Below are 115,343 nucleotides of genomic sequence, written 5' to 3'. Positions count from 1 at the left end.
TTGGTTATGAAATGTTTTATGGACGGTCTTTCTTTGTGAATGAAGAAGTATTAATACCAAGACCGGAAACAGAAGAGCTTATAGTGGGAGTATTAGAAAGAATCGAGCGCCATTTTGGTGATGAGAAACTACATGTAGCAGATATAGGTACAGGTAGTGGAGCGATTTCTATTACGCTTGCTTTAGAAAATGAAAATCTTCATGTTTATACAGTAGATATTGCACAAGAGTCGATTGAAGTTGCAAAAGAAAATGCAAAAGCTTTAGGTGCAGAAGTAACGTTCTATCACGGTGATTTATTGTCACCATTTCATAAAACGGGTCAAAAGCTAGATGTTGTTGTTTCAAATCCTCCATATATACCGGAAGAGGATTGGCGTGGTCTTTCTCCTGTTGTGAAAGAGCATGAGCCGAAGAGAGCACTTGTTGGTGGTGAAGACGGATTAGATTTCTATCGCCGTTTTATGGAAGAATTGCCGAATGTGTTGCAGAAGAAAGCGATTGTGGCGTTTGAAATTGGAGTAGGACAAGGTGAGGATGTAAAAAGATTGTTACAACAAGCTTTTCCACATGCTCATGTTGAGGTTGTTTTCGATATTAACGGAAAAGATCGTATGGTATTTGCAGAGATGGAGTAAGGTTCACACCTTACTCTATTTTTTTGTGGAAAAATTCATATAGATTTTGAATTTAATAGTTTAGAAAGATGAAAGTCTGTCCACACTGTTTGTAGAAGGGACGGTGGAGGAAATGAAAAAACAAGTTATTGCTTATCTTCTTATACTATTAATTGGTGCACAGTTACTTGTGCAGTTTGGATATATGAAAGCTGATGCGAAAGGGCCTTCAGTTATTCCGAAAGAGGCCGTTCGATTAAGAATTTTAGCAAATAGTGATTCAGATAAAGACCAGGCATTAAAGCGTAAAGTGCGTGATGAAGTAAAAGCACAAATTGATGGATGGGTAGCGGATTTAACTTCATTTGAAGAGGCACGCAAAGTAATTCAAAGTCATATTCCAGAAATCGAGAAAACGGTGGAAAATACGTTAAATAGAGAAGGAAGTAAAGATTCATTTCAAGTGAAATTTAGTAAGAATGTAAAGTTTCCTACAAAGGTATACGGGAATTTTATTTATCCAGCAGGAGAATATGAAGCAGTATTAATCACAATTGGAGAAGGTGAAGGGGCGAACTGGTGGTGTGTATTATTTCCACCAATGTGTTTCTTAGATTTTTCGAGTGGGACAGCTGTAAGAAAAGAAGAGCACGTTGTAAAGGCGGAATCTCCTGAAGAGGAGCAGGTGAAACAACTAGATGAGGAAGTAATAGATAAAGAAGAGAAGAAAGTAGATAAGGTAAAAGAAACGAAAGCTGTAAAGCAGGAAGTAGTAAAAAAAGTAACAGCTTCTGAAAAGAAAGTAGTAAAAAATGAAACAAAAGTCGAAGAGCAGCCTGTAAGTAAAGAAGAAATAAAAACTGTGGAAAAAGTGGAGAAACCTGTGGAGAAAAAACAAGAAAAACAAAATGAGTATGTAAAAGTAGAAGAGGAAGAAGAAAAGCCAGAAGTTAAATTGTTTATTGTAGAAGCTTTTACATCTTTATTCTCTAAATAGTACTATTAATAAATCCCTCTTCATATATAAAAATGAGGAGGGATTTATTATGAAGAAAGTGTATTTTGCTACGAAAGCAGATGTGGAAAGATTACATTCTTTTTTCGGACAAGCTAATAAAAAAGATGATAAAATAAATGAGTTGTACGCACAATTTATGATTTTGGAAGAGGCGGAAGAAATACGAGCTGTAATTGGTTATGAACAAAGTGGGGAAGATGTGCTTATTCGTTCTTGTTTATTCACACCTCATGTGGATAAACAGACTTTCTTATATTTTTTTGAAATGTTTTTGCAGTATATGAAAGAAAAAAGTGTTCAACAATTGTACTTACTAACAAATCATCCACAATCTGTACCGATCTTTCAGTTTTTTGACTTTTTTACTATAGAAAAGGATGAGGTTCCAGAGGGAATTCAACAACTAGAACATTTTTGTAAAAATATAAAAGAGCAGAATGCAATAATACTAAATTGTCAGCTATTCACAAAGTTATCCACGGATTAATTAGGTTTATCCACATTTTGTGGATAAACCTTGTTTGTCTTTTGGATAAATCTCATAGTAAACTAAAAATATACAAGTATTTAAGGGTAGAAAAGGACGTGGAAAAAAATGCATACAAACATGTGGGTTGTGGATAATGTTGTGGAAAGAAAAAAATATTATCCACAGTTACAAGAAGCAGCAAAATTATTAAGAGAAAATGAGGCGGTGGCTTTCCCTACGGAAACAGTATATGGGTTAGGTGCAAATGCGATGGATGATGAAGCAATCGCGAAAATTTTCGAAGCGAAAGGAAGACCGAGTGATAATCCACTCATTGTCCATATAGGTACAAAATCTCAGTTAGATGGGATTGTGAAAGAAATTCCACCAGTTGCAGAGAAGTTAATGGCGCATTTTTGGCCAGGACCATTAACAATTATTTTGCCGAGAAAAGAAGGGATTTCAGAGAAGGTGACGGCAGGACTTAATACGGTTGGAGTAAGAATGCCTGATCATCCAATTGCACTTGCTCTTATTGAAGAGGCGAATGTACCTGTTGCGGCACCAAGTGCGAATCGTTCAGGGCGTCCAAGTCCAACATTAGCTTCTCACGTATATGAAGATTTGAATGGGAAGATTGCAGGTATTGTTGATGGTGGTGCAACTGGAGTAGGCGTTGAATCAACTGTAATTGATTGTACAAGCGCGGTTCCAACAATATTACGTCCAGGTGGGATTACGAAAGAACAATTAGAAGCGGTGATAGGTACTGTTTCTTTAGATCCAGCTTTAAAGGATGAGAAGGAAAAACCGAAATCGCCTGGAATGAAATACACACATTATGCCCCGAAAGCACCACTTAGTATTGTTGAGGGTTCACGTGAGTTTATTCAGCATCTTGTGGATGAGAAAAAGGAAGAAGGATTTAAAGTAGGCGTATTAACGACAGAAGAGTATCAGCATGTATATAGTGCAGATGTTATATTATCTTGTGGTGTTAGAAGTGACTTAGCTAGTGTTGCGACTAAATTATATGATGTACTTAGAACATTTGATGCAAGTGAAGTGGATGTTATTTTTAGTGAGTCATTCCCTAATGAAGGAATAGGGAATGCAATTATGAATCGTTTAACAAAAGCGGCAGGACATCATATTATTATTGAATGATAAGGTAAGATTAGCAAACAGAATATTTCTCCTTGGATAAGCATATTGTGAAGTAGCACGTCCAAGGAGGGGCATGAATGACGTTTGAACAGCTAATACCTTTAATAATTATGGCATTCGCCTTAGGGATGGATGCGTTCTCGGTGAGTCTTGGTATGGGGATGATACCCCTAAAGTTAAGACAAATCCTGTATATTGGTATGACGATAGGGATATTTCATATTATTATGCCGTTTATAGGAATGGTACTAGGTCGTTTTTTATCAGAGAAGTATGGAGATATCGCACATTTTGCGGGTGCTATTTTATTAATCGGACTAGGGTTTTATATCGTATATTCGAGCATTTTACAAAATGAAGAGACTAGAACAGCCCCTATTGGAATTAGTTTATTCGTATTTGCATTTGGCGTCAGTATAGATAGTTTCTCAGTAGGACTTAGTCTTGGTATTTATGGGGCACAAACAATTATTACGATTTTACTTTTTGGATTTGTTAGCATGTTATTAGCGTGGATGGGTTTATTAATTGGGAGACATGCGAAAGATATGCTCGGTACATATGGTGAGATAGTAGGTGGTATCATTTTGGTTGGGTTTGGATTATATATCCTTTTTCCTATATAATTTTATGTAGGAGGGAATTATGAACAAGCTATTGGAATGGTATGTTAAATTTTTAACCTTCTATCCTCGATGGCTAAGAAGACTTATAATTTGGGGTATTATTTTGCAAATTTCGATGTTAGGTTGGATTAAGTTAATTCGTGAATGGTGAGATAGTTCCTTTCTGTGAATATTTTGTTTGTACTATATTTATTGCGCTAAAAATTACAGATATAGAAAGGATGAGATGAATGACGAGATTGAAGCAAGTTTTTGGTATTATTATTAGTTTTTTTGTTTTTTGGTTTAGTATGCTCGGTGTACAAATGTTTGCTGAGTTTTTAGATATTGAGTCATTGAAATTTGTTGCGGGAAAGACTGAGGCGGCGCGTGCCTTTTACTCTCCGTACCCGTTTTTAATTGTTTTTCTTATTACATTGCTTTCCCTATACTTCTTCGTAATTAAGCTAGGGAAGCCGAAAAAAGAGAAAATGCCTACTTTAGAGGAAAAGAAGGAAGAATTACAATGATAAAATCCCCTGCTAAAAAGCAGGGGATTTTATATTTGAGTGATGGGAGGAATCTAGCCGCCTTGCTTTTAAATATATCCAGTTCCAGCGGCTAGAATGGCCGGTGGCTTCGCGTCTTCCTGCGAGGCAAAAAGCGCCTCTACGTCAGAAGCTCCATCCCCCCTCTCATTCTGAGCGAGCCGCTTCCGCTTTTAGATATTATCCAGTTCCAGTGGCCAGCTCTTCGCATCTAAGAACCTCCCGCACGAAAGGTAAAAAGCACCTTTTGTGCGAGAGAACCTTAGCTGGTCAGAGCTAAACGGGCCACTTCCACTTTTAAACTGGCCTAACCAATTCAAATTGTTCTCCTAATTTTGCATAGTTGTGTCCTGCTAGGCGGCTTATTGGTTTGAGTCCTTCGGCGTGAATGCGCCCTTTTTCATATAGATGTTCGGCAACGTGGAAACGAACGACGCGTCCAATTAGTAGATCACAAGCTGGTGAGTCTTCCGTTCCGCCAAGTGGAATTGCACGTTCTAATACGCATTCCATTCGAATATTTGCTTCTTTTACACCTGGAACAGAGATGACTTCACTTTCGATTGGTGTTAGTTTTGCTAGTTCAATTTCACTTTCATTTGGCGGGAGATTAGCTGCTGTTTCGTTAATTGCTGCTACATATGATTCGTCAGAAATATGTACGACAAATTCTCCTTTTTCAATTGCGTTTCGGGAAGTGTCCTTTCTTTCTCCGGCTTTTCGTTGTACAGATACTGAGATAAGTGGTGGATTAGCAGCGACAATATTGAAATAACTATATGGTGCTCCGTTTAGTACGCCTTCTTTTGTTACAGAAGTAACGAATGCGACAGGACGAGGGATGATACTTCCAGTAAGTAATTTGTAATTATCTTTTTCAGTTTGTTCATTTGGATTAATGGATAACATGCTTGTAATCCCCTTTCTAAATATGAATACTTATTGTTTGTTTACAAGATAACGATGAGAAAATCCTGCTGGAAATAATATTTTGTTTCATAAAAAGAACTTACTTCAATTGTAATGAAGTAAGTTCTTTTTTCAAGAATCTCAAATTTGAGATAAAAATTAAAGTAAAACGTATGCGCCAGGTCCGATTAAAGCTACACCAACAGCGACAGCAATTAACATTAAGTTATATTCATATCCGTTTTGTGTTACCCAGTAACCATTTTTTCCGTGAACAGTGAAGATAGCCATTAACATTGTTCCAACGATAAATAATGAACCAACTACAATGAAAATACCTGATGCAAATAAGAAACCACCTAGTAATTCAGTTGCGCCAGCCATAAATGCCATAAATACACCAGGACGTAAACCGATTGACTCCATCCAGCCACCTGTTCCTTTTAAACCGTAACCGCCGAACCAACCAAATAATTTTTGAGCGCCATGACCCATGAATGTAATTCCTATAATAAGACGAATAATAAGTAGACCGAAATCCATCATTTTTAAAAACCTCCTAAAAGTTATTAACTTACCTTACGTAAGTAATGATAAGATAGTTACTTACTTTAGTCAAGTTGATTTTGAAAAAAGTTTGAATTAAATTTTACAAATTAACAACAAAAAATAAAATGTAGTAAAGACCTCTAGACAAGTTGGGCAAAAAAAGAGAAAATATAAATAGAAGTTAACTTCTAATTGTTATTCAGACAATCAGAATTGACTGGAATTTTGTGAAGCGCTACAATAAGAGTCTATTAGTAATGACGTAATTTATTTCGAAAGCGTTTTTACAGTATAATATTCGAAGTATGAAGTCTTACATGTATCCCGAGCTTTACTAGGGATTGCCCTATAAACTTTTAGGTAAATTATAAGGAGGACTATCCTATGTTTAAAAAATTATTCGGTCTTGGTTCAAAAACAAATGAAGAAACAATCGTAGCTCCATTAACTGGAGCAGTGAAAAATATTGAAGAAGTACCAGATCCAGTATTTGCTGGTCGTATGATGGGTGACGGTGTTGCAATCGATCCTACTGAAGGTGTAGTTGTATCTCCAGTTGATGGTGAAATCGTACAATTATTCCACACAAAACATGCTATCGGAATTAAAGCGAAAAACGGTACAGAAATTTTAATCCACGTTGGATTAGAAACTGTAAAAATGGAAGGCGAAGGTTTCGAAGCTCACGTTTCTGAAGGCCAAGCTGTAAAAGCTGGAGATAAATTAATCTCATTCGACTTAGAATTAATCCGTGAAAAAGCGAAAAGCACAATTACTCCAATTGTTATTACAAACACAGATGCAGCTGAGTCTATTAAGACAACTGTAGGCGTAGCAGCTACAAAAGGTTCAACAGAAGTAATGAAAGTTACAATGAAATAATTGCAATATAAGAGGAATCCGTTTCGTATGAAATGGATTCCTTATTTTGTTGCATGTTCAGCATGTATGTTAAAATACTCTAGGCACTTGGAAATAGGGTTTCACATATATGTGGATAAGGCGCATTTTTCTTAGAAAAAATATAAGAGAAATGCGCCTTTTGTATATTCACATTTCTTTTGTTCTATTCTAATGTAAGTTATGATGAATGGTAAGAAATCGAATATAGGGGTGGGTTTGAATGAAACGAGTGTTATTTGTTTGTACTGGCAATACATGTCGTAGTCCAATGGCTGAGGCGTTGCTTCGTCATCACGGAGGAGATAAGTTTGAAGTGCAATCTGCTGGTGTTTTCGCCTATCCTGGGAGCGATGCATCGATACATGCGAAGGAAGCTTTAGCCGAAAAAGGAATTTTAATTGATCATGCGGCGCAGCAAGTAAATGAAACTTTGCTTGATTGGGCTGATATTGTCGTAACGATGACAGAAAACCATAAGCAAATTGTACTTGGACATTATCCGAGCGTTGAAAAGAAATTAAATACGTTATATGGATTAACTGAAGGTATAGGCAAGGACATTTCAGATCCCTTTGGAGGCTCGCTTTCTATTTATAAAGAAACGTTAGATGAGATGGAAAAACTTGTACAAACTTTACTGAAAAAACATTCAGTAGGTTGATGTTTCGTGTATAATACGATATTGGAGATCACTTCTTCCTATGTGAGGTAGCGAGTGTGAAATGAAGATAATTGATTGAAAATTTGGAGGGGTAAAAATGAAAGTAGTAATAGCATCTGATCACGGCGGTATGAATATCCGCAAAGAACTTGTAAGTTTATTAGAAGAGTTAAATATTGAATATATTGATTTAGGTTGTGAATGTGAAGCTGGTTCTGTTGATTACCCTGACTTTGCGTTTCCAGCAGCTGAAATGGTAGCGAATGGTGAAGTAGATCGTGGTATTTTAGTTTGTGGGACAGGCATTGGTATGTCAATCGCAGCAAACAAAGTAAATGGTATCCGTTGTGCGTTAGTTCATGATACTTTCAGCGCGAAAGCAACGAGAGAGCATAATGACACTAACATGCTAGCGATGGGCGAGCGTGTAATTGGTGCTGGTCTAGCGCGTGATATCGCGAAAATCTGGTTAACAACTGACTATGAAGGTGGTCGTCACGAAAACCGCGTAGGAAAAATTAAAACATACGAAACAAAGTAATAGATTCTAACTATCAGTAGTGTGAAATATAATTTGGTGAACCAACTTGTGAAAGGAAGAGGCGTAATGACAGAAATCGTAAAGGTAAGAGAACAGCTACAAATGTCGCTTTCTGATTTCCAAGAACAAGCTTCATTACAAAGCGGTCAAATTTTTGTAGTGGGTTGTAGCACGAGCGAAGTGCTAGGCGAAAGAATTGGAACATCAGGAACGATGGAAGTAGCAGAGGCGATTTTCTCTGAGTTAAAACAATTTCAAGAGCAAACAGGTATTGAATTAGCGTTTCAATGTTGTGAGCATTTAAACCGTGCTTTAGTAGTTGAGAGAGAAGTAGCGATAAAATATCAATTTGAAATTGTAACAGTTACGCCTGTTAGATCAGCAGGTGGTGCATTGGGGACATACGCGTATCACAATTTGAAAGATCCGGTAGTAGTTGAGTTTATTAAAGCTGATGCAGGAATGGATATTGGTGATACATTTATCGGTATGCATTTAAAGCATGTAGCTGTTCCGGTTCGTACAAGTGTGAAGGCAATTGGAAGTGCGCATGTAACGATGGCCAAAACACGTGGAAAACTAATTGGTGGAGCGCGTGCTGTCTATGCGGCAGTGGAAGAGACTACCACTTGCCGTTAAATATGAGAAATTAGGAAGTCATATAGTAACTGTTTATCATAAGATAAAAGGTATGTTGTCTGACTTTATAATAGAAGAAAGAAAAGACCGATTTTCGGTCTTTTTTTTCTTTTATGATATAGAAAGTCATGTTAGAATGTAGTTGAAAACATGAAGGTTCGAAAGAATTACAACCTGAATTTTCGTTTTTTCTGAATAAATAAGAAAAAACTGTTGGGAATCGATGTAATTCGTTCAGAAAAGGGGGATTTTGGTGGATCATTTAAAACGTCAAGATGAAAAGGTATTTGCTGCAATTGAGGCAGAACTAGGAAGACAGCGTTCAAAGATTGAGTTAATTGCTTCGGAAAACTTCGTAAGTGAAGCAGTAATGGAGGCACAAGGTTCTGTTTTAACGAATAAGTATGCTGAAGGATATCCTGGAAAACGTTACTATGGTGGCTGTGAACACGTAGACGTAGTAGAAGATATCGCACGTGATCGCGTGAAAGAAATTTTCGGCGCAGAGCACGTAAATGTTCAACCACACTCTGGTGCACAAGCGAACATGGCAGTATACTTCACGATTTTAGAGCAAGGCGATACAGTACTTGGTATGAACTTATCTCATGGTGGTCACTTAACACACGGAAGCCCTGTTAACTTCAGTGGAGTACAATATAATTTCGTAGAATATGGCGTGGATGCTGACTCTCACCGTATTAATTACGATGATGTATTAGCAAAAGCGAAAGAACATAAACCAAAATTAATCGTTGCAGGTGCAAGTGCATACCCTCGTGTTATCGATTTCAAGCGATTCCGTGAGATTGCAGATGAAGTGGGCGCTTATTTAATGGTTGATATGGCACATATCGCTGGTTTAGTAGCTGCTGGTTTACATCCAAATCCAGTACCACATGCACATTTCGTTACAACGACAACACATAAAACGTTACGTGGTCCGCGTGGTGGTATGATTTTATGTGAAGAGCAATTTGCAAAACAAATTGATAAATCAATCTTCCCTGGTATTCAAGGTGGTCCACTTATGCACGTAATCGCTGCAAAAGCTGTTGCATTTGGTGAAGCACTTCAAGATGATTTCAAAACATATGCACAAAATATCATTAACAATGCGAACCGCTTAGCTGAAGGTCTTCAAAAAGAAGGACTTACACTTGTTTCTGGCGGAACAGACAATCACTTAATCTTGATTGATGTTCGTAACTTAGAAATCACAGGTAAAGTAGCAGAGCACGTATTAGATGAAGTTGGTATTACAGTGAACAAAAATACAATTCCATTTGAAACAGCAAGCCCATTTGTAACAAGTGGTGTACGTATCGGTACAGCAGCTGTAACATCTCGTGGTTTCGGTTTAGAAGAAATGGATGAAATTGCGTCACTTATTGCTTATACATTAAAAAATCATGAAAATGAAGTTGCATTAAAAGAAGTACGTAAGCGTGTAGAAGCGTTAACTAGCAAATTCACAATGTATCCAAATCTATAATAGATTGAAGAAGACTGCCGAGACTTAATTGTTTTGGCGGTCTTTTTTGTGGACATATATTATTTTTAAAGTATGTATACAAATGATGAATAAATTTTGGCGATATAATGAAGGATACAGCTCCCATAATTGGTAAAGATACTAGATAGATTCATCGTAAAATCATGATTTTGCCAAATTTGCCCTTGAATATTAGTAGCGTTTTCTTTACAATCGTAAATAGTGTAAAAAAGCGTGCAAACGCATGAATATCATCTAAAGGAGAGATTCACATGGGAAAACTGTATGTATTTGATCACCCGTTAATTCAACATAAGATTACATATATTCGCGATAAGAATACAGGTACGAAAGATTTTCGTGAATTAGTGGACGAAGTAGCAAGTTTAATGGCTTTCGAAATTACTCGCGACCTTCCACTTAAGGACATTGAAATTGAAACACCTGTAAGCAAAGCGACAACAAAAGTGATCGCTGGTAAAAAACTTGGTTTAATTCCGATTTTACGTGCAGGTTTAGGAATGGTTGATGGAATTCTGAAATTAATTCCAGCAGCAAAAGTAGGACACGTTGGTTTATACCGTGACCCTAAAACATTGCAACCGGTAGAATACTATGTGAAACTTCCAACGGATGTAGAAGAGCGTGACTTTATCGTACTAGATCCGATGCTAGCAACAGGTGGTTCTGCGGCTGAAGCAATTAACTCTCTGAAAAAGCGCGGTGCGAAACAAATTAAATTAATGTGTATCGTTGCAGCTCCAGAAGGGGTAAAAGTAGTACAAGAAGAACATCCTGATGTTGATATTTATGTAGCAGCATTAGATGAGAAATTAAATGACCACGGATATGTAGTGCCAGGTCTTGGTGATGCTGGTGACCGTTTATTCGGAACGAAGTAAGACAACTGACGAGCAGGGGAGATTCCCCAGCTCGTCTTTTTTGTTGTAAGCAAGTAGGGGAGGGGGAGAGGATAAATATACATCGTATATACAACATAAGTTGCATACACCTCACATATAATATAGAAGTCTTACGTCTGAGGAACACTATATTATGGAAGAAAAGCGTTATATCTCGAAAATATAATAGTGACAAACTTGTGAACATTTCCTTCTATTATAAAGAGAAAACTGTTAGAAATTGCATATATGTAACCAGTATTTAGAAGGGGAACGTTTTCATTTTTGGGAGGAAATGCCTAATACTCAAATTTTTAGATTTTTTACGATTTCTCGTTGACACTGTTAATACCCTATTGTATGCTAACAACGGGGATAGATGGTAGGGCTTTCAGTGACAAAATTACATCTATTCCGTGACGAAAATGTAAACTTTTTGTTTTGTATAGGATTTATGCAAAAAAATGAGTTATTATTAACACATCGTGAATGAGGGTTACATATTGGAGGGATGAATCCTTGCAAAAAAACGATCGCAGCCATATAAAAGCTTATGCTTTAATGTCAGGTATTCTTGCTCAATTAGTCGGTTCTATTCTTGTTGGAATCTTTGGTGGGCAGTGGATTGATAATAAGGTTGGAACGTTTCCGTTGTTTCTTATTATAGGGTTATTACTCGGACTAGGAACAGGGGTATACGCAATGATTCGACTCATTCGACATTACTATTCGGGAGAGCAATGATGATAGACGTACATGGACTTGTCCAAAGACAAAAGAAATATATGTACTACTTGCTTGCGCTTCTAGTGCTAGGATGGGGATTTACCTCTTACAAGGATGTATTTCTTGGACTGATTATCGGGACGATTTTCAGTTTTCTTAGTTTGCGCATCATTGCACGTAGAACAGACAAGCTGCTAGATCGCGTAACAAATGGAGAAAACGTGAAGTTCAAGGCAACAGCGGTAAGTACATATTCAAGATTCGCCACGATTGGGTTATTAATTTTATTTGCAGCCAAATATCAAGAGTTAATCGCGATGTGGGGCCTAGGTGTAGGATTGCTGACAGGATACCTTGTCATGATCATAGATTTTCTTTATTTAGAGTATAAGAGCAGGGAAGAGAGGTGAATTACTAGTGGAACACGGTAAATTAGTTGAATTTCTAGGTTTAACGTTCGATTTGTCATCAGTTATGATGGTTACTGTAGCAGCAGTTATTGTTTTCTTAATCGCTGTTATTGGAACTCGCAGCTTAGCTCTTCGCCCAACCGGGATGCAAAACTTCATGGAATGGGTGTTTGACTTCGTGAAAGGGATTATCAATAGTACGATGGACTGGAAAACAGGTGGACGTTTCTTAACGCTTGGCGTTACGCTTATCATGTTTATCATCGTATCGAACTTCCTTGGTTTACCATTCATGTATTCAGCAACTGAAGCTGGCGAACATATTGCATGGTGGAGATCACCAACGTCTGATCCAGCAGTTACATTAACATTAGCCGTGATGGTAGTTACCCTCACCCATTATTATGGAATTAAGATGAAGGGTACGAAAGAGTACGTAAAAGGTTATTTCCAACCTATGAAATTCTTATTCCCATTAAAGGTTATTGAGGAGTTTGCTAACACATTAACGTTAGGTCTTCGTTTATTTGGTAACATTTATGCAGGTGAGATCTTATTAGGATTACTTGCTAAGTTGGGCGGAGCATCAGTCCTTGGGGCATTAGGTGCGCTTGTACCAATGTTAGCATGGATGGGATTCAGTGTATTCGTTGGATCAATCCAAGCATTTATTTTCGTTATGTTAACGATGGTTTATATGGCTCATAAAGTAAGCCATGACCATTAATATAATTTAAGTAAGAAAAAATTTATTTTTTTATAATACAAAGGAGGACAAATTAAATGAGTTTAGGTGTAATCGCAGCTGCAATTGCAATTGGTTTATCAGCATTAGGTGCAGGTATTGGTAACGGTCTTATCGTATCACGTACAATCGAAGGTGTTGCTCGTCAACCAGAATTAAAAGGCGCACTTCAAACAATTATGTTCATCGGGGTTGCTTTAGTTGAGGCACTTCCAATCATCGGTGTAGTTATTGCATTCATCGTAATGAACAAATAAGGGAGACTCCCCTTACATAGATGGCGAAGAGTGTTTTTCCGAACTTTCTTCGCCATTGCTTTATGAATGAAACGTATGTCTTTTTTTTTCATATGATCAATTTAGATATTTTGAAGGGAGTGAATCCTTGTGCCAACTTTATTATTAGGTGCTGCCATTCCATTTGGAACGATTGCTTATACATTGTTCATTTTCTTACTTCTATTAGTAATGCTACGCAAATTTGCGTGGGGTCCTTTAATGGGAATTATGAAAGAACGTGAAGAGCATGTTACTAATGAAATCGACGCTGCAGAAAGAAGTAATGCTGAGGCGAAGAAGTTAGTAGAAGAACAACGTGAAATGTTAAAACAATCACGTGTTGAAGCACAAGAGTTAATCGAAAGAGCGAAAAAGCAAGCTGTAGATCAAAAAGATGTTATTGTTGCTGCTGCGAAAGAAGAAGCAGAATCAATTAAAGCATCTGCTGTACAAGAAATTCAACGCGAAAAAGAGCAAGCAATTGCTGCTTTACAAGAACAAGTTGCTTCTTTATCTGTTCAAATTGCTTCTAAAGTAATTGAAAAAGAATTAAAAGAAGAAGATCAAGTGAAGTTAATTCGCGATTATATTAAAGAAGTAGGAGAAGCGCGATGAGCAATGGGATTGTAGCAAAACGTTATGCTGTCGCTCTTTTTAAAATTGCTAAAGAAAAACACGTATTAGAAATGTTTGAAGAGGAATTACGCCTTGTACAAAACGTTTATGTAAAGAACGGAGAACTACATAGCTTTTTAACGCAACCGAACATTTCAAAGGAACAAAAGAAAACGTTTCTTGCAAACGTATTCGGATCTGTTTCTGAATCTATTTTAAATACGTTATATATTTTAATTGATAACAAACGCATTGATATCTTACCTGAAATTGCAGATGAATATGTTGTTCTTGCTAATGAAGAACGTAACGTAGCGGACGCAACTGTATATTCTACTCGTCTTCTATCAGAAGAAGAGAAGCTTAACATTGCAGAAGCATTTGCGAAGAGAACAGGAAAAGATGCAATTCGCGTGAAAAATGTTGTAGATGAAGATTTACTAGGCGGCATTAAAGTACGTATTGGAAATCGCATTTATGATGGAAGTTTACAAGGAAAATTAGCACGTATTCAGCGTGAATTAATGAAGAATAGATAGGGGTGAAGCACATGAGCATCAGAGCTGAAGAAATTAGCGCACTGATAAAGCAACAAATCGAGAACTATCAGTCTGAAATCGAAGTTAGTGATGTTGGTACAGTTATCCAAGTTGGTGACGGTATCGCGCGTGCTCATGGTCTTGATAACGTTATGGCTGGTGAACTTGTAGAGTTCTCTAACGGCGTTATGGGACTAGCACAAAACTTAGAGGAAAATAACGTAGGTATTATCATTTTAGGACCTTACACAGAAATTCGTGAAGGTGACGAAGTTCGTCGTACTGGTCGCATCATGCAAGTACCGGTAGGAAAAGAACTAATTGGTCGTGTTGTAAACCCATTAGGTCAACCAGTTGATGGTTTAGGCCCAATCAATACAACAAACACTCGTCCAATTGAAAGTCCAGCACCAGGTGTAATGGATCGTAAATCTGTTCATGAGCCACTTCAAACAGGTATTAAAGCGATCGATGCTCTTGTACCAATTGGCCGTGGTCAACGTGAGTTAATCATCGGTGACCGTCAAACTGGTAAAACAGCGGTTGCACTTGATACAATCATTAACCAAAAAGATGAAGATATGATTTGTATCTATGTAGCAATTGGACAAAAAGAATCAACTGTACGTAACGTAGTAGAAACACTACGTAAGCACGGTGCATTAGAGTACACAATCGTTGTAACTGCATCTGCTTCTCAACCAGCTCCATTATTATACCTAGCTCCTTACGCTGGTGTAACAATGGGTGAAGAGTTCATGTACAATGGTAAACACGTATTAGTAGTATATGATGACTTATCAAAACAAGCAGCGGCTTACCGTGAGCTGTCATTACTATTACGTCGTCCTCCAGGTCGTGAAGCTTACCCAGGGGATGTATTCTACTTACATTCTCGCTTATTAGAGCGTGCAGCAAAATTAAGTGATGCAAAAGGCGGCGGTTCTTTAACTGCACTACCTTTCATCGAAACACAAGCAGGGGACGTATCAGCATACATCCCAACAAACGTAATTTCTATTACGGATGGACAAATCTTCTTACAATCTGACCTATTCTTCTCTGGCGTACGTCCAGCGATCGATGCGGGTACTTCTGTATCTCGTGTAGGTGGATCTGCTCAGATTAAAGCAATGAGTAAAGTATCAGGTACACTTCGTCTTGACCTTGCATCTTACCGTGAGTTAGAAGCGTTCGCTCAGTTCGGTTCTGACCTTGATAAAGCAACTCAAGCGAAATTAAACCGTGGTGCTCGTACTGTTGAGGTATTAAAACAAGGATTACACAAACCATTACGTGTAGAGAAACAAGTTATCATTCTTTACGCTTTAACACGTGGATTCCTAGATGATATCCCAGTAGTAGATATCACTCGTTTCGAAGAAGAATTCCATGCTTGGTTAGATTCTAATGCGACTGACTTATTAGAAGAAATCCGCACAACTAAGAAACTTGCGGATGACGACAAATTTGCAGCAGCAATTAATGGATTTAAAAAAGTATTCGTAGCTTCTGAATAATAATAAAAAGTGAAGCCGACTGTTCAGCCCCATCGGCTAAGGTTCTTTCTCACAGAAGGTGCTTTTTACCTTCTTGTGGGGAAGGTTCTTAGACGAAAGGGGCTAGGAGGCGGAACTAGATTAATAAAAGCAGAAGCGGCTCGTTTAAGCCGCTGCAGCTAGATAGTATATATAAAGGCATCTCAATTTCTGAGATTGCTGACGGTTATGTAAAGGAAAAGAGTAGGTGCACCTATTCTTTTCCTTCAATCATGAGCAAGAATATCTTGCAACGTAGATTAGGAAGAGGATTCTTACTAATCGTGCCAACTTCCGGAAAAAAGGTGGTGAAAACCTGTGGCATCTTTACGCGATATAAAAGCGAAGATTAACTCGACAAAGAAAACGAGTCAAATTACGAAAGCGATGGAGATGGTATCTGCATCTAAGTTAAACCGTGCAGAGCAAAATGCTAAATCTTTCGTTCCGTATATGGAAAAGATTCAAGAAGTAGTAGCGAGCATTGCGCAAGGAAGTAAAGGAATTAATCATCCGATGCTAAATGCGCGTCCTGTAAAGCGTACAGGATACATCGTTATTACATCTGATCGCGGACTAGCAGGTGGTTATAACAGTAACGTATTACGTACAGTAAGTAACGTAATTCGTGAACGTCATAATATGGATTCAAACCAATATTCAATTATTGTGCTTGGACGACTAGGACGTGATTATTTAAAACGTCGCGGCTTTAACATCATTGATGAAGTAGTTGGACTATCTGACCACCCATCATTTACTGATATTAAAGACCTTGCTTCTCGAGCAATTGCGATGTTCGCAGATGGTGCTTATGATGAGCTGTACATTTACTACAACCATTACGTAAGTAAAATTTCACAAGAGGTAACGGAAAATAAAATTTTACCGCTTACTGATGTGGCGTCTGACAAACCGACGACAGCTTATGAATTCGAACCTTCTGAAGAAGAAATTTTAAAAGTACTATTGCCACAATACGCAGAAAGCTTAGTGTACGGTGCATTACTAGACGGTAAAGCAAGTGAACACGCAGCGCGTATGACAGCAATGAAGAGTGCTACAGACAACGCAATGGAAGTTATCGATTCACTTACACTTTCATTCAACCGTGCGCGTCAGGCAGCGATTACGCAAGAAATTACGGAAATCGTTGGTGGAGCAGCAGCGTTAGAATAGTATTAAAAGGCGGAAGCGGCTCTGTCAAAAGAGTCGCGTAAGCTATAAACCAATAAAAAATTAAAAGCTAGCTGCTCGTAGAAAGTTGGCTAATTAAAAGAAAGCTAGGAGGGAACCCGATGAATAAAGGGCGCGTTACGCAAATCATGGGTCCGGTTGTAGACGTTAAGTTTGATGGCGGAAAGCTACCAGAAATCTACAACGCCCTTACGGTAAAACAAAGCAACGAAAACGGAAGTATTAACTTAACATTTGAAGTTGCACTTCATTTAGGTGATGATACAGTTCGTACAGTTGCAATGTCTTCCACAGATGGACTTGTTCGTGGCACAGAAGTAGAAGATACTGGTAAACCAATCTCTGTACCAGTTGGTGATGTAACACTTGGTCGCGTATTTAACGTATTAGGTGATGCAATTGACTTAGATGGTGAGGTTCCTGCAGATGTACATCGTGATCCAATTCACCGTCAAGCACCTGCATTCGAAGAATTATCTACTAAAGTAGAAATTCTTGAAACTGGTATTAAAGTAGTAGACTTACTTGCTCCTTACATTAAGGGTGGTAAGATCGGCCTATTCGGTGGTGCCGGCGTAGGTAAAACAGTATTAATTCAGGAATTAATTAACAACATCGCACAAGAGCACGGTGGTATCTCTGTATTCGCTGGTGTAGGTGAGCGTACTCGTGAGGGTAATGACTTATACCACGAAATGAGCGATTCTGGCGTAATCAAGAAAACTGCGATGGTATTCGGACAAATGAACGAGCCACCTGGAGCACGTCAACGTGTTGCATTAACAGGTTTAACAATGGCTGAGCATTTCCGTGATGAGCAAGGACAAGACGTACTTCTGTTCATCGATAACATCTTCCGTTTCACGCAAGCGGGTTCTGAAGTATCTGCCCTTCTTGGTCGTATGCCATCTGCGGTAGGTTACCAACCAACACTTGCAACAGAAATGGGTCAATTACAAGAGCGTATTACATCTACAAATAAAGGGTCTATCACGTCTATCCAAGCGGTATATGTACCAGCCGATGACTATACTGACCCAGCACCAGCTACAACGTTCGCTCACTTAGATGCAACAACAAACTTAGAGCGTCGTTTAACGCAAATGGGTATTTACCCAGCCGTAGATCCATTAGCATCTACATCTCGTGCACTTTCTCCAGAAATCGTAGGAGAAGAACATTATGAAGTAGCTCGTCAAGTACAGCAAACTTTACAACGTTATAAAGAGCTTCAAGATATCATCGCTATCTTAGGTATGGATGAGTTATCTGAAGAAGATAAGTTAGTTGTACATCGTGCTCGTCGTATTCAATTCTTCTTATCTCAAAACTTCCACGTAGCTGAGCAGTTTACAGGTCAAAAAGGTTCTTACGTACCTGTAAAGAATACAGTTAGTGGTTTCAAAGAAATTCTAGAAGGAAAATATGATGACCTTCCAGAAGATGCATTCCGCTTAGTAGGTGGCATTGAAGAAGTTATTGAAAACGCGAAGAAAATGATGGCGTAAGGCCTTAGGAGGGACGAAGTATGAAGACATTTCCAGTCAGTATTGTAACTCCTGATGGACCGGTTTACGAAAAAGAAGTAGAAATGGTAAGTGTAAAAGCAGAGAGTGGGGAAATGGGGATTTTACCAGGTCACATTCCAACTGTTGCACCATTAAAAATTAGTGCAGTTCGTCTGAAAAATGGTGGACACACTGATTATGTAGCAGTAAGCGGTGGCTTTATCGAAGTTCGTCCAGATAAAGTGACTGTATTATCATCATCTGCTGAAGAAGCAAACCATATCGATATCCATCGTGCAAATGAAGCGAAGCGTCGCGCTGAGCAACGTCTGCAAGATAAACAAGCACATGTTGACTTTAAACGTGCAGAAATGGCATTACAACGTGCTGTGAACCGTTTGAACGTTTCCGATATGAAGTAAAAAAATCCGTAAGGGCTTTGCCTTTACGGATTTTTTTGTGTATTTTATGGATAATTTTACAAAACTGGTATAATTATATTGATGCTTGTATAAGTAGAAGTGTACAACAATTTATATTTCATAAAGGGGATGAATCAATGATTGGTGAAATGAAGCGAGAAGCATTGTACTCTTTAAAGGGAAAATGGGGACTAGGTGTTGGATCAACAATTTTATATTTTATTTTAAGTTATGTTGTTTCGATGGCTGCAATGCTTATACTATTAATTCCAGGAATTATTATATTTCTCTTATTTGCTGGTTTAGTAGGTTCACTTGAAGGGCAAACAATATCAAATGGAGCAAGTGTTACATTCGGGATTTTTTATTGCATTATGATAATTTTGAGTAGTGCATCCTATGGGATTACATCATACGGTTATACAAATGTATTTTTACAGATTAGTAAACGAGAAGATGCTAAAGTAGATTACTTATTCGAAGGATTTCGTGGCTTTAAAAGAATGATGAAAACAATATGGGCAATGCTTGCAATTTTATTATATACAGGTACATGGATTCCGATATTGTTAGTAGCCTTATTTGCATTTTTTGGTGAAGAAGGAAATGCGTCGTTTGCTATTGCTATCTGTGTACTACTAGCTATTTCAATCGTTGGTATGATTGTGATGTATTTTTCTTATGCACTGACGTACTATGTGATGATTGAAAATCCAGAATATAGTGTTTCGCAGGCGATGAAGGAAAGTAAGAATCTTATGAAGGGTCATAAGTTAGATTTGTTTCTTTTATGGCTGAGCTTCATAGGATGGGCTATTTTAGCGCTTCTTACTTTTGGAATAGGATTTCTTTGGCTTAGTCCGTATATGAGTACGACGACAGCACACTTTTATCGCTATATTTCAAAAGGTGAATTTCAATAGGAACATGCTATACTAATAGAATTATTGTGTATAGGAGGCGAGGCTACGCATGATTAGTGATTTAAAAGGAGAAGCACTAGATTCATTAGAAGGAAAATGGGGATTAGCTGTTGGAGCTACACTACTCATTTCAATTCTTATCACGGCTTTTAGTTTTAGTGTTGATTGGGGATTTTCTTTGATTTTCGGTTGGCAAAAAACAAATGGTTCACTTTCAACGAATATTCTTACATTTTTTGTTACTGGACCGTTAACTTTAGGTGGATATTACCTTGGTTTAAATATCCTTCGTGAAAAGCAAGCTAGTATTGGTAATGTATTCATTTGGTTTTCAGAGGGAAAGAGATTTCTAAAATCATTTTTATTATATTTATTAGTAAATCTTTATCTTTTCTTATGGACGTTATTGTTCATTATTCCAGGTATTATTAAATCATTTTCTTATGCGATGACATACTTTATTATAAACGATCATCCTGAGTATTCACTGAACCAAGCTATTACAGAAAGTCGTCGTATGATGGATGGACATAAGATGGAGTATTTCATTTTATGTTTAAGTTTTATTGGCTGGTTTATATTAAGTTGTATTACGTTAGGGATTGGATTCTTATGGTTAATTCCATATTTCTATACGACATCTGCAGCTTTTTACGAAGAGATTGCAGAAGAATATTATGAGAAAAATATTTAGCACTAAAAAACCCCCGGTATGAATTATTTGTTCATACTGGGGGTTTTTTGTAGAAACTTTATAAACTGATTGCTAGTAAGTGGTTTACTGAAATAGTAACCTTGCATATATTTACAGTTATGTTTTTGCAGAAACTTAAGTTGTTTTTCGGTTTCAATTCCTTCGGCGACGACTGAAAGATTTAAAGTATTCGCGAGGGAAAGTATTGTAGAAACGATGGCTCGTTCTTCAGGACGATGATCAGCTAATTGTGTAAATTCTCTCGGTACTTTTAATGTGTCGATTGGAAAAATTGATAAATAAGCAAGAGAAGAGTATCCAGTACCGAAGTCATCAATGGAAGTTTGGATACCGTATTCTTTTAATTGCTTCAGTCTTAATAACGTTTCTTTCTCGTCAACCATTGCAATTCTTTCTGTTAACTCAAGTGTTACATATTTTGGATCGACTTGCACGTCGTTTAATATTTGTGAAATGCTTTCAATTAATTGATCTTGCCGGAACTCTTTTGCGGATAGATTAACACTTATTTTTAAATTTTGGTAGCCAAAGGTATGCCATATTTTTAATTGGAGACAAGCTTCTTGTAATACCCAATGTCCAAGTGGGACTACTTGTGGCGTCTCTTCTACAATTGGAATAAACTCACATGGTGAAATGTCACCTAATAGTGGGTGTTTCCAACGTATTAAAGCTTCAGCGCCGATAATTTTATTTGTTGTCGTATCAATTTGTGGTTGATAAACGAGATAAAATTCTTTGTTTACTAAAGCGATTGGCAAATCTTTTTCAATTCGAGCTTTTCGTTCCATTTTTTTATATAGTTCTTTCGTGTAAAGAGAGCTACCGTTTTTTCCTTTATTCTTTGCTTCGTACATGGCCATATCAGCATGCTGCAAAATGGATAGCGCATCTTCACCTGCTTCAGGATATATTGCAATTCCGATGCTCGGTGAGATTTGTAAATGTTGATTTTCGATTTCAAATGGCTCATTCATGGCCGTTACAATCCTATCAGCTATTTTTTGGACATCTGGCTTTTTTTTGTAATTCTCGATAAGGATTGTGAACTCATCCCCAGCTAGCCGCGCGAGTTTCATATTTGATGTTGCTATTCTTTCGAGCCTTTTTGCTACTGCGATGAGCAATAGGTCTCCTACTCGATGACCGAGGGTATCATTAATAACTTTAAAACGGTCTAGGTCGAGAAACATAACAGCAAAAGGCTTTTTCGATATTTTTGCTCGCGCAATTGCCTGTTCTAAATGTTGATGAAATGCACGTCGATTTGCAAGCTCTGTTAAAGTATCATGGTATGCTAGGAAATTAATTTGTTCTTGTTGTTGTTTGCTTTCCGTAATATCTTTAATCATTAAATAAACCCCAGAAATTTTCTCCTTTAAAAAGATCGGTACGGCGGTAACGTGCAAGTAGTAAATATCTCTGTTTTTATGGTACGCCCGTATTTCTAAAGAGATAGAATGCCCCTTTTTCACGCGATGAAAGGCGTTAATCATTTCTTCTAAATCTTCTTCGTATATGAGTGAATAGTAAGGCTGGTTTAATAATTCATTCGTTTGATAACCGAGTAAAGTAGTACCGGCGTTATTTACTTTGAGAAAATTACCGTACAAATCTAATGTGAAGATTGGATCTGGATGATGCTCGTATAAAGATTTAAACATTTGTTGATTATGATAGAGTTCATTTTTCTGTTCTACTAAATCTTCTGTACGTAGTTTAATTTGTTTCTCGAGTTCTGAGTTGAATTGCATTTGAGCAATCAATAATATTTTATTTTGTTTTCGAACTAAACTATGACGTATGAGAACGAAGGAGAAAGTTATTATAAGTCCGATTACTATAATAGGCGCAAAAACGTATTCAACTAATATAAAAACAATAAGCATTACTACCGAAATATACGGTAATGATAATCGGATTGATTCACCAATTTTAGGTGTTAGTAGTACTTGTTCTTGTTTTTCAGGCTCTTTTGTATGGAGAATACAGGCGATTGCTACTAACACTAAGGTTACTTGATAGAAAGGAGTAACTGTAAACATAGAATACTCTGGTATGAAGTATTTTATATAAGCATAAATCGCATCTGTAGTAGCATATAAAATTAAAGCACTGCCAAGAAGTGCACCGACCTTTTTAGGTAATAAGGATAGTGGTTTGAATAAAAGGTTGATTCCTATTAAGAGAAAGAGTAAATCAGCCATTGGATAGGTAAGTTGAACAAATATGTCGATATAGGATGTTGTAAAGATATGAATAGTTCGTTCAATAAGTAAGTAGTAACTTAAAGTAAATTGGGCTGTAACGATAATACAAATATCACATAGCATAAAAAGTTTTTCTAATAAATCTCGGTTATAAATGATTTCGTATAGAAAGGCAAACGTAAAGCTAACTAAAAAAAGTAAGTAAAAAAAGTCAGATGGATCAACGAACGTATAGAAGTCCTTTACAATTAAACGCTGATAGGCAACGACTATATCACCGATAAAATAAGAGAGAGCTCCAACAGATAATATGATCCAAAATAAACGAGATAGCCCTTCTTTCATGTTTGAAAAATAAAGTATATAACTACAAGCGATAATATCAATTAATAGGGTACTCGTTCCGATTAATAGCTGAAAAGAAAATGAGTATTCATATAGAAAAGGCATCGCTACATAGTGAAGCGTTATAGACAGCAATACAATGCTTATAAGAATACTTACATGTGTTTGTTTTTTCATTTATATCACCTACGGTTTCTTGAAAAGCATATATAAGTTTTATATTTATTTTGCACAATTATAGTAAGTTGTAAAGATAGATTTTAATAATTCTTGTTTCTGCCTCCCAACATATCGACATAGGAATTTGAAGTTTGCTATAATGATTAGAATAGTTGTATTATTTAGAAAAATTTAAAAATAATAATTACTGCAACTAGGACATATTGTTTACTATGTGAACTTGTTCTTAATTTAGGGGGGAGGGTTTCACAATGGCAAGTGTATATGAAAATAGTTATATGATCGTTTTGATTTTCTTGCTATTAGGTATATTGCTGCCGGTAGTGGCTCTTACATTAGGAAGGATGCTGCGCCCAAATAAACCAAGTGCAGCAAAGGCGACGACGTATGAGAGTGGAATTGAGCCTTTTCATGATGCAAATATTCGGTTTCATGCTCGTTATTATATTTTCGCTTTATTGTTTGTGATCTTTGATGTAGAAACTTTATTTTTATATCCTTGGGCTGTTGCGTATGACAAGCTAGGTTTATTTGCATTAATTGAAATGCTCATCTTTGTTGTAATGTTGCTAGTTGGATTAGCGTATGCTTGGAAAAAGAAGGTGTTACAATGGTTATAAATTTTGAGGAATTACATCCAAATGAGCGAGCAGAATTAGAACGAAATATCTTTTTTTCTACATTGGAACAGTTGAAAGGATGGGCGAGGAGCAATTCTTTATGGCCGATGACATTCGGACTGGCGTGCTGTGCAATTGAAATGATGGGAGTAGGCTCATCACATTATGATTTAGATCGATTTGGGTCATTTTTTCGGACTTCACCAAGGCAATCGGACGTCATGATTGTATCGGGAACGGTAACGAAGAAGATGGCTCCTATTGTTCGGCGCTTATATGATCAAATGCCCGAACCGAAATGGGTTATTGCGATGGGATCTTGTGCAACAGCAGGTGGTCCGTATGTAAATTCATATGCTGTTGTGAAAGGTGTAGACCAAATTTTACCAGTTGATGTGTATATTCCTGGTTGTCCCCCAAATCCAGCTGCTTTAATTTATGGAATTAATAAATTGAAAGAAAAAATTCGTTACGAAGCAAAGACCGGAAAGCAGGTGACGAATAAATGAGCAATCCAAATAAAGATTTAGAGGAGCTGAAAAAAGAAGCAGCTAGGCGTGCAAAAGAAGAAGCGAGAAAACGCCTTGTAGCGAAACACGAGGCGGAAATAAGTGAGCTTGAGGAAGAAGATCAAGAAAAAGAGAAAGCGCTACCAAAAAAAGATGATATTACTATAGAAGAAGCAAAACGACGTGTAGCAGCAGCTGCAAAAGCAAAAGCGGCGGCGTTAGCGAAGCAGAAAAGAGAAGGAATAGAAGAAGTAACGGAAGAAGAAAAAGCGAAAGCCAAGGCGAAGGCAGCAGCCGCCGCAAAGGCAAAAGCGGCAGCGTTAGCGAAGCAGAAAAGAGAAGGAACCGAAGAAGTAACGGAAGAAGAAAAAGCGAAAGCCAAGGCGAAGGCAGCAGCGGCTGCAAAAGCAAAAGCGGCAGCGTTAGCGAAGCAGAAAAGAGAAGGAACCGAAGAAGTAACGGAAGAAGAAAAAGCGAAAGCCAAGGCGAAGGCAGCAGCGGCTGCAAAAGCAAAAGCGGCGGCGTTAGCTAAGCAGAAAAGAGAAGGAACCGAAGAAGTAACGGAAGAAGAAAAAGCGAAAGCCAAGGCGAAGGCGGTGGCAGCTGCAAAAGCAAAAGCGGCAGCATTGGCGAAGCAGAAAGCCTCGCAAGGTGATGGGGATTCGGGAGATGAAAAGGCAAAGGCAATTGCAACGGCAAAAGCGAAAGCAGCAGCGGCTGCAAGAGCGAAGACAAAGGGGGCTGAAGGTAAGAAAGAGGATGAGCCGAAGCAGGAAGAACTGTCCGTAAATCAGCCGTATTTAAATCAGTATGTTGAGGCTATTAGGGAGAAGTTAGGAGAGGGTGCATTAGTAGATTCCTACATTAATAAACTGTCAAAGGATGTGCCAACTCTTGTGGTGGATTCCGAAAAATATTATGAAGTGATGGAGTCACTGCGATTCCATGAGGGACTTGCTTTTGATTATATGTCAGAGCTACATGCGACGGATTTTGTGACACATATGGAAGTGTATGTTCATTTGTTTTCATATAGTAAGAAACAATCGGTAGCGGTGAAGGTAAAGCTAGACCGAGAAACGCCGCAAGTCGAATCTGTGACAGCGCTTTGGAAAGGGGCTGACTGGCCGGAGCGAGAAGCATACGATTTGCTCGGCATTATATTTAAAGGGCATCCGAATTTAACACGTATTTTAATGCCAGAGGATTGGGTAGGATATCCGCTTAGAAAAGACTATGAACCGTATGATGTGGAGGTGTAGCTATGATCCGCACGGAAGAGATGCTTTTGAATGTAGGACCTCAGCATCCGAGTACACATGGTGTGTTCAGGCTCGTAATTAAGATTGACGGGGAAATTATTAAAGAAGCTACACCTGTTATTGGTTATTTACATCGCGGGACGGAAAAGATCGCTGAGAGCTTACAGTATACGCAAATTATCCCTTATACAGATCGAATGGACTATTTATCAGCTATGACGAATAATTACGTCATTTGCCATGCTGTAGAGACGATGATGGGGCTTGAAATTCCAGAGCGTGCCGAATACTTGCGAGTACTTGCGATGGAGCTAGGAAGAATTGCGAGCCATCTCGTTTGGTGGGGGACAAATCTTCTTGATATAGGAGCGGTTAGCCCGTTTTTGTACGCTTTTCGTGAACGAGAGATGATTATAAATTTATTAAATGAATTATGCGGGGCACGGCTTACTTTTAACTATATGAGAGTTGGTGGTGTGAAGTGGGATGCGCCAGATGGTTGGATTGAAAAGGTGGAAGAGTTTGTTCCGTATATGAGAGAGCAACTGGCAGGTTATCATGATCTTGTTAGCGGTAATGAGATTTTCTTAAATCGTGTGAAAGGCGTTGGTATATATAGCGCGGAAGAAGCGATTTCGTATTCTTTAAGCGGAGCAAATTTGCGGTGCACTGGAGTAAACTGGGATCTTCGCAAAGATGAGCCGTATTCGATTTATGATCGTTTTGATTTTGATATTCCTGTTGGAAGCGTGGGAGATGCTTGGGATCGCTACGTTTGCCGAATGCAAGAAATCGAGGAGTCTTTAAAGATTGTTGAGCAAGCGGTTCAGCAGTTCCCGAAAGATGGAGCTGTGCTGGCAAAAGTACCGAAAATTATTAAGGCACCTAAGGGAGAAGCATTTGTACGTATCGAATCGCCGCGCGGAGAGATTGGGTGCTATATTGCTAGTGACGGAAAGAAAGAGCCGTACCGCTTGAAGTTTCGTAGGCCGTCTTTTTACAATTTGCAAATTTTACCGAAGTTATTGAAAGGTGAAAACATCGCCAATTTAATTACGATTTTAGGTGGAGTTGATATTGTACTTGGGGAGGTTGATGGCTAATGATTGAAACGCTCTTACAATCACCTTCAAGCTGGACGAATTTCTTCATTTTTTTCGGATTAGCGGTACTTCTACTATTTGCAGTCCTTGGCTTCGTTACATATGGAATTTTGGCAGAACGGAAAGTGATGGGGTTTATGCAAGGGCGGATTGGACCAAACCAGGTTGGAGGCCGATTCGGTTTACTGCAAACGGTAGCTGATGTTTTAAAACTATTATTGAAAGAAGATAGTATTCCAAAAGCAGCAGATAAACCGCTGTTTATATTAGCGCCTGTCATTGCATTTGCACCAGCATTTATGGTGCTTGCAGTTATCCCGTTCACTGATAAATTTCAATTTGCAGATATTGGAGTCGGGCTACTTTATTATATTGCTGTTTCCGGTATTACGACGATAGGTGTTGTAACTGGAGGATGGGCATCGAATAATAAATATTCCCTTTTAGGAGGGATGCGTGCGGCGGCGCAAATGATTTCTTATGAGATTCCGCTCGTAATGAGTGTAATTGGTATCGTTTTGCTAGCTGGTAGTCTGAATTTAAATGAGATTGTAGCGGCGCAGGAGAAGGTTTGGTACATTTTCGTACAGCCAATTGGCTTCGTCGTTTTCTTAATCGCAGCAGTTGCAGAGTTAAATAGAACGCCATTCGATTTGCCAGAAGCGGAGTCAGAACTTGTTTCTGGATATCATACGGAATACTCAGGTTTTCGCTGGGCGTTTTTCATGCTTTCAGAGTACGTATATTTCTTCGGGATGGCATCTTTAATTACAGTGCTCTTTTTAGGTGGATGGAATCCAGTTATGTTCCTTGGATTTATCCCAGGAGCTGTATGGTTTGCTTTGAAATTTAGCAGTGTAGTCTTTCTATTAATTTGGTTCCGCGTTACGTTTCCGCGTATAAGAGGTGACCAGTTAATGGAGTTTGGCTGGAAAGTATTATTGCCAATTGCACTTGCGAATATTTTCTTAACGGCATTGATTAAGGAGTTATTCTTCTAATCTATGAGGGGGGTGCCAGTAAGAGATGAAAGGACTATTTAAAGGATTAAAATATACATTAAGCAATTTGAGTAAGAAGAAGGTGACTTACGATTATCCGAATCAACCGTTGCCGTTGCCAGACCGCTTTCGAGGTATTCAAAAGTTTTATCCGGAAAAGTGTATTGTTTGTAATCAGTGCTCTAACATTTGTCCGACAGACTGTATTCAGTTAACAGGAAAGAAACATCCGGATCCTACGAAAAAAGGAAAAATTATCGACACGTATGATATTAATTTTGAAATTTGTATTCTTTGTGATTTATGTACAGAAGTTTGTCCGACAGAGGCAATTGTCATGACAAATAACTTTGAACTCGCGGAATATTCACGTGATGACTTATTTAAAAATTTGCAGTGGCTTGACGAAAACGACGAAAACGTCAGGAAGGAGAACAAGGCATGAATGGCGAGTTTGTAGCATTCTTTATACTATCCTTGTCTGCAATTATCGGCGGTGTTCTTATGTTGAACTTAACGAAAGTTATGCACATGATGCTAGCTCTCGTTCTGACATTTCTCAGCATTGCAGGTTTGTATTTTCTTTTATCAGCCGAATTTATAGGCGTTGCACAAATTTTACTTTATTCTGGTGCAATCACAATTATTATGATTTTCGGCATTATGTTAACGAAACATAACGCGGAAAATGAATCGCGTCTTACTCTTCGAAAATGGATTATCTTCTTTGCAGTTGTAGCATTTGGAGCGGTTATGTATTTCGCTGTTAATAATGTTGGTTTTGCAAATGAAAGCACACAAGGAAGTTTACCTCTCCATGAAAACAACACACTTCAAATCGGTACGCTTCTCTATTCAAAATATATTATTCCATTTGAACTAACTTCAGTTATTTTACTTGTAGCACTCGTTGGCGCAATTATACTTGCGAAAAAGGACGAGAAAGAGGAGGATTCCAATGAGTAGCGTTCCAGCTTCTGCATATTTAACACTTGCGATTATTTTGTTTTGCATCGGTCTATTTGGAGCTTTAACAAAGCGGAATACAGTAATCGTATTAGTTTGTATCGAATTAATGCTGAATGCTGCCAATTTAAACTTAGTGGCGTTTAGTAAATTAGGCTTATTTCCGAATTTAACAGGTCAAATTTTCTCACTGTTTACGATGGCTGTAGCGGCAGCGGAAGCGGCGGTAGGACTCGCTATTTTAATTGCTTTATATCGTAATCGTACAACAGTTCAGGTGGATGAAATGGATACGCTTAAAGGATAGCATTGTGACCGAAAAAGGGGGAAGGAAACAATGATCGATTATGCATGGCTCATACCGCTTTTCCCACTCGTTTCGTTTTTGTTACTCATTATATTCGGGAAGAAAATTAGAGAAGGAAGCAGCGTACTTAGTATTTTTTTCGTCTTTCTCTCCTTTATACTTGCGGTACTTGTGTTAATAGAAAGGTTTTCAGAAGCAAGCGTGAAGCATAAGTGGGTATGGCTTAGAGCTGGAGATTTGGATATATCATTCGGCTTTGAAGTGACTGCATTAGGAGCTTTAATGTTATTTATCGTGACGCTTGTGAGTCTACTTGTACATGTGTATTCGAAAGGTTATATGAAAGGTGATGAACGATTACCAACCTTTTACGCATATTTAGGACTCTTTACATTTGCGATGTTAGGGCTTGTTATATCAACGAATTTATTACAACTTTATATATTTTGGGAATTAGTTGGTCTTGGCTCATTTTTACTTATCGGTTTTTATTTCTTTAAAGAAGAAGCGAAGGCTGCTGCAAAAAAGGCTTTTATTATGACCCGTATTGGGGATGTTGGTTTATTTATCGGGATGATTTTAATTTTTTGGTACGCAGGTAGTTTTGAATATGACGCAATATTTAGGGCGATTTATACAGGGGATCTACCTCCTTACATGATTACAATAACAGCGATATTAATTTTTATCGGGGCGATGGGAAAATCAGGTCAGTTCCCGCTTCATACGTGGTTGCCAGATGCAATGGAAGGGCCAACGCCCGTTTCGGCACTTATTCACGCGGCGACGATGGTGGCAGCTGGCGTATATTTAGTAGCGACGATGTTCCCTCTATTTTCAGCAAGTACAGTGGCGATGCAGACAGTGGCAATCGTTGGAGCTTTCACTGCAATCTTTGCGGCCTCTATTGGTCTTGTGCAAACAGATATAAAGAGGGTGCTTGCTTATTCTACAGTTAGCCAGCTCGGGTATATGATGCTCGCGTTAGGTTCTGCCGGTTATGTAGCTGGTATATTCCATTTAACGACACACGCTTTTTTTAAAGCACTATTATTTTTGGCGGCAGGAAGTGTAATTCATGCTGTGCATACGCAAAACATTAATAAAATGGGCGGTTTACAGAAGAAGATGAAAGTAACTGGTACGCTATTTTTAATAGGTACCCTTGCCATTAGCGGTGTTCCGCTGCTTTCCGGTTTTTTCAGCAAAGATGAAATTTTAGCGGCGACGTGGATGAATGGCAATTACGTTTTATTTACTTTAGCGGTAATTGCGGCGTTTTTAACAGCATTTTATATGTTCCGCCTATACTTTCTTGTCTTTACTGGAGAAACGAAGACGAAGGAAGAAGTGCATGAATCGCCTCGCGTTATGACGTATCCAATGATTGTTCTCGGCGTTCTTGCGGTAGTGGCAGGATATATAAATACACCATGGTTTGGGACATTTCTCGGAGATTGGTTGACGAAAGATGTAGGGTTTAAGGTTGAAGAAGCGCATGGACCAGTTTGGATTATGATTGTTGCGACACTCGTTTCATTTGCGGGAATCGCTCTTGCATATTTCATATATTGCAAGAAATCAATTTCTAGAGATTGGGCTGGGGGTACGGAAACATCTCTTTATAATCTTTTGAAAGAAAAATATTATGTGGATGAACTATACAACATGACGGTGATCCCTATTACGAAAGGAATCGCTCATGTGCTTCGCTTATTTGAAGTGTATGTAGTCGAAGGAATTGCAGTTTTAATTGGAAGTGTAGTTAAAGGCACAAGTAATCTTGGATCGAAACTTCAAAACGGGAATGTACAAGTGTACGGTACTGTAACGGCGGTTTCGCTCGCTGTACTCGTCATTATTTTGCTCTATACGGGAGGGGATTTACGATGAATGATTTGTTGTTAACGTTCTTCATTTTTTCCCCGCTTTTAGGAATTTTATTGCTTGTATTAACACCGAAAAAGGAATTGCGTACAGTGCGAGCGCTTGGCTTATTTGGGACGGCACTTCCATTTGGAATCGCTATCGTCCTCGCTTGTACATATGCTTCTGGAAAGAATTTGTCCCTATTTGATGAGAAGGTGAAATGGATTAAGTTCGGCGATTTCACAGCGGTAGATAAAAGGTGGTTTTCTATTTATTACGAGCTCGGTATTGATGGTTTGTCGCTTGTCATGATGGTACTGACGGCTCTTCTAGCAACGCTTGCAGCAATTGCAGCCTTTTCTATTAAAAGAAATTTAAAAGCATTTTATATGCTGTTACTTATGCTAGAAATAGGAATGCTCGGCGTCTTTGCTGCTCAAAACTTAATGTTGTTTTTTATCTTCTTTGAAATTACGTTGCCACCAATGTTCTTATTAATTGGAAAGTGGGGAAAATTGTCGAGTGAAAAGGCTGCGTATAGTTATTTAATATATAACGGTATTGGCTCAGCTATTTTGCTCATTGTTTTCTCAATTTTGTTCGCGAAAACAGGTACAACAAATATTGTGGAGCTGAAAGAGATATTAAGAAGCGTAAGTGCAGAGGGAGCACTCGTCATCCCAAGTAGTTTGCAGCTTAGTGTATTTATTGCCATAATGATTGCCTTTGCAATTAAACTACCTGTTTTTCCGTTGCACCGCTGGATGGTCAATGTACACATAGAAGCGCATCCAGCTGTAGTTATGCTTCATGCGGGTGTTTTGCTGAAGATTGGAGCGTACGGTATTATTCGCTTCGGGAAAGGGCTATTCCCGGAATATTTTCACGATGTTGCAACGCTAATTGCGATATTAGGCGTAATTAATTTATTATACGGTGCCTTTTTAGCGCTCATCCAAACGGACTTTAGGAAAGTACTGGCTTACTCTAGTATTTCGCATATGGGAATTGTGTTAATGGGACTTGCGTCACTTAATGCACCTGGTACACAAGGAGCGCTATTCCAAGTTGTATCACATGGTTTAATTGCAGCCTTGCTCTTCTTCCTACTGGGTGTTATAGAACAACGATTTGGAACTTCGGATATTACGGTGCTAGGCGGACTTGCGAAAAGTGTACCGATACTTAGCGGATTCTTTTTAGCAGGAGGAATGGCATCGCTTGGATTACCAGGGATGTCTGGGTTTGTTAGTGAATTTCTTGCCTTTCTCGGTTTATTTCAAGGAGAGCCCGTCATTGCTGCAGTCGGTGTGATTGGCATCATTTTAACCGCTGTATATGTATTAAGGGCGACACTTCAAGTGACATTTGGAAAGAAAGAGTGGGAAGCAAAAACTGATATACACGGATGGGAGTATGTCCCTGTTTTACTACTTATCTTTTGTATTATTGCAATTGGAGTTATGCCAGAAATACTAGGGGATCCGCTTCAAAATACATTGAAAACATTGGGGGTGAAGTAGGATGGATATGAATACGTTACTTAGCTTATCGTGGTATCTAATGGTGCCAGAATTTATTATTCTCGGCGCCGCCATCCTCCTTTCCATATGTGATTTGTTTTTTAAGCTGAACCATAGATATGTAGCTCTTGGTGCGATTGCTGCTATCGTATTAGCAATCGTGTCATTAATTACGCTATATAGCGAACCGGCAGGAGATATTTTAAATGGATCGTTTGTGTTAGATGGATTTTCAAAAGGGTTTAAAACGTTGCTATTAGGTGCCTCAGCTCTCATTTTATGCACCGCAATGAGCGATGATAAGAAGAATCCAATTGAAGATAAGGGTGAATATTATTACTTATTTTTAATGGCACTTCTTGGTGCGATGTTCATGGCTTCTAGTGTTGATTTCATTACCCTTTTCGTTGGTTTGGAGTTACTTTCACTTTCTTCCTATATTTTAGTAGGAATACGAAAAAAGAGCCGTGCATCAAATGAAGCGGCAATGAAATACGTCATTAGCGGAGGAATTGGAACGGCGATTACGCTCTTCGGAATGAGTTATTTATACGGTATTACAGGTTCAACTAACATTGTAGATATGCAAAAGGTACTCACTGGGGAACTCGCTAGTGGTATTCAGTTATTGTTAGCTCTCGCATTTCTTTTATTGCTAGTTGGTCTCTCATTTAAAATTGCCACAGTGCCGTTTCATATGTGGGCACCTGATGTGTATGAAGGAGCGGCTACACCTGTTACTGCTTTTCTTGGAACGATTTCTAAAATTGCTGGTTTCCTACTCATTATTCGTTTGTTCCTTATGGTTTTTGCAAGTGTATTAATACAAGGAGATATGCAATCTTTATATGGGCATATGAGTATATATATTGCGGTGCTAGCAAGTATTACGATGATTGTTGGGAATGTAGTCGCGTTAAAACAATACAATATAAAGCGTTTATTTGCTTATTCGGGCATTGCTCATGCAGGGTATTTACTCGTTCCACTTGTGGCATTATCACCATTTACGATGGATAGCATGTGGTTTTATATGCTGGCATACATGCTTATGAATATAGGTGCATTTGCTATCATCCACGGCTTAATCTTACAAAATGACGAGGAAAATATAACGATTTTCACAGGTTTATATAAAAGGTCGCCATTTGCAGCGATTATGATGACAATTTTTATTTTATCGTTGGCTGGGATACCAGGAACGGCTGGCTTCATTGGAAAGATTAATATCTTTTTAGGCGCGCTTCATGTAGAGCCAGCACATTACGTACTAGCTTCGATTATGATGGGTACGACAGTTGTTTCATTCGTATATTATTTCCGTATTTTACAACAAATGTTTTTCCGCACAGGAGAGACAGAAGAGAGGATACGGTTACCGTTAAATATAAAGGTTGTTATGAGTCTTTGTGCAATTTCGATTGTAATACTAGGGATTATGCCGATGATTGGGTACAATTTCTTTTATGAATATTTTCCATTAATGAAAGATTTCTTCTTCTTAGGGAACGTGGTACAATAGTGAAAATAAAAGGTGTGGAGTCAGTACTCTGCGCTTTTTATTTTGTGTTAACTTGTAATGTAGATATACGTTTTTGGAAAGAAAATCACGATGTAAAATGTAAGATGTCTATGTGCATTTGAAAAAGTGTAGCTCCTACTTATTATGGTATCGTTTTTATATTCTTTCATAAGTAGTAGCTGAGTAAAAAGGGGTCGATTTTTTGGCACAACTTTTAGGGCAACAAGCACTGATTGCCATTGTTTCGCATTTATTGTTTATTACCATTACGTGGTGGGCCTTACAAGGCATTCACATTGAGCGTTTAATGAAGTCCGGAAAAGTGCTGCAGACGCGAGTATTACTCATCTTAATTACAATTGCAATTGGGACATCTGTAAGTAACTTTTTCCTTGATTATTTAGGCTATTCGAAGAGTTTAACGTATTTAGTAAAGTAAGTGTATAGAACCTCAAATCTCCGTTAACAATGGGGATAGGAGGGGATGAAATTGAAGCTTAAAGCCATTCTTATTGTTGCACTTAGTGTTGTTTTATTTTTGGTTGGATATAGAGAGATGAAACCGATAAGCGATGAACAGAAAATGGAGAGCATGATCAAGGCTTTAGAGAAAAATGATGCTAAAGTAGAAAAATGGTCATGGTTAGCGAGAGAAACAAAAACAATTTCTAACATACATACGTTTCAAAAGTTGTTAAACGATGTGAAGGAAAAGGCAAATATTCAAAAGTGGGAAGTAGAGCAATCTCCAGATGGATATAAAGCTACATCCTATAAAAAGCTTTCTTCTTATGAAGAACGAGTAGTAGTAACTTGGAGTAAAGAAAATACTAAAGAAAACACTTTCATTATCTTTGAAGTAAGTGGGGCGAAATGGGACCCGAAGTATGTTCAAAACATGAATAAAATTTTTAGTGAAAAACCTATAATTTACACTTGTGTTCAAGGTGTACTGAATGATAAGATTGAAGGTGTTTTGCAAAATAAAACCAATCAGGTTTTGAAAGATCTTTCAGCAAGAGCGATCGAACAAGTAGAAGAAAGAGCATTTGTGTCAGTCTCCGCATACAATAAAAAGTGGGATGACGCTCTTTCAACAAATAGAGAGAAAATAAATGTGCAAATAGCAATACGTTCTACAGACAACAAAGATACAATTGTGGTTGGCACACCGATCATAACTTCTGAGTATTGAGTGAATAGATACTGAAAAAAGGACACGGAGGGGAATAATTTGGAAAAGATCATCGTCCGTGGCGGAAAGCGGTTAAACGGCACAGTGCGTGTTGAGGGCGCAAAAAATGCTGTATTACCTATAATCGCTGCAGCCCTATTAGCGAGTGATGGAAAGAATGTACTATCTGAAGTACCAGTTTTGTCTGATGTATACACAATTAATGAGGTATTACGTCATTTAAATGCTGAAGTCGTATTTGAAAATAATCAAGTAACAATCGATTCTTCTAAAGAACTAAACATTGAAGCACCATTTGAATATGTACGTAAAATGCGTGCATCTGTTCAAGTAATGGGACCATTATTAGCACGTAACGGTCGTGCTCGTATTGCACTTCCTGGTGGATGTGCAATTGGTTCACGTCCAATTGACCAACATTTAAAAGGCTTCGAAGCAATGGGAGCAAAAGTACAGGTTGGTAACGGTTTTGTTGAGGCATATGTTGAGGGAGAACTAAAAGGAGCTAAAATCTACTTAGACTTCCCAAGCGTAGGCGCGACAGAAAACATTATGTCTGCAGCTACATTAGCAAAAGGGACAACAATTCTTGAAAACGCAGCGAAAGAACCAGAAATCGTTGACTTAGCTAACTTCTTAAATGCGATGGGAGCAAAAGTACGCGGAGCTGGAACTGGAACGATTCGTATCGAAGGCGTTGATAAATTATATGGTGCAAACCACTCTATTATTCCTGACCGTATTGAAGCGGGAACATTCATGGTTGCAGCAGCAATTACTGGTGGAGACATCTTAATTGAAAATGCTGTACCTGAACATTTACGCTCAATTACAGCGAAAATGGAAGAAATGGGTGTTAAAATTATTGAGGAAAACGAAGGTGTACGTGTTATCGGCCCAGATAAGTTAAAAGCGGTTGACATTAAAACTATGCCTCACCCAGGTTTCCCAACAGACATGCAATCACAAATGATGGCATTATTACTACAAGCTGATGGAACAAGCATGATTACAGAAACGGTATTCGAAAACCGCTTTATGCACGTTGAAGAATTCCGTCGTATGAATGCTGATATTAAAATTGAAGGTCGTTCTGTTATTATGAACGGTCCAAACAGTTTACAAGGTGCTGAAGTAGCAGCAACTGACTTACGTGCTGCAGCTGCATTAATCTTAGCTGGTTTAGTATCAGAAGGTTATACTCGTGTAACTGAGTTAAAACATCTTGACCGTGGCTATGTAAACTTCCATAAGAAATTAGCTGCATTAGGTGCAACTATTGAACGTGTAAACGAAAAAGTAGAAGAAGTGAAAGAACAAGAAGTTTCTGATCTTCACGCTTAATTGAAATAGTCTCTATGTCTTTTGACATAGGGGCTATTTTTTTGGGTTATTACTGTTATAGTCAATAAATTCTATACTTATGCACGTACCAGTAAAAATATTTAGAAAATTTCTGTTTTATACTCTTCCCCTTAAGTATGTTCTAAAAAAAAGAGTTGTTCCATAAGAATGAATGGAGTAAAGCTTTTATATTGGGGGAAAATAGGATGAAATTTTCAAAGCCACTTTTTATTACAGTAGCGCTCTTAATAGCGCTCGTTATCATTGTACCTGCAGCCCTTGTTATTCCATTTGCGAAAGCAAAAGTAGGGGAAGAAACGGCCTCTAAAACTCCTCCAGCGATAGAAAGCATACCAGCTCCAGGAAAAGCAGATACAGCTGTTCAAGTTGCTGTATATCGCGAAAAACAGAAGAAGGTAGAAACATTACCAGTGGAGGAGTATGTGACAGGTGTAGTAGCTTCTGAGATGAATGCCAGTTTTGAAATAGAGGCACTAAAGGCGCAGGCATTAGCAGCGAGAACATTTGTAGTACAACGTATGCTAAGCGGAGGAAAGAAAAATAATGCGGACGTGACAGATACGGTGAAAGATCAAGTGTACAAAGGCAAAGATGAATTGAAGAAGCAATGGGGCAATAACTACGAAAATAATTTGAAGAAAATCGAAGAAGCCGTTTCGAAAACAGCAGGACAAGTTTTAACTTATGATGGAAAACCAATTTCAGCATCCTTCTTTTCAACGAGTAATGGCCGAACAGAAAATGCAGCTGACTATTGGGGAAATGATTATCCGTACTTGAAAAGTGTAGATAGTCCGTGGGATCAAGCCTCTCCAAAGTTTACGAGCGAGCAAACATTTACAGTAGCTGATTTTCAAAAACGTCTCGGTGTGAAAGTGCTAGCAGACGGGAAGGTTGGAAATATTAAAGACCTTACGGAAGGAAAGCGCGTAAAGGATGTAGCTTTTCAAGGAAAAACATTAACAGGAAAAGAAGTTCGTGAAAAGTTAGATTTACGTTCTTCTGATTTCACGTGGAAACAACAAGGAGATAAAATCATCGTTACAACGAAAGGCTTCGGTCACGGCGTTGGTATGAGTCAATACGGGGCGAACGGCATGGCAGCGGAAGGAAAGAAATATACAGATATCGTCGCTCATTACTATAAAGGCGTTGAAATAAAGACGATGAATGATTATGAAGGAAAACTGATGGTGAAGAAATAGGTGTCAGAACTCTGGCACCTATTTTTTTCTGTTTAAAATATCATAATTTTCCATTAACTGTTTGATATAATAGGATAAAAAGGCATTTGGGGGAAATGAAATGGCGTTACTAGAGTTGAAACAGTTAGGGAAGGCGAACCAGTTACCGGAAATGGAGCTAAAGGTTGAAAAAGGACAATGTATTGTTTTGCAATGCAATAATCATACAGCTAAAGTGTTACACCGCATTATTATTGGTGAAGAAGAAGCTTCAACTGGCAATGTACTGTTTGAAGGGGAAGCAATTGGAAAGAAAAATTATTCCCGCATAGGCTTTTGTTTTTTGAAGGATGAAGCATATGATCGTTTGAAGGTGAAGGAATACTTTAAGTTTTTAATGGGGCTTTATGAATCAAATATGAGTACGGAAGAAGTTGTACAATATGTTGGTCTCTTAGATAAGTTAAACGTTAAAATAGAAAAACTATCATTTTCAGAGAAACGTCGTCTTCATATTGGGCGAGTGATGATTCATAATCCGGATTTAGTCATTTTGGAAGAGCCAGAGCAAAATGTAGATACAGAGAGTACGATTATTATTCGAAAAGCGATTATGAAAATGAAAGAGCAAGGAAAAGCAATTTTTATTACGTCATCTTTCCTATCGGATGCCCTTTCGTTAACAGAGGATGTATACATATTAAACAACGATGGTGTGAAAAAAGTAGAAATTGAACAAGAGGAAGCAGAAGAAGTCGATGAAGAGAAGGTCGTTCAAATGATTCCGCAAATGAAGTTAGAAAGAATACCTGCGAAAGTGAACGATAAAATCATTTTACTTGATCCGATGGAAATCCATTTCATTGAAACACAAAACGGAGTAACACATATTCACGTTCGTGAAGGGGATTTCGTATGCGCTTTAACATTAAGCGAACTAGAAGCAAGGTTAACAGGTTTTGGTTTCTTTAGATGTCATCGCTCGTATCTTGTGAATTTACAAAGAGTGCGAGAAGTGATTACTTGGACTCGTAACAGTTTTAGCTTAATTTTAGACGACGAAAGAAAAAGTTCAATCCCGCTTTCAAAAGGACGAATGGATGAATTAAAAGGTGTTATTGGACTATAAAAGTGCTCCAATAAGCTCAACATGCGATTCATTCACCGGTAAAAATACTCCTTTTACCGGTATTTTAATGCGCCTACCCTTTGTTTTTCATATGATTGAGTCAAGAAAAGCGAAACAAACGAACGAAAAGCGCTAAAGCGACTTTCATCTATAAAGAAGAAAAACAAAGGGGATGAAGAAATGACATTGGCAATTGAAATGAAAGATGTAATGAAAAGTTTCAGTGGAAAAACGGCACTTCGAAATGTAAATATTGAGGTGAAGCAAGGAGAGATATTCGGATTCCTTGGACCGAGTGGATCTGGTAAGACGACAACAGTAAAAATTTTAACTTCTCAATTGCTTCATAGTGTTGGAACGGTAAGAGTATTAGGGAAAGATATTACAGGACCAAGTAGCATCGATTACAAACGAATTGGTATTTTAACAGATAACAGCGGCTTATATGAAAGACTTAGCATTTATGATAACTTACTATTATTTTGTGACTTATACGATTGCAAAAAAGAACGAATCGATGAAGTACTAGCACAAGTGAATTTATTAGATGATAAAAAAACACCAGTAAAAAAATTATCAAAGGGAATGAAGCAACGCGTCACACTAGCAAGAGCAATCCTTCATAAACCAGATATCCTCTTCTTAGACGAACCAACATCTGCACTTGATCCAGTAAACGTACAAAATATTCATAAAATCTTAAAAGACTTAAATAAAGAAGGAACGACGATTTTCTTAACGACTCACAACATGGACGAAGCAGAAACGCTTTGTAACCGCATTGCCTTCCTGTGTGGCGGAGAGATTGTAGCACTTGATACACCGGAGAACCTTCGCTTACAATACGCGAAAGATCAAATACAAGTCGTGTTAAAGGATAAGAAGAAAGAAACGGTACAAAAAGATGAATTAGGTGCAAAACGTATTTCAGAATGGATGAACAAAGGAGAATTACTATCCATTCATTCACACGAACCAACTTTAGGCGATATTTTTATTGAAGTTACTGGGAGGGGATTATAATGACATTTTCAATGAGACGTATATCAGCTATTTTTAGAAAAGAAGTACAAGATTTTAAGACAAATTCACAAGTGTTGTTAATGACATTTTTACCAATTATACTTTCATTTTTGTTTAGCAGATTTGGAGTGGGAAAGGAAATGTTAGGCATTACTACTATAACGGCCTTCCTATTTGTCGCAGGCTTTGTTCAATCTATGGTAATTGCAGAAGAAAAAGAAAAGCATACATTGCGTGTATTAATGCTATCACCGGCATCTTCGGTTGAAGTTCTACTTGGAAAAAGTATATTAACAGTATGTTTGACATTGGGCATTTGTATTGTGAACTTATTCATTTTGGATCAATTCAGTGGAAATCTATTATTGCTAGGATTTATTTTCTTATGTGGAACAATTCTATTTATTGTGATTGGAACAATGATTGGATTGTTAGCTGCATCTGTACCACAAACATCAATAATTGGAATGCCGATATTAATGACGATGTATTTGGCTGTACAGTTTGAGCCAATGGTTGAAAATAAAGTAATTAAGACGATGATTGGATATCTTCCAACATCTCATATTGTGAAAGCACTTAACAGCTTAGTAGGTGGGGCGGGATTTAGTAGTATTAGTGGGCATGTATTAAATGTTGCAGTTTGGCTTATTATATCGCTCTTTGTATGTTTAATCGTATATAAAAAGAAACAATTAGACTAAAAACTGAGCCGAAACGCTCAGTTTTTTCTTTTTTCTATCATTTCCTCGGAAATTTTGCAATTCTCATACATATTTTTACAGATTTTGTCGAAAAGTAATTAGTTATACGTTGTATAGGATACGTGAATATTGTTCAAAATGATTGCTGAGGTGATGATGGAATGCGAGGAAGAAATAATAAAAAGTCGCAAAAGGTAGTACATTTATTTCAAAAAAGATGGGTGTTTCCGGCACTATACATTGCTTGTGCAGCGGTAATCTTAATGGTTGCGCTATGGTTCCAAGGAGCTAATCCGAAGAAGACTCCAAACCACGATCAAGCAACACCGTATACACAATCGGAAGATCCAGCAGTACCAGTAACAAAATCTTCAGAAGTAGTGAAAATGCCAGCTGCCGCGAATGCGGAAGTAGTCGTACAGAAGAAATTCTATGAAGATGCAGCAACTGAGGCGGAACAAGAAAAAGCACTTGTCTTTTATAACAACACATATTCCCCGAATAAAGGAATTGACATTGCTGCGAAGAATGGAAAAGAATTCAATGTTGCTGCTGCTTTAAGTGGTACAGTAACGAAAGCTGAAAAAGATTCACTTCTTGGTTATGTTGTAACAGTTGATAGTGGAAATGGTGTAGCGGTATCTTATCAAAGCTTAGGCAGTGTGAAAGTAGAAAAAGGTGCAAGAGTTGCACAAGGTGAAGTATTAGGAACATCCGGTCTAAGTGCAATGAATAAAGAGGCAGGCTCTCACGTTCACTTTGAAGTACGTAAAGACAATGTGGCTGTGAACCCTGAACGTTACTTAAATAAATCAGTAACAGAAATTAAAGCTGATGCAGGTGCTGCAAAGGCTACGAATGCTTCTGGTAAAAAAGCTGATGACAAATCTCAAAAAGAAGAGAAGTCAACGAGCACGAAACCTGAAAGTAAAACAGAAGACAAGTCTCAAAAAGAAGAGAAATCAACAAGCGGTTCAACTAGTGACAAAAAAGAAGAACCGAAGAAAGAAGAAAAATCAACAAATGGTTCTACAGAATCATCTAACGATTCTTCTTCACAAGAATAAGAAAGTGAAAAAATCAGTTCCCACTAGGGGAGCTGATTTTTTTATTTTTATATAAAAATACTCAATTTCGAGAAAAAAGTTGCAATAACAAGGAAAAATGACGAGATTCTCGAATATATATTACAAAAGGGAGGGGATACTGTGTCATTTTTGTTTGTTCTGTCGACTGCTATTATTTTATTGTTTGTTTTATTCACTTTATATTATTACATTGCCGGTAAGAAAGAGGTTCCCCACCATCAATTGTTAGAAGAAGAATTGGAACGAGAAGAATGACACCTTATATATAAGGTGTCATTTTTTTTCGCTATAATAGTCAGTTTTAACGTATTTCTCACAAAAAAACGTAATTTTTCTTAACTTAGTCCGCAAAAATAGTGAACATGTAGCATATATCAGTAGTGCGGGCAATACAATGGTATAAACCAAAGCAAAGAGAGTGTTTGAGGTGAGAAATCGTGAATCATTTCATTATAAATCCAAGAATGTTTAACGCTTACAAACAGCACTCACACTTACTTCTTAGTCGTATGCAGCGAGGCTCATTTCACCCTTCTCACATCCAAATTAGGGAGGCGAGTGGTGTGCACGATTACATCAAAGAGAGAACTATCAAGATTGGTAAGTATATCGTGGAGACAAGAAAGACAGTGCGTGTCATTGCAAAGGAATTTGGGGTATCAAAGAGTACAGTCCATAAAGATTTAACAGAACGTCTACCAGAGATTAATCCAGAGCTCGCAAATGAAGTGAAAGAAATTCTTGATTATCATAAGTCTATTCGTCATTTAAGAGGGGGAGAAGCAACAAAACAAAAGTATAGAAAAGAAGATGTAGAGAAGCCTGTACGTCAATAATGTTACAGTAGCAAACATTCCGTTCACATTCGGTAATATTTTTCAGAAGAATTCTTTTTGCGAATATTACGTTTCTGTTAAATTTATGATAAAATCAGAAATTAGGTGAAAAGAATTCGGGTGTAACCTGATTTTGAATATCGAGGAGGAAAAAACGGGAATGTTTGCGCGAGATATCGGAATTGACCTAGGTACGGCTAACGTATTAATTCATGTTAAAGGTAAGGGTATTGTATTAAATGAGCCATCTGTTGTGGCAATTGATCGTAATAGTGGTAAAGTATTAGCAGTAGGTGAAGAAGCGAGAAGCATGGTGGGACGTACGCCTGGTAATATTGTAGCAATTCGTCCACTTAAAGATGGTGTAATCGCAGACTTCGAAATTACAGAAGCAATGTTAAAGTATTTCATTAACAAATTGGACGTAAAGAGCTTCTTTTCAAAACCGCGTATTTTAATTTGTTGTCCAACAAATATTACATCAGTAGAACAAAAAGCAATTCGTGAAGCTGCTGAACGTTCAGGTGGTAAAACAGTATTTTTAGAAGAAGAACCAAAAGTAGCCGCAGTTGGTGCTGGTATGGAAATCTTCCAACCAAGCGGTAACATGGTTGTTGATATTGGTGGAGGTACAACAGATATCGCTGTACTATCTATGGGTGATATTGTTACCTCTTCCTCTATCAAAATGGCTGGCGATAAGTTTGATATGGAGATCTTAAACTATATTAAACGTAAGTATAAGCTATTAATCGGAGAACGTACTTCAGAAGATATTAAAATTAAAGTTGGTACAGTATTCCCAGGTGCACGTAGCGAAGAGCTTGAAATTCGCGGACGTGACATGGTAACAGGCTTACCACGTACAATTACAGTATGCTCTGAAGAAATTACAGAAGCATTAAAAGAAAATGCAGCTGTTATTGTACAAGCTGCAAAAGGCGTATTAGAGCGCACACCACCAGAACTATCTGCAGATATCATCGACCGCGGTGTTATTCTAACAGGCGGTGGAGCTTTACTACACGGTATCGACATGCTTCTAGCAGAAGAACTAAAAGTACCAGTATTAATTGCTGAAAACCCAATGCACTGCGTTGCGGTTGGTACAGGTATTATGTTAGAGAATATCGACAGATTACCAAAGCGTGCTTTGAGATGATTTGAAAGAACTAAGGCTAATGCCTTAGTTCTTTTTTCGTTTTTATATTTTTTTATTTTGTTTTTTTGCGAAAATGGAAGGAAAATAGAGAAATATGAAGGAAACAGGTAAAATATTCATATATATGGTTAAATTTAATATTTCCTTAATTGAAAACGTTTATAATATAATGAGTCGAATACGACATTAAGGCAAATAATGTTTCAATACATATTGCCTTTCCCTAATTTGGGCATACACTCTTTTCCACCTCCGTGTCAGTTGCAAAAATGTGCAACTATTTTAATGGAATAGAGTGTGTGCATTTTTTTTAGGAAGTTGTGCTAAATATAAAATGTTACTTTGTAATGACAAACAATAAACAAAATGGGATAATAGCAATATGTCCAAGTGGTAAGACCAATATTACAAAAGGGGCGATTGTTACATGCTAAATATAGAACAAATTAAAGAAATCATTCCTCACCGCTATCCATTTTTACTTGTTGATAAAATATTAGAAGTAGATGAAGGAAAAAGAGCGGTTGGGATTAAAAATGTATCCGCAAACGAAGAATTCTTTAACGGACACTTCCCTGACTATGCAGTTATGCCTGGTGTACTTATTGTAGAAGCATTAGCACAAGTCGGAGCAGTTGCAGTATTAAAGAAAGAAGAAAACCGCGGGAGACTTGCTTTCTTTGCAGGTATCGACAATTGCCGTTTCAAAAAACAAGTACGCCCAGGTGATCAGCTTCGTCTAGAAGTAGAAATGACACGCGTACGCGGCCCGATTGGAAAAGGAAAAGCAATCGCAACAGTAGATGGTGAAGTTGCATGTGAGGCAGAAATTACATTTGCGATTGGTGATAAAAAAGAATAGATAGTACTAAAAAAATCTCCTTGTGAAAAGACAAGGGGATTTTTTAATTTCTGTTATATAACGATGAAACGATAATGTACAAACTAATCAGAAAATTACTTGTAAATAGATGGTAATTACCATATACTTACTTTATTATTTATCTAGAAAACAGGATAAGTGATAAAGGTAATAAAGAAATAAGGGCATTGTCATATTGTTAAGGTACTTAAGTAAGACAAATTAGAATGTTATTGATTATGATGAGATATGGGGAAATCAGCAAAAATATTAATTAGACGTATGAAATCGAGCATAAGAGAGAGAAAAGGGAAATGTCGCATTTCACAAAAGGAGATTATGAATATGTTCGGGAGAAAGAAAAGAAAACCATTACGACAATTAATTACACATAAAGAGCCTAAATCGCGTATTACAGAACAATACCGTAACATTCGTACAAACATTGAGTTTACATCTGTAGATAATCATGTTCGTTCTATTATTGTTACTTCAGCCGATCCAGGTGATGGGAAAACAACGACAATCTCAAACTTAGCAGTTGTTTTCGGACAGCAAGGAAAGAAAGTTTTATTAATTGGAGCTGACTTGCGTAAGCCGACGATACAAAACTTATTTGCCATTCATAGTTCAAATGGATTAACAAACTTATTATCAGGACAAGCGAAACTTATGCAATGCATTCAAAAAACAGATATAGAGAACGTATACTTAATGGCAGCAGGTCCAATCCCGCCAAACCCAGCAGAACTATTAGGAAGCCGGGTAATGGACGAGGCGTTGCTAGAAGCATATAACATGTTTGATATTATATTAATCGACACACCACCTGTCCTTGCTGTTACAGATGCACAAATACTAGCGAATAAATGTGATGGAATCGTACTCGTTGTACGAAGTGAAAAGACAGAAAAAGATAAAATCGTAAAAGCGAAACAAATATTAGATAAAGCATCAGGCAAACTACTAGGTGTTGTTTTGAACGATAAAAGAGAAGAAAAAGAGCAGTATGGTTATTACTAAAATATGAAAAAGCCAACAAAAATTTTTGTTGGCTTTTTTGTTTTCTGATAATTATTTATCAAGTTATACATTGTAAAAAGCATGATATGATAAAATTTTTGGGGAATCATTGGAATGTGTTGTCATATCTACGATTATTTTGTAAGATTAAACTTGTTTCTTGTGAACAAATATAGAACTGAATTATTAAAAATAAAAAATGTAAGATTTATATGTTATAATTTTTCCTATGTGTAAATTTTAGAAAGTTGGAGGAACTTATGGAAGAAACAATTAGTTTAAAAGAGTTATTTCATATCTTAAAAAAACGTTTAGCAATGATCCTCGTAATCGCCTTTGGTGCAGCTATTGTAAGTGCCATCATTAGCTTTTTCTTCATGACACCAATCTATCAATCTTCGACGCAAATTCTTGTTAACCAGAAGAAGCAAGAAGGTGCAGTGATTCAATATAACGAGGTACAAACCAATATTCAATTAACGAATACATATAAGGTTATTATTAAAAGCCCAGTTATATTAGAACAAGTAAAAGAAAAATTGGGCTTAAATATACCTGTACAAGAATTGAATAAAAGAATTGAAGTAACAAATGAAAAAGATTCGCAAGTTGTAACAGTAACTGCACAAGATAATGATCCGAAAGTAGCTCGTGATATTGCAAATACGATAGCGGAGATATTTAAAAGTGAAGTTGCAAAAATTATGAGTGTTGATAATGTAACTGTATTATCAAAAGCTGAAATTATGGAGAATCAATCACCAATAAAACCAGTTCCTATGCTAAATATTGCAATAGCTTTTATTGTTGGATTAATGGCAGCGTTTGGTTTGGTATTTTTGTTGGAATTTTTAGATAACACAGTGAAAAAAGAAGAAGATGTAGAGAACTTATTAGGTTTACCAGTGCTGGGCGTTGTAGCGCGTATGGATGAAGAAACGCAAATAAATAGGTCAGTACATACTTCATCATCAAGAAAAGTGAGGGGACAAACAATTGGCTCTTAATTTATTTAAAAAGAAAAAGAATCATCGTCAACGTCGTCAATTAATTGCTCATCAACAACCGAAATCACCAATTTCAGAACAATATCGTAATATTCGAACGAATATTGAATTTGCAGCTATTGATACGAATTTACATTCATTAATGGTCACGTCTGCAAACCCAAGTGAAGGGAAAACAACAACGACGGCGAATATGGCAGTTGTTTTTGCTCAACAAGGAAAAAAAGTATTATTAATTGATGCAGATATGCGTAAACCAGCAATGCATCAAATGTTCCAAGTAGATAACATTTTTGGACTCACGAACGTACTAACACATAGTGAACGTTTAGAAAAATGTGTGCAAACAACATTAGTTGATAATCTACACTTTTTAGCTTGTGGTCCAATACCACCAAACCCGGCTGAATTGTTAGGTTCAAAGTCAATGAAAGAACTTCTTGGACAAGCATACAGTATGTACGATCTAGTTATTTTTGATATGCCGCCAATTTTAGCTGTAACCGATGCGCAAATTATGGCAAATGTATGTGATGCTTCTATTCTTGTTGTTCGTAGTGAATCAACAGAGAAAGAAACAGCGGTAAAAGCAAAAGGATTATTGGAGTCTGCAAAAGGTAAATTGTTAGGTGTTGTTCTAAACGATCGTGAACGTGAAAACGGCTTATATTATTACTACGGTGCAAACTAATTTTAAAGTGAGATATGGTAGAAACATATCTCCTTTTTTCCCTTGAATATGAGCAATATCTCATATTCAAGGGAAAAAAGATCTTTATAGGAGAGAGGGAGGATGAAACAAATGATAGATTTACATTGTCACATTTTACCTGGTATCGATGACGGTGCACAGACAGTAACAGATAGTTTAGCAATGGCACAACAAGCCGTTTCAGAAGGAATACATACCATTGTTGCTACACCACACCATCAAAATGGAAAATATGTAAATGAACGTACCTCAATTATTCATCACGTAAAACAACTAAATGATGAACTACAACAACATAATATCCCACTTACTATTTTACCGGGGCAAGAGGTCAGGTTATATGGTGATTTATTAGAAGACTATGAGGCTGGTAAAATCGTTACTTTAAATGAAACAAATAAATACATATTTATTGAATTTCCATCAAATCACGTACCTCGTTATACCGAACAATTATTATATGAATTACGTGTAAAGGGAATGATTCCAATTATCGTTCATCCAGAACGTAATGCCGAGTTAATCGAGCGGCCAGATAAGTTATATAACCTTGTAAATAAAGGTGCATTAACACAAGTGACAGCAGGTAGTTTATTAGGGAAGTTCGGTAAAAAAATTAAAAAGTTTTCATTTCAACTTGTAGAACATAATTTAACACATATGGTCGCTTCAGATGCACATAACACAACTTCAAGAGGATTTCATTTAGCAGAAAGCTATGAATTAATTGAGAAAGAATTCGGAATGAATGTTATGAGTGATTTGAAAGAAAATCCGTACTTATTAATTAGCGGGAAGGCAATTTACAAAGAAGATCCAGAACAAATTCGACGCAAAAAATTGTTCGGTATTTTTTAAATAAGTAATGGGTGATGTCTCCTAACCTTTATCAATGGGGGCACTCGGTCGTGCTGTGGGTAGAAATTTTATTTCGTGCCTACCTTAGACGCTTGTCGTCGGGAGTATGGCGTGAGGTTGGGTTAGATGCCCATAATTTATTTGTAATAGAAACTCTACCTATGGGGTTATAACTATGACTCCATAGGTAGGGTTTTTGTTATTGCTACATGAAAATATAATAATTTATTTTTGGGGGTACTAGATTTGAAAAAAGTAAGAAAAGCAATTATTCCAGCTGCTGGACTGGGGACAAGATTTTTACCAGCAACGAAAGCGATGCCGAAAGAAATGTTACCAATCGTAGATAAACCGACTATTCAATACATAATAGAAGAAGCAATAGAATCAGGAATTGAAGATATTATTGTTGTAACAGGAAAAGGAAAACGTGCAATTGAAGATCATTTTGATCATTCCTTCGAACTAGAGCAAAGCCTTTTAGAAAAAGGGAAATATGAAATGCTTGAAAAGGTACAAGCTTCTTCAAAAATTAATATTCATTACATAAGACAAAAAGAGCCGAAAGGTTTAGGTCATGCAGTATGGTGTGCACGTAAGTTTATTGGAAATGAACCATTTGCAGTATTACTTGGTGATGATATTGTCCAAGCAGAAACGCCATGTCTACGTCAATTAATGGATCAATATGAAGGTACACAGTCGTCGGTTATTGGTGTACAAACAGTGCCTGAAAACGAAACACATCGTTACGGTATTATTGATCCGATTGAACAAAATGATCGCAGTTATCAAGTGCGTCAATTTGTGGAGAAGCCAGCTCAAGGAACAGCACCATCAAATTTAGCGATTATGGGACGTTACGTATTAACACCAGAAATCTTTATGTTCCTAGAGAATCAACAGACAGGTGCAGGCGGTGAAATTCAATTAACAGATGCGATTCAACGATTAAATGAAATTCAACGTGTGTTTGCTTATAATTTTGAGGGAACTCGTTATGATGTTGGAGAGAAATTTGGATTTATTAAGACAACGATTGAAATGGCACTTCAGCATGAAGAACTGAAAGAAGAATTGATGAAATATATGAATGAACTTGTACAAAAAGAAAAGGTACAAGCATAGGGGAGCAAGTCCTTTTACTATCAATAAGATGTCAATTATATAAAGAAGGGAACATGTATATTGAGTTATCGAAAACGGCTCTCATTATTAATTTTATTAGATTCATTTATAGTATTAACTGCCGTGTATTTAAGTTATTGGTTTATACATCCAAATGTATTAAGCAAAATTCCTACAACAGTAGTTATTAGTTCTATTACATTATTGTGTAGTCATCATATTTTTGCTGCTATTTATAAGCTTTATAACAAGGCGTGGGAATATGCAAGTATTGGGGAGCTAAAGCAAATATTTAAGGCGATTACGCTATCAATTTTAGTAACAGCAATTGTTCAACAAATTATAAATCATGATATTTATGTTCGGATTTTAGCAATCGCATGGATGCTACATTTATTATTAATCGGCGGTTCTCGCTTCGTATGGCGTATGTTCCGTGATACATATATTACAAAAGCTACTAATAAAAAACGAACATTAATTATCGGTGCTGGTTCAGCAGGAACGATGGTAGTGCGTCAATTACAACATAATAAAGAAGCAGATTTGTATCCGATTGCGTTTGTTGATGATGATAGAAATAAGCAAAAATTGGAGATTTATAATGTGCCGGTTGTTGGTACAACAAATCATATTCAAGAAATTGTAGAAGATAATAATATAGAACATATTATTATCGCAATCCCTTCATTAAATAGAGGGCAAATAAACGAGATTTTTGAGAAGTGTAGAAAAACGAAGGCGAAAACACAAATTGTACCGATGCTTGAAGATCTTTTAGATGGAAAACTCTCTGTTAATGAATTCCGTGATGTACAAGTGGAAGATTTATTAGGAAGAGAGCCAATAAAGCTAGATGATGCAGGAATTGGAGAGAAGATTACAGGTAAAACAATTTTAGTAACAGGTGCTGGTGGATCAATTGGATCAGAAATTTGTCGTCAGGTGATGAAATACAAACCAGCTAAAATTGTTCTTTTAGGGCATGGTGAAAACAGCATTTATAATATCGAAATGGAAATGAGAGTTACCTATAAAGATACAGTTGAAATTACAACAGAAATTGCTGATGTACAAGATCGACATAAGATTTTTGAAATAATGAAAAAGCATCAGCCATATATCGTATATCATGCTGCGGCACATAAGCATGTTCCTTTAATGGAACGTAACCCTGAAGAAGCTGTGAAAAATAATATCTTCGGAACAAAAAATGTTGCTGAAGCGGCAGATACATTTAAAGTGAATACATTTGTTATGGTTTCTACAGATAAAGCTGTAAATCCGACAAATGTAATGGGAGCTACAAAACGATTTGCAGAAATGATTGTGCAGCATATGGCATCTGTTAGTAATAGTACACGTTTTGTTGCAGTTAGATTTGGTAATGTTCTTGGAAGTAGGGGAAGTGTAATTCCTCTGTTTAAGAAACAAATTCAAAAAGGTGGACCTGTAACAGTTACTCATCCTGATATGATTCGTTATTTTATGACAATACCTGAGGCTTCTAGGTTAGTTATTCAGGCCGGTACTTTAGCAAGAGGTGGGGAATTATTTGTACTAGATATGGGGGATCCAGTTAAGATTTTAGATTTAGCTAAAAATTTAATTACCCTTTCAGGTTACTCTATTGAAGAAATTGGAATTGAATTTACTGGGTTAAGACCAGGGGAAAAAATGTATGAAGAGCTCCTAAACGAAGGAGAAATTCATCCTGAACAAATATTCCCTAAAATTCATATAGGGAAAGCTGTTTTAATAGATCAAGATATTTTAATGAAGTTTATGAATGATTTTGAAGGGATGAATAAAGGAGAAATAAGAGAACGATTATTAGATATTGCAAACAATAAAAATCAGATGCCCATTTGAACGTAAGAGCAAATAAATACGTATGCTACCAATTAATTAGTCTAAGTGTTTATTTTATATTTAAAGATAAAATTAAATATAGGGAGGAAAAATTAAATGACTAATAGAGAAAAAAGAAATATACCATTTTCTCCACCAGATATTACAGAAGGGGAGATTGAAGAAGTTGTAAAAGCGATGAAATCTGGTTGGATTACAACGGGACCTAGAACGAAGGAATTAGAAAAAAGAATAGCTGAATACATAGGGGTAAATAAGGCGGTATGTTTGAATTCAGCAACGGCAGCCATGGAATTAACACTTCGCATTTTAGGTGTTGGTCCTGGAGATGAGGTTATTACTTCCGCGTATACTTATACAGCATCTGCTTCTATTATAGATCATGTGGGCGCAAAAATTGTATTAGTTGATACAGCTCCTGATTCTTTCGAGCTGGATTATGAAAAACTTGCTGAGGCAATTACAGAGAAAACAAAGGTTATTATTCCTGTTGATATTGCTGGGAAAATGTGTGATTACGATGCTATATATGAAGTAGTGGAGAGTAAAAAAGAATTATTTAAACCTAATAATGATATTCAAAGGTTATTTAATAGAATAATTGTAATGACAGATGCAGCCCATGCATTTGGAGCAGAGAGAAACGGTATGAAATGTGGACAAGTTGCAGATTTTACTTGTTACTCTTTCCATGCAGTAAAGAATTTGACAACAGCTGAAGGCGGCGGAGTAGTTTGGCGTAATGATTCAGGATTGGATGATGAGTGGGTTTATAAGCAATTTATGTTATACAGCCTTCATGGTCAATCTAAAGATGCTTTGGCTAAAACTCAAAAGGGTGCATGGGAATATGATATTGTCTATCCTGCTTATAAATGTAATATGACAGATATTATGGCAGCCATTGGGTTAGTTCAATTAAATAGATATGAGAAACTTATGCAAAGACGTCGTGAAATTATTGAAATGTACGATAGATTATTACTACCACTTGGAATTCAAAGTTTACAACATTATGGAGAGGAATCTACTTCATCGGGACATCTTTACTTGGCACGAATACCTTGGATTGGTGAGGCTGAGAGAAATGAAATTATTGTGAAGATGGCTAATATGGGGATTGCTACTAATGTTCATTATAAGCCTTTACCAATGTTGACGGCTTATAAAAAACTTGGATTTGATATTGAAAATTATCCTAATGCCTTCAAAGTTTATAAAAATGAGATTACGCTCCCTTTACATACGTTACTAAGTGATACAGATGTAGAGTATATATGTAATTCTTTAAAAGAAATTTTGGACGGTATTTTAATATAATTCCGGTGAACTGAGTAGAGAAAGGATGAATAGCAAATTGATATTAAAGAAATGGGAAGATTTACCGGATGATATAAAAAGGGATGCTGTTAGAAAGTACTATAATATATTATATAAAAAAAGGTTTAGTCTGCTTTTTAAACGAATATTTGATATTATAGTTGCTATTTTTGCTATAGTAATACTTTTGCCTTTGTTAATTATTATAGGGATTGCTATTAAATTGGATTCTAGGGGACCTATTCTGTTTAGACAAGTTAGAGTTACACAGTATGGGAGAAAATTTAAGATACTCAAATTTCGAACAATGGTTCAAAATGCTGAGAAAATCGGTGCACAAGTAACTACTAAAAATGATAATAGGATAACGAGGATTGGTTTTATACTAAGAAAGTATAGATTCGATGAATTTCCACAATTATTTAATATCCTAGCGGGGGATATGAGTTTTGTCGGAACAAGGCCAGAAGTAGTCAAATATGTAGAAAGATACGATAGTGAAATGATGGCTACACTTTTATTGCCAGCTGGTATAACTTCAGAAGCTAGTATTCAATTTAAGGATGAAGAAAAGCTTTTGGTTAAAGCAACCGATGCTGATTTTACGTATATTAACAAAGTTCTACCAGAGAAAATGAAATATAATTTAAACAGTATTAAAAAATTTAGTTTTACTGGAGAAATAAAAACTATGATTAAAACTTTAAAAGCTGTTTTTAAGAAAGATTAGAAATATTGATGGTGTTATGGTGGTATTAATAAAAGGAACTCATAAAATAAAAAGATAACTATTTAATTTTAGTTATCTTTTTATTTTACGTAATAAATATTTTAGGAGCGGGATCATGAATTATAGTGTATTAATGACTGTTTATAAAAATGATAATCCAAGTTATTTGAAAAAGAGTATGTTAAGTATATTAAATCAAAGTATTTTAACTAACGACTTTATTGTCGTGAAAGATGGACCAATTACTGAGGAATTACAAAATGTTATAGATTTAATGGACGAAGAGTTCCCATCAGTAATTAAACAAGTTGATTTGAAGGTAAATGTTGGTTTAGGATTAGCGCTAAATGAGGGGCTTAAAGTGTGTAAAAATGATATTGTAGCTAGAATGGATGCCGATGATATATCCCTTAGTACACGCTGTGAATTGCAATTGAAGGAATTTAAAAAGGATATAGATCTAGATATCGTTGGATGTGATGTAGATGAATTTGTGGGAAATGAAGATAATATAATTTGTACAAGATCAGTTCCTGGAACTAATGAAGATATATATCGCTATGCTAAACAAAGGGACCCATTTAATCATCCAACTGTGATGTATAAAAAAAAGAAAATATTAGATTTGGGTGGATATAAGGATTTAAGGAAGAATCAAGATACAGATTTATGGCTAAGAATGTTAATGAATGGATGTAAGGGTAAAAATATTAATCACTCTTTATTACTATTTAGGTTTGAAGATGAAACTTATAAAAGAAGAAAGAATTGGCTTAATACTAAGTCATTAATTAATATTCGTTATCATGCTTTCAGAGAAGGGTTTTCGAGTTTTGGTGATTTTTCAAAAATTTGTATTATGCAGATTTTAATCTATATTATGCCAATTACATTTCAAAGATGGATTTATCAAAACTTTTTGAGAACTTCCAAAAAATAAAATGCTTAGATGCTATTGTCTATAAGAGGATTGGTGGTTAAAGAATTAGGATGATAGAACTATTAAGTAAAGTTATAAAAAAGATATATATATTTATATACAAGTTAATCAATTATAAATTGTATAAGCAAGGAGCAATTTTATATGGAATTCCTAAATTGATTAAGAGAGAAAAGATAAAAATAGAAAAAAAAGTGAGAATAAATGAGAATATTTTTATGCATGGGGCTGGAGGAATTATATTAAAAGAGAATGTTACTTTATCCTATGGTGTTACAATACTTTCAACAGGCTATGATACTAATAATTGGGCTGAAAACAAGATTAGAAAAGTCCATAAAGACCAAAAAGTAATCATTGGAGAGAATGTTTGGTTATGTGCAAATGTAACTGTCCTTCCGGGGGTAAATATTGCAGATGATATAATTGTTGCAGCTGGTTCAGTTGTTACAGATAGTTTGTTAGAGTCTGGGTATATGTATGGTGGAATTCCAGCTAAAAAAATTAAAAAGATTATATAAAGGGTGAGAAAGCATGAAAGTACTTCATATAACAGCGACCCATCTAAATAAGTACGGTGGAATTCCAGTTGTTTTAGAAAAGTTAGTAAAACATCAAAATGAAATTATAGGTACCAAATCCCTAGTTCTTTCGGTGAAAAATGAAGTGGCACAATTGAAATCAAACTTCTTTCATTTTAGAAGTGATTATAATGAAATAGAAGAATTTATAAAAGATTACAATCCAGATGTTACCGTTTTTCACGGTTTGTATTTTATAGAGTATGTTAAAGTTATGAAAATTCTCAGCTCACATAAGTATAGATATTTTATACAGCCACATAGCTCGTTTATGAAAACAGCTCAAGAGAAAGGGAAAATCAAAAAATATATTGCTAATAATACCTTATTTAAAGGGCTAATAAAAAATGCACATGGTTATATATTTTTAAATCAAGCAGAAATGGACAAATCGATATATAGAACTGAGAATGATCTTATTATTCCTAATGGTATAGATGCTAATTATAGGGAATTAGAAAAAAGTCAGGAAGAAAAGTTGAAAATATTCTTTATTGGTAGAATGGACATTAATCATAAAGGTCTAGACTTACTATTTCAGGAATTAAAAAAACTTGATGGTGTAAAAAGGGACTTTTCAATTTATTTTTATGGTGTAGGATCTCAAAAAGAAATTGAAGCCGTCAATAACTATATTCGACAATTTGAAACTTTAGAACTTGAATATAAGGGACCTGTGTATGGTAAAGAGAAAGAGGGTGTGTTTGAAGAATCTAATATAATGATATTAACCTCTAGATATGAAGGTTTCCCCATTACGGTATTAGAAGCTCTTTCTTATGGTAATCCTTGTATAGTAACAAATGGAACAAATGTTAAAAAAATGATTGAAGAAAATAACATAGGCTGGGGAACAGAATATGATGAAATATCTGAAACTATTTTAAAGGCTATTGAAGATTATAAAAATAATCCCGCTTCATATGTGAAAAATACTAGAGATTTTGTAAAGGAAAACTATAGCTGGTCAGAAATATCTAAACTGTCTATTGAATTATTGTCTAATAGTTAGATAAAAATATTTAATAATCCTCAGTGACAATAATACATGAATATTCTAGAGATATAATAAAATGTTAATTTATTATTATAAAAGAAAGTCATATATTTAATATAGGAGAAAAATAGTTATGAAAGTTCTTATACTAGGTTTTTTAAGGTCTAATGACGGTGTAAAATCGTTTGGTGGTGCAGAAAAGTCAATGATTATGCTAGCAAATTCCTTTTCTGAATTTGGACATGATGTGCATTTAGTATCACTTTTAGGTAATCATGTAGCTTATCCAATTGATAAAGGGGTTAAATATCATTATTTCCCTGATTTTAAAGGAAATAAAATTTTGACACATATTAAAGTTATGAAAAATACATTAAGTGTTATCAAAAAATATAGTCCAGATGTAATAATTTCTTTCTGGTTACATCCAGTTTTTTATGGTTACAAGTTTGCTAATAGTAAAGGGATAAAATTTATCTATTCAGAAAGAAATGATCCAAATCTTGAATATGGCTCTACTTTAAAAAAAATAAGAGATTTTGTTTTTCCAAAATTAGATGGATTCGTATTTCAATCGGGAGGAGCAAAAGCGTACTTCTCAGAAGATATACAGAAAAAATCCAAGGTAATTCACAATCCTTTATATATTAGTTATGATGCATATCCATTTAAAGAAGAGCGTGATAATAGAATTGTTAGCATTGGGAGGCTTAGTAGTCAAAAAAATCATGCCTTATTAATCAACGCTTTCTCCAAAATAGCAATGGAATTTCCTAATTATAATTTAGAAATATATGGAGAAGGTTCTTTAGAATCAAATTTGAGATTATTAATAAAAGAAAAAAATTTGGAAAATAGAATTAAGCTTATGGGAACTACAGAAAAAATAATGGATGAAATATATGGAGCAGCATTATTTGTACTGCCTTCTATTTATGAGGGGATGCCCAATGCATTAATGGAGGCAATGGCTTTAGGGATACCATGTATATCAGCAGACTGTACCCCAGGAGGGCCTAGAGAATTAATTAAACATGGGGAAAACGGGCTCCTTTTTAAAGTGGAAGATGTCGAAGATTTAGTAAATCAAATGAGACTAGTTTTAAACAATCAAGTGAGTGCAACAAGTATTGCTAAAAATGCAAAAAATATTTGTCTCACTAATTCCGCAGATAAAGTTTTTAAATCCTGGGATGATTATATGCAGATGGTAGCGAAACAATGAGAAATTCTGCGGTAAAAATTATTTTAGGAGGTTTTATTTGAAAACCTTGTTAATTAAAGTGAAAAGTTTTGTAATTCTACTATAGAAGAATGTGTCAGTAGAAATTAATTTTAATATGATAAGTAAATGAAAAATTATTGTATTTTGACATGGATTTGAAGGATTGAGTACAAATGAAACGGATTAATAAAATGTCAGGTAGGTTAAAATGATAAATAAATTAATTTACAGTAATGGAAAACAGAGAATATATGGTTTGGAATTTATTTTAATTATTATCTTTTTGATTACCGTATTTGCCGATATGTCAGAAGAAGGTATTTATTATAGTAAATTCTTAATTATAATGATGATATCGTTGGTTTATTTTGTTAAGAATAAAAGTATAAGTTTTGAGAAAAATATATATATTTTTTATTTATTTTTAATCCTGGCAGGAGCTTCAGGTTTATATGGTTTTAGGAATGATGTGACTATAGGGAATTTACTGACATTAACATGTTGTTTAATGTTAGTAATTGTTTTGCCACTTATTTTAAGTACTAAAGAAAGATTATACATATTTATGAGTTGGTTTATTATTTTTGGTTTGATTCTAAGTGTATATGTTATTTCTTTAACTGATTACAATAGGTTGTTAGAGGGGAGATACTATGCTTCTGAAGTATTAGAAGAGAGTATTGGAAATCGGAATGCAGTAGCATTATTAATAGGATTGGCATTTAATTTTGGGGTTTATAAGGTTTTTTATCAGCGTAATTATAAACATTTAATATTTGCGTTAGTGATGTTAACAGCAGTTCTATTAACAGGATCAAGAAAGGGTTTGTTAATATGCTTCATTCCTATGTTTATTAATATATTTTTAATGGGGATGAAATCTAATTTAAAGAAAAATATACAGTATTTTTTTGTGTCACTAATTTTAGCCACCCTATTATCAGTATTGTTTTATAATATTTTATTTAAAATTGATATTTTATATGAAAATATTGGATGGAGATTTGAAAGTATGTATCAAGAAATCTTTTTACATGAGTCAAGTAATGAAGGTTCCTATCATACTAGAAAAAATATGATTCAATATGGAATGGATTATTTTAAAGAAAGACCACTATTAGGGCATGGTATAGAAAATTTTAGATATTTATATGCTCAAGAAGTAGGAAAGGAAACATACTCTCATAATAATTATATAGAGTTATTAGTTAATAATGGAATCGTAGGTTTATTATTATATTATTCATTTTATATAAGTGTTATTTTAAAAGCTAACGATAGAAGAAGAAAGTCGAAAAGTTTAGAGGAAAAAAGATATTATTTATTTTGTATTTCGTTATTAATATGTATGTTTATAATTGATTGGGGATTAGTTAGTTATAAATGGTATCCAAATTACATATTGTTGGCTCTAGCTTTAAAGCCAAATTGGAAAAATGAAGCGGATGTCTCACTATTAAAATAAAAGATTAAACGGAGGGATAATCTTAGTAATATAAGGAGTTGAAAAAATGGTTAATTATAAAAGCATATATAAGACGATAAAAAATCCATATAAATTAGCCTCTTATTTAGGGGAAAGAGGAATGTTAAAAAGTATCCCAGATGAGATTTATTTAAAATGGATTTATCGAGCAAGAATGGATAAAAATTTGGATATGGAGAATCCAATTACTTTCAATGAAAAACTTCAATGGCTAAAATTATATGATCGAAACCCTTTATATACTCAATTAGTAGATAAGTATGAGGTGAGAAAATATATTTCTAATATTATCGGAGAAAGATACTTAATTCCATTACTAGGAGTATATGAGAAATTTAGTGATATAGATTTTGATAAATTACCTAGGCAATTTGTTCTAAAGTGTACTCATGATTCTGGTGGGCTGGTAGTATGCAAAGATAAAAATGCATTGGATATGGAAAGCACAGAAAGGAAGATTAATAGAAGTTTAAAAAGAAATTATTATTATCTGCAAAGGGAATGGCCATATAAAAACGTAAAACCTAGAATTATATGTGAAAAATATATGTTAGATGAATCTAATGAAGAATTAAAGGATTATAAATTTTTATGTTTTAATGGGAAGGTGCAATGTTCTTTTGTTTGCTTAAATAGAGGTACAAAAGAAGGGCTAAACGTTGATTTTTATGATTTAAACTGGAATCCAATGCCTTTTACCAGACAATATCCAAATAGCGGTCAGAAAATCAATAAACCTAAAAACTATGATCAAATGATTGAATTCGCAGAGCTATTATCAAAAGATTTTCCGTTTGTTAGAGTAGATTTTTATGAGGTTAATGGTAATCTATATTTTGGGGAATTGACATTTTACCCAGGGTCTGGATTAGAGAAGTTTTCACCGGAGAAATATGATGAAATTTTTGGGGATTGGATGCAACTACCTAAAGAGAAGTTAATAAGATAAAAGTAATAATAAAAGAAAGGGAGCACGGAAATGAGCATAATAATTGGTGGAGATTTAGTACCAACTCAGTCCAATCAAAAATTATTTTCTGAAGGTAATATTTCCAATTTATTTGGTGAGGAAATAATCTCGATTTTGAATGAGGCGGATTATCGGATTTTTAATTTAGAAGTCCCTCTAGCAGATAAAGAAACTCCAATTGAAAAATGTGGCCCTAATTTGATTGCACCAACTTCTACAGTAAAAGGACTAAAGGCGCTTAATCCGACTGTATTAACTTTGGCTAATAATCATATTCTAGATCAGGGAGAACAAGGGCTAAAATCTACTGAGAAAACTTTAATTGAAAATGACATTAATTTTATAGGAGCCGGAGAAAATCTTTCTAAGGCACATGAAGCCTATATTATTGAACAAGATGGGATGAAGATAGGAATTTATGCATGTGCAGAGAATGAATTTACTATCGCAACTGATACAACAGCTGGGGCTAATCCATTCGATCCTTTTGAAAGTTTAGATCATATACAAAATCTTAAGAGAAGTTGTGATTATGTTATTGTTCTATATCATGGTGGTAAAGAGCATTATCGTTATCCTTCTCCTTATTTACAAAAAGTTTGTAGGAAAATAGTTGAAAAGGGGGCGGACTTAGTTGTTTGTCAACATAGTCATTGTATAGGCTCCTTTGAAGAACATGCTGGTTCAACAATTATTTATGGACAAGGAAATTTCTTGTTTGATTATGCTGATAATGAATTTTGGCAAACAAGCTTGTTAATTAAAATTAATAAGGGATTTCAGTTAGAGTACATTCCAATAGTTAAATGTGATAATGGAGTAAGAATGGCTAGTAAGGAAATCTCGTTAGAAATATTAAAAGAGTTTCATCAGCGTTCAAAAGATATACTAAATACTGAGTTTGTTGAAGAAACCTATCAAAAGTTTGCGCAAAAAAATAGGATGACATATCTAAGAAGCTTCTCTGGATTAGGTAAGTGGACGTTACGGATAGACCGGATATTATTAAATAGCTTTCTAATAAACAGGTTATATACCAAAAAGCGTTTATTGGCCCTCCAGAATTTTATTGAATGTGAAGCACATAGAGAATTAGTACTTGCAGGTTTAAAATTGAATGAGCAGAAATTGAATGGGAAATAAGAGGTAGTAAATTTGGATAATTTTATTTTAAAGAAAAAGATAATAAATGCCACCAAGTGGTCTTCTATTACTGAATTAGCAGCAAAAATTATTAGTCCAATTACTTATATGATTTTAGCTAGGATTCTTGCTCCGGAAGCTTTTGGAGTAGTAGCTACGATAGCAATGATAATCAGCTTTGCTGAAATGTTTACTGATGCTGGTTTCCAAAAATACTTAGTACAACGTGAATTTAAAGATGATATAGAAAAATATAAAAGTGCCAATGTTGCCTTCTGGACAAATCTTGGAATATCTATTTTATTTTTAATAGGAATAATCGTGTTTAGTGATGTTATTGCAGATTTAGTTGGGAATCCGGGAATGGGACATGTAATAATAATAGCTTCTATGCAGCTTCCCTTATCTGCATTTTCAAGTATACAAATGGCATTATATAGAAGGGATTTTGAATTTAAAATTCTATTTTTAGTAAGAATGACTACGATTTTTATTCCAATCATTGTAACAATCCCTCTCGCTTTATTTGGGTTTGATTATTGGTCGTTAATTATTGGAACGATTTGTGGAAGTTTAGCGAATGTAGTTATTTTGAATATTAAATCTAAGTGGAAACCTAAATGGTTTTATAACTTAAAAATCTTAAAACAAATGTTATCATTTAGTGTTTGGTCATTAGTAGAAGCTATTGCTATTTGGTTAACAACCTGGATTGATGCGTTTATTATAGGAACGGTATTAAATGATTATTATTTAGGCCTATATAAAACATCAACTACAATGGTTAATTCTTTATTGGCATTAATTACTGCGGCCACCACACCGATATTGTTTTCTGCATTATCTCGTTTGCAAAATGATAACTCGCAATTTAATAAAACATTTTTTAATATTCAAAGATGTGTAGCAGTTTTAGTATTTCCGTTGGGAATAGGTATATATCTATATGATGATGTTGTAGTTCAGATATTATTTGGTGGTAAATGGAATGAGGCTACTAAAATAGTTGGGATTTGGGCATTAACTAGTGTAATAACTATCATTTTTGGTCATTATTGTAGTGAAGTATATCGTGCTAAAGGTCGTCCTAAATTATCACTAATTGTGCAATTGTTACATCTAATTGTCTTAATTCCTGTTTGTATAATTAGTGTCAAATATAGTTTTTGGAGTTTTATTTATGCAAGATCGTGGATTCGGATGGAATTAATTTTAGTCCATTTATGTATGATGAAATTTATAGTCGGATTTCCTGTTGGAAAAATGTTGAGCAATGTTTTTCCTTCTTTAATGGCAGCAAGCTTAATGGGGGCTTTAGGCTATTTTTTGAGACAATTAAATGAAGGATTAATTTGGAATTTTGTTTCGATTTTATTATGTATTATTTTTTATTTTGTGTTCTTATCTTTATTCCCTAATATTAGAAGAGATGCCGTAGGCATATTGAGAGGATTAAAATCGCGTATTCGCTAAAATGAGAGATTTATATTTAGAAATAACTGTCAGATAGTAGTGCTATAATCTTAGAGTTATTACCCTAAAACAGGGGTATTGTTATTTCATATGAGTATCCAGAATTCTTAATGATATATTATTACAGGCGAGAGAACTAATGGTTTAATAATAAATATAAAAAGGAAGTTTTTTTATGACTAATGATTCAAAGAGTAATATTGTAAATAATCGGAAATTGAAAATTTCAGTTGCAGGAACTGGCTATGTAGGATTAGTAGCTGGTGTGTGTTTTGCAGAAGTTGGACACCAAGTTACTTGTGTTGATATTGATGAAAAGAAAGTAAATCTAATGAAATCTGGTGTTTCACCAATTTATGAGGCGGATTTGGAGGAATTAATGCAAAAAAATTACGCCGCTGGAAGAATTGATTATACAACAGATTACAAATCGGCATATAGAGACGCAGATGCAATTTTTATTGGTGTAGGAACTCCAGAACAAGCAGACGGTTCTGCAAATCTTTCATACATTGCAACTGTGGCGAAACAAATTGCTGAAAGTGTAGAAAAAGATTGCCTTGTTGTTGTGAAATCAACTGTTCCAATTGGAACAAATGATAAAGTTGAGCAGTTTATTCAAGACTTTTTAGTTCATGATGTGAAAGTAGAAGTAGCATCGAATCCAGAGTTTTTAGCGCAAGGTTCTGCTGTTCACGATACGTTATATGCAGAAAGGATTGTTATTGGTACAGAAAGTAAGTGGGCTGAGGAAGTATTAATGAACCTTTATAAACCATTCCATTTGCCAATTGTTTCTGTTAATAGAAGATCAGCTGAAATGATTAAGTATGCTTCTAATGATTTCTTAGCTCTTAAAATTTCTTATATGAATGATATTGCAAATCTTTGTGAATTAGTTGGAGCAGATATTCAAGATGTTGCAAAAGGTATGAGCTTTGATGAGCGTATTGGTAGTAAGTTTTTAAACGCAGGTATCGGTTTTGGTGGATCATGTTTCCCTAAAGATACAAAAGCGTTAGAATATTTAGCAAGACAAAATGGTTATGAGTTAAGAACAGTAAAAGCTGCAATCGATGTGAATAAAGATCAAAAGACTTTGTTATACAAAAAGGCAAGTCAAAGGTTAATTACCTTCAATGGACTTAAAGTGGCTGTACTAGGATTGACGTTTAAGCCTGGTACAGATGATTTAAGAGAAGCGGCCTCTCTTGAAAATATTCCGCTATTGTTGGAACAAGGAGCAGATATTTACGCGTTTGACCCGGTAGGTGCGAGTAACTTTGCTAAAGTGTATCCAGAGGGGAAAAATAAGAACGGAAATATCACATATGTTACGGATATTGAAAAGGCTTTAGAAGGTGCAAATGTGTGCTTCATTTTCACAGAATGGGGAGAAGTGAAGGCATTAACTCCAGAAATGTATAAAAAATTAATGAGAACACCTTTAATTTATGATGGAAGAAATATTTATGATGTTCAAGTAATGCAAGAAGTGGGTATAGAGTATCATTCTATTGGTAGAAAATCAACAAGTAGAGACCGTATGAAGGAGTTGGATAGCGTTGAATTACAAACCTCTAGATAATAGTAAAATATACTTTGTTACGGGAGTGGCTGGTTTTGTAGGATACTTCTTATCTAAAAAATTATTAGAACAAGGTTGCAAAGTAATAGGTATTGATAATATAAATGATTATTATGATGTGAATCTTAAACATGCTCGTCTAGAGCAACTTAAGCCATATGAGAACTTCACCTTTATGAAAGGTGATATTTCCGATAAGGATATGATTATCAAGCTCTTTGAGGAGTACAAGCCAAATATTGTCGTGAATTTAGCCGCACAAGCAGGTGTAAGATATTCCATTGAAAATCCAGATGTATACATTCAAAGTAATATTATAGGCTTCTATAATATCCTAGAGGCTTGTAGACATTACCCAGTAGATCATCTTGTATATGCATCATCTAGTTCTGTTTACGGTGCTAATAAAAAGGTGCCATTTGAGGAAACAGATTTTGTAGACAACCCAGTATCACTATATGCATCTACTAAGAAATCAAATGAATTAATGGCACATACGTATAGTCACTTGTACAAAATTCCTGCTACTGGACTTCGCTTCTTTACGGTGTATGGCCCTATGGGACGTCCAGATATGGCTTATTTTGGATTTGCCGATAAGTATTTTGCTGGTGAGTCAATTAAGATTTTTAATAATGGAGATTTTGAAAACGACTTATATCGTGATTTTACCTATATAGATGATATTGTTGAAGGGATCCAACGCCTTTTAAATAATCCTCCTATAGAAGATGTAAAGCATAAGGTATTTAATATTGGTAATAATAATCCTGAAAAGTTGATGGTATTTATTAAAGCGTTAGAGAAAGCGTTAAGTAACTCCTTAGGAAGAGTGGTAGAGTTTAAAAAGGAGTTTGAACCTATTAAACCTGGGGATGTACCAGCTACTTATGCATCAACGGATTTATTGCAGAAAGCTGTTGAATTTAAACCTGAAACATCCATTGAAAAAGGTTTACAAGAATTTGCTAATTGGTATGTAGATTATTATAAAATTAAATAATTAAAAGCCTAGTGTGTAAAAGATGATATATTAGTTAGAGAATATTAATCATAGTATATTAGACTAAGTTAGTATTTGTATTATCTGAAAAATAGTTCGGAATAATGGAAAGAAGAGGTCTATAGCAATGAAAAAGAAAATCCTATTTTGGATATTAGGAATCATAGGAGTACTAATTATAGGTGGAGGGGTTTACGCTTATAATATATATTCTTCAGTTTCAAAAACATTAGATGAAGTTCATAAACCATTAAAACGCGATCAAGGTAATAAACAAGAAGAAAAAATCAATAAATCTGAACCTGTTTCAATTTTACTATTAGGTGCAGATGAGCGCGGTAAAGATAAAGGTCGTTCAGATTCATTAATGCTCATCACGTTAAATCCAAAAAATAATTCAATGAAAACAGTAAGTATCCCTCGTGATACATACACAGAGATCGTTGGAAAAGGAAAAAGTGATAAAATTAACCATGCCTATGCATTTGGTGGGGTAGACATGTCTGTAGCGACAGTGGAAAAATTCTTGAATGTTCCTATTAACTATTATATTGAAGTGAACATGGAAGGCTTTAAGGATATTGTAGATGCAGTCGGTGGCGTAGATGTTAATAATGATTTAGAATTTACACAAGATAATCATCATTTTGCTAAAGGAAATATTCATTTAACAGGTGATGAGGCACTATCATTTACACGTATGCGCTATGAAGACCCGCGAGGTGACTTCGGTCGTCAAATGCGTCAACGTCAAGTAATGCAGGCCGTTATTAAGAAAGGTGCAAGCTTCTCTTCTTTATCAAGCTATGGAGATGTACTTACAGCGATTCAAAAAAATGTGAAGACAAACTTAACGCAAGATCAAATGTTTGATATGCAAAAGAACTATAAAGATTGTCTGCAGAATAGTGAAGATATCCAAATCCCGGGTGACGGACACAAAGCTGCTGATGGTATTTGGTATTACTACGTTCCAGATGCAGCAAAACAAGATTTAACGAATAAGTTAAGAGCGCATCTTGAAGTGACCAAGTAGTATGTAATAACCCAACTCCTTTGGAAGGAGTTGGGTTTATTTTTGCATGGATTTATATTAGTATTATATATTGTGAGATTAATAGATGAGGTGAATCGATGAATAAGAAAGCAGTACTTGTCCTTGTTATTTTTGTATTGTTTGTTGCTTCGGTTGTGAGTGGTAAACTGTACTGGAATAAGAAGATTGCGAATGCAACTGGACAAACGAGTGAAGTAACGAAAACAAAGGTTGAAGTGAAAGATAGCGGAGCGAAGAAAGAAGAGAAAAAGGAAGAGAAAAAGCAAGATACGAAGTCATCTTTTAATGAAGCATATGCGAAGAATTTGCCAGATGCAGTGAAAGAGAAGTTAAAGAAAGCTGCTGAGGATAAAAAGGCAGTAAATCTTGTTATCGTTGGTGATGAAGCTTCTTCATCTGAAAAAGGTGCTTGGGCAGCTAAGTTAACAGCTAATTTAGAAACTGCTTACGGTAAAGGTTTATGGAATGTGACTGTAAAGGAATATAAGGGTGAAAGCACAGAAGAGTTAATCGCGAATAAGCGTGATAAAGAGATTGCGAAAGAGAATCCAGATGTGATTTTATTTGAGCCGCCATTTATTACTGATAATGGTAAAACTGGTAATGGTAACTCTGTAGTAAATACACAGAAGTTCGTTCAAGCACTTTCTACTAGTGCAAAAGGCGCTACCATTATGATTCAACCATCAAATCCAGTGTATGGTGCGAAAAATTATCCGAAATCGATTGAAGCATTAAAACAATTTGCAACGCAAAATAATTATACATATATTGATCATTGGGGAGCATGGCCGGATGCTTCAACGAAAGCAATTTTACCATACCTACAAGAAGAATTTGGTTTCCCAAGTGCAAAAGGACATGACGTTTGGGCGAAACATGTAACTGATTATTTTGTGGCTAAGTAATAAAGGAGAGATAAAAGGTGTACGAGTTATCGTATACCTTTTCCTTTTATAATTAAGATATTTGAAATAGTAGGAGGAAAACAATGAACTCAATCTTAATCTGCGGGGGAGCTGGCTATATCGGTTCTCACGCTGTGAAAAAATTAGTAGACGAAGGTTTATCGGTAGTAGTAGTAGATAACTTACAAACTGGTCATGAAGATGCAATTACGGAAGGCGCGAAGTTTTATAATGGCGACCTTCGTGATAAATCCTTTTTAAGGGATGTTTTTAAACAAGAAAATATTGAGGCAGTTATGCACTTTGCAGCAGATTCTTTAGTTGGAGTTAGTATGGAAAAGCCGCTTCAATATTATAATAACAATGTGTATGGTGCACTTTGTTTATTAGAGGTAATGGATGAGTTTAAGGTAGATAAGTTTATTTTCTCTTCTACTGCGGCGACGTATGGTGAGGTAGATGTAGATCTTATTACTGAGGAAACGATGACAAATCCAACGAATACGTATGGAGAGACGAAGTTAGCAATCGAGAAGATGCTTCATTGGTATAGCCAAGCTTCTAATTTACGTTATAAGATTTTCAGATACTTTAACGTGGCTGGTGCAACTCCAAATGGTATTATTGGGGAAGATCACCGTCCAGAGACGCATTTAATTCCTCTTGTGCTGCAAGTAGCTTTAGGTCAACGTGAGAAGATTATGATGTTTGGTGATGATTATAATACACCAGATGGTACTTGTATCCGTGATTATATTCATGTTGAAGATTTAGTAGCGGCTCATTTCTTAGGGCTTAAAGACTTGCAGAACGGCGGAGAGAGTGAGTTCTATAACTTAGGAAATGGTAATGGTTTCAGTGTAAAAGAAATCGTTGATGCAGTACGTGAGGTTACAAATCATGAAATTCCTGCTGAAGTAGCACCGCGCCGTGCAGGCGATCCAGCACGTTTAGTTGCCTCTTCTAAGAAAGCGAAAGAGAAGCTAGGATGGGATCCTAAGTATGTAAATGTTAAGACAATCATTGAACATGCTTGGAATTGGCATCAAAAGCAACCGAATGGATATGCTAAATAAATATAATAAGTGAAAGAGAGGGTATCGTCGACAAAATATGTTCGACAATACCCTCTCTTTTTTTATAGGATTTTTGCTATACTAAACTGTACTATAATACATGATGGAAGGAGGAGAATGATGAAAATACTTGTGGTTGATGATGAATCGAGTATTCGTAATTTGATTCGGATGCAGTTGGAGATGGAAGGTTATGAAGTATTGGCAGCGGCTGATGGGAGAGAAGCTTTGGAGCGATGGAATGAAGGGCCGGATGTATTGATTTTGGATGTTATGCTTCCGGATACGGATGGGTATGAGTTGCTTCGTTTGTTCCGTGAGAGGGATAGGGATATTCCCGTGCTTATGTTAACGGCAAAGAGTCAGATGAATGATAAGTTGCTTGGCTTGCAGCTTGGGGCGGATGATTATGTGACGAAGCCGTTTAATTATGCGGAGCTTATTCTTCGGATTAAGAATATGGCGCGGCGTGTAAAGAAGGCGGAGGCTGCTGTAAGTCATGAAGTAATTGAGGCTGGAGAGATAGTGGTTTGTCCTAAGGAAAGAAAGGTACATGTGAGTGGACAAGAGATTCAGTTAACGTACCGAGAGTTTAATTTATGTCAGTTATTTGTTTCAAATCCGCAGCGTGTGTTTATGAGGGATGAGTTACTTGAGAAAGTATGGGGATTTGAGTATATCGGAAATACGAGAGCAGTTGATATTATGGTGCAGAGACTTCGCAAGAAGCTTGGGACGAGCGGAGAATATATTAAGACAATTTATGGCGTTGGCTATAAACTGGATTGTTAAGTGGTGATGGTATGTCTTTAAAACGAAATATGGTGTTTGGGATAGTTGGGCTGTTAATTCCGATTTTTGTTCTTTTATATGCAGTTGTTTATATTACGTTAGAAAAGAATATGTATCATAACGCAGCAGATTCTTTAGAAAAGTTAAGTGTAGAAGCACAAATTTATACGATGAATTATTTAGAGAAGGAAGCAGAAGTGGATACGCTTGGTCCGAATTCACTTTTAATTGCGTCGTATTTAGCGAAGCGTATGGATGTCCGTGTGCAGATGATTGGGAAGAATGGCGATGTTGTTGCAGATACACAAAAAGGGGCATTGCTTCACCGTAACATCGACATTGAGAGTTCTTTGAAGGGGAAGAAGTCTTACGTTTTTGAGGAGGCGGATCCAGCTCCTATTCTTTTATTTTCAAGCCCAGTATATTATGGAAACGATGTCATTGGAAGCATTCGTTTTATAAATGAGTTAACGGGTGAGAAGGAAGTTTTAACAAATGTGAGCTGGACTTTCTTAATGACGTCTCTTTGTTTAGTAGCTACCGGTATTTTCTTTGCGATTCGTTTGGCGAAGTCTCTTCATAAACCAATTGATCAGTTGAGACAAATGGCACAGAGGCTCGCGAATGGTGATTATAAGAGTAAGATTGAGTTAAATGAGTACGTGGAAATCGCTCAGCTTTCAGCATCTTTTAATGCGATGGCCGATGGAATTGAGCTGCATATTAAGCAATTGCAGGAGGAGAAAGAGAAGCAGAAAGATTTCCTAGACCGCATTACGCATGAGCTAAAAACACCGCTAACGGCAATTATCGGTTATGTTGATTTAATTCCGAAGTTACAATCGAAAGAAGATGTACAGGAAAGTCTTCGTTATGTGGCTGTGGAAAGTGAGCGCTTATTATCACTTGTAGAGGAACTGCTTAAGTCCTCGAAATATGGGACGAGTACGTTTGAAGTGTCTCCTACAGTTGTGAACATAAAGGAATTGGCAGAAGAAGCAGTTTCAATTGTAAAACCTCGTCTAAATCAGTTTGAAATTGAAGTGATAAATGAGTTAACGGATGTACATGTTGTCGCGGATTTTGATAAGACGAAGCAAATTTTCTTAAATGTGCTTGATAATGCAATTAAGTATAGTGATGCTTCGCACATTCGTATGAATGTAATTGTAAATGAGCATGAGGCGAAGGTCTTTGTTCATGATGATGGGATCGGTATAGATGAAGTGGTACTTGCAGAGTGGAATGAGTCTCCGAAAGGAAAGGCACTTCCTTCTAGTTACGGGAATGGTTATGGTTTGTATATTTGTCAGGAGATTATGAGTAAGCAGGGTGGAAGCATGCGGATTGAGAGTAGTGAAGAAGTAGGTACTACAATATTCATTACATTTTTGCTTCCGAGAAGGATGGAAGACATAAAAAACTTGAAAGCGGTTAAATGATACATTTATGAAACAATTATGCGGTATTTTCGAAACAACGTTTTTTTATCTTGGAGGTAGGCAGAAATGAAAAGGCTATCATTTCAAATTCTTATGTTTGTCATTTGTATGATTGTTTCTCTTATTTTGTTTTATGTTATGGAGAAGCAAATCTATAATCGAATCAACATTGTAAATGATAAACAAGCCGTTTTACAAAGGGTGAATGAATCTCTTCCAATTGAAGTGAAAGTCAGACATGAAAAGTGGGGAGAAATCGTTGTAACGGATGAAGTTCGTTTGCATACGATTGTTTCATTCTTTGACCGAATTCGAATAGAGCCTGAGGGCGTTAAGAGCCAAGAACAAGTATTTACTGGAGAAGTAACGTACTTGAATGGACATAAGCGTACTTTTGCAGTAGGTGACTTGTTCCAGTATGGGGAAAATGTATACGGAAAGAATGGCATGGATCCGATGATTTCAGCACTTCAAACGTATTTATTAAGCCTGTATTACACGCCAGAGCGTATTAGTGATTTCTTTGCTGCAGCAAAGGATGTCGTAGTACGTCAAGGTGATGTGGTACGTACTATCAATCTTACGCACATACTTGATTCTATTCGGTCCGCAAAGCAAATTACAGATTACGGAGAAATTCAGAAGTTATTACAATCGCAGAATGAACCGATTGCTTATATTACAGCTTATAAAACAGGTAAGCGTGTAAAGAATGATCGTAAAGATATTCTTACGATTTCTGTGTATCCATCGTACTTTGTTGTGCAATATCTCGGTGATAATAACGGAAATGTCATGTATATGAAAGGCTCTCTAGCAGAGTTATTCGTAAAGGAGAATGCGTCATGAGAAAGATAGCCTTTTTCTTCTTTTTGCTAGTAATTGGAGGAGCGATGTCTAGTTGCTCTCGAGATACAACCTCTATTAAATATAGTAAAAATGGTCTCCCTATTTTGGATGATCGTCATATTGTTGCGTATGTGGCGGCTCGTGAGGAAGTTGGTGAAGCGTTACTTTCATCATTTTGTAAACCACGTGGATGTACGTATGAATTTATTCGTCTTTCAACAGAAGAACTTCTTCGTAGAGTGGAAGAAGAAGCTGGAAATCCGAAGGCGGATATTATTATTGGCGGTACAGTAGATGCGCATCAAATGATGAAGCAAAAAAATCTTTCTATTCCTGTGATAAGCCAACATGCAAATCGTATTTCAAAAACTGTTAAAGATAAAGATGGTTATTGGTACGGTTATGAAGTGGAGAAGCTGGCAATTGCGATTAATAAAGAGCGGTGGAACGAGGAAATAGCGCCGCTCGGTCTCTCGTATCCGTTAAGATGGAAAGATTTATTGAATCCAATATATAAAGGAAAGATTGTCATGCCCGATCCAAATGTTTCAGGTACAGCATATACGTTTTTCCAATCACTTATTGATACGTTAGGTGAAGAGGAAGCGAAGGGATATGTGAAGAATCTGGCAGAACAAGTTGGAGAAGTAACAGTGAATGGTTACATCCCAGCAGAACTTGTTGCGAGCGGTGAATATATGATAGGCATCAACTTTATGGGAGATCAGAGAATGCTTCAAAAACAAGGCTTTCCGATTTTAAGTAACGAACCTGAGCAAACAGGGTTATCCGTTAATGCGATTTCGAAACTAAAACGTGCACCGGGTGGTATTATTGCGGATTTATTTATTGATTATTGCTTATCAGAAGAAGCGGGTCATATTTTAGAAAAAGTGTCGTTTGGCGTACCAACGATGTTTGCGAAGAATGAGAAAGAAATAGAAGGACAGCCGGTTAGAAGGACGAACCAAAATATATCAAATAGCGGAATAATCGAGATATGGAATAGACAGCGTCTCTCTCTGAAGTGAGAAAAGGAGACGAAAATATATGTTTAAATGGCTTAAGCCAGCACCTGCAATTGAAAGATTGCCAGCGGATATGATCGACCGTGTATATCGATTACTACGTATTCGTGTGTTAATCGGGATTTCAGTTGGATATGCTGCTTATTATTTAGTTCGTAGTAACTTTACGTTATCAAGTACGTATTTAGTACAAGAATATGGTTTTAGTACAGCTGAAATTGGTCTACTAGGTTCAGTAATGGCAATTGTTTATGGATTTAGTAAGTTCTTTATGGGTAATTTATCAGATAAAGCTTTCGCCCAGCGCTTTATCGCAGTCGGTTTATTCTTATCAGGGCTTGTAAATATTTGTTTCGGCTTTGCATCATCATTTGGGATGATTGTTACATTGCTTGTTGTTAACGGTATTGTACAAGGCATGGGAGCACCACCTTGTAGTATTGTTATGACGAAATGGTTCTCGAAGAAAGAACGCGGTACGAAAACAGGTCTTTGGAATATTTCACATAACGTTGGTGGAATGCTTGTGCCACCACTTGTCGGAATTGGTGTAGGTATTTTCGGTGAAAATCATTGGCAAGGTGGCGTGTTTATTTTCCCTGCGATTATCGCAATGGTAATTGCAGTAATTGTTTGGATCAATGCGAAGGATACACCAGAATCTGAAGGTCTTCCTCCAATTGATGAGTATCGTAATGACTATGAAAATCTTGAAAAAGCAGATAATGCTAATAAGATGTCACCAAAAGAAATTTTAATGAAGTATGTAGTGAAAAATAAATTTGTATGGTTCTTATGTATTGCGAATGCTTTTGTTTATTTAATTCGTTTCGGTGTTATTAACTGGGTTCCACTTTATTTAACGACAGTTAAAGGATTTTCAAAAGCAGAAGCGCATGCGGCATATGCAATCTTTGAAGGTATGGCAATTCCAAGTTCATTAATCGTTGGCTTTTTAAGTGATAAATTATTTAAAGGAAAACGTATGCCATTATGTATTATTAGTATGGTTGGAGTTGTTATTGGTACGTTTATATATTGGCAAGCAACTAGCGTACTTGTTGTAAGTATTGCAGTTTCTATTATCGGTTGTTTAATTTATGTACCACAGTTCTTAATCGGTTTAAGTGCGATGGAATTAGTACCGAAATTTGCAGTAGGTACGACAGTTGGTATGTGTGGTCTATTCGGTTATGTAGGCGGAAGTCTTGTAGCTAACGCAGCAATTGGTGTTATTGTTGATAGTTCTGGCTGGGATGGTTGTTTCATCTTACTATTAACAGGTGCGGTTTTATCAACAATCTTCTTATTTATTGTTCAACGTGGACATGAGAGAAAAGATCCTAAAGTAGCGTAATATTTTGTTTGAAAAGCTATCCAATTATTATTTGGATGGCTTTTTCTATATAATATAATCTTTCCTTAAATCTATCTTAAAAGATATAATGTCATATTTCTAATCATTGGAATTTTTGTTACAATATAAATGGATGTGTAAAACTTTGTAAAAACAATGTAATAATATGTAATCTATTTTCAGAAAGTTTTATACAATTTTTATATTAAACTATTAAGTTATAAAAAGGAGAGAGAATATGTTACCAAATACGGTTCGTACTCCAAACAAGAAGAAGAAATGGATTATTATTGGGGTTATTGCACTAATTGTTATTGTAGCGGCAATTAATATTTTTGTTATGCAAGGTAAAAAGAAGGGTGCATCAACAAATGCTGATGCTGTAAGTTTTGAGAAAGTGACAGAGCGTAAGCTGAATAATACGAAGTTAATTTCTGGTCAGGTGAAGCCTGGTAATATTGAAAGCTTCTATGCAGATCCGGCCAAAGGGAAAGTGAAAGATATTGAGGTAAAAGAAGGGCAAGAGGTAGAAAAAGGTACGAAGTTATTCTCTTATGATAATGAAGAGATTAATCTTCAAATGAAGCAAGCTGAGCTTGATCAGAAGATGGCAGATATGCGTTACGATCAAGGGAAAAAGAAGATTGATTCGTTGAAGAAAGAAATTAAGAAGGCGAAAGATAGCGGAGCTGGGAAAGAAGTAACAGATCCGATGGACGAGCAAGTAAACGAGTTAGAGATAGGGCAAAAAACAATTGACCTTGAGAAAGAAAAAGGAAAGTTGCAGAAAGAAGAGTTAAGTAAGAAGCAGAAAGAGCTTACGATTTATAGTAATTTCGCTGGGGTTGTTCAAAAGTTAGATAAAGATGCGGCACAAAGTTCATCTCAAGCGTTAGGTGGTCAAGGAAAAGCGTTTTTACAAGTAGCTTCTAAAGATCCATTCCAAGTTCAAGGTACGTTAACTGAGCTTCAAAAGTCACAAATCCAAAAAGATCAAACATTCACTGTAACGGCAAAAGCAAATAATAAGAAGAAGTGGACAGGTAAGATTACAGAGGTAAGTGAGTTCCCAACAAGTGCAGAGATGGCGCAAGCTGGCGGCATGGGTGAAGCAACTCAAAATATGTCTCAATATACATATAAAGCAAGTCTTGATAGCCAAGAAGGTTTATCTCCAGGTTACCACGTTTCTCTGCAAGTAAACTTAGAGAATAAAAAGATGATTGCTGTCCCAAGTAAGAGCATTGTAGCAAAAGGCGATGATGCATTTGTTTATGTTGAGGATAAAGGTAAGCTTCGTAAACAAAATGTGAAAAAAGGTTCTACTGATGGGGACTGGACAGAGGTTGTAGAAGGCGTAACAGTGGGGCAAAAGGTGGTTAAAAATCCTTCCGACGATGTGTATGACGGAATGGAAGTGAAAGAGAAATGATTACGTTAAATAATATTGCTAAAACGTATTATCAAGGAAAATTGGCGGTGCCGATTTTGCATGGTATTAGTTTAACGATTCAGAGCGGTGAGTTTGTTTCGATTATGGGACCGTCTGGCTCTGGTAAGTCGACGCTTATGAATATTATCGGTTGTTTAGATCGTCCAACAGAAGGCGAATATATGCTGAATGACGTGAATATCTTAACAGCAGACGAGTCAAAGCTTGCTTTAATTCGTAATGAATATATTGGCTTTGTATTCCAGCATTTTAATTTACTGCCTCGTCTTTCAGCAGTGGAAAATGTTGAGCTTCCGCTCGTATATGGTGGCGTGAAGAAAGCGGAGCGTCACAAGCGTGCTTTGGAGGCGCTAGGTAAAGTTGGATTGGCAGATCGCGTGCATCATTTACCAAATGAGTTATCAGGTGGACAGAAGCAGCGTGTAGCGATTGCAAGAGCGATTGCAAATAATCCAACGTTTATTATGGCCGATGAACCGACTGGTGCACTTGATACGAAGTCTGGTGAGCAAGTTATGAATATTTTCACGAAGCTTAATGCAGAAGGTACGACGATTGTTATGGTTACGCATGAAGAGGAAGTAGCAGCGTATTCTTCCCGCCGCATTGTACTGCGAGACGGGAAAGTTACAGAAGATAGAAGGTGTGCGGTATGAGTTTACTAGATAGTATAAAAATTGCCTTATCTTCTATTTTAGCTCATAAACTGCGTTCTGCTCTTACGATGCTCGGTATTATTATCGGGGTAGGTTCGATTATTACTGTCGTTGCAATTGGGCAAGGCGGGGAAGCGATGTTGAAATCGAAATTCGCAGGTTCTGGTGGTAATAACCTTATGCCAATTCAATTTAAAGCAGATATTAATGATGAATTTGCTATAGGTGGATTTGAAATACCGAAGTTAACGGAAGAGGATATTTTGGAAGTAAAACAAGTGAAAGATGTTTCACACGTTATTACAACAAATTCGACAACAGAGACACTTGATGTAAATGATAAAAAAGCAAGGCTGAATGTTATTGGACTTGATAATGAATATTTTGCGGTTAATAAAGTAAAGGTTGTAAAGGGCCGCTCCTTAAATGAATCAGATATTTCTCACGCGAATAACGTTGTGATGATTAGCACAAAAACAGAGGAAACGTTATTTAAGGACGTAAACCCAGTTGGACAAATTATTGAGATGAAGGGACAGCCAATGCAAATTATTGGTGTGTATACATCAGATAATGAATTTATGGGATTTGAAATGGAAGAAGCGTTAATTCCTCTTACGTTATGGCCTGTTTTATACGGGACAGATGATATTCAAAATATCGCAATTCAAGCTGAAAATGTAGACAATTTAGAAGCAGCAGGGAAACGAGCTGTTGATGTATTAAATAGTCGTAAGCCAAGTGAAATCCCAGGTAAATATGAACTGGTGAATTTAAAAGAACTCCAAGAAAATGTTTCTAAAGTAACTAGCATCATGACGATGATTATCGGTGGTATCGCGGGTATTTCATTAGTCGTTGGTGGTATTGGTGTTATGAATATTATGCTTGTATCTGTAACGGAGCGTACGCGCGAAATTGGGATACGTAAAGCGCTTGGAGCAACGCGTAGTAAAATTTTATTACAGTTTTTAATTGAAGCTGTTATGTTAACACTTCTAGGTGGTTTAATCGGAATTGGTCTTGGGTATGGCGGAGCATATATCGTTTCTACATTCGCAAAATGGCCACCACTCGTCTCGTGGGAAGTTGTCGTTGGAGGCGTACTGTTCTCGATGACACTCGGTATTATTTTCGGATTAATTCCAGCAAACAAAGCTGCGAAATTAGATCCAATTGAAGCATTGCGTTATGAGTAATTAATAGTGTAGTAGAACTACACATTACCGTTCTAGTGGGCGGTTCGTAGCCTCTATATGAGGAAGTGAACCGCCCGTTAGAACGGGTTATATAAATAGAAGGAGGCGTTATAATGGAAGCAAATATTAATACGCAAGATGTAGGTGCGAAGAAGCCATCATTATTAGGAATGATTACTTCTCCAGGTGAGCAATTTGAGAGAATGAAGACGAAAAGTCCAGTATGGGGGGCATTTTTCCTTTTCATTATATTAACAGCTGTAATTGCAGGGATTAGCATGTATCAAGTAATGAATCATCCTGATGTAATGAGTGAGGTGCCTGATGCTGAAACGGCTAAAGTTGTTGGTTACTTCGGAATAGGAGCAGGTATTGTTGGAGGGCTATTTGGTACTGCGATTTGGTTCTTCATTGCGGCAGCTATTTATAAAGTGATTATGATGTTTATGAGTAATGATACTTCATACATGAAATTATTATCTATTTATGTCTACACATATACGATTTCAATTTTAGGTGCAATTGTGAACTTTATTATTAGAATGATTCTTGGTGGAGATATTGAAACTTCTTATACAAGTTTAGCAACTTTATTTGAGCCAGGTACAGTTGCTCATGGTGCTGCTTCATCATTCGAAGTTTTCAATATTTGGACATTAGTTGTAATGGGATTAGGATTACATATTACGGCTGGATTAAGTAAAAAACAAGCAACGATTTTAATTGTTATTTTCTTTATTCTTTCAGTTGGATTTACTAGTTTAAGTGGTCTAGCTCCAAAATTTGGTGCATAATTTATTCTTTTAGAAAAAGGTGACTCTTCAAGAGAGTCACCTTTTTTATTTTTACCCCTATTTCAAATACCACCAACAAAATTTCAAATACTAGCTGGTGTAATTTCAAATTCCGTCGGTAGTATTTGAAATTACTCACGGTGAAATCTTTTCTTTATTTTTATATTGTGAAGGTACCGCGGAATACTAGAAAGGTATACCTTTTAGAAACGGGTACTGTGTGAAGCCAGCCACTTTTAAAGAGGCAGTTGTTTTGTACGAAGGAATGATTATAAATCAGATAAAGAAATTAGGTATTCGTAAAGATTATGAAGAGTATTATCAATGTGGTTTAATCGGTCTTTGGCATGCGTATGAAAGGTTTGATGCAAAGAAGGGGTATTTCCCTGCATATGCACTTGTAACGGTGCGTGGTTATATATTAGAAAGATTGAAGAAAGAATCTACTTTGCAAGAAAGATGTGTATGTGTAGGTGAGTATGAGGGAATCTTTCATTTTGAAGATGTTGAAATAAGAGTGAAGGATTTTATGAGTGTGTTAGACGAGAAGGAGAAGTATATTATTTTTGAACGTTTTTTTGTAGGGAAGACGATGGGAGAAATCGCTTTAGAGACGGAAATGACATATTATCAAGTAAGATGGATGTATCGGCAAGCACTCGAGAAAATGCGCGATAGTGTAAAAGGATAAAAATAGCAAATAGAATGGAAGGTGAGGAAATACTACCTTCCATTCTATTTGTTATTAAGGTGATGAATCTTGCATGTTCATTTGGGATAATACATATCCAGCTTTCCATAATTGCTGACTTAGCTTATGGGAACTAATTTGTATCGTTACGGTAGCTCCGTTTGAAAAATGAATTTTAGCTCGTTTAGCTTTTTTGAAAAACTCTATTGTATGAACATGTTTGAAGAAAAGCCAAATACAATTTGGAGAAGCAGGAGATTCTGTTGGGAAAGCACAAATATATTCTCTATGATTGATCGGAATTGGAACGTTTTGTTTAAATTTAAATTTTGTTTTTACAGCATTACGTCTCCCTTGATAAGTAGAATGAATATTTGTTAGACAAGATTTCTGTATAAGTTGGAGAGCAGTTTGACAGGAGTAAAGATGGTTCCCGCTACTGTCGATAATTTTTGTACGGTAATAAGGGTGTTTACATGGTTCAAGCATCATTGTAGAACTAGAAATAAAAATGTTGTTTTCATTATCCATAATTCTATATCCTCCCTTATAATTTTCATTCCGAATATAATTATATATAAATTAAGTAAATTTACTGTTAATATTCTATTTCATATTGTAAATTTTGGCTATTCGTTTACAATCAATAGGTGATAGTCTTTCTAATTTGCATCGCTTGTACATATATATGAAAATAGAAAAGAGTAGGCGGTGATATAGTATGAAGAAAAAGTATATTATTATGGCTTTAGTTGTCGTTCTCCTAGTATATTTAGCAAACAGTAATCCGAGTAAGGGAGAATATACAGAATGGGCAGCGAAGCAGTTTATGAAGCGTAATGATGTGAGTAAGAAGCTAGATGAAGTTCAAAAAGAGAATGAAGAGGGTCTCCTTGGCGACTTGGCATCGGCCGGTAAAAAGTTAGCCAAAAAGTATGTTGAGCCACAAGTTGGGTTATTAATTGATCATTATACGAAGCGAAATGATTATATATTCTTCTCAACATATACGACTGAGTTTGATATAGGTGAAGAACATTATAAGTACGTATGCGTCGGTTTTTCAAAGATTTTTATCCCGATTGAAATGCCGAAGAAAAAAGACGAATCTGCAAAATGATGCAGATTCGTCTTTTTCATTTTATAGAGTAATGGGAACTTCAGATACATTTTTTTCTACAAGGCGAGCTCCCTTTTTTCTTGTATTTTCATCAATGGATGAAAATACAGATGAGGCAAGGATTGTATCCATTACTTGATTTACGACTTGTGCATCGATTGGTGTGATGGGCGTATCGATAGAAAAAACGACTGTTTTTCCATCTTCCTTCGCGAAAATCAACTCTAGTACTTGCATGTGTTATTCCCTCCTTTGTATTTATCCCGCTATTTACGGGATTTGGGTCTGCCGGTTAAATTGCGGGCTAATAATCAGCGGGGATGAATAAAATCCCCACTGATCCGAGTTTTACTTTATAGTTTAGAAAGATCTGATGTGCTTACAAGTTGTACAGCGTGAAGCGGTGATGCTTGTAAGGAAGCTAGAGCATGAGCTACATTGTGTACTTGATCTAAGCTCGCATTTGTTTTAACACGTTTAAATTGTTTGCTCTTGAAAACTGTTTTGCCGTTCTTATCTAATCCGTTGTTTAAGACAAGACGTAAAGTTAAATCCATTACGATTGTTTCAATTGCCATGTGTATCACCTCCTTTCACTTTATAAATAGGATGCAAATGTCATGTTTTGGCGTGAAATTTTTTCTTTTTTTTGGTACCCTTAAAAGATTAAGAGAGGAGAATTCTGGATAATGAATCGTAAATGGTTATTTTGGATTCCTGTATTACTATGGATGGGGCTGATTTTCTATTCTTCGGCACAACCATATAAAAAGCAGGATATGCGTTCAGATATTGAACAATATGTAAATGTTGAATTTGTGAAAGAGCATTTTTCATGGGTATCTATCGATTATGGTGGAGGAACCCCTGTTAGTATTGCGAATAAAGGTGTAGGCGGATTTATTGAGTTTTTCCTTCGTAAAGGTGCTCATTTTATGGTGTTCTTTATGCTAGGTTCATTGATTTATTACGCTTTTCATCGATCAGGTCATTCGAGGAAAAGATGTTTTATATATGCCCTTCTTTTCGTTGCGGGTTATGCAACATTTGATGAAATTCACCAATGGTATACGGGAGACCGTACACCAATGTGGCAAGATTCATTGCTTGATACGTGCGGCGGGTTAACGGGGATTATAATAAGTAATTGGTTTTGGAATAGAAAAAAGCGCTAATCTCATTTCGAGATTAGCGCTTTTTTTGCGGGTAGTAAAACTCTACGTAATTGGCCTAATTAAAGTTTCACTTTATACACCAAGTAATTCTTTTAGTTCGTCTGTTGATAGTTCAGTCATCCAACTATCGCTTGTGATGACTGCATTGTTTAGAGATTGTTTTCTTTCTAGCATTTCATCAATTTTTTCTTCTAATGTTCCTGTTGTAATGAGTTTGTGAACATGAACAAATCGTTTTTGACCAATGCGATATGCGCGGTCTGTTGCTTGATTTTCCACAGCTGGGTTCCACCAACGATCGTAGTGAATGACATGGTTGGCAGCGGTTAAGTTTAATCCTGTTCCGCCAGCTTTTAAGGATAAGATGAAAATGTCATACGTTCCGTTTTGGAACTCCTCAATCATCTTGTCGCGATCTTTTTTCGGTACACTACCGTTTAAGAAGAGGACACGCTGGCCGAATTTTTCTTCTAGCACACGTTTTAGCATGTTCCCCATGCCGATGTATTGAGTGAAGATGAGGCAACTTTCATTTTGATCTTTTATATTTTCGATGAGCTCCATTAACGTTTTTGTTTTCATAGAGCGTTCAACGACATTTTGTGGCTCTTCTTCTTTTAAATAAAGAGCTGGATGATTACAAATTTGTTTTAGCTTGTTCAGCATAAGTAATATAAAGCCGCGTCTTTCAATTCCACTTAATCCTTCGACATTTTGCAGTGTATCTTGAACAAGTTGTTCATATAAGGAAGCTTGTTCACCAGTAAGAGGACAGTAAGCTTTTTGTTCTTGTTTATCTGGTAAATTTAATGCGACTGTTTGATCTTTCTTCGTTCGGCGCAGTAAAAATGGTGAGATAAACCGTTGAACTTGCTGGATTTTTCCTTCATCACGATCCTTTTCAATTGGTGTGACGAAGCGGCGTTGGAATTGCCCTAAGCTTCCTAGATATCCATGATTAATAAAGTCGAAAATGGACCAAAGTTCAGCGAGGCGATTTTCCATCGGTGTACCAGTTAAAGCGATTTTGTGATTTGCTTGCAAGTTTCGTACTGCTTTCGACTGTTTCGTATGTGGGTTCTTAATATTTTGTGCTTCATCCAAAATAACAGCATCCCAGCATAATGAAGTTAGTTCTTCCTCATCGAGTTGAGCCAATGCATAAGATGTTAATACAACATCTGCCGATTGAAGGAAATCTTCAAAAGAATTGCCCTTATCTCTATTACTTCCGTAATGTAATTGAACACGTAAATTCGGTGCGAAACGCTCAAATTCTTTTTGCCAATTTCCAAGAACAGATGTCGGCGCTACGATTAATGCAGGGCCTGTTTTGAGATTGTTTTCTTTTATATATAGTAAGTAAGAGATTGTTTGAATACTTTTCCCGAGTCCCATATCGTCAGCTAGCAATGCTCCAAATCCAAGCTTTCGTAAATATAATAACCATTCAATGCCGTGTTGTTGATACGGACGAAGTGTTGCGTTTAGTGAAGTAGGGACATCTACTTTTGGAATATCTCCAATATGAAGCAGCTTTTGGAATAGTTCCTCATAATATCCATCTAGTTCGATTTCAATATCAGTAAACGGACTATCATCTTCTACAATTTCTGTTTCAGCCGTATTTGATAAATGTTGCTGCAGGACATCTTTCATCTCTAGTCCGTATTTATCGGCACGGTTCATGAGTTTCCTTACTTCTTCGATAAAGGCTGGATCTAGTCGCATCCATTGACCGTTTATATTAAATAGACGTTTGTTTTGTTCAACGAGCTCGAAAAATTCGCTTTCTGATAAATCAATGCCGTTGGTCGAAATGCGCCAATCAAAATTAACGAGCGTATTCATACCGAAGAACGATTGTGTTTGTGCTGTATTTTGCTTCAGCTGGACACGTAATTTCGGTTTTGTTGCTTTTAAATTTTGCCACCATGATGGTAGTAAAATTGTAATACCGGCTGCAAGTAACTCGTCGCTTGCTTCTGTTAAGAAGTTCCACGCTTCTGTTTCAAAGAGTTCATTTCGGAACGTATCTCCTTCTTTTAACCACGGTATGAGTTTACTAAAACCTTCTTGTGTTTCTGTAATCCGTTCTTCGTAATCGTGCCATCTTTTCGGTAAGGAATCGATGTTTTCATATACATATATGCGATGCGCCCCGCGCTTTGGTGTCACAATTGTCTCAAGCTTCCACATTTCAAATTCTTCTTGTGGTTCTTGTAGTCTTAGTCCGATTGTAAACGGAAGATCATCTTCAATATAACCAATTTTTCGAAGCCAATCTTCTTCATGTAGTGCTGTTTCCAGTTGTCTTTTCGTAAAGTCATAATGTTCATATAGTCTTTTAGCATCTTCCCAGCCGTCATTTGAGCGGTTGTCTTGTAATATGCTTTCATTTACTGCTGCTGAGAAAAGCGATGCTAATGTGTCATCTTCAATTGGTGTATTTTGAACTTTCCAAGATGGTTGTTTAGGCCAATGATTCATATCTGGTACGAAACTACCACTCGTAAAGGCATCCCATAGTTCATTTGCATCTTTCGTAAGTGCTGTAATCGTGCCGTTTATTTGAATATGTGCAAAGGAATTCATCGGTTTGTTTGCAATGTATTCAAAGGCTTGTGCATTTGTTAGCAGCACACCTTGTTTTCCTTCGAAGGTTGCTTCTTTTAGAAACGTACCGTAGAAAGAAGTGGAGTGCCATGTGAATGCATTTCGTTTCCAACTTGTTACGGATAATGGAGTACCGCTGTCATCTTCTCCCCAAAGGAACCAACCTTGACTAACATGCTGGAGCCTAATTGTTACTTCAGTTTGATTGATCATCGATTAATTTTCCTTTCCGTAATTCCTCTTGTAGTGCACGCAGACGTGAATGGAGATTGGCGATGTGAATAATGAAAGCATCCCATTCATCGGTGCGTTTTAATCGTTTATATAATGTCCGTAATTTCTTTAAGTAACGAACTGCACGTTTATATGATTTACGATTTCGTTCTTCAATCGCCTCTACAGCAGCAAGATGGTAAAGAGGAAGTGCCACTTCTGGCGCTTCTTTTTCAATATCTTTCAGTGGCTCTTTCAACAGTTCAATTGCCTCAAATCCATATAAGAGATGAAGCTCTGCCCATGTGCGATACTGTTTTTTCGCGAGTACGTACTGTTCGTAGTTTGTGAAACTATACGGTAATAGTTCTTGTAAAATCATTTCAAAACCAGCTTGTTCATTTGTATGTGTTGCGTATGTTTCATACATGATTACAAATAGCCGAACGATATCTTTTATGAAAAGCGTATTTTCGTGATCTTGGATCGTTTTCTTTACTTGTTTATACGTAAAGGAAAGCCAGTTTTTTGCACGATCCCATTGCATGGCACTTAATAGTTCTTCTAACCAATAGAAGTATAGACTCACAACAGAAGCAGGTTGTTTCTTTAGTAAGTCCATCGCTAGTAAATCTTCATCATTTAAAAAGAGAAGATGAGAAGACGCTAATGCTTTGGATAGTGGATTGATTTTCGTATCGATTCGTTTTTCTTCCTCTTGTATGTTCTCTTTATTGTTTAAAAGTTCACTCCATATGTGACGATAAATGAAAAATCGCTCTTGCGTATAAGTGTCGGTAGAGAAGAATACTTCATGAACGAGACGAGCTGTTTCTTGCAAAATTATTTCAGACTCTGAAGGAATCGCTTCTGATTGTAAGTCCCGAACGATGGATTCCACTTTATCTACAAATAGGCGAATGACATTAACAGGTTGGTGATAAGAATACGTTTTGTTTGCTTCGAATGCCTGAATTTCTTCTAATAATTTTTGAAAGCAGTAAATTGCTGCATGTAACCTGAATAATTCATGTATGGCGATGACGCGCGGAGCTTTCCGCTCAAGCTTCGTATAGAAATCTGTAAAGATACTCATAAGAAAATACATTTGTTTATAAGTAAGGCGAGCTTGTTCTTTTTTAAATGATTCATATTCTTTTTCAAAATATGATTCCCAACTTTTATAATCCGTTTCTTCAAAAGCTGATGATTGCAATACTTGTCTTGCAGTTCTAATAGGAGGAAGGGAAGGTTTCGTATTATTTTTAAATAAAGTTAATACATCTCCTACTTGCCCGAAACTAGACGCTGCAGATAGCAATACAGCGAGCATATGCTCACATTGTGTTGGTGCGAAGCAATCACAATAACTTTCAGCGACATTACGAATCGGAATATGAACGCTATATACGTTGCCTTCCGCATCTACAGTTCCTGACAGTGTATAACCATCAAAGTCAACGTTGTAGACAACACCACTACGATATAGGTGCCGAGCTGTAGCGACATGTTCCTGATCAGCTGTTTGCTGCGGATCTAGTCCTTGAACGAACTCATTCGCAATCATCATAATTTCATCTTTCGTAATTGAGTGTTGCAGCATAATATTCCTCCGTACACATATTTCTTTCCTTTACCATTATAAACAAAAAATGCTCAAAACAGAAAAAATGAAATTTGGATTACATAACTTGAAAATCATGGTAATATATAAAATATTAATTTTATATATTAATATATACGTATAGGAGGAGAAATAATTTGTCAGATTTACAGACGAAGTTAGGTAGTGGAATGAATAAGTTACAAGAAGGAATAGAACAAGGGAAAATGAAATTGCAAGTTGCACAAGAAATTGCTCAATTGAAAAAGGGAATGCAAGTGCAAATGCAGAAAAAAGCAGAGGTTCTATTAGAGGTTGGGCAGCAAGTGTATGTTCAATTAAGAGGAAGTGGAGTAAATGAAGCGAGCTTAAAAGAAATGATTGCTCCAGTTCAAGAATTTGATGTAGCTATTTATCAAGCAAGAAAGCGCATTGTTGAATTGCAAAAACAACAAGGTGAAAAAGCTACATGTGAATGTGGTGGACCTTTATCAATAAATGATAAGTTTTGTGGTTCGTGTGGAAAACCTAACCCGATGTTAGCAGTAGAAAATGATGGTGAAACGGTAAATTGTATTTCATGTAATGAGCATATCGATAAAAACTCTACTTACTGTCCAGTTTGTGGAATTAAGCAAAGTGGGGAGTGAATTAAATGTATTGTCGCACATGTGGAAAACAACATGGTGAAGAAGTAAATTATTGCCCAAATGAAGGTAGTATGGAGATTGCAGGAGCTATAGATGCAGTAACATTAGAAAAAGATACTGCAAAATACTGCAAAGGTTGTGGCAGTGAAAATGCTCAAAAAAATTTATATTGTCAAAAGTGTGGGTATTCTTTATCTGTTGTGAAGAAAAAAGAACAATCTGTAAAATTGCCTACAATGGATGGTGCTCCTAAAGTTGAATTTAAAGCAGATAAAGCCGTTTTACAAAAAGGTTTTATTGGTGGGGCTGTTGCAAGTATTCTCATGTTAATTGCTGGCTGGATTGGTAGTTTATTATTTGCTTCTATGTTAAGTGAGATGTTTAGCAAATTTGCGAAGGAATTAGAAATGTTGCCAAGTTTTTATTCGAGTGCAACTTCTACGATGTTAAGTTACCATTTACTTGGTTTTACAGCTAACGATGATAGTGGATTGATATTTTCTTTATCTTGGCATACTCCATTTACATTATTATTAATCATTCCATTTATTATTTTCGCTGGTACAGGAATTTGGTTAGGGAAACAGCATGTTGCGAAAACGATTAAAGATCAAATCTTTATGGCAGCAACAGTTGGTATTATTTATGGCGTCTTTTTATTCATTATAAGTTTTATAGCATCACAATCTTTTGCAATTCCATTCTCAGAAGCAGGTAAGATTACGGTTGGCTATTCAGCGATTAAGAGTTTATTGAGTGGTTTTGTATGTGGGACATTATTTACCTTATTAGGATTTATTGCTCATACAAGCAAAAACAATATGGCAGTAGCATTTCAAGAGTTAATGCCATATGGAGCGTCTGTTTATTACGGTGTTTCAGCTATGATAAAAGGACTATTAGTAACAGCGGTAGCGGTTTGTATTATGGCGTTAGTAAGTAAGGAAGATGGTATTGAACCATTAAAAGAAATAACAACTTTAAAATCTGAAAGTACATTATTAGCATTAGAGTTAACACCTCAATTATGGAGTATGGCTCATTTTGCGCCGTTAGAAGTATCAAGTCCAGCACTTAGTAAAGAATTTACTAGAATTGGTAAGAAATCAAATACATATGAGAGCACACTATCGTTTTCATTTATATCAGGCGTCTCTGTAAATGGCGTAGAGCTTAGAGAGATATTGATTTCAAAAGGAGCAAATGAGGAAAGCCTTGCAGAATTTGATAAAGTGAATAACGTATTCCATTATGGTTTATTACTGCTTATTATTCCATTGTTCTTTATGTTTAGAGCGGGAAGAAAGTTAGCTAAATTACCGACTGCCAATATATATATTACATTAGCGGTATGTAGTGGTTCTTACACAATTATGATGATTGTAATGAATATGATTTCTAAGTTCCAAATTAATGTTTCAGGAACTGTAACAGGTTTATTTGGAACAAGTGGAACGGTATTATCTATGCAAAATTCATTTATATATTTAACTTTGTTTAGCTTGATTGTGACATATGTAGCGGCATTTGCTGGAATGAAATTAGCTAAAAAATAGGAGGAGAGCACGTTGAAGTTTTGTGGAACATGTAAAAAGAACGTTGCAGACCATTTGAACTTTTGTCCGGAGTGTGGGAGTAAAGTAGAAGTAATCGTTGATAACACTGCTGCTTCATATACAGAATTACAAAGCGAGACAAAATCAGTGAAAAGTAAGAAAAATTTATTTTTGATCATTGGTTTTGCTGTTATTGCTGCATTATTATTTGGGGCATATAAGTTTTCAAAAGAAAAGCAAGTAAATGTAATGATTGAAGCATTCCAAAAGAAAGATATTAATGCAATTGATGAGTTTGTAAAAGCGAATGATTCAAGCTTAAAGATTAAGACAGAGGATATTAAAGCGTACATGCGTTATTTAAAAGAGAATCCTTCTTACAACAAACAATTACTGTCTTATTTACAGAAAGAGACAGTAGATCAAAAGTTAACTAAAGATAAATCTTCATTTAAGGACGGGGAAATAGTAGAAGAGGGAAAAGAGTGGTTCTTATATCCAAAGTATAAGTTTAGCATGAAATCTTATTATATGAGCATTAGTACAACTGCAAAAAATGCAGAAATACATGTGAATGACAAAAAAGAAACAGAGCTTTCTAGTGATAAAACTTCGAAAGAGTTGGGGCCATACTTCCCAGGTACATATGTTGTAAAGGCAACGGCGAAGACAGAACTGACTGAATTAGAAACAGAGAAAGAAGTAGATTTAGCGGATGAACAGAGCGAGAAGGTGAAAGTGGATTTATCGCTTGAAGGTAAGTATGTAAGCATTTCTTCTGATGAAAGTGATGCAACTGTATTTGTGAATGGGAAAAAACGTGGAAAATTAAATTATGGAAGTTATAAGCTTGGCCCTGTATCCACAGATGAAACAGTAGAAGTACATTTAGAGAAAACTACTGATTTTGGTGTGATGAAATCTGAAAGTGTTAAAATTGGAGACCAAAGCACGTATTACTTAAAATTCCCGAAAGAAACATCAAGTTCAGCAGTGGGCGAATTTGTAAGAAATCATATTTATGATAACGTACGTGCAATTTCATTAAATGATTTTAGTTTAATTGAAAATAATTATGATAAGAGCGGGAAATCGTATAAGGAAGACCGTGATTATATACAGTATTTACACAAAAAAGGAATTACAGAAGACTTATTAGCGATGGAAGTTCGTAATGTAGAGCGTCAAAGTGATACGAAATATAAAGTAACGACATATGAAGAGTATCATATTCGTTACGGTGATGGATCTGTGAAGTTCAAAAGTTTTAATAACGAACATATTGTAACTGTGAATGGAAATGGAAAGATGTTGTATCATTCTCTTGGTGCAAATAATACGTTGAAATCAGAAGATGTATCTGGTCCAACTCGTTAATATGAGAGAAGCTGTTCAATATTTGAACAGCTTCTTTTTTGTAGCTAAATCGATATTTCGTGTCGAACCGTTGATATATCGTAAGTTATGATAGATATAATTGAAAAATCGTTGATATATTTTTTTACAATTATGAGTGTGTTTCCTTTAATATTTCTTGTACATATGGATCATGTAATATCTGCTCTATAATTGGTAACATGTTTTGTTCAAATGGAATGTCGATAGGAAATGGCTTTTGAGAGCCTGGTTTTATTCCATATTGCACAATTTTGTAATGTGTATTGTTTTCAGACTTGAGCACAATTAACTTATAGCGGTTATCATCGCCAGCGAGTGAGAAATCAATAGACGTAGCGTTATATGTTACTTCATCTTTATATATGTACGGTTTTGGCGTACCAATCCAGTCTACTTTTGCTTGTACATTCATGGGCATAGCCTCCTTATATGTATTATAAATAAAAGCCAGCTCTCAATAAAGAGAACCGGCTTGTAATTTAGCAGTCATTGGTTATTTTAAAATTTTCACTTTAACAGTTTTGCGTCCCCATTTTTGAGCAGCGCTATCTGATCCAAGTAAGATATCAATACGGTTACCTTTAATTGCACCACCAGTATCTCCAGCGATAGCTTCTCCGTAACCTTCTACCCATACTTTAGATCCTAATGGGATTACTTTCGGGTCAACAGCGATCATTTTCATGTTTGGATTCGCAGTTAAATCATGACCCATTGCAGTTAATACACGGCCGCCATATGTGCCACCGTTTTCGCTCGGGTGAGCTGTATATGCTGTAGCTACAACTGTTAACTCACGACCACCAGAAGGTGTGTTAGTTTCAGCAGCTTTTACAGCAGGCTTAGCAGCTGGTTTTGCTTGCGCTACAGTTGTTTGAGCCTTAGCTGGTGCTTCAGCTTTAGCAGGAGCAGTTGTTTCTTGTTTCTCAATTACAGGTGCTGTACCTGTTAAGAAAGGAACATGAACATAAGCTGTTTTCCCGTTATATTCAAATTGTAACCACTCATTTTGTACTTGGTTCGTTGTTTCGATTACATCGTCTTTCTTCAACTTTCCAAGAACCTCTGAGTTTGTGTTCGCTTCAGCACGTACGTTTAATACGTTAGCTGTTACGTAGTAGATGCTTTTTGTGAACTCTGCACTTACGAATGCGTCTTTACCGTTTAAAGTAACTTTTGACCATCCGTTCTCTGTATTTTGTACATCTATTTTATTACCGTTTAGTAATTTACCGACAACTTTTGATTCCGTAGTAGGGTTTTCGCGTACGTTTAGTACGTCTGTTGTTACAACAGTTTCTGCATTAGCAGATGATGTGAAAATCCCAAGACCAAAAACTGCTGCTGTTGCTATACCAATTAATTTTTTCATGATAGCCTCCATTGCGTTTGTTTTCGTGTCCTCATTATAGCAACAGATTTTTTCGGATTTGGGGAAAACACACAATTACAAACCATTCGTAATAAGTCGTTAATATCCTGTAATATAACAAAAAATATAGGAAAGCGTTTTTCATTCTATATGACTCATAGGTTTCTAGTTATATTCAAAATATTTAATACAACATGTTTTTTTCGGCGTAAATAAAAATGTTACAGGAATGTTACATGATGTTTACTAAACGATTACATTCCTTGAGTATTTTACCGTTTTATGGGTAATATAGTTATATAAACATAAACATTTTGTTTGTGAAGCTATAAACACGTGCTATATACTAGCAAAAAAACCGCATAATTGTTACAAAACGAAAGGGTTGCAAGGAAGAAATTTGCCCTTTTTTACATATGTAACACATCCTTTTTTAGGAAAATACATTCCTATCCGCGTTTTTCTCACACAATTTGACAGCAGTATTTCTAACTTGTAGCTCTTGCAGAGTGAAAAGGTTATACGAAAGGTAAGGCTGTCCATAAGAATTCGAATTGGTGAAGGTGAAAGTAAGAAAATCACCGCAAAATTATAGTTTTCTATCCGATTTTACATATCGGAATTTATGTTATTTACAAAAGCGAAACCTACGAAGGGGGATTTGATGAGGAAACTGACAAAAACATTCATCGTTTCATTAACATTATGTATTGCATTTACAATTTGGGGGATTATTCCCGAATCTATTATTGGAAAAGGTAGTTTAGGAAATGTAACAACCGCAATTCAAACTGCATTAGTTAGTAAGTTCGGCTGGTTTTATATTATTTCCGTTTCTATTATTTTAGGTGTGTCTATCTTTTTAATTGTTTCGAAATACGGTTCTATTCGTTTAGGTAAAGATGATGACGAACCTGATTATAGTTACATGACATGGTTTGCTATGTTATTTAGTGCTGGTATGGGTATCGGCTTAGTTTTCTGGGGCGTTGCTGAACCATTAAACCATTTATACGCACCTCCGTTTGGAGAAGGTGCAACTGAGGAAAGTGCGCGTCTTGCACTGCGTTTTTCATTTTTCCATTGGGGATTACATCCTTGGGGACTATATGCGTTTGTAGCGTTATGTATTGCTTACTTTACCTTTAGAAAAGGAAAAGCAAGTACGATTAGTGCGACAGTAGGTCCGTTATTTAAGGGCGGGGAACACGGGCGTATTGCTCATTCATTTGATGTGTTAGCTGTTTTTGCAACTGTGTTTGGTGTTGCAACGTCATTAGGTCTCGGTGCAAAACAAATTGCGGGTGGTGTTAGTTATTTAACATCTATCCCGAACTCATTAACGACACAGTTAGTTATTATTGCAATCGTAACGGTTCTTTTCATGTTATCTGCACAAACAGGTCTTGATAAGGGAATTAAATATTTAAGTAATACGAATATTATTTTTGCGTTTGCACTTATGATCATTGTATTATTTGCGGGTCCAACAAACTTTATTATGAATTACTTCACTTCAACAATCGGTTCTTATATTCAGGAATTACCAAGCATGAGCTTCCGTTTAAGTCCATTAGACGAAGGTGGAAACCAATGGATTCAATCGTGGACAATTTTCTATTGGGCATGGTGGATTGCGTGGTCACCATTCGTAGGTACGTTTATTGCTCGTGTTTCACGAGGCCGTACAATTCGTGAGTTTGTTATCGGTGTGTTACTCGTACCGACCGTAATTGGTGCACTGTGGTTCTCCGTTTTCGGCGGAACAGGTATTCATATGGAGCTGTTTGGTGATGCACATATCTTCGAAAAAGTGAAAGAGATGGGAACAGAAGTAGGATTATTCGCTATGTTCGATCAGATGGGCAGCTTTGGATCAGCTTTATCAGTTTTAGGTATTTTACTTATTGCAACATTCTTTATTACATCTGCAGACTCTGCAACATTCGTTTTAGGGATGTTAACGACACATGGTAGTTTAAACCCACCAAATCGTATTAAAATGATTTGGGGTATCGTTCTAGCCGCGATAGCTTCTACGCTATTATATATTGGCGGATTAGAAGCATTACAAACGGCAGCTATCATTGCAGCATTCCCGTTCGTCTTTGTTATTTTCTTTATGATGGCAGCATTATTTAAAGAGTTACAAAAAGAAGGACGTATGAAGCGTCATTAATAATAGAAGGAAAAGAGCTGATTTCATATCAGCTCTTTTTTTATCCCTCTATTTGCTGAGCAGTAAGAACCCCACCTCAAAATTCAGCAAAAGCAAATAAATCGAGCTGCTTGTAAAAGCCCCATTGGTGATGGCTAATGAAAGTTTCACTTTATATAGAAGGAATTTAAAATGCGGGTAGGGGAAATAAAATACTTTACCACATAAGTAGTATGCCTTTTATACGAAGAAAAAACGATAGGTTTCGACAATATTCGATCTCTTACGAATTCTATTCATATTTTTGACAAAAAATTGTCGGAAATGTGTTGTCACGTTTATATATATGTGCTATATTATTTCCTGTAAGCGATTTCAAATAGTTTTAAAGCGCATTCAAGGGGGACATCTAGAATAATGAAACGTTACGAAAGAAAGTGGAAGCATATTTGTTTGAAACGTGTGGCACATCGTAGTGTCCAAGAAAGCACGGAACCTAAGACTGAAACGCGCAAAGAACAGCAAGAGAAGCAATTGGTTCTACAAAAATAGCAATCACTTTTTCGTATATAAATGAAGGTCGATCGTTCGTTGGGGGATGGACGTGAAATTACTTTCAGCTAAGGGGTATTGTCTGATATATAATTTATACGGCAATAAATAAGCACAGAGCATACGGCGCTCTGTGCTTATTTTTATTATTTATCTTTTTTAAATCGAACTGTTTTATCCCAGCCAATGACTTGTTTCTTGCTCTTTGCACGTAAGTATAAGATTAAGCTACGAATAAATAAGTACGTAAAGAGCTGTGCGTACGTAAAGTACATAATAACGCTAATAAAAATATTAGTCGGTGTAAAGGTTCGTTCGACACTCTGGGCACTAAATAATTGAGAAACATATGTAATATATGCGACATACCACATAAATAGTAGCGGAATGCTATATTGAATTTGGAATATCCCGAGGAGCCCAATTACAAACCAAACGTTCGAAATGATTAGGAATAGCCAAAATACAACATACACTAGAACTTGTTGTAAGGAATGAACAAGCAGCTTTCCTTTAAAGAAACTTAATGATGAGAACATTTTTTCTAAAATATATAAATTTCCCTGGAGCCAACGTGTACGTTGTTTAATAAGAATTTTTAAATGCTCTGGTTCTTGTTCCCAAGTAACTGATTCTGGGACGATTGGTAAGAGATAACCTTTTTGTGTAATTCGTAATGTTAATTCAGCATCTTCTGCAATTGCGTAAGGGTCATAGCCACCAAGCTCTTCTAGTGCGGAGCGACGAAGAAGCATGTTTGTTCCTGTCAGCGAGCCCGTTTGGAATAGTAACCAGCGTCCAGATTGCATAAGGAGCTGGAAGATTTGGAATTCTAGCGAAATCATTCGCGTTAACCAGTTTCTTTTTTCGTTTACTGTACGAACGTGTCCAACAGCTCCAACAGCATCTTCAGTTGTTTCAGCGTGTTCTACAAGCATTCGCAGTGCGTGTGGTTCAGGTTGGTTATCTGCATCGTAAACACAGAAGTACTCACCATCTGAAATACTAAGCCCATAGTTTAGTACACGTGATTTACCCTTCGGTTCACCGGGAGGAACACGAATATGACGAATATGAGCATAAGCTTTGTCGAAATCATCTCCGATTTCAGGTGTTTCATCTTGAGAGTTATCATTTAATAAATAAATAGTTAGCTTTCCTGGATATTCAATCTTTGCCATCGCCTCTAAAGTATCTTTAATAACGACGCCTTCATTATGGGCAGGTATGAAAATATCGACGCTCGGATAATGTTCTAGCGTACGATCTTTTCGTTTACTATTTCGGTGAATTAAGCCCGCGATTGTTAAGAAAGAGTAGTAAACGAGTAAGCCAGAGAATAGAAAGGCCGTAAAAATAAGTACATATTTAATTGAAAATGTGATACTAATCCAAAAAACGAGTACGCAAAACAGAAGGAATAAAAGAAGTATAATGAGAGTCATCATAACAGTGTCTGTCCTTTGTTTCCAATTTGCTCGCGTGAAATTTTTATATCTTTGATTGCTTCAGCAGCAAGCCATTGCTCCATTTTTGGTTTTAGGCGGTTCATTACAATGTCAGCACCAGCTTCATTTGTGTTTTGTAATAAAATAACTAGCGTATTATTATCATATTCAGCAGCAAGGTCAAAATCATTCCTTACCGTTTCAACTAATAAAGAAGCTACACGGTCCATAACACTTTCCTTTGTATATTTACTAAAGGAAGTGAAATCAAAGTAAACAATAATGCCTGTTTCATTACGACGATTCATTGCAGTCGTTAATAACGCTTGGCGTCTCTCGAATTCTTGTCTTGTTAGTAATTTGGATTCTCCAATATATTGTTCCAATGTTCTCACACGCTCAGTTAAAGCTTTATTTTCATGAATCACTTTTTTCAATAGGTGAGTTGTTATATATACAATGAAGAAGTTAGCTGCCATCAGGAAGTGGGTAATCATATATTGCCATTGATCTGATGTACTCCATAAGTGAAGCCATGCTTGATAGAACAAATAAAATACGGAAATAATGGTTCCTAGTATGAAGAAAATAAATGCTGTTTTGTCAGCTAAAAATAAGAATAGTAAATTTACGATTACGTATATTAGTGTAAAAATGAGAGCATGCTCATATTTCGTCACATGTACAGTAGTAAAATAAAATACAATTTGTAAAATCCACATAGAGAGGATTTTATAGAACTTATCTTTCACAAAACTTTCCTCCTTAAAGCTATTTCATCAATAGATACTTGTAGTATGCGCAATTATTAAGAAATTGACCATGTCGTTAAACTCTTTTGAAGGATAACAACAAGTAGTATCTCTATTTTCATAAGAAAAATAAAAAGACTTAAACATTATTGTATCATAATGTGCCTATATTTAGGATAAATTGATTAATAGATACATAAAAGACGTTTGGATTGCATGAAAAAAGTCTCCTCTTGTAGAAAGAGAAGACTCTATATAAGTTTATAGGAACATCATACCTGCAACTGCTGCGTTTAAGAAGTTCGCTAATGTACCAGCGATAACTGCTTTAATCCCTAATTGTGCAATTTGTTTACGGCGAGTAGGAGCTAACGTTCCTGTTACACCTAATTGAATTGCGATAGAAGAGAAGTTTGCAAATCCACAGATTGCAAATGTTAAAATTAGATTTGTTTTGTCAGAGAACTCTGCCATGTGTGGTCCTAAGTTTGCGTATGCAACGAATTCGTTGATTGCAAGTTTTTGACCGATAAAGCTTGCTGCTTGTATCGCTTCACCAGGAGAAACCCCGATTAAGATTGCGAATGGTGATAATAAGTAACCAAAGATTAAATCAAGACTAAGTTTAATATCTAACAGAGAACCAACCCATCCTAATAATCCATTTAATAAAGCGATTAATGCGATAAAAGCCATTAACATTGCTGCTACGTTAATAACAAGTTGCATACCTTCAGATGCGCCGCGTGCAGCTGCATCAATAACATTTGCGTCTTCACGTTCTGTAGAAAGTTCAACGTTATTATCTACTTTTTCTGTCTCTGGCATGATTAGTTTCGCAATTAATAAGCTCGATGGAGCCGCCATAATTGCAGCTGCTAATAAGTGCTCTAACGGAATACCCATTGCTGCATAACCGACAAGAACGGATCCAGCAACAGCTGTCATACCGCTTACCATAATAGTGAAGAATTCACTATTTGTTAAGCGTGCTAAGTAAGGTTTAATTAAAATTGGAGCTTCAGTTTGTCCTAAAAATACAGTCGTTACTGAGTTTAGGCTTTCTGCTTTAGAAGTTCCAAGAAGTTTACTTAATGCACCACCAACGATGCTAACAAATTTCTGCATAATACCGAAATAATATAAGATTGCTACTAATGAACTAATAAATACGATTGGAAGTAGTGCTTGAATAAAGAATACAAATCCCCAAGGTCCCTTTGCGTTGACTAAATCCCCAGTAACGAACTTAATTCCCTCGTAAGAAAAATTAATTAATCCTTGAACACCGTCAGCAGCGTGTTTTAAACCTGCTTTACCAGCGTCCCATCGTAATACGATAAATGAAAATGACATTTGTAATGCTAGCGCAATTAAAATTGTGCGCCAATTAATAGCTTTGCGGTTGGAAGATAGTAAGAAAGCAATTGCTAATACTCCAATCACGCCGCCAATTCCCCATAAAAGATTCATGCAGTGTATGCTCCTTCCTCATAGTAAAAACAGTGTATAAACCAGTTGTCTATACGTTTGCGAATATAACATCTTTAGTAACTTATCATAATGGACATCGGAGGTCAAACGTCTAATGAAAAGTTTAAATAAAAAGAAAATTCTTCAAAAAAACACATATAAAATAAATAGACATGAAATAGGTTATGTTTTTTATGAAAATATATACATTATGATAACGTTATGCATTGTTTTTGTAGAATAAAGTGTATGAAATGGAAGAATGGATACATTATTTTTGTAGAGAGAAGGTAGGAGAAAGGGAGTAATATGTTGAACTCATAGCAAAAAAGCCTTCTAGTAAACTAGAAGGCTTTGAAACTATTAATTAAGGTGCTTTCGTGTATCCTAAGAAGTGGCTCTTCCAATAAGAGTTACTTAATGAAGCGATTGCTACACCTTTATCTCCAGCTTGGATAAATGATCCGCCCCCAAGGTAAATACCCATGTGAGAAGGACCAGATTTATAAGTGTTTTGGAAATAAATTAGGTCACCAGGTTGTGGACTTGAAGTTTTTGGTAGGCTACTCCAATATCCTGCAACACTTTGGCGGCTAATGTTATGACCAAATTTCTTAAATACGTGGTAGATGTAGCCACTGCAGTCTACGCCGTTAGCAGAAGTTCCGCCCCAAACGTACGGTACACCTTGCATTGATTTTGCATATGCAAGTACGGAAGAACTGTCGCCGCTATTGTTGCCTGTATTATTATTGTTGCTATTGTTTTGATTGTTATTTTGGTTATTGTTAGGCTTATTATCTACTGCGCCTCCAACTGGTGTTTTAGATAGGTAACGTGTTCCGATATAACCAGTTTGACCGTTGTAGTTAATTTTGCTCCATCCAGAGTTTTCAGAGATTACTTGAACCTTCTGTCCTTGTGGAAGTGCGCCTATGATTCTATAATTTGTACCTTCGCCGCTACGTACATTTAGTGCAGAAGCATTAATGTAGTAGTCGCCAATTGCACCTTGGTTAGGTTTTTCAGGTTGTTTTGGTTGCTCAGGAGTAGTAGTACCACCTTTAACGAATTTTACAAATTCGCTACTAACAAAGCCTGTTTTTCCTTGGTAATTTACTTTAAACCAACCGTTTTCAGATCCAACTACGTTTAATGTTGTACCATTTAAAACGCCACCAATTACACTATGGTAAGCGGCAGGGCCTGTACGAACACGTAAAGATGTAGCGTTAACTACGTAAGAACCGCCAGTTTGAATAGTTCCATTATTATTGTTTTGCTCTTGTTTGTTGCCTTCTGTAACGTTTTCGTTAGAACCGCCTTTTGTTACATAGTCTTTGCTTACATAAGCAGTTTGTCCTGCGTAATTGATTTTGAACCAATCTTGAACTTCTCCAACAACTTGTACTACTTGTCCTTTTGTCACAGAACCTACAGTTGTGTGAGAAGTGCTAGGACCTGTACGAACGCGAAGGGAAGATACATTTACTGTATAGTTTCCGCTTGCTGGTTTTACTTCTTGGTTGTTATTATTCGTATTGTTGTTTGAAGAACCTGCATTAGAAGAAACGCCAGATACGAATTCGCCACTTACATAACCTACTTGTCCATTATGGTTAATTTTCACCCAACCATTTTCTTGTCCAATTACGTTTAATGTTTGTCCTTCATATACACGCCCAGAAACAGAACTAGATGTGTTAGGAGCTGTACGTACACGTAATACATCAGCGGTAACTTTATTGTTGCCACCTGTACTTACATTGTTGTTTGCTGCGCCACTTTTTGATACAAATTCGCCACTAACAAAGCCTGTTTGTCCATTAATGTTAATTTTGAACCAACCGTTTTCTTCGCCAATCACGTTTAGTGATTGACCGTTATAAACGCGTGAGATGATGTCGTGAGAAGTGCTTGATCCCGCACGAACATGTAATACGCTCGCGTTTACCTTATAAGATGAGCTGTTTGATGCAGAAGCTTGGACAGTTGTAGCAGCTTTTTGTGTATTTTGTTCAGGTGCAGCTTGAACACTATCAAGTGTAGGTGCTGCTCCTCCTGCTACAGACACTGCCGCAAGACCGGCAAGATACTTTTTCATAATTTGTCGATTCCTTTCTGTCTGTAATGTAGTGAAGAAATATTTACCAACTGTTAAAAATTCTAAAGAGCATGTCGATTACTGTCAAGACTTATATAGGAATCTGAATATGACAAAAAGATTACAAGAAAAAAATCAAGGCATAAAATTACACCTTGATTTCCATTTAAATGCATATATTGAATATGAAAGGACAGAAATTATTCGTGTTTAAGAAGATGCCATATTGGATTGTAATAAGATTTGATTAAAAGATTTTTGCAGTTTTTTGGTGATAGGCCCAACTTGCCCATCTTGAATCGCGGTCCCATCAAGGTGGGTCATTGGTAAAATTTCAATCGTTGTGCCTGTAAAAAAGCATTCATCTGCTTGATAAACGTCACGAACGCTGAAAAGTTCTTCCTGCACAGGGATGTGAAGAGTATTCGCTAAAGAAAGGACATATTGACGAATAATGCCATTTAAAATAAGGTGATTGGCTGGATGTGTGTAAAGCGTTCCGTTTTTAATTAAAAAGAAGTTGGAATGGCTTCCTTCCGTTACAATACCGTTCCTTACGAGAAGTGCCTCTTTACAGCCTTTCCGTTCAGCTTTCGTAGCAGCTAGTACGTTTGGTAATAAATTTAATGATTTAATGTCACAGCGTAGCCATCGAGTATCGGGTTCTGATATAGCGCGTATACCATATTCAATCCATAAAGCTGGTCGTTCTTTTTTTGTAATATAGGCATAAATTGTCGGAGGGTTGTCATATGAAAATACATGTGTGCGAGCTTGTACACCACGAGATACTTGCAAATAAATGGTGCCATCTTCGTGGAAATGGTTTCGTTCAATTAATTTGTAAAGTAAAGTGATGAGCTCAGCTTTTGAGAAAGGGAGCGATAATTCTACTTCTTCCATGGATCGATATAATCTCGTTATGTGCGGATCTAATAAATGAAAGTTCCCTTTATATAGGCGAATAACCTCATAGACACCATCTCCGAACTGCGAACCTCTCTCTTCAAGCTCTATGTACGTTTGTTGTTTTGTTGTATCAATAACTTCATCATTCCAAAGTACAAATTTTTCGTATGCCAATTTCCGTCCCATCCTTTCGTAAGTACGTAAGTAACGTGAAACTTTCATTCATGCGAGATAAAAATCACTATAGTAATTTTTATGTGAGCAATTCTCTACATATGACCATATATGTATTTGTAAATCATAGAGAAATAAGGATGATCTACCCCGCATTAACGGCAGTAAAGCCGCTACTTACAAATTCGGGTAGAGCAAAGAAGTGAAGTGGGCGAATCACTGCCCGTAAATGCCCGATTGATGAGGGCTGATTAAAGTTTCACTTTACAGCATTTTGTATATACAAATTCGAAAATAAGAAATAAGAATCCTGCTTTTAAATAAAAAAAAGCAACATTCTTATGGAATGCTGCACAAGGAGGGTAGCTATCTTTCATAGGGACATTGTCTCGTTGAATGCTTTGTGTATGGAAACAAAACAAGTTGAAAGACAATTATAAGAAAGTAGAAACAAAAGATTTACACATTTCTTTAAGGGATCTTACGAAAGATGAGAGATAAGAAATATGTAGAACCTCGTTTACATATTTTATTATAGAGATTCTTCATTAACACTATGTGAATATTTGGTAAAGGTTATGTAATTTTAAAGTTAATGAATATAAGTAGTTGTATGGAAGAAAATAAAAAAGAGGCTGAGATTACTCAGCGCTCTTCTTTTCTTCTTTAATAACTGTTTTTACTTCACCAGTTTTGATCTTATTACTTTCAGAGAAGCGAAGTAAGTCACCTTCAATGATTTTATCAGACATGTTCAATTCATTTTGGGCACGATCAATTAGTGGCTGGGATTCTTCTTTCGGTAATTGTACAACTTCGCCAGTAGCACGGTCATAGAATGTACTGTTTGTGTACATGTATTTATCTGTAACGAAGCTACCGTCACGAAGAACAACGAATCCTTTATTATCAGGTGAGAATACATCATGACCGAATCGAACGTCATTTGTAGAATCTACACCAAGTAAGTTTAGAATAGTTGGTTTAATGTCAATTTCACCAGTTGGTTTCGAAATTGTTTTACCTTCTTTTTGACCTGGAACGTGAATAAACATCGGTGTTTTTTGTAAGTTCATATGGTCAAATGCAGTGATTTCTTCTTTTCCTAAGAACTGTGCCATTGCACGGTTATGGTTTTCAGAAATACCGTAGTGGTCACCGTAGAATACGATTACTGAGTTATCGTAAATACCTTCTGCTTTTAGACGCTCAATAAAGTGTTTCATTGCTTCGTCTAAGTAACGAGCAGTTACCATGTAACGGTCAAATACTCCATCACCAGAATTGTATTCATCGATTAATTTTGTACTGTCATCGTAAGTGAATGGGTAATGATTCGTTAAAGTAAGGAAGCGAGTATAGAATGGTTGCTTCACTTGTTTTAACATATCAATAGATTGATCGAAGTACTCGATATCTTTTAATCCCCAGTTTAATTTTGTTTCTGGCGTAATCTTGTAGTCAAGCTCGTTGTAGTAACGATCATAACCAAGTGCTGGATACATAATGTTACGGTTCCAGAATGTTGCGTTGTTTGCGTGGAATACCGACGTGTGATACCCTTGCTGACGTAAAATTTCTGGAGTTGCTGTATATTCATTGTTACCGTGTGTGAAGAATACAGCACCGCGGTCTAGTGGATATAACGAAGTATCTACTAGGAATTCAGCATCAGATGTTTTACCTTGACCAGTTTGATGGAAGAAGTTATCAAAGTAATAACTTTCTTTCGTAAATTGGTTTAAGAATGGTGTAACTTCTTGTCCATTAACTGTTGCACCAATTAAGAATGTTTGTAATGACTCAAGAGAGACAACAATTACGTTTTTCCCTTTTGCAGTACCGAACATATTTGGATCTGGTTTACTTTGTGTTGTTTTTACGTAGTTTTCTGTTTCTTGTAATTTACTACCGTCAGCGAACGCTTTTTGTGAACTTGATTTTGCTTGTAAGCCAAGATCGTATACTTGATGTACATATAATCCTAAGTTTTTAACAAGCATAACGCGGTCGAATGAACGTGTTAATAGTTCTGGGCGTTCAGCTTCTGCAAGTCCTAAGTTTGCGAAGAAAATAGCAACTGTTGATACGAAGTATAGAGAACGCATCGGGCGTGCTACACGCTCTGTAGGTGCAAAGTTCTTCATTTTCTTTAATAGAACGAAGAAAACGATAATGTCTGCAAATGCAAGAATAATTTTGTAGTTAAATAATTCTTTCACACTAGAACCTAAACTTCCGAAGTTAGATGTTTGTCCTAGCACCGGTAATGTAACGAAGTCATTGTAGAATCCGTAGAACATTACGTTACCAACAAGAACGATTGTTAAGACAAAATTAATTCCAAGTGCTATATAGTTACGTTTTTTCCCTTTTGCAAATAATGCAAGACCAACAAGCAGTAATGATGCTGCTAATGGGCTAAGGAATAAAATGAATTCTTGCATGAAAGATTCAAGTTTTAAATCAAAGCTTGTGCGTGTAATAAGGTAAGTTTTCAGCCATAAGGCTAAAGCTACGAATACAGTGAAACGCACATTTTGAAATTGTGATTTCAAGGTTTCTTTCATTCATTTCCACCCTTTCTCTATCAGGCTTGGTCGATTTTGGAGCGAAAAATGCTAAAATAAAAAATACATAGTTTTCTTGGCCATAATTAAAGGTTCTATATTCACCCATATACGACTATAACTATGCATACCCTTTTGGTTTCTTTTGTTGCTCATAAGCATAACGTCATTTCTGTATTATACAACAAAATTCATTTCTGAGAAACACTATAACATTTTACATTTTTTGTATAAGATTTGTCACTACCAGAGAAAACTTTAACATTCGTTTATATGTCCGTCAACTAGAAAATATAACAAAGGTAGAGCAGAATGTTAAGTGGAAGTGAAAATTTTCTTTGTTGAGAAATAAGAAATGAAGATGGGTAAGGGTTATCTAGAAATCTATTATATGAAGGAAATAGTGTGAAAATTAACGAACACTTGTTCTTTTTTGGTTTGTTTGTTACAATAAAAGTTCATTGATAGGTTTTGTGTAATTTCCATGAACTTTTACTGATAACATATTGTAGCTTATTTCTTTTTAAAAATAGGGAGGCTTTTTACATGAAACAAAAATTTTCAGTTGAAGCGTTTTGGAAGAAAGTAAAACATGTTGCAAAGCAAGCAGGGCAATCGGTCATTTATGCAAGTTTATTACTGTTTTACGTTTTGCAAAGACCCGATGTTCCAAAACGAGTGAAAATTATTGTAATTGGAGCACTCGCTTATTTTATTGCACCGATTGATGCGATTCCAGATTTCATTGCTGGAATTGGCTATACGGATGATTTGGGGGCGTTAACGGCCGCACTAATACAGGTGTCGTTATACGTCAATGAAGATGTGAAAGATAAGGCACGAGTGAAGTTGGCAGAATGGTTTGGTTCGGATATAGACACAACATTTATCGATCAGAAATTAGGTCAATAGGTGAAACCTGTCATAAGGTGACAGGACGAACGTAAGCGAGGAAGTGCATTATGCCATCAGGAAGAACGCATACGAAAATAAACTTAATATCCCTTCCGGTTGTTTTGTTTTTGCTCTTTTCGTATGGATTAACAAATTTTGATTTTTTATTAACTTTTGCGATTGGTTTTTTAGTAGGTACTTCATTTTTAACACCAGATTTAGATACGTACAGTAATGCTTATAACAAATGGGGTTTCTTACGTATATTTTGGTATCCTTATAAGAAAGTAATGCCGCATCGATCTTTCTTTACACATACGATTATACTTGGTGATGTAATTCGTATTGCGTACATGTTAATCGTCTTTTCTCCATTTTTATTACTATTAAATGTAATCGCACTGGATGGTAATTTAATAGAAATTGCGAAGAAGCATGAGGTTGAAATTGTAACGTTCTTAATGGGAATTGTTGTGGCAAGTACGCTCCACATTATAGCGGATAAAGTGAATACGCGCCGAAAGAAAATGATGAGAAAAAAGAAGAAACGCAGAAGATAAAGTGAACGAATTAGGAAAAGGGCCCCTTGCAAATTGCAAGGGGCCCTTTTTAAACAAACATTTGTTTAAAATTAAGCTTTCAGCACTTTAATTCCTTTTACAATGTTCCAGATGAAGTAGTATAAGCTGATGATTCCACAAATAGCTAAGACAATCATTGATCCAATTCCAAGTGTTACATCTGGTTGATCAGATCCAAGACCCATAATTCCTAGAATAGTTACGCCAATGAATGTAGCGATACTTGGAATGATGTGTGTCCATAGAGCACGTTTTGCATGTGGTTTTGTTTCAGCGTCTCCCACGATCCAAACGATAATAGGGAATAAGATAGGGGCAAATAGTACACTAAAGTATGATAACGCAGCTAATATTTTATTTCCGTTCATATATATCACCTCATGAATAATTTCTGTTGTTATACTATTATTATGCAATAATTTTAGCAAACTTCCTATCGATGAACATTACAAGAACGTGACGATTTTGTAAGATTTTTTGTTAAATAATAAAATTTTCAAAAAAATCTTTTTTAATAGAAATTGTTATGGTACAGTATAAATGAAAGTTGTTGAAAACGTTTTCTTAAACGTTTTTTTATTTTAGGCTTAAAGGTATGATGACCTGATAGTCTATTGATGAGGTTATTCTATTTAAAAGGGGATTCTTTAGGGGGAGAGAACAATGAACACATGGACACAAGTTTATGATCCATTCGGAAACATTTGGATTTCGGCAGCGGTCGCACTTATTCCGATTATCTTTTTTTTCTTAGCTTTAGCAGTTTTCCGCATGAAGGGGTATGTGGCAGGATTTATTACAGTTGTACTTACAGTTTTAGTAGCATTATTCGCTTATAAAATGCCGTTCACGATGGCAATGGCAGCAACCGGGTACGGTTTTTTGTATGGGTTATGGCCAATTGCTTGGATTATCATTATGTCCGTATTTTTATATAAAATTTCTGTGAAAACAGGTCAATTTGATGTGATTCGTGCATCGGTATTATCGATTACGAACGATCATCGTCTACTCGTTATTTTAATTGGATTTTCATTTGGAGCATTTTTAGAAGGAGCGGCAGGATTTGGGGCACCAGTAGCGATTACAGCAGCGCTTCTTGCGGGTCTTGGGTTAAATCCTTTATACGCAGCAGGTCTTTGTTTGATTGCAAATACTGCACCAGTGGCGTTCGGAGCGATGGGAATTCCGATTACAGTTGCTGGACAAGTAACAGGTATTGATCCACATAAAATTGGACAAATGGCTGGGCATCAATTACCGTTCCTATCATTATTTGTTCCATTCTTTATCGTATTTTTAATGGATGGATTTAAAGGTATAAGACAAACGTGGCCTGCGTTACTTGTAGCGGGTAGTTCATTTGCGATTACGCAGTTCATTACAGCGACATTTTTAGGACCGGAACTTCCGGATATTACATCGGCACTTGTAAGTTTAATTAGTTTAGCGCTATTCTTAAAAGTTTGGCAGCCGAAAGAAATTTATCAATCCGGGCAAGCAAATAGTGAAGTAGCAGTAACAACGACAGCGGCATCGATGCCGAAATTAACGTTTGGAAAAGTAGTGAAAGCATGGTCTCCATTTATCGTATTAACGGTTATGGTAGTCATTTGGAGCCAAAGTTTCTTTAAGGCATTATTCGCTCCAGGAGGGGCTTTAGAAAGTCTTGTATTTAAGTTTGAAATTCCAGGTCTGCATAATTTAGTAATGAAAGCAGAGCCAATTGTAAATAAACCAACGCCTTACGAGGCAATTTTGAAGTTTGATGTATTATCGGCAACTGGAACAGCGATTTTAATTGCTTGTATCATTTCCATGTTTATTTTGAAAATGAATGTAAAAGATGCAGTAGTGACATTTAAAGAAACGTTAAGCGAATTAAAAATGCCAATTCTATCTATCGGATTCGTACTAGGGTTTGCATTTATCGCAAACTATTCTGGTCTATCTTCTACGTTAGCGTTAGCATTAGCCGGAACTGGCGGACTATTCCCGTTCTTCTCACCATTCTTAGGCTGGATTGGCGTATTCCTAACAGGGTCTGATACGTCTGCGAATGCACTGTTCTCAAATTTACAAGCCATTACAGCGCAGCAAGTCGGCGTATCTGAAGTGCTTCTTGTTGCAGCAAATACAACAGGCGGTGTAACAGGGAAAATGATTTCCCCGCAGTCGATTGCGATCGCTTGTGCGGCGGTTGGTCTTGCTGGAAAAGAATCGGATTTGTTCCGTTTTACAGTGAAGCATAGCTTATTCTTCGTAATTATTGTTGGTATTATGACGTATGTGCAAGCGTATTATTTAACGTGGATGATTCCGTAAAGAGCAAAAGAAATAAACTTTTCATTTTTCAGATTATCGTGTATGATGGGAAAGTATTGAAAATTAAATCAGTGATAAACTAGGGGTGCCTAACGTATGCGTAGGCTGAGAGAGAAGCGCGTGAACTTCTTAACCCTTTGGACCTGATCTGGCTCGTACCAGCGTAGGGAAGTTAACGGCTTTACATAATGATGTCTTTATGAGCCAGGTCCTTATTTTTTTATGGACCTGGCTCTTTTTATTTTGGCATGCGCTGGCCATATCTTGTCCTTGTCACGAACAGGGGGGCAACAAAATTTATGAAACAATCTGTTTCAGCTGAGCAAATTGAATTGAAGTCGAGTTTACCAGGGAGTAAGAAAGTATATGTGGATGGACCACGAGAAGGTATGAAAGTGCCGATGCGTGAGATTGAACAAAGCGAAACGAATGGCGTTCCAAATCCACCAATCCGTGTGTATGATACGAGCGGTCCTTATACAGATCCTGCGTATAAGGTCGAGTTGGAAAAAGGAATTCCAACGCCGCGCCACTCTTGGATTATGGGGCGTGGTGATGTAGAAGCATACGAAGGGCGTGAAGTGAAACCAGAGGATGACGGTGTGAAAGTAGCTTCGAAGCATACACCTGTTTTCCCGCAAATGGATCGCCAGCCACTTAGAGCAAAGCAAGGTGCAAATGTTACGCAAATGCACTATGCACGTAATGGCATTATTACGTCTGAGATGGAATATGTTGCGATTCGTGAAGGGGTAGAGCCGGAGTTTGTTCGTAAGGAAATCGCAGAAGGCCGCGCTATTTTACCAGCGAATATTAATCATCCAGAAGCTGAACCGATGATCATCGGGCGTAATTTTCATGTGAAGGTAAACGCGAATATCGGAAACTCAGCTGTATCTTCTTCGATTGCAGAAGAAGTAGAGAAGATGACATGGGCAACGCGCTGGGGTGCGGATACGATTATGGATTTATCTACAGGTAAAAATATTCATACGACGCGTGAGTGGATTATTCGTAACGCGCCTGTACCAGTTGGAACTGTACCGATCTATCAAGCGCTGGAAAAAGTAAACGGAATTGCAGAAGATTTAACGTGGGAAGTATATCGTGATACGTTAATTGAGCAGGCGGAGCAAGGCGTTGATTACTTTACGATTCACGCTGGTGTATTGCTTCGTTATATTCCAATCACGGCAAAGCGTACGACAGGTATCGTTTCGCGCGGTGGTTCGATTATGGCACAGTGGTGTTTATTCCATCATAAAGAAAACTTCCTATATACTCACTTTGAAGAGATTTGTGAAATTATGAAGCAGTATGATGTTTCGTTCTCTCTTGGAGATGGATTACGTCCAGGGTCTATTGCAGATGCAAATGACGAAGCACAGTTTTCTGAGCTTGAAACACTTGGTGAATTAACAAAAATTGCTTGGAAACATGATGTGCAAGTTATGATTGAAGGACCTGGACACGTACCGATGCACTTAATTAAAGAGAATATGGAGAAAGAGCTTGATATTTGTCAGGGCGCGCCGTTTTACACACTTGGGCCACTAACGACAGATATTGCACCAGGTTATGACCATATTACATCTGCAATTGGAGCTGCGATGATTGGCTGGTTTGGAACAGCGATGCTTTGTTATGTAACGCCTAAAGAACATTTAGGTTTGCCAAACAAAGATGATGTACGCACGGGTGTTATTACGTACAAAATTGCAGCGCATGCGGCTGATCTTGCGAAAGGACATAAAACGGCTCATCAGCGTGATGATGCACTTTCAAAAGCACGCTTCGAATTCCGTTGGCGCGATCAATTTAATTTATCTTTAGATCCTGAACGTGCGATGGAATATCATGATGAAACGTTGCCTGCAGAAGGGGCAAAGACAGCTCACTTCTGTTCAATGTGTGGACCGAAGTTTTGTAGTATGAGAATTTCACATGATATTCGTGAATATGCAAAAGAAAATGATTTAGAAACGACAGAAGCAATTGAAAAAGGAATGAAAGAGAAAGCAGAAGAATTTAAAGAAGCTGGTAGTCATTTATATCAATAACATGTTACACCTCTTTACTTAATTGATCACACTGTAGTACCTAACTTTATTATAGAAGAAGCCCCATTTGCTAAGACGGTAGCAAATGGGGCTTCTGTTGTTTATAAGGCGAAGAAGAGATGTACCCAGTAGAATAAGAGGAATAGTGTGACGACTGTTGTGAGCGGGATAACGATAAGGGATACACTTAAATAGTCTTTCCATTTTACTTTAATTTTGTTTTGTTTCAGAATATACATCCAAATGAGTGAAGCTAGCGTACCAATTGGTAGTAATAGTGAACCGATGTCACTACCAATGATGTTTGCAAGATAGATAGTTTTTAATGTGACTGGATCTAGTCCCATTTCTGTTAATGTGATTGTACCAATCATAAGGGCAGGATGGTTATTGAAGACGTTAGAGAGGATGGATACAAGTCCGCCCATTGCAAAGCTAGCATAGAGTAGATGCTGATTCACAACTGGCTCGAGCCATTGTACAAGTGCAGCTGTTAATCCTGCGTTGTGTAGTCCGTAAATAATGACGTACATAGAGAAGGCGAAAATTAAAATGTGCCACGGTGTCTTTTTCAAAATGTCGACAGGATTTGTTCGTAAGTAGTACCATCTCCAAATGAGCAGAACGAGTGAACCAAGTACCGCAACGATTTCAATTGGGATGGATAAGAAGGATGCAACGAATAGAAGACAGCGCATAAGGAAGACGAAACCTAATACTTTTAACATGAATCTTGTCCGTTTTTGTTTCGTATCGACAGAATTATTTCCTTTTAGTGGATGGAAGTTTTTCGTGAAGAAAATTTCTTCAATATCATATGAAGAAACAGGTAATTTTTTCGGAAGTTTTTTCTTCAAAACTGTATACATGAGCCATGACATAAATAATAAGCCTAATGTTGCAGGTACAAACATCATAGCGGTATGCATATAAAGAGTCATATGGACGATGTTTAATGCGATTAAATTTACGATATTACTTACACCAATTGGTGCACTAGATGCCGTAGCGATTAAAGCACCACTTAATAAATAAGGAATTTGTTGATGTGGTTTTAATTGAAGGTTTTTTAGAAGAAGAATTAAAATGGGAGTTGTAATTAAAATACTACCGTCGTTATTAAATAAAAGAGTCATAAGAAAACATAATAATTGAATATACCAGTATAGACGGCGTCCAGAACCTTTCGCTAGATTTGCCAGTTTCGCTGCGGACCAATGGAAGAAGCCGAAGCTTTCTAATATAACTGCCATAACAATAGTTGCTAATATTGTTATGGAAGCACCGCCAATTTTACTTATAATATCCATGATGTCTGGTTTTGATACAAGTCCAGTAATTATGATGATACCAGCTCCGATTGCTGCTGGCCATGCCTCATTTAAGCCGCGAGGTCGCCAAAAGATAACGATCATCGTTAAGAAAAATACAATAATAGTAATCCATATTTCAATGCTCATATTTTGCCTACCTTTCTATTTTCCCTTGAACAGATGTAGCTTGTCTCAAGTTTATATTTGTAGTATATTCAGCAAAAAATAAGAAGAACTAGACGTATAACGAGATGAACCGAATATGTGTTTTTCATGCTAAAGGACAAGTGTCACGAATAGTGAAATAACTATTATGAGAGGAGTCTATAAATTATTGGGCAGTAAGATAGTAAATGAAATTTATATGGGCGATTATTGAGATATATTGGCGCAAGTTAAAATATATCAGCGATTATTGAGATATATCGGCGCAAGTTAAAATATATCAGCGATTATTGAGATATATTGGCGCAAGTTAAAATATATCAGCGATTATTGAAATATATCGGCGCAACTGAAAATATATCAGCGATTTTTAAAATATATCGACTTATCGACAAAACATGACAAAAGGAGCCCATCCCAAAATGCCTTTTGGAACAGACCCCAAGACTATATTATTTTTCTTTCAAAAAAGTACGATCCTTCAAGAATAAGTTCCAGAAGAAAATAAATCCTGGTAATAAAATTGCAATCCCAATTGCGTATAGAATGAGCAGTGCATAGAACGTTTCTTTCGTTGTAAAGCTTGTAAATACCGTTACGTCAGGATAAATAATATACGGTAAATGCGCGACCCCGTAAGCGTAGCTTGCAAATGCATATTGAGCGACGACAGCTAAAACGGCAATACGAGGATATCCTAGTGTATTGTACTTTTTGTTTGTCCACCAAAGGGACGAGTATCCGATAACGAATAAAACAATAGAAACTGTAAACCACGGGAATTGCTTTATTAATCCTTGCATAAGCCAATGTGTTTCAGGATCCATTACAACGAGGGCGATGATCGCCGTAACGAGCGTTGCAGGACCAAGGATGATGGCATTTCTTCTATAAATTCTATACGTATCTTCTGAACTTTGTTCTCTCGCAAAATCAGCAAGAAAGAGAGAGGAGAGAAATAGTTCAGACGTTATTCCGAAGAGCATATAGCAATAGATAACTGGGCTAGAAAGAAGTTTTCCATATAGGAGTACTTCCTTTCCTTCAGACATTGTAATATAGGCTCCCTCTGTAACGGGTAAAACGGTAATTAATAGTGCTGGAATTAATAGACCAGTAATACCTGAAATAACCCGAAGAAGGTATTGATATTTTGGCAAGGAGTAAGCAAATACCATAAATGTACTACGTACTGCAATGAGCACTAAAATTAACATAACTGGTACGAACATTACTGTCGCAAGAGTAAAGGCCGCTTTCGGAAAGAAGCCGAGAAATGCGACAACGACGAAAACGAGAAACGTATTTGTTACTTCCCAAGTTGGTGATAAGTATCGATTCGCAAGTTTAGCAGCGAGCGTCGGATGTTTTGCGTATACCATGCCCCAAAAACCAGCGCCAAAATCAATGGACCCTAGTATACTGTATACGAAAATAAGGGCCCATAAGATGATGATTGCAATACTTTCCTCATGCATGAGAATCGCCTCCTTGGTGTTGTAAATCATTCTTTAATGGATGTCTTCTAAAGAATGTCCGTAGAACAATGACTGTTAAAATAGCGAGTCCAATATATAAAATGATGAACAAAACAAATAAAGGACCGACGAAATCGGCGCGTGTAGATGCATCGACGGTACGTTGCATACCATAAATTGTCCATGGTTGACGACCGCTACAACTGAAAATCCATCCGAATTCAATACCGAGCATCATAATTGGTCCGCATGCGGCAGCCCCCCAAAGTAGCCACTTCGGTAGTTCTGTTCCCTTTTTTCGGTACACGAAATACCAATATAAGAGTGCAATTGTTGCAACAGCAAAGGTAAACGCAGCAGTGCCGACCATTAAGTTGAATAGTGTATGTGTATAAAATGGTGGCCATGTTTCTTGTGGGAATTCGTTTAGTCCTTTTACGACAGTGCTAGGGTCTAGTCCCACTAATAAGCTAAGCATGTTTGGAATTTCAAGTGCATAGTTTAGTTCAAGTGTATTAGGATCCACAACTCCGCCAATGGATAGCGGTGCGTGTGATGTCGTTTCAAATAAAGCTTCAGCAGATGCAAGTTTTTCAGGTGAGTGTTTATGTAAGGCAATCGCTGATTCATGTCCTGAAAGCCACATCGTAGCGCCTGTAATAAATGTAACGACAAGCCCTAATAGCAGCCCTTTTTTATGATAAGCAATTTCACGTGTACTTAAATTTTTCTTCAATAATTTAAATCCAGCAATAGAAGCAATGACAGCCGCACCAGTTGCATAAGCCGTAATAACGACATGAAATGCACTTGTACCAAAACTTGGATTAAAGAAAGCTTTCCACGGATCAACGTTAAAAACAGATCCATCTGGATTCATTGAAAAGCCTGCTGGTGTATTCATCCATGTATTTGCTGATGTAATAAGCACGGCGGATGCCGTGGCACCAAGCATGACGAAAAATAGCGAGATTAATCTCATAAATGGAGGAAGTTTATCGGCTGCATATACGTAAATCGACATGAATAAAGCCTCCAAAAAGAAGGCGAAAATCTCAATTTGGAAGGGAACAGAAATAACTTGCCCAACAATTTTGGCGAAACCAGGCCAAAGAAGTGAGATTTGCACACCAACAATTGTTCCAGTTGGAATTGCTACACCGAGAAGAATAGCAAACGCTTTTGTCCATCTTTTCGCCATAATGGCATAGTCGGAGTCTTTCTTCCAGTGATAGAGTATTTCGCTTATAAAAATCATCAATGAAAGTCCGACGCCAAGTGTTGCAAAAATAATGTGGAATGCTAATGAAGAACCAAAAAATGCTCTTGCTAATGTTACCGTATCCATATGTAAACTCCTCTTCTTTTTTGCCATTATTTTCTGATTGAATTGGAAGATTTATTCAAAAAAACTACCAAAAATATATACGTATTTAAAAAGTGAATATAATAATATAATGTTGTAATATTTTGAATAGAAAGAAATAAATAGTTTCTCATGTTTTGTTTGTTTTTTTTACAGGAATCTTTTATAATCTTTTATGCGAACATAAGTTCTGTTTTCGGAAAGAAGAAGTTTATGTGAAATGGAGAGGGTGTTTTATGTATCCTGAAGTCATTAAAAAGATGGCATTTTCAAAAGAGCATAGAGATTTATTATTGAAGCTATATAATAAAGAGATTACACGTCGTGAATATGATCGACTTGTACAATCGCTATATAAACCTTCTAAAGAGGTTTGCGAGGGATAGAAATGGGGGAGACAATCTAGTGGATTGTCTTTTTTAAATTTATGTATGTTCTGATAAAATTAAGGTTAGCCTTACTAGGGAGGTGAAAAGATTGCGGAAACGTTTATATATAGGGATTGGAGTTATCTTCTTAATCGCTTTAGGTGGAATTGTATTTTGGTCAGCTTTACAAGGAAACCGTACAGAAAATTTTATTTTAAGGCATATGGTGAATGATAATGGAACGCTTGCCACGTATCGTTTAGTAGATACTAAGGCAGGTACGGGTGAAGCAAAGGGACGTGAAGCTTTATCAGAATCAGCGGGATTATGGTTACAATATACACTTGATAAAGATGATCAGGCGTTATTTGATGAGCAAGTAAAGGTTATTCAAGATAATTTCGTATATAAGAATCATATCGTTTTATGGAAACTCTCTGAAAAGGGAGAGAGGCAGTCAGCTACAAATGCACTTATAGATGATCTTCGTATTATAGAACAATTATATCGTGCTTATGAAATGTATAAGGAAGAGCGTTATAAAAACCTTGCCGATCAATTAAGTGATGCTGTACTTCGTTATAATAAAAAAGATAATTATTATGTTGATTATTATGATGCAGATGCAGGGAAACAAAATAATTTTGTAACAACATCATACATAAATCCACGTGCATTCTCCTATATGAAGAAGTACGACAAAGTTTCTGCTCAGCAATATCAGGAAGTCGTTCAATTTTTAGCGGATTATCCAAGGCATGGCTGGGCATTCCCGAAAGAGTATAAAGAAGATGGTACATTTACGTACGATAAAGAAGTGAATCTTATTGACCAATCATACGTTGCATATCATCGAAGTTTAGGTGGTCTTTCATCAGCTGCTTATTTGGAATTTATAAAGAAGAAATTCCAGGAGGATGGAAAGCTATACGGTCGTTACAATTTAGAAACGGGAAAACAAACTGTGAATTATGAATCGCCAGCCGCATACGGATTAACGATTTTGTACGTACTACAAACAGGTGATAAAAAGTTTGCGAAAGAATTGTATGATCATATGGCCACATTCCGAAATGATAACGTATTTAGTAGATATTACGGTGGATATGTAACAGGTGAAAATAATAATACGCATATTTTTGATAATGTACTACCACTTTTAGCTGAAATGGAATTAAAAAAGAGTGAACAATAAAAGTTGCCACCATATGAGGGTGGCAACTTTTATTTGTTGATATAATTTTACGTCCTAATGTTGGAGAAGTAATCAATCACAAATTCACGGAATTGCTGAGCTGTTTTTGATAAGTAGCGTTTTTTTGACCAACTTAATCCGATGGTTCGCTGACAATTGGGTTCAATAATACGCAACTTGCTTGATGCTAAAGTAGAGTTTTTTAATAAAGTTAAACTTGGAACAAAAGCGATGCCGAGACCTTGCTTAATGAGGTCGCTAATCACGGTCGGTTCATCTACTTCAAAAGCAATATGCGGAGTGAAACCAGCTTCTTTGCAAAATCCATCCGTTAAGTGTCGAAATCCGTAGCCAGTGTTCATACTAATAAACGGTTCGTTTTTTACTTCATGCAGGTGGATATTTTCTCGGCCTGATAAACGATGGCCTGAAGGGACGACTAAGAAAATTTCTTCTGTAATAAGTGGTTCCCAAACAATCTCCTCACCTTCAATTGGCACAGAGGAGATACAAAAGTCAATTTCTATATTATCTAGTTGTCGTTTCATAGAAGGAGTGGATGCAAGAAATTGTTGGAATCGAACGTTACGATGTTCTAGTAAAAAAGAGCCAAGTAGTTCTGGTAATATTCTCGGAATAGAAACGGCCAGCGTAATAGAGCTTTGTTGTAATTCGGCTAAATCTTTAATTTCTCGTTGCCCTTCGCTTAATTCATGAAAAATACGTTCTACTCGTTTTAAAAATACTTTTCCGAAAGAATTTAAAGTAATCTGTCGGCCTTGGCGATCAAATAAAGGGACGCCTAAATCCTTTTCAAGTCTAGCGATTGTTTTGCTGAGTGAAGGTTGCGCGATATGCAATTCTTCAGCTGCCTTTGTCATGTGTTCTAGTCGTGCAACTGTCTGAAAGTATTTTAACTGGAGCAGTTCCATTTCGAGTCTCCTTTCTATAGACCAAAAGGAATGAATTAATAATTAAAGATGTATTATACAGTATGTAAAGTGACGTGTATAGTAAATCTGTTAAACCATTCGAAGGGTGTTAAATTAGAAGAGGAGTATGTTTCATGAAGGGAATTAAACTTATATTTAAAGATTGGAAAGCGATGTGGCACCATAAACATGGACGTATCGCTTTAATTTTTTTATTAATCGTTCCGTTAATTTATTCAGGATTCTTTTTAGCTGGGTATTGGGATCCGTACGGAAAATTAGATAAATTACCTGTTGCGGTTGTGAATTTAGATAAGGGTGCTGCGATGGATGAAAAAACAATTCATGCAGGAGACGATTTTGTTAAAAATTTAAAAGAGAATAAGGAATTGGCTTTTCATTTCGTATCAGAAAAAAATGCGGATGAAGGGTTAAAAGAAGATAAATATTATATGGTTGTTACGATTCCGGAAGATTTCTCTAAAAAGGTAAGTACACTTATGAATGAGAAACCAGAGCCAGCAAAGTTGCAGTACAAAGTAAATCCAGGTAAAAACTTTGTAGCGGCTCAAATTGGAACGACAGCTGTTGAAAATATGAAAACAAAAATCTCAAACAGTATTACGAAATCTTATACAGAAGGTGTCTTTTCAAAGTTTCAAGATTTGGCACAAGGGTTGAGTGATGCAAGTAATGGTGCTGGGAAGTTACATGAAGGAACGACCGATGCAAAAAATGGAGCGAATCAGCTTGCGGATGGTATTGATCGTTTAAGTGATGGGACATCGAAATTGAAAGAAGGAAGTGAAAAGCTTGCATCCAGTCAATCTGCTTTAACCGGGGGAGCAAATGAGCTGAGTC

At 36.3% G+C, this 115,343-nt stretch carries 114 protein-coding genes and 1 riboswitch (2 of these 115 cut by a window edge); of the genes, 93 read left to right on the top strand and 21 right to left on the bottom strand.

From position 1 onward, the window contains the following. From prmC to NST27_RS26030, 7 genes are all read left to right on the top strand, one after another. Nucleotides 1-638, top strand: the 3' portion of a protein-coding gene (gene prmC / locus NST27_RS26060; RefSeq protein ID WP_001267060.1) for a peptide chain release factor N(5)-glutamine methyltransferase. It extends 214 nt beyond the left edge of the window; 638 of the gene's 852 nt are visible here — the last part of the coding sequence; its start codon lies off the left edge, out of view; its stop codon occupies nt 636-638. Nucleotides 639-750: 112 nt separating this feature from the next. Beyond that, nucleotides 751-1,614: a stage II sporulation protein R gene (gene spoIIR / locus NST27_RS26055; RefSeq protein ID WP_000745071.1), complete on the top strand. Its 864-nt coding sequence runs from the start codon at nt 751-753 to the stop codon at nt 1,612-1,614. A gap of 49 nt (nt 1,615-1,663) precedes the next feature. Beyond that, nucleotides 1,664-2,122: a mechanosensitive ion channel protein gene (locus NST27_RS26050; protein WP_000758437.1), complete on the top strand. Its 459-nt coding sequence runs from the start codon at nt 1,664-1,666 to the stop codon at nt 2,120-2,122. Between the two features lie 108 nt (nt 2,123-2,230). Further along, nucleotides 2,231-3,271, top strand: a complete 1,041-nt coding sequence (locus NST27_RS26045; protein ID WP_000557351.1) for an L-threonylcarbamoyladenylate synthase — start codon at nt 2,231-2,233, stop codon at nt 3,269-3,271. Between the two features lie 77 nt (nt 3,272-3,348). Further along, nucleotides 3,349-3,897, top strand: coding sequence for a manganese efflux pump MntP (locus tag NST27_RS26040; protein ID WP_000142463.1), 549 nt, complete (start codon nt 3,349-3,351; stop codon nt 3,895-3,897). A gap of 19 nt (nt 3,898-3,916) precedes the next feature. Further along, entirely contained in the window at nt 3,917-4,048 is a 132-nt protein-coding gene (locus NST27_RS26035) for a hypothetical protein (RefSeq protein ID WP_001037636.1), read from the top strand. A gap of 79 nt (nt 4,049-4,127) precedes the next feature. Further along, complete coding sequence (locus tag NST27_RS26030) at nt 4,128-4,406, top strand: DUF3935 domain-containing protein (protein ID WP_000197472.1); 279 nt, start codon at nt 4,128-4,130, stop codon at nt 4,404-4,406. A 315-nt stretch (nt 4,407-4,721) separates the two neighbouring features. On the opposite strand, the gene NST27_RS26025 is transcribed toward NST27_RS26030, so the two are convergent. Both NST27_RS26025 and NST27_RS26020 read right to left on the bottom strand, forming a co-directional pair. Continuing rightward, complete coding sequence (locus NST27_RS26025) at nt 4,722-5,333, bottom strand: flavin reductase family protein (RefSeq protein ID WP_000949055.1); 612 nt, start codon at nt 5,331-5,333, stop codon at nt 4,722-4,724. A gap of 159 nt (nt 5,334-5,492) precedes the next feature. Then, the gene (locus NST27_RS26020; RefSeq protein ID WP_000968616.1) at nt 5,493-5,879 is read right to left on the bottom strand and encodes a DoxX family protein; all 387 of its coding nucleotides are present in this window, start codon (nt 5,877-5,879) and stop codon (nt 5,493-5,495) included. Nucleotides 5,880-6,266: 387 nt separating this feature from the next. Between NST27_RS26020 and NST27_RS26015 the strand changes: the two genes are divergently transcribed. The 19 genes from NST27_RS26015 to NST27_RS25925 all read left to right on the top strand — a co-directional run bounded on the left by NST27_RS26015 (nt 6,267) and on the right by NST27_RS25925 (nt 20,618). Further along, the gene (locus NST27_RS26015) at nt 6,267-6,764 is read left to right on the top strand and encodes a PTS sugar transporter subunit IIA (RefSeq protein ID WP_000473665.1); all 498 of its coding nucleotides are present in this window, start codon (nt 6,267-6,269) and stop codon (nt 6,762-6,764) included. A gap of 241 nt (nt 6,765-7,005) precedes the next feature. Continuing rightward, nucleotides 7,006-7,446, top strand: a complete 441-nt coding sequence (locus tag NST27_RS26010) for a low molecular weight protein arginine phosphatase (protein WP_047387270.1) — start codon at nt 7,006-7,008, stop codon at nt 7,444-7,446. Nucleotides 7,447-7,543: 97 nt separating this feature from the next. Beyond that, nucleotides 7,544-7,987 carry a ribose 5-phosphate isomerase B gene (rpiB, locus tag NST27_RS26005; protein WP_000869542.1) on the top strand — a complete coding sequence of 148 codons (444 nt, stop codon included), beginning with the start codon at nt 7,544-7,546 and terminating at the stop codon, nt 7,985-7,987. 66 nt (nt 7,988-8,053) lie between these two features. Then, the gene (locus NST27_RS26000; protein WP_000136376.1) at nt 8,054-8,626 is read left to right on the top strand and encodes a TIGR01440 family protein; all 573 of its coding nucleotides are present in this window, start codon (nt 8,054-8,056) and stop codon (nt 8,624-8,626) included. 253 nt (nt 8,627-8,879) lie between these two features. Further along, nucleotides 8,880-10,121 (top strand): serine hydroxymethyltransferase, encoded by a 1,242-nt coding sequence (gene glyA, locus NST27_RS25995; RefSeq protein WP_030029517.1) that lies wholly within the window; start codon nt 8,880-8,882, stop codon nt 10,119-10,121. A gap of 272 nt (nt 10,122-10,393) precedes the next feature. Further along, a complete protein-coding gene (gene upp, locus NST27_RS25990) occupies nt 10,394-11,023 on the top strand; it encodes a uracil phosphoribosyltransferase (RefSeq protein ID WP_000517539.1) in 630 nt (209 codons plus the stop codon). A gap of 379 nt (nt 11,024-11,402) precedes the next feature. Continuing rightward, entirely contained in the window at nt 11,403-11,516 is a 114-nt protein-coding gene (locus NST27_RS25985; RefSeq protein WP_000232962.1) for a DUF4024 domain-containing protein, read from the top strand. Between the two features lie 26 nt (nt 11,517-11,542). Further along, nucleotides 11,543-11,767 carry an AtpZ/AtpI family protein gene (locus tag NST27_RS25980; protein WP_001171223.1) on the top strand — a complete coding sequence of 75 codons (225 nt, stop codon included), beginning with the start codon at nt 11,543-11,545 and terminating at the stop codon, nt 11,765-11,767. Then, entirely contained in the window at nt 11,767-12,159 is a 393-nt protein-coding gene (locus NST27_RS25975; protein WP_000567600.1) for an ATP synthase subunit I, read from the top strand. The genes NST27_RS25980 and NST27_RS25975 overlap by 1 nt, the downstream gene beginning before the upstream one ends. 7 nt (nt 12,160-12,166) lie before the next feature. Next, nucleotides 12,167-12,886: a F0F1 ATP synthase subunit A gene (gene atpB / locus NST27_RS25970; RefSeq protein WP_000399871.1), complete on the top strand. Its 720-nt coding sequence runs from the start codon at nt 12,167-12,169 to the stop codon at nt 12,884-12,886. Nucleotides 12,887-12,942: 56 nt separating this feature from the next. After that, nucleotides 12,943-13,161, top strand: a complete 219-nt coding sequence (atpE, locus tag NST27_RS25965) for a F0F1 ATP synthase subunit C (protein ID WP_000052064.1) — start codon at nt 12,943-12,945, stop codon at nt 13,159-13,161. A 129-nt stretch (nt 13,162-13,290) separates the two neighbouring features. Beyond that, nucleotides 13,291-13,797 carry a F0F1 ATP synthase subunit B gene (atpF, locus tag NST27_RS25960; RefSeq protein WP_001142618.1) on the top strand — a complete coding sequence of 169 codons (507 nt, stop codon included), beginning with the start codon at nt 13,291-13,293 and terminating at the stop codon, nt 13,795-13,797. Beyond that, complete coding sequence (gene atpH, locus NST27_RS25955; protein WP_000064683.1) at nt 13,794-14,336, top strand: F0F1 ATP synthase subunit delta; 543 nt, start codon at nt 13,794-13,796, stop codon at nt 14,334-14,336. The genes atpF and atpH overlap by 4 nt, the downstream gene beginning before the upstream one ends. Before the next feature lie 11 nt (nt 14,337-14,347). Beyond that, entirely contained in the window at nt 14,348-15,856 is a 1,509-nt protein-coding gene (gene atpA / locus NST27_RS25950) for a F0F1 ATP synthase subunit alpha (protein WP_000027518.1), read from the top strand. A 336-nt stretch (nt 15,857-16,192) separates the two neighbouring features. Next, nucleotides 16,193-17,053: a F0F1 ATP synthase subunit gamma gene (atpG, locus tag NST27_RS25945; protein ID WP_000157696.1), complete on the top strand. Its 861-nt coding sequence runs from the start codon at nt 16,193-16,195 to the stop codon at nt 17,051-17,053. Nucleotides 17,054-17,172: 119 nt separating this feature from the next. Further along, nucleotides 17,173-18,579 (top strand): F0F1 ATP synthase subunit beta, encoded by a 1,407-nt coding sequence (atpD, locus tag NST27_RS25940; protein WP_001032593.1) that lies wholly within the window; start codon nt 17,173-17,175, stop codon nt 18,577-18,579. A 20-nt stretch (nt 18,580-18,599) separates the two neighbouring features. Beyond that, a complete protein-coding gene (atpC, locus tag NST27_RS25935; RefSeq protein ID WP_000847211.1) occupies nt 18,600-19,001 on the top strand; it encodes a F0F1 ATP synthase subunit epsilon in 402 nt (133 codons plus the stop codon). 35 nt (nt 19,002-19,036) lie between these two features. Beyond that, entirely contained in the window at nt 19,037-19,924 is an 888-nt protein-coding gene (locus tag NST27_RS25930) for a DUF975 family protein (protein ID WP_016118944.1), read from the top strand. A gap of 49 nt (nt 19,925-19,973) precedes the next feature. Continuing rightward, a complete protein-coding gene (locus NST27_RS25925; RefSeq protein WP_000622467.1) occupies nt 19,974-20,618 on the top strand; it encodes a DUF975 family protein in 645 nt (214 codons plus the stop codon). Nucleotides 20,619-20,641: 23 nt separating this feature from the next. On the opposite strand, the gene NST27_RS25920 is transcribed toward NST27_RS25925, so the two are convergent. Beyond that, nucleotides 20,642-23,371, bottom strand: coding sequence for an EAL domain-containing protein (locus NST27_RS25920; RefSeq protein ID WP_047387263.1), 2,730 nt, complete (start codon nt 23,369-23,371; stop codon nt 20,642-20,644). Between the two features lie 254 nt (nt 23,372-23,625). Here NST27_RS25920 and nuoA point away from each other — a divergent pair, with 254 nt between their 5' ends. The 54 genes from nuoA to NST27_RS25650 all read left to right on the top strand — a co-directional run bounded on the left by nuoA (nt 23,626) and on the right by NST27_RS25650 (nt 77,962). Then, entirely contained in the window at nt 23,626-23,994 is a 369-nt protein-coding gene (nuoA, locus tag NST27_RS25915; protein WP_000179273.1) for an NADH-quinone oxidoreductase subunit NuoA, read from the top strand. Next, the gene (gene nuoB, locus NST27_RS25910; RefSeq protein WP_000236328.1) at nt 23,985-24,503 is read left to right on the top strand and encodes an NADH-quinone oxidoreductase subunit NuoB; all 519 of its coding nucleotides are present in this window, start codon (nt 23,985-23,987) and stop codon (nt 24,501-24,503) included. The genes nuoA and nuoB overlap by 10 nt, the downstream gene beginning before the upstream one ends. After that, nucleotides 24,500-25,765 (top strand): NADH-quinone oxidoreductase subunit C, encoded by a 1,266-nt coding sequence (locus tag NST27_RS25905; protein WP_088360986.1) that lies wholly within the window; start codon nt 24,500-24,502, stop codon nt 25,763-25,765. Before nuoB ends, NST27_RS25905 begins: the two co-directional genes overlap by 4 nt. Nucleotides 25,766-25,767: 2 nt before the next feature. Further along, a complete protein-coding gene (gene nuoD / locus NST27_RS25900) occupies nt 25,768-26,868 on the top strand; it encodes an NADH-quinone oxidoreductase subunit NuoD (RefSeq protein ID WP_000621434.1) in 1,101 nt (366 codons plus the stop codon). After that, a complete protein-coding gene (gene nuoH, locus NST27_RS25895) occupies nt 26,868-27,869 on the top strand; it encodes an NADH-quinone oxidoreductase subunit NuoH (RefSeq protein ID WP_000573426.1) in 1,002 nt (333 codons plus the stop codon). The genes nuoD and nuoH overlap by 1 nt, the downstream gene beginning before the upstream one ends. 25 nt (nt 27,870-27,894) lie before the next feature. Further along, nucleotides 27,895-28,314: an NADH-quinone oxidoreductase subunit NuoI gene (gene nuoI / locus NST27_RS25890; protein ID WP_000677191.1), complete on the top strand. Its 420-nt coding sequence runs from the start codon at nt 27,895-27,897 to the stop codon at nt 28,312-28,314. Next, nucleotides 28,311-28,835 (top strand): NADH-quinone oxidoreductase subunit J, encoded by a 525-nt coding sequence (locus NST27_RS25885; protein WP_001012816.1) that lies wholly within the window; start codon nt 28,311-28,313, stop codon nt 28,833-28,835. The genes nuoI and NST27_RS25885 overlap by 4 nt, the downstream gene beginning before the upstream one ends. Beyond that, complete coding sequence (gene nuoK, locus NST27_RS25880; protein WP_000100079.1) at nt 28,828-29,142, top strand: NADH-quinone oxidoreductase subunit NuoK; 315 nt, start codon at nt 28,828-28,830, stop codon at nt 29,140-29,142. The genes NST27_RS25885 and nuoK overlap by 8 nt, the downstream gene beginning before the upstream one ends. Nucleotides 29,143-29,172: 30 nt before the next feature. After that, nucleotides 29,173-31,035: an NADH-quinone oxidoreductase subunit L gene (gene nuoL, locus NST27_RS25875; protein ID WP_047387257.1), complete on the top strand. Its 1,863-nt coding sequence runs from the start codon at nt 29,173-29,175 to the stop codon at nt 31,033-31,035. Then, complete coding sequence (locus NST27_RS25870; RefSeq protein WP_030029470.1) at nt 31,032-32,534, top strand: NADH-quinone oxidoreductase subunit M; 1,503 nt, start codon at nt 31,032-31,034, stop codon at nt 32,532-32,534. The genes nuoL and NST27_RS25870 overlap by 4 nt, the downstream gene beginning before the upstream one ends. Before the next feature lie 7 nt (nt 32,535-32,541). Next, nucleotides 32,542-34,056, top strand: a complete 1,515-nt coding sequence (gene nuoN / locus NST27_RS25865) for an NADH-quinone oxidoreductase subunit NuoN (RefSeq protein ID WP_033689498.1) — start codon at nt 32,542-32,544, stop codon at nt 34,054-34,056. Between the two features lie 202 nt (nt 34,057-34,258). Further along, complete coding sequence (locus NST27_RS25860; RefSeq protein WP_000057889.1) at nt 34,259-34,495, top strand: DUF1146 family protein; 237 nt, start codon at nt 34,259-34,261, stop codon at nt 34,493-34,495. 51 nt (nt 34,496-34,546) lie between these two features. Then, the gene (locus NST27_RS25855) at nt 34,547-35,251 is read left to right on the top strand and encodes a YwmB family TATA-box binding protein (RefSeq protein WP_000767916.1); all 705 of its coding nucleotides are present in this window, start codon (nt 34,547-34,549) and stop codon (nt 35,249-35,251) included. A 39-nt stretch (nt 35,252-35,290) separates the two neighbouring features. Next, on the top strand, nt 35,291-36,595 hold the full coding sequence (gene murA, locus NST27_RS25850; protein WP_000411274.1) for a UDP-N-acetylglucosamine 1-carboxyvinyltransferase: 1,305 nt from the start codon (nt 35,291-35,293) through the stop codon (nt 36,593-36,595). A gap of 206 nt (nt 36,596-36,801) precedes the next feature. Beyond that, nucleotides 36,802-37,821, top strand: coding sequence for a stage II sporulation protein D (spoIID, locus tag NST27_RS25845; RefSeq protein WP_000672648.1), 1,020 nt, complete (start codon nt 36,802-36,804; stop codon nt 37,819-37,821). 100 nt (nt 37,822-37,921) lie between these two features. Next, the gene (locus NST27_RS25840) at nt 37,922-38,929 is read left to right on the top strand and encodes a LytTR family transcriptional regulator DNA-binding domain-containing protein (protein ID WP_047387254.1); all 1,008 of its coding nucleotides are present in this window, start codon (nt 37,922-37,924) and stop codon (nt 38,927-38,929) included. Nucleotides 38,930-39,109: 180 nt separating this feature from the next. Continuing rightward, nucleotides 39,110-39,952: an ABC transporter ATP-binding protein gene (locus tag NST27_RS25835; RefSeq protein WP_000170864.1), complete on the top strand. Its 843-nt coding sequence runs from the start codon at nt 39,110-39,112 to the stop codon at nt 39,950-39,952. After that, the gene (locus NST27_RS25830) at nt 39,952-40,656 is read left to right on the top strand and encodes an ABC transporter permease (protein WP_047387252.1); all 705 of its coding nucleotides are present in this window, start codon (nt 39,952-39,954) and stop codon (nt 40,654-40,656) included. The genes NST27_RS25835 and NST27_RS25830 overlap by 1 nt, the downstream gene beginning before the upstream one ends. 161 nt (nt 40,657-40,817) lie before the next feature. After that, nucleotides 40,818-41,723 carry a M23 family metallopeptidase gene (locus NST27_RS25825; protein WP_001214926.1) on the top strand — a complete coding sequence of 302 codons (906 nt, stop codon included), beginning with the start codon at nt 40,818-40,820 and terminating at the stop codon, nt 41,721-41,723. 141 nt (nt 41,724-41,864) lie between these two features. Beyond that, nucleotides 41,865-41,999 (top strand): hypothetical protein, encoded by a 135-nt coding sequence (locus tag NST27_RS25820; protein ID WP_000008903.1) that lies wholly within the window; start codon nt 41,865-41,867, stop codon nt 41,997-41,999. Between the two features lie 308 nt (nt 42,000-42,307). Next, a complete protein-coding gene (gene spoIIID / locus NST27_RS25815) occupies nt 42,308-42,580 on the top strand; it encodes a sporulation transcriptional regulator SpoIIID (RefSeq protein ID WP_000544012.1) in 273 nt (90 codons plus the stop codon). Nucleotides 42,581-42,740: 160 nt separating this feature from the next. Continuing rightward, entirely contained in the window at nt 42,741-43,742 is a 1,002-nt protein-coding gene (locus NST27_RS25810) for a rod shape-determining protein (protein WP_000457978.1), read from the top strand. A gap of 427 nt (nt 43,743-44,169) precedes the next feature. Next, entirely contained in the window at nt 44,170-44,604 is a 435-nt protein-coding gene (gene fabZ, locus NST27_RS25805) for a 3-hydroxyacyl-ACP dehydratase FabZ (RefSeq protein ID WP_000931959.1), read from the top strand. Between the two features lie 345 nt (nt 44,605-44,949). After that, complete coding sequence (locus NST27_RS25800; RefSeq protein ID WP_047387249.1) at nt 44,950-45,627, top strand: CpsD/CapB family tyrosine-protein kinase; 678 nt, start codon at nt 44,950-44,952, stop codon at nt 45,625-45,627. A gap of 260 nt (nt 45,628-45,887) precedes the next feature. Next, the gene (locus NST27_RS25795; protein WP_000393152.1) at nt 45,888-46,634 is read left to right on the top strand and encodes a YveK family protein; all 747 of its coding nucleotides are present in this window, start codon (nt 45,888-45,890) and stop codon (nt 46,632-46,634) included. Then, nucleotides 46,624-47,325, top strand: a complete 702-nt coding sequence (locus NST27_RS25790; protein ID WP_001207148.1) for a CpsD/CapB family tyrosine-protein kinase — start codon at nt 46,624-46,626, stop codon at nt 47,323-47,325. Before NST27_RS25795 ends, NST27_RS25790 begins: the two co-directional genes overlap by 11 nt. A gap of 111 nt (nt 47,326-47,436) precedes the next feature. Further along, nucleotides 47,437-48,204, top strand: coding sequence for a tyrosine-protein phosphatase (locus tag NST27_RS25785; protein WP_001986993.1), 768 nt, complete (start codon nt 47,437-47,439; stop codon nt 48,202-48,204). A 246-nt stretch (nt 48,205-48,450) separates the two neighbouring features. Continuing rightward, entirely contained in the window at nt 48,451-49,332 is an 882-nt protein-coding gene (gene galU / locus NST27_RS25780) for a UTP--glucose-1-phosphate uridylyltransferase GalU (RefSeq protein ID WP_000757793.1), read from the top strand. Between the two features lie 60 nt (nt 49,333-49,392). Then, nucleotides 49,393-51,204, top strand: a complete 1,812-nt coding sequence (locus NST27_RS25775) for a polysaccharide biosynthesis protein (protein ID WP_000122135.1) — start codon at nt 49,393-49,395, stop codon at nt 51,202-51,204. A 96-nt stretch (nt 51,205-51,300) separates the two neighbouring features. Then, nucleotides 51,301-52,524: a DegT/DnrJ/EryC1/StrS family aminotransferase gene (locus tag NST27_RS25770; protein ID WP_000184725.1), complete on the top strand. Its 1,224-nt coding sequence runs from the start codon at nt 51,301-51,303 to the stop codon at nt 52,522-52,524. A gap of 25 nt (nt 52,525-52,549) precedes the next feature. Next, nucleotides 52,550-53,254: a sugar transferase gene (locus tag NST27_RS25765; RefSeq protein WP_001986911.1), complete on the top strand. Its 705-nt coding sequence runs from the start codon at nt 52,550-52,552 to the stop codon at nt 53,252-53,254. A 115-nt stretch (nt 53,255-53,369) separates the two neighbouring features. Then, entirely contained in the window at nt 53,370-54,194 is an 825-nt protein-coding gene (locus NST27_RS25760) for a glycosyltransferase (RefSeq protein WP_001109949.1), read from the top strand. A gap of 50 nt (nt 54,195-54,244) precedes the next feature. Beyond that, nucleotides 54,245-54,715, top strand: a complete 471-nt coding sequence (locus NST27_RS25755; protein WP_000571564.1) for an acyltransferase — start codon at nt 54,245-54,247, stop codon at nt 54,713-54,715. A gap of 13 nt (nt 54,716-54,728) precedes the next feature. After that, nucleotides 54,729-55,787 (top strand): glycosyltransferase family 4 protein, encoded by a 1,059-nt coding sequence (locus tag NST27_RS25750; protein ID WP_047387242.1) that lies wholly within the window; start codon nt 54,729-54,731, stop codon nt 55,785-55,787. 118 nt (nt 55,788-55,905) lie between these two features. Continuing rightward, on the top strand, nt 55,906-56,997 hold the full coding sequence (locus NST27_RS25745; protein WP_000866087.1) for a glycosyltransferase: 1,092 nt from the start codon (nt 55,906-55,908) through the stop codon (nt 56,995-56,997). 208 nt (nt 56,998-57,205) lie between these two features. Next, the gene (locus NST27_RS25740; protein WP_000608755.1) at nt 57,206-58,462 is read left to right on the top strand and encodes an O-antigen ligase family protein; all 1,257 of its coding nucleotides are present in this window, start codon (nt 57,206-57,208) and stop codon (nt 58,460-58,462) included. 46 nt (nt 58,463-58,508) lie between these two features. Continuing rightward, on the top strand, nt 58,509-59,432 hold the full coding sequence (locus tag NST27_RS25735) for an ATP-grasp fold amidoligase family protein (RefSeq protein ID WP_000248742.1): 924 nt from the start codon (nt 58,509-58,511) through the stop codon (nt 59,430-59,432). Nucleotides 59,433-59,462: 30 nt separating this feature from the next. After that, nucleotides 59,463-60,596, top strand: coding sequence for a CapA family protein (locus NST27_RS25730; RefSeq protein WP_000022333.1), 1,134 nt, complete (start codon nt 59,463-59,465; stop codon nt 60,594-60,596). Between the two features lie 12 nt (nt 60,597-60,608). Further along, nucleotides 60,609-62,069 carry a lipopolysaccharide biosynthesis protein gene (locus NST27_RS25725; RefSeq protein ID WP_000368426.1) on the top strand — a complete coding sequence of 487 codons (1,461 nt, stop codon included), beginning with the start codon at nt 60,609-60,611 and terminating at the stop codon, nt 62,067-62,069. A 175-nt stretch (nt 62,070-62,244) separates the two neighbouring features. Next, on the top strand, nt 62,245-63,657 hold the full coding sequence (locus NST27_RS25720; RefSeq protein ID WP_000180399.1) for a UDP-glucose dehydrogenase family protein: 1,413 nt from the start codon (nt 62,245-62,247) through the stop codon (nt 63,655-63,657). Next, nucleotides 63,635-64,660, top strand: coding sequence for a GDP-mannose 4,6-dehydratase (locus NST27_RS25715; RefSeq protein ID WP_047387238.1), 1,026 nt, complete (start codon nt 63,635-63,637; stop codon nt 64,658-64,660). The genes NST27_RS25720 and NST27_RS25715 overlap by 23 nt, the downstream gene beginning before the upstream one ends. 127 nt (nt 64,661-64,787) lie before the next feature. Continuing rightward, entirely contained in the window at nt 64,788-65,696 is a 909-nt protein-coding gene (gene tagU / locus NST27_RS25710) for a polyisoprenyl-teichoic acid--peptidoglycan teichoic acid transferase TagU (RefSeq protein WP_000727063.1), read from the top strand. 98 nt (nt 65,697-65,794) lie between these two features. Beyond that, nucleotides 65,795-66,625: an SGNH/GDSL hydrolase family protein gene (locus NST27_RS25705; RefSeq protein ID WP_001034194.1), complete on the top strand. Its 831-nt coding sequence runs from the start codon at nt 65,795-65,797 to the stop codon at nt 66,623-66,625. 83 nt (nt 66,626-66,708) lie between these two features. Then, nucleotides 66,709-67,701, top strand: coding sequence for a UDP-glucose 4-epimerase GalE (galE, locus tag NST27_RS25700; RefSeq protein WP_001084659.1), 993 nt, complete (start codon nt 66,709-66,711; stop codon nt 67,699-67,701). 120 nt (nt 67,702-67,821) lie between these two features. After that, on the top strand, nt 67,822-68,493 hold the full coding sequence (locus NST27_RS25695; protein ID WP_000699550.1) for a response regulator transcription factor: 672 nt from the start codon (nt 67,822-67,824) through the stop codon (nt 68,491-68,493). An 11-nt stretch (nt 68,494-68,504) separates the two neighbouring features. Further along, complete coding sequence (locus NST27_RS25690) at nt 68,505-69,935, top strand: HAMP domain-containing sensor histidine kinase (protein ID WP_000054024.1); 1,431 nt, start codon at nt 68,505-68,507, stop codon at nt 69,933-69,935. Between the two features lie 66 nt (nt 69,936-70,001). After that, complete coding sequence (locus tag NST27_RS25685) at nt 70,002-70,784, top strand: DUF3919 family protein (protein ID WP_000826608.1); 783 nt, start codon at nt 70,002-70,004, stop codon at nt 70,782-70,784. Continuing rightward, nucleotides 70,781-71,815 carry an ABC transporter substrate-binding protein gene (locus tag NST27_RS25680; RefSeq protein ID WP_001225638.1) on the top strand — a complete coding sequence of 345 codons (1,035 nt, stop codon included), beginning with the start codon at nt 70,781-70,783 and terminating at the stop codon, nt 71,813-71,815. The genes NST27_RS25685 and NST27_RS25680 overlap by 4 nt, the downstream gene beginning before the upstream one ends. 19 nt (nt 71,816-71,834) lie before the next feature. Then, a complete protein-coding gene (locus NST27_RS25675) occupies nt 71,835-73,169 on the top strand; it encodes an MFS transporter (RefSeq protein ID WP_047387231.1) in 1,335 nt (444 codons plus the stop codon). A gap of 238 nt (nt 73,170-73,407) precedes the next feature. Next, the gene (locus NST27_RS25670; protein ID WP_000937321.1) at nt 73,408-74,601 is read left to right on the top strand and encodes an efflux RND transporter periplasmic adaptor subunit; all 1,194 of its coding nucleotides are present in this window, start codon (nt 73,408-73,410) and stop codon (nt 74,599-74,601) included. Next, complete coding sequence (locus NST27_RS25665) at nt 74,598-75,278, top strand: ABC transporter ATP-binding protein (protein WP_000631623.1); 681 nt, start codon at nt 74,598-74,600, stop codon at nt 75,276-75,278. Before NST27_RS25670 ends, NST27_RS25665 begins: the two co-directional genes overlap by 4 nt. Continuing rightward, entirely contained in the window at nt 75,275-76,477 is a 1,203-nt protein-coding gene (locus NST27_RS25660; protein WP_000054353.1) for an ABC transporter permease, read from the top strand. The genes NST27_RS25665 and NST27_RS25660 overlap by 4 nt, the downstream gene beginning before the upstream one ends. A 113-nt stretch (nt 76,478-76,590) precedes the next feature. After that, entirely contained in the window at nt 76,591-77,271 is a 681-nt protein-coding gene (locus NST27_RS25655; protein WP_000387922.1) for a Yip1 family protein, read from the top strand. Between the two features lie 220 nt (nt 77,272-77,491). Continuing rightward, complete coding sequence (locus NST27_RS25650) at nt 77,492-77,962, top strand: sigma-70 family RNA polymerase sigma factor (RefSeq protein ID WP_047387223.1); 471 nt, start codon at nt 77,492-77,494, stop codon at nt 77,960-77,962. Nucleotides 77,963-78,016: 54 nt separating this feature from the next. On the opposite strand, the gene NST27_RS25645 is transcribed toward NST27_RS25650, so the two are convergent. Then, on the bottom strand, nt 78,017-78,493 hold the full coding sequence (locus NST27_RS25645; protein ID WP_000368313.1) for a competence protein ComK: 477 nt from the start codon (nt 78,491-78,493) through the stop codon (nt 78,017-78,019). Nucleotides 78,494-78,683: 190 nt separating this feature from the next. Here NST27_RS25645 and NST27_RS25640 point away from each other — a divergent pair, with 190 nt between their 5' ends. After that, entirely contained in the window at nt 78,684-79,082 is a 399-nt protein-coding gene (locus NST27_RS25640) for a DUF4359 domain-containing protein (RefSeq protein WP_000731405.1), read from the top strand. A 21-nt stretch (nt 79,083-79,103) separates the two neighbouring features. Here the strand turns inward: NST27_RS25640 and NST27_RS25635 are convergent, their stop codons facing one another. Both NST27_RS25635 and NST27_RS25630 read right to left on the bottom strand, forming a co-directional pair. Next, on the bottom strand, nt 79,104-79,319 hold the full coding sequence (locus NST27_RS25635) for a DUF2922 domain-containing protein (RefSeq protein ID WP_001197593.1): 216 nt from the start codon (nt 79,317-79,319) through the stop codon (nt 79,104-79,106). 116 nt (nt 79,320-79,435) lie between these two features. Continuing rightward, nucleotides 79,436-79,660 (bottom strand): DUF1659 domain-containing protein, encoded by a 225-nt coding sequence (locus tag NST27_RS25630; protein WP_000963861.1) that lies wholly within the window; start codon nt 79,658-79,660, stop codon nt 79,436-79,438. Between the two features lie 111 nt (nt 79,661-79,771). On the opposite strand from NST27_RS25630, the gene NST27_RS25625 reads away from it, so the two are divergent. Then, on the top strand, nt 79,772-80,257 hold the full coding sequence (locus tag NST27_RS25625) for a VanZ family protein (protein ID WP_001080707.1): 486 nt from the start codon (nt 79,772-79,774) through the stop codon (nt 80,255-80,257). 72 nt (nt 80,258-80,329) lie between these two features. On the opposite strand, the gene NST27_RS25620 is transcribed toward NST27_RS25625, so the two are convergent. After that, nucleotides 80,330-83,086 carry a DEAD/DEAH box helicase gene (locus tag NST27_RS25620; RefSeq protein ID WP_000610110.1) on the bottom strand — a complete coding sequence of 919 codons (2,757 nt, stop codon included), beginning with the start codon at nt 83,084-83,086 and terminating at the stop codon, nt 80,330-80,332. Then, complete coding sequence (locus NST27_RS25615) at nt 83,070-84,689, bottom strand: SWIM zinc finger family protein (RefSeq protein WP_000939135.1); 1,620 nt, start codon at nt 84,687-84,689, stop codon at nt 83,070-83,072. The genes NST27_RS25620 and NST27_RS25615 overlap by 17 nt, the downstream gene beginning before the upstream one ends. A gap of 158 nt (nt 84,690-84,847) precedes the next feature. Here NST27_RS25615 and NST27_RS25610 point away from each other — a divergent pair, with 158 nt between their 5' ends. The 3 genes from NST27_RS25610 to NST27_RS25600 are packed head-to-tail and all read left to right on the top strand — an operon-like array spanning nt 84,848 to nt 88,272. Beyond that, complete coding sequence (locus NST27_RS25610; RefSeq protein WP_001281752.1) at nt 84,848-85,339, top strand: zinc ribbon domain-containing protein; 492 nt, start codon at nt 84,848-84,850, stop codon at nt 85,337-85,339. Nucleotides 85,340-85,344: 5 nt separating this feature from the next. Continuing rightward, a complete protein-coding gene (locus tag NST27_RS25605; RefSeq protein WP_000271640.1) occupies nt 85,345-86,895 on the top strand; it encodes a zinc ribbon domain-containing protein in 1,551 nt (516 codons plus the stop codon). Nucleotides 86,896-86,907: 12 nt separating this feature from the next. Then, nucleotides 86,908-88,272, top strand: a complete 1,365-nt coding sequence (locus NST27_RS25600) for a zinc ribbon domain-containing protein (protein ID WP_047387219.1) — start codon at nt 86,908-86,910, stop codon at nt 88,270-88,272. Nucleotides 88,273-88,402: 130 nt separating this feature from the next. On the opposite strand, the gene NST27_RS25595 is transcribed toward NST27_RS25600, so the two are convergent. Both NST27_RS25595 and NST27_RS25590 read right to left on the bottom strand, forming a co-directional pair. Continuing rightward, nucleotides 88,403-88,705, bottom strand: a complete 303-nt coding sequence (locus NST27_RS25595; protein ID WP_001102540.1) for a DUF3910 family protein — start codon at nt 88,703-88,705, stop codon at nt 88,403-88,405. Nucleotides 88,706-88,786: 81 nt separating this feature from the next. Further along, the gene (locus NST27_RS25590; protein WP_000733353.1) at nt 88,787-89,665 is read right to left on the bottom strand and encodes a cell wall-binding protein EntA; all 879 of its coding nucleotides are present in this window, start codon (nt 89,663-89,665) and stop codon (nt 88,787-88,789) included. 664 nt (nt 89,666-90,329) lie between these two features. Between NST27_RS25590 and opuD the strand changes: the two genes are divergently transcribed. Next, nucleotides 90,330-91,844 carry a glycine betaine transporter OpuD gene (gene opuD / locus NST27_RS25585; protein WP_001230117.1) on the top strand — a complete coding sequence of 505 codons (1,515 nt, stop codon included), beginning with the start codon at nt 90,330-90,332 and terminating at the stop codon, nt 91,842-91,844. A 677-nt stretch (nt 91,845-92,521) separates the two neighbouring features. Here the strand turns inward: opuD and NST27_RS25580 are convergent. From NST27_RS25580 to NST27_RS25555, 6 genes are all read right to left on the bottom strand, one after another. Then, nucleotides 92,522-93,823, bottom strand: coding sequence for a glycosyltransferase family 2 protein (locus tag NST27_RS25580; protein WP_000988624.1), 1,302 nt, complete (start codon nt 93,821-93,823; stop codon nt 92,522-92,524). After that, entirely contained in the window at nt 93,820-94,575 is a 756-nt protein-coding gene (locus NST27_RS25575; RefSeq protein WP_000653223.1) for a diguanylate cyclase, read from the bottom strand. The genes NST27_RS25580 and NST27_RS25575 overlap by 4 nt, the downstream gene beginning before the upstream one ends. Nucleotides 94,576-94,836: 261 nt before the next feature. Further along, the gene (locus NST27_RS25570) at nt 94,837-96,048 is read right to left on the bottom strand and encodes a NupC/NupG family nucleoside CNT transporter (RefSeq protein WP_001051030.1); all 1,212 of its coding nucleotides are present in this window, start codon (nt 96,046-96,048) and stop codon (nt 94,837-94,839) included. A gap of 367 nt (nt 96,049-96,415) precedes the next feature. Then, entirely contained in the window at nt 96,416-98,152 is a 1,737-nt protein-coding gene (locus tag NST27_RS25565; RefSeq protein WP_000760295.1) for a C40 family peptidase, read from the bottom strand. Nucleotides 98,153-98,362: 210 nt separating this feature from the next. Next, nucleotides 98,363-99,247 carry a D-amino-acid transaminase gene (locus NST27_RS25560; RefSeq protein WP_074595267.1) on the bottom strand — a complete coding sequence of 295 codons (885 nt, stop codon included), beginning with the start codon at nt 99,245-99,247 and terminating at the stop codon, nt 98,363-98,365. Nucleotides 99,248-99,876: 629 nt separating this feature from the next. Next, on the bottom strand, nt 99,877-101,805 hold the full coding sequence (locus NST27_RS25555) for an LTA synthase family protein (protein ID WP_000665358.1): 1,929 nt from the start codon (nt 101,803-101,805) through the stop codon (nt 99,877-99,879). 546 nt (nt 101,806-102,351) lie between these two features. Between NST27_RS25555 and NST27_RS25550 the strand changes: the two genes are divergently transcribed. Next, a complete protein-coding gene (locus NST27_RS25550) occupies nt 102,352-102,717 on the top strand; it encodes a YkvA family protein (protein WP_000810369.1) in 366 nt (121 codons plus the stop codon). Between the two features lie 50 nt (nt 102,718-102,767). Continuing rightward, nucleotides 102,768-103,259 (top strand): metal-binding protein, encoded by a 492-nt coding sequence (locus tag NST27_RS25545; protein ID WP_001139060.1) that lies wholly within the window; start codon nt 102,768-102,770, stop codon nt 103,257-103,259. 71 nt (nt 103,260-103,330) lie between these two features. Here NST27_RS25545 and NST27_RS25540 read toward each other — a convergent pair whose 3' ends face one another. Then, nucleotides 103,331-103,648 carry a DUF4870 domain-containing protein gene (locus NST27_RS25540; protein ID WP_001014099.1) on the bottom strand — a complete coding sequence of 106 codons (318 nt, stop codon included), beginning with the start codon at nt 103,646-103,648 and terminating at the stop codon, nt 103,331-103,333. A 295-nt stretch (nt 103,649-103,943) separates the two neighbouring features. Between NST27_RS25540 and lldP the strand changes: the two genes are divergently transcribed. Then, a complete protein-coding gene (gene lldP / locus NST27_RS25535) occupies nt 103,944-105,605 on the top strand; it encodes an L-lactate permease (protein WP_001099339.1) in 1,662 nt (553 codons plus the stop codon). Nucleotides 105,606-105,676: 71 nt separating this feature from the next. Further along, a riboswitch (TPP riboswitch) is annotated at nt 105,677-105,792 on the top strand. A 112-nt stretch (nt 105,793-105,904) separates the two neighbouring features. Next, on the top strand, nt 105,905-107,665 hold the full coding sequence (gene thiC / locus NST27_RS25530) for a phosphomethylpyrimidine synthase ThiC (protein ID WP_000814479.1): 1,761 nt from the start codon (nt 105,905-105,907) through the stop codon (nt 107,663-107,665). A 101-nt stretch (nt 107,666-107,766) separates the two neighbouring features. Here thiC and NST27_RS25525 read toward each other — a convergent pair whose 3' ends face one another. The 3 genes from NST27_RS25525 to cydA all read right to left on the bottom strand — a co-directional run bounded on the left by NST27_RS25525 (nt 107,767) and on the right by cydA (nt 111,969). Next, on the bottom strand, nt 107,767-109,125 hold the full coding sequence (locus NST27_RS25525) for an arsenic transporter (RefSeq protein WP_000021120.1): 1,359 nt from the start codon (nt 109,123-109,125) through the stop codon (nt 107,767-107,769). A gap of 470 nt (nt 109,126-109,595) precedes the next feature. Continuing rightward, nucleotides 109,596-110,621, bottom strand: a complete 1,026-nt coding sequence (locus tag NST27_RS25520) for a cytochrome d ubiquinol oxidase subunit II (RefSeq protein ID WP_000544168.1) — start codon at nt 110,619-110,621, stop codon at nt 109,596-109,598. Further along, nucleotides 110,614-111,969 (bottom strand): cytochrome ubiquinol oxidase subunit I, encoded by a 1,356-nt coding sequence (cydA, locus tag NST27_RS25515; RefSeq protein ID WP_000381986.1) that lies wholly within the window; start codon nt 111,967-111,969, stop codon nt 110,614-110,616. The genes NST27_RS25520 and cydA overlap by 8 nt, the downstream gene beginning before the upstream one ends. A gap of 254 nt (nt 111,970-112,223) precedes the next feature. Between cydA and NST27_RS25510 the strand changes: the two genes are divergently transcribed. Both NST27_RS25510 and NST27_RS25505 read left to right on the top strand, forming a co-directional pair. Next, nucleotides 112,224-112,373, top strand: coding sequence for a hypothetical protein (locus NST27_RS25510; protein ID WP_000283179.1), 150 nt, complete (start codon nt 112,224-112,226; stop codon nt 112,371-112,373). Between the two features lie 91 nt (nt 112,374-112,464). Continuing rightward, the gene (locus NST27_RS25505; protein WP_001231668.1) at nt 112,465-113,550 is read left to right on the top strand and encodes a hypothetical protein; all 1,086 of its coding nucleotides are present in this window, start codon (nt 112,465-112,467) and stop codon (nt 113,548-113,550) included. Nucleotides 113,551-113,597: 47 nt separating this feature from the next. Here NST27_RS25505 and NST27_RS25500 read toward each other — a convergent pair whose 3' ends face one another. Continuing rightward, complete coding sequence (locus NST27_RS25500) at nt 113,598-114,482, bottom strand: LysR family transcriptional regulator (RefSeq protein ID WP_000421942.1); 885 nt, start codon at nt 114,480-114,482, stop codon at nt 113,598-113,600. Nucleotides 114,483-114,616: 134 nt separating this feature from the next. Between NST27_RS25500 and NST27_RS25495 the strand changes: the two genes are divergently transcribed. Beyond that, on the top strand, nt 114,617-115,343 hold the 5' end (the start) of the coding sequence (locus NST27_RS25495) for a YhgE/Pip domain-containing protein (RefSeq protein ID WP_000676208.1). It continues 1,274 nt past the right edge of the window; the window shows 727 of its 2,001 coding nt (coding positions 1-727); it begins with the start codon at nt 114,617-114,619; its stop codon lies beyond the right edge, outside the window.

The sequence above is a fragment of the Bacillus sp. FSL W8-0770 genome (genome assembly GCF_038008705.1).
Classification (GTDB): domain Bacteria; phylum Bacillota; class Bacilli; order Bacillales; family Bacillaceae_G; genus Bacillus_A; species Bacillus_A cereus.
The sequence above is the reverse complement of the archived record's forward strand: the minus strand, read 5'-3'. Positions and strand labels throughout refer to the sequence as shown.

Excerpts from the sequence above, each read along its gene's own strand:
- spoIIR (WP_000745071.1), top strand. The coding sequence starts at position 751 with ATGAAAAAACAAGTTATTGCTTATCTTCTTATACTATTAATTGGTGCA.
- NST27_RS26050 (WP_000758437.1), top strand. The coding sequence starts at position 1,664 with ATGAAGAAAGTGTATTTTGCTACGAAAGCAGATGTGGAAAGATTACAT.
- NST27_RS26045 (WP_000557351.1), top strand. The coding sequence starts at position 2,231 with ATGCATACAAACATGTGGGTTGTGGATAATGTTGTGGAAAGAAAAAAA.
- NST27_RS26040 (WP_000142463.1), top strand. The coding sequence starts at position 3,349 with ATGACGTTTGAACAGCTAATACCTTTAATAATTATGGCATTCGCCTTA.
- NST27_RS26035 (WP_001037636.1), top strand. The coding sequence starts at position 3,917 with ATGAACAAGCTATTGGAATGGTATGTTAAATTTTTAACCTTCTATCCT.
- NST27_RS26030 (WP_000197472.1), top strand. The coding sequence starts at position 4,128 with ATGACGAGATTGAAGCAAGTTTTTGGTATTATTATTAGTTTTTTTGTT.
- NST27_RS26025 (WP_000949055.1), bottom strand. The coding sequence starts at position 5,333 with ATGTTATCCATTAATCCAAATGAACAAACTGAAAAAGATAATTACAAA.
- NST27_RS26020 (WP_000968616.1), bottom strand. The coding sequence starts at position 5,879 with ATGATGGATTTCGGTCTACTTATTATTCGTCTTATTATAGGAATTACA.
- NST27_RS26015 (WP_000473665.1), top strand. The coding sequence starts at position 6,267 with ATGTTTAAAAAATTATTCGGTCTTGGTTCAAAAACAAATGAAGAAACA.
- NST27_RS26010 (WP_047387270.1), top strand. The coding sequence starts at position 7,006 with ATGAAACGAGTGTTATTTGTTTGTACTGGCAATACATGTCGTAGTCCA.
- rpiB (WP_000869542.1), top strand. The coding sequence starts at position 7,544 with ATGAAAGTAGTAATAGCATCTGATCACGGCGGTATGAATATCCGCAAA.
- NST27_RS26000 (WP_000136376.1), top strand. The coding sequence starts at position 8,054 with ATGACAGAAATCGTAAAGGTAAGAGAACAGCTACAAATGTCGCTTTCT.
- upp (WP_000517539.1), top strand. The coding sequence starts at position 10,394 with ATGGGAAAACTGTATGTATTTGATCACCCGTTAATTCAACATAAGATT.
- NST27_RS25985 (WP_000232962.1), top strand. The coding sequence starts at position 11,403 with ATGGTAGGGCTTTCAGTGACAAAATTACATCTATTCCGTGACGAAAAT.
- NST27_RS25975 (WP_000567600.1), top strand. The coding sequence starts at position 11,767 with ATGATAGACGTACATGGACTTGTCCAAAGACAAAAGAAATATATGTAC.
- atpE (WP_000052064.1), top strand. The coding sequence starts at position 12,943 with ATGAGTTTAGGTGTAATCGCAGCTGCAATTGCAATTGGTTTATCAGCA.
- atpH (WP_000064683.1), top strand. The coding sequence starts at position 13,794 with ATGAGCAATGGGATTGTAGCAAAACGTTATGCTGTCGCTCTTTTTAAA.
- atpA (WP_000027518.1), top strand. The coding sequence starts at position 14,348 with ATGAGCATCAGAGCTGAAGAAATTAGCGCACTGATAAAGCAACAAATC.
- atpD (WP_001032593.1), top strand. The coding sequence starts at position 17,173 with ATGAATAAAGGGCGCGTTACGCAAATCATGGGTCCGGTTGTAGACGTT.
- atpC (WP_000847211.1), top strand. The coding sequence starts at position 18,600 with ATGAAGACATTTCCAGTCAGTATTGTAACTCCTGATGGACCGGTTTAC.
- NST27_RS25925 (WP_000622467.1), top strand. The coding sequence starts at position 19,974 with ATGATTAGTGATTTAAAAGGAGAAGCACTAGATTCATTAGAAGGAAAA.
- NST27_RS25920 (WP_047387263.1), bottom strand. The coding sequence starts at position 23,371 with ATGAAAAAACAAACACATGTAAGTATTCTTATAAGCATTGTATTGCTG.
- nuoA (WP_000179273.1), top strand. The coding sequence starts at position 23,626 with ATGGCAAGTGTATATGAAAATAGTTATATGATCGTTTTGATTTTCTTG.
- nuoB (WP_000236328.1), top strand. The coding sequence starts at position 23,985 with ATGGTTATAAATTTTGAGGAATTACATCCAAATGAGCGAGCAGAATTA.
- NST27_RS25905 (WP_088360986.1), top strand. The coding sequence starts at position 24,500 with ATGAGCAATCCAAATAAAGATTTAGAGGAGCTGAAAAAAGAAGCAGCT.
- nuoD (WP_000621434.1), top strand. The coding sequence starts at position 25,768 with ATGATCCGCACGGAAGAGATGCTTTTGAATGTAGGACCTCAGCATCCG.
- nuoH (WP_000573426.1), top strand. The coding sequence starts at position 26,868 with ATGATTGAAACGCTCTTACAATCACCTTCAAGCTGGACGAATTTCTTC.
- nuoI (WP_000677191.1), top strand. The coding sequence starts at position 27,895 with ATGAAAGGACTATTTAAAGGATTAAAATATACATTAAGCAATTTGAGT.
- NST27_RS25885 (WP_001012816.1), top strand. The coding sequence starts at position 28,311 with ATGAATGGCGAGTTTGTAGCATTCTTTATACTATCCTTGTCTGCAATT.
- nuoK (WP_000100079.1), top strand. The coding sequence starts at position 28,828 with ATGAGTAGCGTTCCAGCTTCTGCATATTTAACACTTGCGATTATTTTG.
- nuoL (WP_047387257.1), top strand. The coding sequence starts at position 29,173 with ATGATCGATTATGCATGGCTCATACCGCTTTTCCCACTCGTTTCGTTT.
- NST27_RS25870 (WP_030029470.1), top strand. The coding sequence starts at position 31,032 with ATGAATGATTTGTTGTTAACGTTCTTCATTTTTTCCCCGCTTTTAGGA.
- nuoN (WP_033689498.1), top strand. The coding sequence starts at position 32,542 with ATGAATACGTTACTTAGCTTATCGTGGTATCTAATGGTGCCAGAATTT.
- spoIID (WP_000672648.1), top strand. The coding sequence starts at position 36,802 with ATGAAATTTTCAAAGCCACTTTTTATTACAGTAGCGCTCTTAATAGCG.
- NST27_RS25840 (WP_047387254.1), top strand. The coding sequence starts at position 37,922 with ATGGCGTTACTAGAGTTGAAACAGTTAGGGAAGGCGAACCAGTTACCG.
- NST27_RS25835 (WP_000170864.1), top strand. The coding sequence starts at position 39,110 with ATGACATTGGCAATTGAAATGAAAGATGTAATGAAAAGTTTCAGTGGA.
- NST27_RS25830 (WP_047387252.1), top strand. The coding sequence starts at position 39,952 with ATGACATTTTCAATGAGACGTATATCAGCTATTTTTAGAAAAGAAGTA.
- NST27_RS25825 (WP_001214926.1), top strand. The coding sequence starts at position 40,818 with ATGCGAGGAAGAAATAATAAAAAGTCGCAAAAGGTAGTACATTTATTT.
- NST27_RS25810 (WP_000457978.1), top strand. The coding sequence starts at position 42,741 with ATGTTTGCGCGAGATATCGGAATTGACCTAGGTACGGCTAACGTATTA.
- fabZ (WP_000931959.1), top strand. The coding sequence starts at position 44,170 with ATGCTAAATATAGAACAAATTAAAGAAATCATTCCTCACCGCTATCCA.
- NST27_RS25800 (WP_047387249.1), top strand. The coding sequence starts at position 44,950 with ATGTTCGGGAGAAAGAAAAGAAAACCATTACGACAATTAATTACACAT.
- NST27_RS25795 (WP_000393152.1), top strand. The coding sequence starts at position 45,888 with ATGGAAGAAACAATTAGTTTAAAAGAGTTATTTCATATCTTAAAAAAA.
- NST27_RS25785 (WP_001986993.1), top strand. The coding sequence starts at position 47,437 with ATGATAGATTTACATTGTCACATTTTACCTGGTATCGATGACGGTGCA.
- NST27_RS25770 (WP_000184725.1), top strand. The coding sequence starts at position 51,301 with ATGACTAATAGAGAAAAAAGAAATATACCATTTTCTCCACCAGATATT.
- NST27_RS25765 (WP_001986911.1), top strand. The coding sequence starts at position 52,550 with ATGAATAGCAAATTGATATTAAAGAAATGGGAAGATTTACCGGATGAT.
- NST27_RS25760 (WP_001109949.1), top strand. The coding sequence starts at position 53,370 with ATGAATTATAGTGTATTAATGACTGTTTATAAAAATGATAATCCAAGT.
- NST27_RS25755 (WP_000571564.1), top strand. The coding sequence starts at position 54,245 with ATGATAGAACTATTAAGTAAAGTTATAAAAAAGATATATATATTTATA.
- NST27_RS25750 (WP_047387242.1), top strand. The coding sequence starts at position 54,729 with ATGAAAGTACTTCATATAACAGCGACCCATCTAAATAAGTACGGTGGA.
- NST27_RS25745 (WP_000866087.1), top strand. The coding sequence starts at position 55,906 with ATGAAAGTTCTTATACTAGGTTTTTTAAGGTCTAATGACGGTGTAAAA.
- NST27_RS25740 (WP_000608755.1), top strand. The coding sequence starts at position 57,206 with ATGATAAATAAATTAATTTACAGTAATGGAAAACAGAGAATATATGGT.
- NST27_RS25735 (WP_000248742.1), top strand. The coding sequence starts at position 58,509 with ATGGTTAATTATAAAAGCATATATAAGACGATAAAAAATCCATATAAA.
- NST27_RS25730 (WP_000022333.1), top strand. The coding sequence starts at position 59,463 with ATGAGCATAATAATTGGTGGAGATTTAGTACCAACTCAGTCCAATCAA.
- NST27_RS25720 (WP_000180399.1), top strand. The coding sequence starts at position 62,245 with ATGACTAATGATTCAAAGAGTAATATTGTAAATAATCGGAAATTGAAA.
- tagU (WP_000727063.1), top strand. The coding sequence starts at position 64,788 with ATGAAAAAGAAAATCCTATTTTGGATATTAGGAATCATAGGAGTACTA.
- NST27_RS25705 (WP_001034194.1), top strand. The coding sequence starts at position 65,795 with ATGAATAAGAAAGCAGTACTTGTCCTTGTTATTTTTGTATTGTTTGTT.
- galE (WP_001084659.1), top strand. The coding sequence starts at position 66,709 with ATGAACTCAATCTTAATCTGCGGGGGAGCTGGCTATATCGGTTCTCAC.
- NST27_RS25695 (WP_000699550.1), top strand. The coding sequence starts at position 67,822 with ATGAAAATACTTGTGGTTGATGATGAATCGAGTATTCGTAATTTGATT.
- NST27_RS25690 (WP_000054024.1), top strand. The coding sequence starts at position 68,505 with ATGTCTTTAAAACGAAATATGGTGTTTGGGATAGTTGGGCTGTTAATT.
- NST27_RS25685 (WP_000826608.1), top strand. The coding sequence starts at position 70,002 with ATGAAAAGGCTATCATTTCAAATTCTTATGTTTGTCATTTGTATGATT.
- NST27_RS25680 (WP_001225638.1), top strand. The coding sequence starts at position 70,781 with ATGAGAAAGATAGCCTTTTTCTTCTTTTTGCTAGTAATTGGAGGAGCG.
- NST27_RS25675 (WP_047387231.1), top strand. The coding sequence starts at position 71,835 with ATGTTTAAATGGCTTAAGCCAGCACCTGCAATTGAAAGATTGCCAGCG.
- NST27_RS25670 (WP_000937321.1), top strand. The coding sequence starts at position 73,408 with ATGTTACCAAATACGGTTCGTACTCCAAACAAGAAGAAGAAATGGATT.
- NST27_RS25665 (WP_000631623.1), top strand. The coding sequence starts at position 74,598 with ATGATTACGTTAAATAATATTGCTAAAACGTATTATCAAGGAAAATTG.
- NST27_RS25660 (WP_000054353.1), top strand. The coding sequence starts at position 75,275 with ATGAGTTTACTAGATAGTATAAAAATTGCCTTATCTTCTATTTTAGCT.
- NST27_RS25655 (WP_000387922.1), top strand. The coding sequence starts at position 76,591 with ATGGAAGCAAATATTAATACGCAAGATGTAGGTGCGAAGAAGCCATCA.
- NST27_RS25645 (WP_000368313.1), bottom strand. The coding sequence starts at position 78,493 with ATGGATAATGAAAACAACATTTTTATTTCTAGTTCTACAATGATGCTT.
- NST27_RS25640 (WP_000731405.1), top strand. The coding sequence starts at position 78,684 with ATGAAGAAAAAGTATATTATTATGGCTTTAGTTGTCGTTCTCCTAGTA.
- NST27_RS25635 (WP_001197593.1), bottom strand. The coding sequence starts at position 79,319 with ATGCAAGTACTAGAGTTGATTTTCGCGAAGGAAGATGGAAAAACAGTC.
- NST27_RS25630 (WP_000963861.1), bottom strand. The coding sequence starts at position 79,660 with ATGGCAATTGAAACAATCGTAATGGATTTAACTTTACGTCTTGTCTTA.
- NST27_RS25625 (WP_001080707.1), top strand. The coding sequence starts at position 79,772 with ATGAATCGTAAATGGTTATTTTGGATTCCTGTATTACTATGGATGGGG.
- NST27_RS25620 (WP_000610110.1), bottom strand. The coding sequence starts at position 83,086 with ATGATCAATCAAACTGAAGTAACAATTAGGCTCCAGCATGTTAGTCAA.
- NST27_RS25615 (WP_000939135.1), bottom strand. The coding sequence starts at position 84,689 with ATGCTGCAACACTCAATTACGAAAGATGAAATTATGATGATTGCGAAT.
- NST27_RS25605 (WP_000271640.1), top strand. The coding sequence starts at position 85,345 with ATGTATTGTCGCACATGTGGAAAACAACATGGTGAAGAAGTAAATTAT.
- NST27_RS25595 (WP_001102540.1), bottom strand. The coding sequence starts at position 88,705 with ATGAATGTACAAGCAAAAGTAGACTGGATTGGTACGCCAAAACCGTAC.
- NST27_RS25590 (WP_000733353.1), bottom strand. The coding sequence starts at position 89,665 with ATGAAAAAATTAATTGGTATAGCAACAGCAGCAGTTTTTGGTCTTGGG.
- opuD (WP_001230117.1), top strand. The coding sequence starts at position 90,330 with ATGAGGAAACTGACAAAAACATTCATCGTTTCATTAACATTATGTATT.
- NST27_RS25580 (WP_000988624.1), bottom strand. The coding sequence starts at position 93,823 with ATGATGACTCTCATTATACTTCTTTTATTCCTTCTGTTTTGCGTACTC.
- NST27_RS25570 (WP_001051030.1), bottom strand. The coding sequence starts at position 96,048 with ATGAATCTTTTATGGGGAATTGGCGGCGTGATTGGAGTATTAGCAATT.
- NST27_RS25565 (WP_000760295.1), bottom strand. The coding sequence starts at position 98,152 with ATGAAAAAGTATCTTGCCGGTCTTGCGGCAGTGTCTGTAGCAGGAGGA.
- NST27_RS25560 (WP_074595267.1), bottom strand. The coding sequence starts at position 99,247 with ATGGGACGGAAATTGGCATACGAAAAATTTGTACTTTGGAATGATGAA.
- NST27_RS25555 (WP_000665358.1), bottom strand. The coding sequence starts at position 101,805 with ATGAAAGAAACCTTGAAATCACAATTTCAAAATGTGCGTTTCACTGTA.
- NST27_RS25550 (WP_000810369.1), top strand. The coding sequence starts at position 102,352 with ATGAAACAAAAATTTTCAGTTGAAGCGTTTTGGAAGAAAGTAAAACAT.
- NST27_RS25545 (WP_001139060.1), top strand. The coding sequence starts at position 102,768 with ATGCCATCAGGAAGAACGCATACGAAAATAAACTTAATATCCCTTCCG.
- NST27_RS25540 (WP_001014099.1), bottom strand. The coding sequence starts at position 103,648 with ATGAACGGAAATAAAATATTAGCTGCGTTATCATACTTTAGTGTACTA.
- lldP (WP_001099339.1), top strand. The coding sequence starts at position 103,944 with ATGAACACATGGACACAAGTTTATGATCCATTCGGAAACATTTGGATT.
- thiC (WP_000814479.1), top strand. The coding sequence starts at position 105,905 with ATGAAACAATCTGTTTCAGCTGAGCAAATTGAATTGAAGTCGAGTTTA.
- NST27_RS25525 (WP_000021120.1), bottom strand. The coding sequence starts at position 109,125 with ATGAGCATTGAAATATGGATTACTATTATTGTATTTTTCTTAACGATG.
- NST27_RS25520 (WP_000544168.1), bottom strand. The coding sequence starts at position 110,621 with ATGCATGAGGAAAGTATTGCAATCATCATCTTATGGGCCCTTATTTTC.
- cydA (WP_000381986.1), bottom strand. The coding sequence starts at position 111,969 with ATGGATACGGTAACATTAGCAAGAGCATTTTTTGGTTCTTCATTAGCA.
- NST27_RS25510 (WP_000283179.1), top strand. The coding sequence starts at position 112,224 with ATGTATCCTGAAGTCATTAAAAAGATGGCATTTTCAAAAGAGCATAGA.
- NST27_RS25500 (WP_000421942.1), bottom strand. The coding sequence starts at position 114,482 with ATGGAACTGCTCCAGTTAAAATACTTTCAGACAGTTGCACGACTAGAA.